The 112,671-nt window shown below is 65.8% G+C and carries 101 protein-coding genes and 4 pseudogenes (2 of these 105 cut by a window edge); 57 read left to right on the top strand and 48 right to left on the bottom strand.

Translation table 11 applies throughout. The annotated features are described in order from the left end of the window. From putA to ABS45_RS14455, 3 genes are all read left to right on the top strand, one after another. Positions 1–3,746, top strand: the 3' portion of a protein-coding gene (putA, locus tag ABS45_RS14465) for a trifunctional transcriptional regulator/proline dehydrogenase/L-glutamate gamma-semialdehyde dehydrogenase (protein ID WP_291556529.1). 268 nt of this gene lie to the left of the window's left edge; 3,746 of the gene's 4,014 nt are visible here — the last part of the coding sequence; its start codon lies beyond the left edge, outside the window; the stop codon is at positions 3,744–3,746. A gap of 160 nt (positions 3,747–3,906) precedes the next feature. Beyond that, positions 3,907–7,086, top strand: a complete 3,180-nt coding sequence (locus ABS45_RS14460) for a DUF3427 domain-containing protein (protein WP_291556527.1) — start codon at positions 3,907–3,909, stop codon at positions 7,084–7,086. Positions 7,087–7,289: 203 nt separating this feature from the next. Beyond that, complete coding sequence (locus ABS45_RS14455) at positions 7,290–8,501, top strand: MFS transporter (protein WP_291556525.1); 1,212 nt, start codon at positions 7,290–7,292, stop codon at positions 8,499–8,501. 87 nt (positions 8,502–8,588) lie between these two features. Here ABS45_RS14455 and ABS45_RS14450 read toward each other — a convergent pair whose 3' ends face one another. After that, positions 8,589–9,119: a DUF2939 domain-containing protein gene (locus ABS45_RS14450; RefSeq protein ID WP_291556524.1), complete on the bottom strand. Its 531-nt coding sequence runs from the start codon at positions 9,117–9,119 to the stop codon at positions 8,589–8,591. Positions 9,120–9,278: 159 nt separating this feature from the next. Next, the gene (locus ABS45_RS14445; RefSeq protein ID WP_291556522.1) at positions 9,279–11,558 is read right to left on the bottom strand and encodes a nitric-oxide reductase large subunit; all 2,280 of its coding nucleotides are present in this window, start codon (positions 11,556–11,558) and stop codon (positions 9,279–9,281) included. Positions 11,559–11,800: 242 nt separating this feature from the next. Between ABS45_RS14445 and norR the strand changes: the two genes are divergently transcribed. Then, on the top strand, positions 11,801–13,357 hold the full coding sequence (norR, locus tag ABS45_RS14440; RefSeq protein ID WP_291556520.1) for a nitric oxide reductase transcriptional regulator NorR: 1,557 nt from the start codon (positions 11,801–11,803) through the stop codon (positions 13,355–13,357). A gap of 91 nt (positions 13,358–13,448) precedes the next feature. Then, complete coding sequence (locus ABS45_RS14435; protein ID WP_291556518.1) at positions 13,449–14,057, top strand: TMEM175 family protein; 609 nt, start codon at positions 13,449–13,451, stop codon at positions 14,055–14,057. 6 nt (positions 14,058–14,063) lie between these two features. Here ABS45_RS14435 and ABS45_RS14430 read toward each other — a convergent pair whose 3' ends face one another. The 9 genes and pseudogenes from ABS45_RS14430 to ABS45_RS14390 all read right to left on the bottom strand — a co-directional run bounded on the left by ABS45_RS14430 (position 14,064) and on the right by ABS45_RS14390 (position 25,712). After that, positions 14,064–16,232 carry a 3-hydroxyacyl-CoA dehydrogenase NAD-binding domain-containing protein gene (locus tag ABS45_RS14430; RefSeq protein ID WP_291556516.1) on the bottom strand — a complete coding sequence of 723 codons (2,169 nt, stop codon included), beginning with the start codon at positions 16,230–16,232 and terminating at the stop codon, positions 14,064–14,066. A 12-nt stretch (positions 16,233–16,244) separates the two neighbouring features. Further along, on the bottom strand, positions 16,245–17,450 hold the full coding sequence (locus tag ABS45_RS14425) for an acetyl-CoA C-acetyltransferase (RefSeq protein ID WP_291556514.1): 1,206 nt from the start codon (positions 17,448–17,450) through the stop codon (positions 16,245–16,247). A gap of 178 nt (positions 17,451–17,628) precedes the next feature. Then, positions 17,629–18,795, bottom strand: coding sequence for an acyl-CoA dehydrogenase family protein (locus ABS45_RS14420; protein ID WP_291556512.1), 1,167 nt, complete (start codon positions 18,793–18,795; stop codon positions 17,629–17,631). A 114-nt stretch (positions 18,796–18,909) separates the two neighbouring features. After that, a pseudogene (locus ABS45_RS14415) lies at positions 18,910–20,057 on the bottom strand (ABC transporter substrate-binding protein). Between the two features lie 57 nt (positions 20,058–20,114). Next, entirely contained in the window at positions 20,115–21,986 is a 1,872-nt protein-coding gene (locus tag ABS45_RS14410; protein ID WP_291556509.1) for a long-chain fatty acid--CoA ligase, read from the bottom strand. 4 nt (positions 21,987–21,990) lie between these two features. After that, complete coding sequence (locus ABS45_RS14405) at positions 21,991–22,779, bottom strand: ABC transporter ATP-binding protein (RefSeq protein WP_291556508.1); 789 nt, start codon at positions 22,777–22,779, stop codon at positions 21,991–21,993. Further along, complete coding sequence (locus ABS45_RS14400) at positions 22,776–23,612, bottom strand: ABC transporter ATP-binding protein (protein WP_291556506.1); 837 nt, start codon at positions 23,610–23,612, stop codon at positions 22,776–22,778. The genes ABS45_RS14405 and ABS45_RS14400 overlap by 4 nt, the downstream gene beginning before the upstream one ends. Positions 23,613–23,753: 141 nt before the next feature. Then, on the bottom strand, positions 23,754–24,830 hold the full coding sequence (locus ABS45_RS14395; RefSeq protein ID WP_291556504.1) for a branched-chain amino acid ABC transporter permease: 1,077 nt from the start codon (positions 24,828–24,830) through the stop codon (positions 23,754–23,756). 6 nt (positions 24,831–24,836) lie between these two features. Further along, the gene (locus tag ABS45_RS14390) at positions 24,837–25,712 is read right to left on the bottom strand and encodes a branched-chain amino acid ABC transporter permease (RefSeq protein ID WP_291556502.1); all 876 of its coding nucleotides are present in this window, start codon (positions 25,710–25,712) and stop codon (positions 24,837–24,839) included. Between the two features lie 98 nt (positions 25,713–25,810). Here ABS45_RS14390 and ABS45_RS14385 point away from each other — a divergent pair, with 98 nt between their 5' ends. Together ABS45_RS14385 and ABS45_RS14380 are read left to right on the top strand one after the other, a co-directional pair. After that, positions 25,811–26,281, top strand: coding sequence for a thioesterase family protein (locus tag ABS45_RS14385; RefSeq protein WP_291556500.1), 471 nt, complete (start codon positions 25,811–25,813; stop codon positions 26,279–26,281). A 260-nt stretch (positions 26,282–26,541) separates the two neighbouring features. Then, positions 26,542–28,251, top strand: a complete 1,710-nt coding sequence (locus ABS45_RS14380) for a tannase/feruloyl esterase family alpha/beta hydrolase (RefSeq protein ID WP_291556498.1) — start codon at positions 26,542–26,544, stop codon at positions 28,249–28,251. Positions 28,252–28,407: 156 nt separating this feature from the next. On the opposite strand, the gene ABS45_RS14375 is transcribed toward ABS45_RS14380, so the two are convergent. Beyond that, positions 28,408–28,821 (bottom strand): acyl-CoA thioesterase, encoded by a 414-nt coding sequence (locus ABS45_RS14375; RefSeq protein WP_291556496.1) that lies wholly within the window; start codon positions 28,819–28,821, stop codon positions 28,408–28,410. 43 nt (positions 28,822–28,864) lie between these two features. Between ABS45_RS14375 and ABS45_RS14370 the strand changes: the two genes are divergently transcribed. Then, positions 28,865–30,685, top strand: a complete 1,821-nt coding sequence (locus ABS45_RS14370) for an ABC transporter ATP-binding protein/permease (protein ID WP_291557263.1) — start codon at positions 28,865–28,867, stop codon at positions 30,683–30,685. 235 nt (positions 30,686–30,920) lie between these two features. Here ABS45_RS14370 and ABS45_RS14365 read toward each other — a convergent pair whose 3' ends face one another. Together ABS45_RS14365 and ABS45_RS14360 are read right to left on the bottom strand one after the other, a co-directional pair. Further along, positions 30,921–31,223 carry an addiction module antidote protein gene (locus ABS45_RS14365; RefSeq protein WP_291556494.1) on the bottom strand — a complete coding sequence of 101 codons (303 nt, stop codon included), beginning with the start codon at positions 31,221–31,223 and terminating at the stop codon, positions 30,921–30,923. A gap of 279 nt (positions 31,224–31,502) precedes the next feature. Further along, a complete protein-coding gene (locus ABS45_RS14360; protein ID WP_291556492.1) occupies positions 31,503–32,036 on the bottom strand; it encodes a hypothetical protein in 534 nt (177 codons plus the stop codon). A 221-nt stretch (positions 32,037–32,257) separates the two neighbouring features. On the opposite strand from ABS45_RS14360, the gene ABS45_RS14355 reads away from it, so the two are divergent. Next, complete coding sequence (locus ABS45_RS14355) at positions 32,258–32,686, top strand: pilin (protein ID WP_366246637.1); 429 nt, start codon at positions 32,258–32,260, stop codon at positions 32,684–32,686. Between the two features lie 55 nt (positions 32,687–32,741). Here the strand turns inward: ABS45_RS14355 and ABS45_RS14350 are convergent, their stop codons facing one another. The 5 genes from ABS45_RS14350 to ABS45_RS14330 all read right to left on the bottom strand — a co-directional run bounded on the left by ABS45_RS14350 (position 32,742) and on the right by ABS45_RS14330 (position 35,465). After that, complete coding sequence (locus tag ABS45_RS14350; protein WP_291556490.1) at positions 32,742–34,655, bottom strand: tetratricopeptide repeat protein; 1,914 nt, start codon at positions 34,653–34,655, stop codon at positions 32,742–32,744. Between the two features lie 304 nt (positions 34,656–34,959). Next, a complete protein-coding gene (locus ABS45_RS14345) occupies positions 34,960–35,106 on the bottom strand; it encodes a hypothetical protein (RefSeq protein ID WP_366246636.1) in 147 nt (48 codons plus the stop codon). 4 nt (positions 35,107–35,110) lie between these two features. Then, the gene (locus ABS45_RS14340) at positions 35,111–35,173 is read right to left on the bottom strand and encodes a hypothetical protein (RefSeq protein ID WP_291557260.1); all 63 of its coding nucleotides are present in this window, start codon (positions 35,171–35,173) and stop codon (positions 35,111–35,113) included. Further along, positions 35,170–35,301, bottom strand: a complete 132-nt coding sequence (locus ABS45_RS14335) for a type II toxin-antitoxin system RelE/ParE family toxin (RefSeq protein WP_291557303.1) — start codon at positions 35,299–35,301, stop codon at positions 35,170–35,172. The genes ABS45_RS14340 and ABS45_RS14335 overlap by 4 nt, the downstream gene beginning before the upstream one ends. Next, positions 35,301–35,465, bottom strand: a complete 165-nt coding sequence (locus tag ABS45_RS14330; RefSeq protein WP_291556488.1) for a hypothetical protein — start codon at positions 35,463–35,465, stop codon at positions 35,301–35,303. The genes ABS45_RS14335 and ABS45_RS14330 overlap by 1 nt, the downstream gene beginning before the upstream one ends. A 190-nt stretch (positions 35,466–35,655) precedes the next feature. On the opposite strand from ABS45_RS14330, the gene ABS45_RS14325 reads away from it, so the two are divergent. Next, the gene (locus tag ABS45_RS14325) at positions 35,656–35,985 is read left to right on the top strand and encodes a type II toxin-antitoxin system PrlF family antitoxin (RefSeq protein ID WP_291556486.1); all 330 of its coding nucleotides are present in this window, start codon (positions 35,656–35,658) and stop codon (positions 35,983–35,985) included. Beyond that, on the top strand, positions 35,982–36,476 hold the full coding sequence (locus ABS45_RS14320; protein WP_291556484.1) for a type II toxin-antitoxin system YhaV family toxin: 495 nt from the start codon (positions 35,982–35,984) through the stop codon (positions 36,474–36,476). Before ABS45_RS14325 ends, ABS45_RS14320 begins: the two co-directional genes overlap by 4 nt. 73 nt (positions 36,477–36,549) lie before the next feature. On the opposite strand, the pseudogene ABS45_RS14315 reads toward ABS45_RS14320, so the two are convergent. The 4 genes and pseudogenes from ABS45_RS14315 to mnmH form a co-directional block, all read right to left on the bottom strand. Further along, a pseudogene (locus ABS45_RS14315) lies at positions 36,550–36,675 on the bottom strand (AbrB/MazE/SpoVT family DNA-binding domain-containing protein); the annotation flags it as partial. Continuing rightward, a pseudogene (miaB, locus tag ABS45_RS14310) lies at positions 36,672–37,999 on the bottom strand (tRNA (N6-isopentenyl adenosine(37)-C2)-methylthiotransferase MiaB). The pseudogenes ABS45_RS14315 and miaB, both read right to left, overlap by 4 nt. A gap of 67 nt (positions 38,000–38,066) precedes the next feature. Then, positions 38,067–38,501, bottom strand: coding sequence for a hypothetical protein (locus ABS45_RS14305; protein ID WP_291556482.1), 435 nt, complete (start codon positions 38,499–38,501; stop codon positions 38,067–38,069). Positions 38,502–38,523: 22 nt separating this feature from the next. Then, positions 38,524–39,585, bottom strand: a complete 1,062-nt coding sequence (gene mnmH / locus ABS45_RS14300) for a tRNA 2-selenouridine(34) synthase MnmH (protein WP_291556480.1) — start codon at positions 39,583–39,585, stop codon at positions 38,524–38,526. Positions 39,586–39,992: 407 nt separating this feature from the next. Here mnmH and apbC point away from each other — a divergent pair, with 407 nt between their 5' ends. Further along, positions 39,993–41,084, top strand: a complete 1,092-nt coding sequence (apbC, locus tag ABS45_RS14295) for an iron-sulfur cluster carrier protein ApbC (protein ID WP_291556478.1) — start codon at positions 39,993–39,995, stop codon at positions 41,082–41,084. 6 nt (positions 41,085–41,090) lie between these two features. Here apbC and ABS45_RS14290 read toward each other — a convergent pair whose 3' ends face one another. The 3 genes from ABS45_RS14290 to ABS45_RS14280 are packed head-to-tail and all read right to left on the bottom strand — an operon-like array spanning position 41,091 to position 42,615. After that, a complete protein-coding gene (locus ABS45_RS14290; protein ID WP_291557258.1) occupies positions 41,091–41,813 on the bottom strand; it encodes a GTP cyclohydrolase I in 723 nt (240 codons plus the stop codon). Positions 41,814–41,869: 56 nt separating this feature from the next. After that, positions 41,870–42,295, bottom strand: coding sequence for a DUF2231 domain-containing protein (locus ABS45_RS14285; RefSeq protein ID WP_291556476.1), 426 nt, complete (start codon positions 42,293–42,295; stop codon positions 41,870–41,872). Beyond that, positions 42,292–42,615: a hypothetical protein gene (locus tag ABS45_RS14280; protein WP_291556474.1), complete on the bottom strand. Its 324-nt coding sequence runs from the start codon at positions 42,613–42,615 to the stop codon at positions 42,292–42,294. The genes ABS45_RS14285 and ABS45_RS14280 overlap by 4 nt, the downstream gene beginning before the upstream one ends. A 253-nt stretch (positions 42,616–42,868) precedes the next feature. Between ABS45_RS14280 and ABS45_RS14275 the strand changes: the two genes are divergently transcribed. Together ABS45_RS14275 and ABS45_RS14270 are read left to right on the top strand one after the other, a co-directional pair. Beyond that, positions 42,869–43,924: a DMT family transporter gene (locus ABS45_RS14275; protein WP_366246635.1), complete on the top strand. Its 1,056-nt coding sequence runs from the start codon at positions 42,869–42,871 to the stop codon at positions 43,922–43,924. A 38-nt stretch (positions 43,925–43,962) separates the two neighbouring features. After that, on the top strand, positions 43,963–44,769 hold the full coding sequence (locus tag ABS45_RS14270; RefSeq protein WP_291556472.1) for a UPF0149 family protein: 807 nt from the start codon (positions 43,963–43,965) through the stop codon (positions 44,767–44,769). A gap of 21 nt (positions 44,770–44,790) precedes the next feature. On the opposite strand, the gene ABS45_RS14265 is transcribed toward ABS45_RS14270, so the two are convergent. Both ABS45_RS14265 and ABS45_RS14260 read right to left on the bottom strand, forming a co-directional pair. Continuing rightward, positions 44,791–46,446 (bottom strand): SulP family inorganic anion transporter, encoded by a 1,656-nt coding sequence (locus ABS45_RS14265; RefSeq protein ID WP_291557252.1) that lies wholly within the window; start codon positions 46,444–46,446, stop codon positions 44,791–44,793. 228 nt (positions 46,447–46,674) lie between these two features. Continuing rightward, positions 46,675–47,313: an MBL fold metallo-hydrolase gene (locus ABS45_RS14260; protein WP_291556470.1), complete on the bottom strand. Its 639-nt coding sequence runs from the start codon at positions 47,311–47,313 to the stop codon at positions 46,675–46,677. 221 nt (positions 47,314–47,534) lie between these two features. Between ABS45_RS14260 and ABS45_RS14255 the strand changes: the two genes are divergently transcribed. Next, entirely contained in the window at positions 47,535–48,932 is a 1,398-nt protein-coding gene (locus ABS45_RS14255) for a c-type cytochrome (RefSeq protein ID WP_291556468.1), read from the top strand. A gap of 75 nt (positions 48,933–49,007) precedes the next feature. On the opposite strand, the gene pobA is transcribed toward ABS45_RS14255, so the two are convergent. Beyond that, on the bottom strand, positions 49,008–50,195 hold the full coding sequence (gene pobA, locus ABS45_RS14250) for a 4-hydroxybenzoate 3-monooxygenase (RefSeq protein WP_291556466.1): 1,188 nt from the start codon (positions 50,193–50,195) through the stop codon (positions 49,008–49,010). 152 nt (positions 50,196–50,347) lie between these two features. Here pobA and ABS45_RS14245 point away from each other — a divergent pair, with 152 nt between their 5' ends. The 10 genes from ABS45_RS14245 (at position 50,348) to ABS45_RS14200 (ending at position 59,250) form a co-directional block, all read left to right on the top strand. After that, positions 50,348–51,139 (top strand): IclR family transcriptional regulator C-terminal domain-containing protein, encoded by a 792-nt coding sequence (locus ABS45_RS14245; RefSeq protein WP_291556464.1) that lies wholly within the window; start codon positions 50,348–50,350, stop codon positions 51,137–51,139. A 185-nt stretch (positions 51,140–51,324) separates the two neighbouring features. Beyond that, entirely contained in the window at positions 51,325–52,497 is a 1,173-nt protein-coding gene (locus ABS45_RS14240) for an ABC transporter substrate-binding protein (protein ID WP_291556463.1), read from the top strand. 36 nt (positions 52,498–52,533) lie between these two features. Further along, positions 52,534–53,391, top strand: a complete 858-nt coding sequence (locus ABS45_RS14235) for a branched-chain amino acid ABC transporter permease (RefSeq protein ID WP_291556461.1) — start codon at positions 52,534–52,536, stop codon at positions 53,389–53,391. 5 nt (positions 53,392–53,396) lie between these two features. Then, positions 53,397–54,374 (top strand): branched-chain amino acid ABC transporter permease, encoded by a 978-nt coding sequence (locus ABS45_RS14230; RefSeq protein WP_291556459.1) that lies wholly within the window; start codon positions 53,397–53,399, stop codon positions 54,372–54,374. Further along, positions 54,371–55,114, top strand: coding sequence for an ABC transporter ATP-binding protein (locus ABS45_RS14225; RefSeq protein WP_291556457.1), 744 nt, complete (start codon positions 54,371–54,373; stop codon positions 55,112–55,114). Before ABS45_RS14230 ends, ABS45_RS14225 begins: the two co-directional genes overlap by 4 nt. Positions 55,115–55,116: 2 nt before the next feature. Further along, the gene (locus tag ABS45_RS14220) at positions 55,117–55,830 is read left to right on the top strand and encodes an ABC transporter ATP-binding protein (RefSeq protein WP_291556456.1); all 714 of its coding nucleotides are present in this window, start codon (positions 55,117–55,119) and stop codon (positions 55,828–55,830) included. 16 nt (positions 55,831–55,846) lie between these two features. Further along, positions 55,847–57,058, top strand: coding sequence for a cytochrome P450 (locus ABS45_RS14215; protein ID WP_291556454.1), 1,212 nt, complete (start codon positions 55,847–55,849; stop codon positions 57,056–57,058). Between the two features lie 27 nt (positions 57,059–57,085). Then, complete coding sequence (locus ABS45_RS14210; protein ID WP_291556451.1) at positions 57,086–57,409, top strand: 2Fe-2S iron-sulfur cluster-binding protein; 324 nt, start codon at positions 57,086–57,088, stop codon at positions 57,407–57,409. A gap of 7 nt (positions 57,410–57,416) precedes the next feature. Further along, entirely contained in the window at positions 57,417–58,646 is a 1,230-nt protein-coding gene (locus tag ABS45_RS14205) for an FAD-dependent oxidoreductase (RefSeq protein ID WP_291556450.1), read from the top strand. 22 nt (positions 58,647–58,668) lie between these two features. Beyond that, positions 58,669–59,250 (top strand): MarR family winged helix-turn-helix transcriptional regulator, encoded by a 582-nt coding sequence (locus ABS45_RS14200; RefSeq protein WP_291556448.1) that lies wholly within the window; start codon positions 58,669–58,671, stop codon positions 59,248–59,250. Positions 59,251–59,266: 16 nt separating this feature from the next. Here the strand turns inward: ABS45_RS14200 and ABS45_RS14195 are convergent, their stop codons facing one another. Beyond that, the gene (locus ABS45_RS14195; protein WP_291556446.1) at positions 59,267–60,175 is read right to left on the bottom strand and encodes a LysR family transcriptional regulator; all 909 of its coding nucleotides are present in this window, start codon (positions 60,173–60,175) and stop codon (positions 59,267–59,269) included. Between the two features lie 187 nt (positions 60,176–60,362). On the opposite strand from ABS45_RS14195, the gene ABS45_RS14190 reads away from it, so the two are divergent. The 14 genes from ABS45_RS14190 to ABS45_RS14125 all read left to right on the top strand — a co-directional run bounded on the left by ABS45_RS14190 (position 60,363) and on the right by ABS45_RS14125 (position 72,785). Further along, on the top strand, positions 60,363–61,022 hold the full coding sequence (locus ABS45_RS14190; RefSeq protein ID WP_291556444.1) for a substrate-binding domain-containing protein: 660 nt from the start codon (positions 60,363–60,365) through the stop codon (positions 61,020–61,022). 41 nt (positions 61,023–61,063) lie between these two features. After that, positions 61,064–62,092: an amidohydrolase family protein gene (locus ABS45_RS14185; protein ID WP_291556442.1), complete on the top strand. Its 1,029-nt coding sequence runs from the start codon at positions 61,064–61,066 to the stop codon at positions 62,090–62,092. A 125-nt stretch (positions 62,093–62,217) separates the two neighbouring features. Next, on the top strand, positions 62,218–62,901 hold the full coding sequence (gene ligK / locus ABS45_RS14180) for a 4-carboxy-4-hydroxy-2-oxoadipate aldolase/oxaloacetate decarboxylase (protein WP_291556440.1): 684 nt from the start codon (positions 62,218–62,220) through the stop codon (positions 62,899–62,901). A gap of 17 nt (positions 62,902–62,918) precedes the next feature. After that, positions 62,919–63,845: an NAD(P)-dependent oxidoreductase gene (locus ABS45_RS14175; RefSeq protein ID WP_291556438.1), complete on the top strand. Its 927-nt coding sequence runs from the start codon at positions 62,919–62,921 to the stop codon at positions 63,843–63,845. Beyond that, positions 63,842–64,759, top strand: a complete 918-nt coding sequence (locus ABS45_RS14170; protein WP_291556437.1) for an amidohydrolase family protein — start codon at positions 63,842–63,844, stop codon at positions 64,757–64,759. Before ABS45_RS14175 ends, ABS45_RS14170 begins: the two co-directional genes overlap by 4 nt. Positions 64,760–64,784: 25 nt before the next feature. Then, entirely contained in the window at positions 64,785–65,222 is a 438-nt protein-coding gene (ligA, locus tag ABS45_RS14165) for a protocatechuate 4,5-dioxygenase subunit alpha (protein ID WP_291556435.1), read from the top strand. Position 65,223: 1 nt separating this feature from the next. Then, on the top strand, positions 65,224–66,096 hold the full coding sequence (locus ABS45_RS14160) for a class III extradiol dioxygenase subunit beta (protein ID WP_291556433.1): 873 nt from the start codon (positions 65,224–65,226) through the stop codon (positions 66,094–66,096). Positions 66,097–66,138: 42 nt separating this feature from the next. Then, positions 66,139–67,095, top strand: a complete 957-nt coding sequence (locus ABS45_RS14155; RefSeq protein WP_291556431.1) for a Gfo/Idh/MocA family oxidoreductase — start codon at positions 66,139–66,141, stop codon at positions 67,093–67,095. Between the two features lie 32 nt (positions 67,096–67,127). Next, a complete protein-coding gene (locus ABS45_RS14150; protein ID WP_291556429.1) occupies positions 67,128–68,306 on the top strand; it encodes an ABC transporter substrate-binding protein in 1,179 nt (392 codons plus the stop codon). A 62-nt stretch (positions 68,307–68,368) separates the two neighbouring features. Beyond that, complete coding sequence (locus tag ABS45_RS14145) at positions 68,369–69,223, top strand: branched-chain amino acid ABC transporter permease (protein ID WP_291556427.1); 855 nt, start codon at positions 68,369–68,371, stop codon at positions 69,221–69,223. A 33-nt stretch (positions 69,224–69,256) separates the two neighbouring features. After that, complete coding sequence (locus tag ABS45_RS14140) at positions 69,257–70,282, top strand: branched-chain amino acid ABC transporter permease (protein ID WP_291557248.1); 1,026 nt, start codon at positions 69,257–69,259, stop codon at positions 70,280–70,282. Further along, positions 70,279–71,028 carry an ABC transporter ATP-binding protein gene (locus ABS45_RS14135; protein ID WP_291556425.1) on the top strand — a complete coding sequence of 250 codons (750 nt, stop codon included), beginning with the start codon at positions 70,279–70,281 and terminating at the stop codon, positions 71,026–71,028. The genes ABS45_RS14140 and ABS45_RS14135 overlap by 4 nt, the downstream gene beginning before the upstream one ends. Further along, entirely contained in the window at positions 71,021–71,761 is a 741-nt protein-coding gene (locus tag ABS45_RS14130) for an ABC transporter ATP-binding protein (RefSeq protein WP_291556423.1), read from the top strand. The genes ABS45_RS14135 and ABS45_RS14130 overlap by 8 nt, the downstream gene beginning before the upstream one ends. Next, entirely contained in the window at positions 71,754–72,785 is a 1,032-nt protein-coding gene (locus tag ABS45_RS14125) for an aldo/keto reductase (RefSeq protein ID WP_291556421.1), read from the top strand. The genes ABS45_RS14130 and ABS45_RS14125 overlap by 8 nt, the downstream gene beginning before the upstream one ends. 21 nt (positions 72,786–72,806) lie before the next feature. Here the strand turns inward: ABS45_RS14125 and ABS45_RS14120 are convergent, their stop codons facing one another. Beyond that, positions 72,807–73,619 carry an exodeoxyribonuclease III gene (locus ABS45_RS14120; protein WP_291556420.1) on the bottom strand — a complete coding sequence of 271 codons (813 nt, stop codon included), beginning with the start codon at positions 73,617–73,619 and terminating at the stop codon, positions 72,807–72,809. On the opposite strand from ABS45_RS14120, the gene pyrE reads away from it, so the two are divergent. Then, positions 73,618–74,316: an orotate phosphoribosyltransferase gene (gene pyrE, locus ABS45_RS14115; RefSeq protein ID WP_291556418.1), complete on the top strand. Its 699-nt coding sequence runs from the start codon at positions 73,618–73,620 to the stop codon at positions 74,314–74,316. The genes ABS45_RS14120 and pyrE overlap by 2 nt on opposite strands. A gap of 20 nt (positions 74,317–74,336) precedes the next feature. Further along, positions 74,337–75,020, top strand: a complete 684-nt coding sequence (locus tag ABS45_RS14110) for a DUF4124 domain-containing protein (protein WP_291557245.1) — start codon at positions 74,337–74,339, stop codon at positions 75,018–75,020. Between the two features lie 26 nt (positions 75,021–75,046). Here ABS45_RS14110 and gatB read toward each other — a convergent pair whose 3' ends face one another. From gatB to gatC, 3 genes are read right to left on the bottom strand one after another with little or no spacing between them, the layout of a single operon-like run. Beyond that, a complete protein-coding gene (gene gatB, locus ABS45_RS14105) occupies positions 75,047–76,492 on the bottom strand; it encodes an Asp-tRNA(Asn)/Glu-tRNA(Gln) amidotransferase subunit GatB (protein ID WP_291556416.1) in 1,446 nt (481 codons plus the stop codon). 2 nt (positions 76,493–76,494) lie between these two features. Then, positions 76,495–77,982, bottom strand: a complete 1,488-nt coding sequence (gatA, locus tag ABS45_RS14100; RefSeq protein ID WP_291556414.1) for an Asp-tRNA(Asn)/Glu-tRNA(Gln) amidotransferase subunit GatA — start codon at positions 77,980–77,982, stop codon at positions 76,495–76,497. 4 nt (positions 77,983–77,986) lie between these two features. Continuing rightward, complete coding sequence (gene gatC / locus ABS45_RS14095; RefSeq protein WP_291556412.1) at positions 77,987–78,286, bottom strand: Asp-tRNA(Asn)/Glu-tRNA(Gln) amidotransferase subunit GatC; 300 nt, start codon at positions 78,284–78,286, stop codon at positions 77,987–77,989. Between the two features lie 203 nt (positions 78,287–78,489). Between gatC and ABS45_RS14090 the strand changes: the two genes are divergently transcribed. From ABS45_RS14090 to mrdA, 4 genes are read left to right on the top strand one after another with little or no spacing between them, the layout of a single operon-like run. After that, a complete protein-coding gene (locus tag ABS45_RS14090) occupies positions 78,490–79,533 on the top strand; it encodes a rod shape-determining protein (protein ID WP_291556410.1) in 1,044 nt (347 codons plus the stop codon). A gap of 37 nt (positions 79,534–79,570) precedes the next feature. After that, entirely contained in the window at positions 79,571–80,509 is a 939-nt protein-coding gene (gene mreC, locus ABS45_RS14085; protein ID WP_291556408.1) for a rod shape-determining protein MreC, read from the top strand. Next, positions 80,506–81,024 carry a rod shape-determining protein MreD gene (mreD, locus tag ABS45_RS14080; protein WP_291556406.1) on the top strand — a complete coding sequence of 173 codons (519 nt, stop codon included), beginning with the start codon at positions 80,506–80,508 and terminating at the stop codon, positions 81,022–81,024. Before mreC ends, mreD begins: the two co-directional genes overlap by 4 nt. After that, the gene (gene mrdA / locus ABS45_RS14075) at positions 81,024–82,970 is read left to right on the top strand and encodes a penicillin-binding protein 2 (RefSeq protein WP_291556404.1); all 1,947 of its coding nucleotides are present in this window, start codon (positions 81,024–81,026) and stop codon (positions 82,968–82,970) included. The genes mreD and mrdA overlap by 1 nt, the downstream gene beginning before the upstream one ends. 6 nt (positions 82,971–82,976) lie before the next feature. On the opposite strand, the gene ABS45_RS14070 is transcribed toward mrdA, so the two are convergent. Next, a complete protein-coding gene (locus tag ABS45_RS14070) occupies positions 82,977–83,735 on the bottom strand; it encodes a TSUP family transporter (protein WP_291556402.1) in 759 nt (252 codons plus the stop codon). A 211-nt stretch (positions 83,736–83,946) separates the two neighbouring features. Beyond that, the gene (locus tag ABS45_RS14065) at positions 83,947–85,614 is read right to left on the bottom strand and encodes a GMC family oxidoreductase N-terminal domain-containing protein (protein WP_291556400.1); all 1,668 of its coding nucleotides are present in this window, start codon (positions 85,612–85,614) and stop codon (positions 83,947–83,949) included. A gap of 173 nt (positions 85,615–85,787) precedes the next feature. Here ABS45_RS14065 and ABS45_RS14060 point away from each other — a divergent pair, with 173 nt between their 5' ends. From ABS45_RS14060 to ABS45_RS14045, 4 genes are all read left to right on the top strand, one after another. Next, positions 85,788–86,909 (top strand): ABC transporter permease, encoded by a 1,122-nt coding sequence (locus ABS45_RS14060; protein WP_291556398.1) that lies wholly within the window; start codon positions 85,788–85,790, stop codon positions 86,907–86,909. After that, on the top strand, positions 86,906–87,706 hold the full coding sequence (locus ABS45_RS14055; protein WP_291556396.1) for an ATP-binding cassette domain-containing protein: 801 nt from the start codon (positions 86,906–86,908) through the stop codon (positions 87,704–87,706). Before ABS45_RS14060 ends, ABS45_RS14055 begins: the two co-directional genes overlap by 4 nt. Then, positions 87,706–88,683: an MlaD family protein gene (locus ABS45_RS14050; protein WP_291556394.1), complete on the top strand. Its 978-nt coding sequence runs from the start codon at positions 87,706–87,708 to the stop codon at positions 88,681–88,683. The genes ABS45_RS14055 and ABS45_RS14050 overlap by 1 nt, the downstream gene beginning before the upstream one ends. A 92-nt stretch (positions 88,684–88,775) precedes the next feature. Next, positions 88,776–89,363: an ABC-type transport auxiliary lipoprotein family protein gene (locus ABS45_RS14045; protein WP_291556392.1), complete on the top strand. Its 588-nt coding sequence runs from the start codon at positions 88,776–88,778 to the stop codon at positions 89,361–89,363. Between the two features lie 80 nt (positions 89,364–89,443). On the opposite strand, the gene ABS45_RS14040 is transcribed toward ABS45_RS14045, so the two are convergent. Then, positions 89,444–90,079 carry a MarC family protein gene (locus ABS45_RS14040; RefSeq protein ID WP_291556390.1) on the bottom strand — a complete coding sequence of 212 codons (636 nt, stop codon included), beginning with the start codon at positions 90,077–90,079 and terminating at the stop codon, positions 89,444–89,446. A 78-nt stretch (positions 90,080–90,157) separates the two neighbouring features. Between ABS45_RS14040 and ABS45_RS14035 the strand changes: the two genes are divergently transcribed. The 4 genes and pseudogenes from ABS45_RS14035 (at position 90,158) to ABS45_RS14025 (ending at position 93,747) form a co-directional block, all read left to right on the top strand. Further along, a complete protein-coding gene (locus tag ABS45_RS14035; RefSeq protein ID WP_291556388.1) occupies positions 90,158–90,847 on the top strand; it encodes a dienelactone hydrolase family protein in 690 nt (229 codons plus the stop codon). A gap of 206 nt (positions 90,848–91,053) precedes the next feature. Beyond that, on the top strand, positions 91,054–92,772 hold the full coding sequence (locus ABS45_RS14030) for a methyl-accepting chemotaxis protein (RefSeq protein WP_291556386.1): 1,719 nt from the start codon (positions 91,054–91,056) through the stop codon (positions 92,770–92,772). A gap of 118 nt (positions 92,773–92,890) precedes the next feature. Then, positions 92,891–93,187, top strand: a pseudogene (locus ABS45_RS17640) (acyl-CoA thioesterase domain-containing protein); the annotation flags it as partial. Between the two features lie 275 nt (positions 93,188–93,462). Beyond that, positions 93,463–93,747, top strand: coding sequence for an acyl-CoA thioesterase domain-containing protein (locus tag ABS45_RS14025; protein ID WP_291556384.1), 285 nt, complete (start codon positions 93,463–93,465; stop codon positions 93,745–93,747). A 37-nt stretch (positions 93,748–93,784) separates the two neighbouring features. Here the strand turns inward: ABS45_RS14025 and ABS45_RS14020 are convergent, their stop codons facing one another. From ABS45_RS14020 to hemB, 6 genes are all read right to left on the bottom strand, one after another. Next, positions 93,785–95,353: a DHA2 family efflux MFS transporter permease subunit gene (locus ABS45_RS14020; RefSeq protein WP_291556382.1), complete on the bottom strand. Its 1,569-nt coding sequence runs from the start codon at positions 95,351–95,353 to the stop codon at positions 93,785–93,787. Between the two features lie 162 nt (positions 95,354–95,515). Further along, a complete protein-coding gene (locus ABS45_RS14015; RefSeq protein ID WP_291556380.1) occupies positions 95,516–96,757 on the bottom strand; it encodes an HlyD family efflux transporter periplasmic adaptor subunit in 1,242 nt (413 codons plus the stop codon). 94 nt (positions 96,758–96,851) lie between these two features. Continuing rightward, positions 96,852–97,343 carry a MarR family transcriptional regulator gene (locus ABS45_RS14010; protein ID WP_291556378.1) on the bottom strand — a complete coding sequence of 164 codons (492 nt, stop codon included), beginning with the start codon at positions 97,341–97,343 and terminating at the stop codon, positions 96,852–96,854. Positions 97,344–97,433: 90 nt separating this feature from the next. Continuing rightward, complete coding sequence (locus tag ABS45_RS14005; RefSeq protein ID WP_291556376.1) at positions 97,434–100,232, bottom strand: EAL domain-containing protein; 2,799 nt, start codon at positions 100,230–100,232, stop codon at positions 97,434–97,436. Positions 100,233–100,424: 192 nt separating this feature from the next. Further along, positions 100,425–102,416: a multicopper oxidase domain-containing protein gene (locus tag ABS45_RS14000; RefSeq protein WP_291556374.1), complete on the bottom strand. Its 1,992-nt coding sequence runs from the start codon at positions 102,414–102,416 to the stop codon at positions 100,425–100,427. A 115-nt stretch (positions 102,417–102,531) separates the two neighbouring features. Then, complete coding sequence (hemB, locus tag ABS45_RS13995; RefSeq protein WP_291556372.1) at positions 102,532–103,542, bottom strand: porphobilinogen synthase; 1,011 nt, start codon at positions 103,540–103,542, stop codon at positions 102,532–102,534. A gap of 374 nt (positions 103,543–103,916) precedes the next feature. Between hemB and ABS45_RS13990 the strand changes: the two genes are divergently transcribed. Both ABS45_RS13990 and ABS45_RS13985 read left to right on the top strand, forming a co-directional pair. After that, on the top strand, positions 103,917–105,371 hold the full coding sequence (locus tag ABS45_RS13990) for a right-handed parallel beta-helix repeat-containing protein (protein WP_291556370.1): 1,455 nt from the start codon (positions 103,917–103,919) through the stop codon (positions 105,369–105,371). Between the two features lie 83 nt (positions 105,372–105,454). Further along, on the top strand, positions 105,455–106,144 hold the full coding sequence (locus tag ABS45_RS13985) for a ligase (RefSeq protein ID WP_291556368.1): 690 nt from the start codon (positions 105,455–105,457) through the stop codon (positions 106,142–106,144). Between the two features lie 72 nt (positions 106,145–106,216). Here the strand turns inward: ABS45_RS13985 and ABS45_RS13980 are convergent, their stop codons facing one another. Further along, entirely contained in the window at positions 106,217–106,597 is a 381-nt protein-coding gene (locus tag ABS45_RS13980; protein WP_291556366.1) for an MAPEG family protein, read from the bottom strand. A gap of 56 nt (positions 106,598–106,653) precedes the next feature. Continuing rightward, positions 106,654–107,472 (bottom strand): hypothetical protein, encoded by an 819-nt coding sequence (locus tag ABS45_RS13975; RefSeq protein ID WP_291556364.1) that lies wholly within the window; start codon positions 107,470–107,472, stop codon positions 106,654–106,656. Positions 107,473–107,592: 120 nt separating this feature from the next. Between ABS45_RS13975 and ABS45_RS13970 the strand changes: the two genes are divergently transcribed. Then, entirely contained in the window at positions 107,593–109,527 is a 1,935-nt protein-coding gene (locus ABS45_RS13970; protein WP_291556362.1) for a sigma-54-dependent Fis family transcriptional regulator, read from the top strand. Positions 109,528–109,690: 163 nt separating this feature from the next. Beyond that, on the top strand, positions 109,691–111,493 hold the full coding sequence (locus ABS45_RS13965) for an NAD(P)/FAD-dependent oxidoreductase (RefSeq protein ID WP_291556360.1): 1,803 nt from the start codon (positions 109,691–109,693) through the stop codon (positions 111,491–111,493). Positions 111,494–111,511: 18 nt separating this feature from the next. Here ABS45_RS13965 and ABS45_RS13960 read toward each other — a convergent pair whose 3' ends face one another. From ABS45_RS13960 to ABS45_RS13950, 3 genes are all read right to left on the bottom strand, one after another. Further along, the gene (locus ABS45_RS13960; protein WP_291556358.1) at positions 111,512–112,027 is read right to left on the bottom strand and encodes a CinA family protein; all 516 of its coding nucleotides are present in this window, start codon (positions 112,025–112,027) and stop codon (positions 111,512–111,514) included. Between the two features lie 4 nt (positions 112,028–112,031). Further along, entirely contained in the window at positions 112,032–112,553 is a 522-nt protein-coding gene (locus ABS45_RS13955; RefSeq protein ID WP_291556356.1) for a phosphatidylglycerophosphatase A, read from the bottom strand. A 92-nt stretch (positions 112,554–112,645) separates the two neighbouring features. Beyond that, positions 112,646–112,671, bottom strand: the 3' portion of a protein-coding gene (locus ABS45_RS13950) for a DUF4139 domain-containing protein (RefSeq protein ID WP_291556354.1). Its footprint extends 1,573 nt past the window's final position; only the last 26 of its 1,599 coding nucleotides appear in the window; its start codon lies beyond the right edge, outside the window; its stop codon occupies positions 112,646–112,648.

Genomic DNA, 112,671 nt, shown 5'->3' with positions numbered 1-112,671 from the left:
CGCTGCGCGCGGCCATCACCGCCGGCTGGCACCGGCCCGAGCCCGAGTGCCTCGCGGCGCTGCTGCCGCAGGCGCGTGCGCACGACGACGAACAGGCCGCCCAGGTGCGCGCGCTCGCGACGCGCCTGGTGCAGGGTCTGCGCGAGGCGCCTGTCACCAGCGGCGTGGCGGCGCTGGTGCAGGAGTTTTCGCTGTCCAGCCAGGAGGGTGTGGCGCTGATGTGCCTGGCCGAGGCGCTGCTGCGCATCCCCGACCGGGCCACGCGCGACGCGCTCATCCGCGACAAGATCAGTCACGGCGACTGGCGCGCGCACGTCGGGCGCTCGCCCTCGCTCTTCGTCAACGCCGCGGCCTGGGGTCTGGTGCTCACGGGCAAACTCACCGCCACCAGCAGCGAAAAGACGCTTTCGGCGGCCCTGACGCGCGTGATCGGCAAGGGCGGTGAGCCGCTGATCCGCCAGGGCGTGCACCGCGCGATGAAGCTCATGGGCGAGCAGTTCGTCACCGGTCAGAACATCGCCGAGGCGCTGGCCAACAGCCGCGCGCACGAGAAGCAGGGCTTTCGCTACAGCTACGACATGCTGGGCGAGGCCGCCACCACCGAGCAGGACGCGCAGCGCTACCTGGCCGACTACCAGCAGGCGATCCACGCCATCGGCAGCGCCTCCAATGGGCGCGGCATCTTCGACGGGCCGGGCATCTCGATCAAGCTCTCGGCGCTGCACCCACGCTATGCGCGTGGCCAGTACGAGCGCGTGATGAGCGAGCTGCTGCCGCGCGTGCTGCACCTGGCGGAGCTGGCGCGCCAGTACGACATCGGCATGAACATCGACGCCGAGGAGGCCGACCGGCTCGAGCTCTCGCTCGATCTGCTCGAAGCGCTGTGCGCCGCGCCCAGTCTGAAGGGCTGGAGCGGCATCGGCTTCGTCGTGCAGGCCTACCAGAAGCGCTGCCCGCAGGTCATCGACTATCTTGTGGACCTGGCGCGGCGCAGCCGCCGCCGCCTCATGGTGCGCCTGGTCAAGGGCGCGTACTGGGACAGCGAAATCAAGCGTTCGCAGATCGACGGCCACGCCGGCTACCCGGTCTACACGCGCAAGGCCTACACCGACGTGAGCTACCTCGCCTGCGCGAAAAAGCTGCTGTCCGCGCCCGACGCCGTCTACCCGCAGTTCGCCACGCACAATGCGCAGACGCTCGCCAGCATCCACCACCTGGCGCAGGCCGTGGGCGGCAGCTACTACAGCGGCCAGTACGAATTTCAATGCCTGCATGGCATGGGCGAGCCGCTGTACGCACAGGTCGTCGGCCCCACGGCCGAGGGCAAGCTGGCGCGGCCATGCCGCATCTACGCGCCCGTGGGCAACCACGAGACGCTGCTTGCCTACCTCGTGCGCCGTTTGCTGGAAAACGGCGCCAACACCTCGTTCGTCAACCGCATCGGCGATACCGCCATTGCCGTGAGCGAACTGGTGCAGGACCCGGTGCAGGAGGTGCTGCGCATCGCGCAGGAGGAGGGGCAGCTGGGCGCGCCGCACCCGCGCATTGCGCTGCCGATCGACCTCTACGCCGGGCAGGGCGTGCTCGCGCGCACCAACTCGCAGGGCTTGAATCTGGCGAACGAGCAGCGCCTGGCGTCGCTGGCCGTGGCGCTGCTGCAAAGCACCAGCCGACCGTGGTTTGCGGCCGCTCCCGGGGTGGCCACACCGGCCGATCCGGCACGGGACCCGGCGTGGGAGCCGGTGCGCAACCCGGCAGAGCTTGGCGACGTCGTCGGCTGGGTGCGCGAGGCAAGCGCGCCGGATGTGGATGCGGCGGCCCGGCGCGCCGCGCAGGCGCTGCCGATCTGGGCCGGCATGCCGCCGTCGGGACGCGCGGACGTGCTCCTGCGCAGCGCCGATCTGCTGGAGCAGCGCGGCCAGACGCTCATGGGCCTGGTCCAGCGCGAAGCCGGCAAAACGCTGGCCAGCGCCCTGTGCGAGGTGCGCGAAGCGGCCGACTTCATGCGCTACTACGGCGCGCAGGTGGCCGCGCATTTCGACAATGCGGCGCAGCGCCCGCTGGGCGTGGTGCTGGCCATCAGCCCGTGGAACTTTCCGCTCGCGATCTTCGCCGGTCAGGTGGCGGCGGCGCTGGCGGCGGGCAACGCGGTGCTGGCCAAGCCGGCGGAGCAGACGCCGCTCACCGCGGCCGCGATGGTCGCGATCTTTCATGAGGCCGGCGTGCCGCACGACGTGCTGCAGCTGCTGCCCGGGCGCGGCGAGACCGTGGGCGCGCAGCTCGTCGCGCACCCGCAGGTCGCGGGCGTGATGTTCACCGGCTCCACCGAGGTGGCGCGGCTCATCAACCGGCAGCTTGCCACGCGCCTGTCGCCCTCGGGGCGCGTGATTCCGCTGATCGCCGAAACCGGCGGGCTCAACGCCATGGTGGTCGATTCCTCGGCGCTGGCCGAGCAGGTGGTGCTGGACGTGCTGGCCTCGGCCTTCGATTCGGCCGGCCAGCGCTGCTCGGCGCTGCGCCTGCTGTGCCTGCAGGAGGACGTGGCCGAGCGCCAGATGACGATGCTCAAGGCGGCGCTGCAGGAGTGGAGCATGGGCAACCCCGATCGCCTCTCCACCGACATCGGCCCCGTCATCGACGAAGCGGCGCGCGCGCAGATCGAATCGCACATCGAGGCCATGCAGGCCGCCGGGCAGAAGGTCACGCGGCTGCATCAAAACGGCGGCAACGGCCACTTCGTCGCGCCGGCGATCATCGAGATCGACAGCCCCGCGCGGCTCACGCGCGAGGTCTTCGGCCCGGTGCTGCACGTGCTGCGCTATGAGCGCGAGCGGCTCGACGAGCTGATCGAGCGGATCAACGCCGCCGGCTACGGCCTCACTTTCGGCGTGCACAGCCGCATCGACGAGACCATCGACCACCTCACCGACCGCGTGCACGCGGGCAACGTCTACGTGAACCGCAACATCATCGGCGCCGTCGTCGGCGTGCAGCCCTTCGGCGGCATGGGCCTGTCGGGCACCGGCCCCAAGGCCGGCGGGCCGCTGTACCTGTACCGCCTGGTGCAGGGCGAGCCGGGCGACGCGCTGGCGCTGCTGCCGCGCGGGCAGGCCGCCGAGCAAGGCGCCGGCCACGGCGCGGCAGCGGCGCCAGAGCTCGCGCCGATCGAGCGGCTGCTCGCCACCACGCTGCCCGAGGCCGAGGCGGCGCAGGCCCGCGTGCTGCTCGATGCCGCGCGGCGCGCGGCGCGCATGAACGAGCGCTGGCTGCTGCCCGGCCCCACCGGCGAATCCAACGTCTACCGCCTGCTGCCGCGCGGCCCGGTGTGGGCCATGCCCGCCACCGCGTTGGGGCTGCTGGCGCAGGTGGCCGCGGCGCTGGCGAGCGGCAACGAATGCCATGTGGTGCTGCCCGAAGGCGATGCCGCCTGCGCCAGCGTGTGGCAGGCGCTGCACCGCGCGCTGGGCGAAGACGCCAGCCGCTTGAAGCCCGGCGCGCGCCAGAACCTGGGTGATGCCGCCGTGCCCGTCACCGCACTGCTCTTCGAGGGCGACGGCGACGCGCTGGCCCAGGCGCTTGCCGAGGTGGCGGCGCGAGAAGGCGCCATCGTGCGCGTGGAAAGCCGCGCGAGTTTTGAGCTGCAATCGGGCCGCGGCTACGACCTCGCGGCGCTGGTGCACGAGCAGTCCATCAGCACCAACACGGCGGCGGCGGGGGGCAATGCGCAGCTGATGACGATGGCGTAAAGGTGGATTCGCTCGCGAGATCGCCGCGGGCCCTCGTTCTGAGGGTTCTTCGCCAAGCGACAGGCATGGGATCGCCATAGCACTTTGGCCGTGTGCTTGCAGCGCGCATTCGCCTTGACACAGTGTCGTTAGTGCCAGACGAGGCGCTAACAACTTTGGTTTGGCGTTGATTGCTGCCGAAGGTGGTGCAAGATTGGAGTGGTTGTCGATCTTGTTTATCACCATGCCACTGCCTGAAGGCCTTTATGACTTGTTGATTACCGAATCCCTGCGCGGTGAAATTGCCGAGGGGCAAAGTGTGCTGCAGGCACTCCCCGCAGGTGAGTTCGCGCAACGTCTCGGGGAAGCGCTGGCGCAGCAACTCGCACGCATTCTTGACGGCATTGATGGCGTAGCGAGCGAGCGACTACGCCAGCAGTTGCAGTTGGTCAACGCGCTTTTGTTGTACACGCGTGAGCACTTGGCCCGCACGGTGGAGGTTGACCCATTGTGTGCGCCAGTACAAGTTCTGAAGGCCATCCATCGTAGTGGTACCGCGCCGGAGGCGCCGCATACTGGATTGGCACTGCCCTGGCTCTTCACTGCGGGAAAGGGCTCGCCTTCGCTGTTGCATGAATTGCGCCGCGAACTTGCCGCGTGTGACCAAGTGGATATTTTGGTCAGTTTTATTACCCATTCTGGCGTGCGCAAGTTGCTTGACGTTTTGCAAAGCGCCACGGCCCTGGGTGCTAGGGGTACGCCGCGCACGCGACTGCGCATCTTGACGACTACCTACACCGGAGCTACGGAGATCCGTGCTCTAGATGAACTGGCGGCCCTGCCGGGTTGCGAGATCCGCATTTCCCTCGATGGACGACGCACGCGCTTGCATGCCAAAGCCTGGTTGTTTCAGCGTGCAAGCGGTTTTGGCTCGGCCTATGTGGGCAGCGCCAATCTGTCGGGTGCTGCCTTGATGGGTGGGCTTGAATGGACGGTGAAGTTCACCGAACGTGGTCAAGCGGCTTTGTTTGAGCATGCCAAGGCGCATTTCGAAACCCTGTGGGAAGACAACGAATTTCAACGCTACGACCCTGCTAATCCGCAGCATCGGCGCGCACTGGGGGAAGCTTTACAGCGCGAGGCGGGCAGTGAACCATTGGCTAGACCGACTTTCTTCGATTTGCAGCCGAAGCGTTATCAGCAGGAAATGCTGGAACAGCTGCAAATCGAGCGCGAACATGGGCGCTGGCGTAACCTGTTGGTAGCCGCCACCGGTACTGGCAAGACAGTGGTTGCCGCGTTTGACTACCGACATACCTGTGAGCAGACCGGCGGGCGTCCGCGCTTGCTCTTCGTTGCACACCGAGCGCAGATCTTGCAACAGGCCCTGCGAACCTATCGTGAGGTATTACGCGATCACGGCTTTGGTGAACTTCTGGCTGAAGGCGCAGTGCCGGCACAACACGACCACTTGTTTGCCACGATTGACAGCATCACCAGCCGCGACCTCGTGGCGCAGCATGGCTCCAGCTATTGGCACAGCGTGGTGGTCGATGAATGCCATCGACTGGCGGCGGACCGATTCGACGCCTTCGTCACCACCGTGCGGCCGAAAATTTTGCTGGGCTTGACGGCGACTCCCGAGCGCAGTGACGGCAAACCCATTCTTGGCTACTTTAATAACCGGCCCGATGGCTCACCTGCGGTGGAGTTGCGCCTGTGGCATGCACTTGATCTGCAACTGCTTTGTCCGTTCGAGTATTACGCTTGCGACGACGAGACCGATTTTTCTGAAGTGCCGTGGGAACAGCCGGGGGAGCTGGTGGCGGTGGATCGTCTGGTCACGGGCAACGATGTGCGTGCTCGCTTGGTTCTGCAGGAATGGGTGCGGTTGGCAGATGATCCGCGCCGTGGCCGGGCACTGCTGTTTTGCGTTTCGGTCGCTCATGCCGAGTTCATGACAGACAAGCTCAATGCAGCTGGCATCAAAGCGGTTTGCGTGGTGGGGACGACGCCAAGCGATGTGCGCCGCAGCGCACCGGCTCGCTTGGAGCGCGGCGAAATTGCGGCCATTGTTACCTGCGATCTCTACAACGAGGGCGTCGATTTGCCCTTGGTGGACACCTTGCTGCTGCTGCGCCCTACGCAGAGCCCGGTGCTGTTTCAACAGCAAATTGGTCGTGGCCTGCGTCTTGCGTCAGGCAAGGAGAGTTGTCTCGTGCTCGACTTCGTAGGGCAGCACCGCCGTGAATTTCGCTTTGACCGACTACTGTCTTCCATCACCGGCTTGTCACGCGGACAGCTTGCTGATGCGGTGGAACATGGGTTTGGGCAGTTGCCGCCGGGGTGCCATATCCAGCTGCAGCGCAAGACACGTGAACAGGTGCTGGCCAGCTTGCGCCAGTTGACCCAGCTCAACTGGCGCCGCCTGTGTGCAGAACTGCAAACCTATGCGGTGCTGCGGGGTCGGCAAGCGGTGTCGTTAGCGGATTTTGTGCGCGAGCAAGCCATCGAGTTGGAAGACATCTATCGCATCAGCGGCAACTCCGGTTGGACACGCCTTAAGCGCGATGCGGGTCTCATGACTGGCGAGGTGAGCGAAGAGCAGGACAAGCAGGGGAGGCGGTTCGCCCATCTATTGCATTGGGACGAAGCCGAGCGCATCGATCAGTTGTGGCACGTGAGCGAAGCGCGCGCCAGTTACCAGGTGAAGACGTCCCGCGAACAAACCTTGTTGCAGATGCTGGCCTACCAGATCGATACGAGTTCGCGGGCCATCGACGCTCAAGAGTTTTTGATTCGCCTTGCGAGATTCCCTGAGCTATGCGCGGAGCTGGGCGAATTGGCACAGATGCTTTCCTCGCGTCAGCTTCGGCCGGCGACGGCACTGCCGGGACTGGAGGACGTGCCTCTGACGCTGCATGGCAGCTATGGGGTGCGCGAAATCCTTACGGCTGTCGGCTGGCTTCACGGCAAGCGGCGTATTCCCTTTCAGGCGGGCGTGCTTGCCTTATCCGAGCGCAAGGTGGAACTGCTTTTTGTCACGTTGGACAAGCGTGAGGGCTATCACGAACGTATCGCGTACCACGACTATGCGATTAGCCCCGAGCGTTTTCATTGGCAGTCTCAAAATTCTGCGGGCCCTGATACTGCGGCGGGACAGCGCTACCTGAATAGCCCTGCCAATGGTTGGAGCTTCCAGCTCTTCGTGCGCCGTCGCAAGGGCACGCCTTACCGAGCGTGTGGCCCGGTGGTACTGGAGCGGGCAGAGGGTAGCAAACCCATGTCCGTGCACTGGAGGCTGCAGCAACCGCTGCCAATCACGTTGTTTCAAGAGTTCAGTGTTCTGAGGGATGCATAAGCCACAGGGTGGGCAGGGTCAGGTGGTCAGCATAGGGCGTGATCAGCTGCCCGCCCCGCGTGTTGCCGCGCCTACTTCGAAGTCCTGGCCACTTGCCGTGTGGTAACGTTGTCGCCGTCAAGCGATGCAGATACATCGTCGCGGGAACAGTGACTCCTTCCAAGGCGCCGCTGGCTCAAAGCGCGGACAATCGCCGCTTCCCCATGCCTTCCTCCCCCGAAGAATTCAGCCTGCGCCGCATGGCCATCCCGGCGTTTGGCCCCTCGCTCATGTTCGGCCTGTGCGAGGGAACCATCCTGCCGGTGCTGGCGCTCAGCGCCCGGGCGCTGGGGGCAAGCCTGGCGGCGGCGGGGCTGATCGTGGCGCTGATCGGTCTGGGCTCGCTGCTGGCCAACGTGCCGGCGGCGTGGCTCGCGACGCGCTTTGGCGAGCGGCGCGCGATGGTGGGCGCCGCGGCGTTCGCGCTGGCGGCGCTGGTGCTGTGTCTCGTGGCGCGGCGGGCCTGGGTACTGGGCCTGGGTGTCTTCATGGTGGGGCTGGCGCGGGCGGTGTTCATGCTGGCGCGCCAGAGCTTCCTCGTCGAGGCCGCGCCCGTGCACCTGCGCGCGCGCGCCATGGCCCTGCTGGGCGGCGTGCACCGCATCGGCATGTTTGCCGGGCCCTTCCTGGGCGCGGCCTTCATCCACTGGCTGGGGCTGCCCGGAGCCTACTGGGCGGCGCTCATCGTGATGGTGGCCACCGGCGCGCTGTCACTGCTGGTGCCTGATCTGGCAGCGAAGGCGGCGGCCGAAGGCGAGTCGGCCGGCCAAGTGCCTGGAGCGCTCGCGATGCTGCACACGCACAGGCATGTTCTGCTCACGCTGGGCGTGGCGACGTCTTTGGTGGCGGCCATCCGCGCCTGCCGCCAGGTGGTGATTCCGCTCTGGGCCAGCCACATCGGTCTGGATGCGGCCACCACCTCGCTGATCTACGGCCTGATGGGCGCGGTGGACACGCTGCTGTTCTACCCCGCCGGGCGGGTGATGGACCAGCGCGGGCGTCTGGCGGTGACGTTGCCGAGCATGCTGGTGATGGGCACCAGCCTGCTGTTGATGCCGCTGTCCACCGGCTTTGACAGCTTGCTGGCGGTCAGCCTGTTGCTGGGCGTGGGCAACGGCATGGGCGCGGGCATCGTGCTGACGATTGGTGCCGATGCGTCGCCGGTGGTTGGGCGCACGCAGTTTCTCGGCATCTGGCGCGTGATCACCGACATCGGCGGTGGCGGCGGGCCGCTGCTGCTCTCGGGCCTGACGGCTCTGATCACGCTGGCGGGTGGCATCCTTGCCATTGGCGGCATGGGCTTTGCCGCCGCCTGGATGTTCTGGCGCTGGCTGCCGCGTGGCATCGCGGTGAAGGCGGACGCACGCGCGCGTTGACGGCAGTTCGGGTGGGCGCAGCGCTACGCCGTGCAAGCGTCTCGCCGGTGGCCATGACAAAAATCTCTGGTCGGTCGGTTGGGGCCTTCACTGCCCCGGCAGCACGACGGCCGTGAGCTTCCAGCCCAGGCCGCGCCGGCGCAGTACGAATTCGGCGGCGCCCGTCCGCCCGCGCGGGCGAACGATGAAGGTGTCGAGCGTGCTGTACGCCATGCTGGCGCCGGCGAGTGGCTGCTCGTCCGTGCCTTGCGGCTTTGGCGTAGCCTGGCGCGTGTCGGCATCGGGTGTGCGGTTGCTCATGAGGGCGATCACGCCCGCAGGCGTCACGTACCAGTCGACCGCCTTGTCTACGACCGCACCCGCCAGTGGCGCGACGAGCGCGGCCAGCGGGTTGTCGCTCGCGCCAGCGCCATCCGTCATCTTGCGCATCAGGCGCGCATGGAGTTGGTCCTTGAGGCTTTGGCGCACGCTGTCGAAGTCCACATGCTCGGCCAGCGCCGCGTCGTCGTGCGCCTCGGCGGCGCTCTTGATTTGATAGACCGTGATCCACGGCGCGGCGACAAGATAGGCCAGCACCAGGGCGGCGACGGCGCCGAGCGCGATGAGTTTGCGGTTCATGGTTTTCCCGGGTGGTCCGCACGCCTGGGTGTCGGGCGCGTGCAAGGCCCGCAGAATACCGCCACGGCGGCGCTTGTGAGCGCCCGCGAAAAAGCCCGGCCTTGGCCGGGCTCAGGTCGCTGGCGGGCCGCGGCTTGCGCGGCCCGAGGGTGACCAGGCTCAGGACGCGGCGCTCTGCAGCTTGGTGCGCGGCGCGGTGGCGCCGAGGTTGAACACGCCGAGCACCACCTGCCAGGCCATCGCCAGCGCGCCGATGATGAACACCACGTCGCCATAGGTGCGAACCCAGCGCAGTTGCTGCAGCAGCGGCTGTTGCATGAACTCTTCGCTGCGCGCCCACCACAGGCCTTCGCTGACGCTGGCGCTGAACTGGATCAGGCCGATCGGCAGCAGGCTGGTGACGATCATCAGCACCAGGCCGCCGTTGAGGCCCCAGAACGCGGTTTTCATCAGGCGCTCGCTGAAGACGAGTTGCGGGCGGATGTAGCGCAGCACCAGCAGCGTGAAGCCCAGCGCCAGGAAGCCGTAGACCCCGAACAGCGCGGCGTGCGCATGCACCGGCGTGGTGTTCAGGCCCTGGATGTAGTACAACGAAATCGGCGGGTTGATCATGAAGCCGAAGACGCCCGCGCCCAGCATGTTCCAGAACGCGACGGTGACGAAGGCGAGCAGCGGCCACTTGAGGTTTTCCATCCACGGCGCGCGCGACTTCAGGCGCCACTGCGACCAGGCCTCGTGTCCGAGCACGATCAGCGGCACGACTTCCAGCGCGCTGAACGCGGCGCCGACGGCCATCACCGGCGTGGTGGTGCCCGCGAAGTACAGGTGGTGGAAGGTACCCGGAATGCCGCCCAGGAGGAACAGCGAGGCCGAGGCCAAGCTAGCCGTGGTGGCCATGCTGCGCGAGACCAGGCCCATGCTGCTGAAGACGAAGGCCAGCGCCGTGGTGGCAAACACTTCGAAGAAGCCCTCCACCCACAGGTGCACCACCCACCAGCGCCAGTACTCCATTACCGACAGGTGGGTGCGCTCGCCGTAGAACAGCCCCGCGCCGTAGAACAGGCCGATTGCGCCGACCGAGGCGGTGAGCAGCGCCAGCAGGTTCTTGTCCTCGCCACTCTTTTTGAACAGCGCCGGCAGCACGCCGCGCAGCATCAGCACCAGCCAGAACAGGATGCCGGCCCATTTGAGGATCTGCCACAGGCGCCCGAGGTCGACGAACTCATAGCCCTGGTGGCCGAGCCAGAAGCTCCATTCGGCCGGAAGCTGGTGCGCCAGTGCGAGGTAGTTGCCGACGAAGGAGCCGACGCACACGACCACCAGTGCCCAGAACAGGATGTCGACGCCGAGTTTCTGGTACTTCGGGTCCTTGCCGCCATTGATGATGGGTGCCAGGAACAGGCCGACGGCCAGAAAGCCGGTGGCGATCCAGAACAGCGCGCTCTGGATGTGCCAGGTGCGCGTGAGTGCATACGGGAACCACTGCGAGACGTCGATGCCGTAGAACTGCTGGCCCTCGACCGTGTAGTGCGCGGTGAATCCGCCGATGAACACCTGGAAGATGAACAGCCCGACAACCAGGAACAGGTATTTGCCCAGCGCGCGCTGCGAGGGCGTGAGGCCGAAGCGCGTGAGCGGGTCGTGCGCCGGTGGCGTCGGATCGCTCTCGTCGTGCTTGCCCAGGAACGACCAACCCCAGACGAGAAAACCCACGCCCGCGAGCAGCACGACGACGCTGACCACCGACCAGACGACGTTCTCGCTGCTGGGCACGTTGCCGATCAGCGGCTCGTGCGGCCAGTTGTTGGTGTAGGTGACCTTGCTGTTCGGGCGTTCGGTGGCGGCGGCCCAGGCGGTCCAGAAGAAGAACTGCGTGAGCTGCTCGCGGCGTTCGGCAGAGGGCAACGTGTCTTCCTTCATCGCAAAGTGCTCACGGCTCTTTTGCAGCGACGGATCGGCCGAGAACAGGCGCTGGTAGTAATCCGCGGTCTGCGCGATCGCCTGCGCGCGCCGTTCACTGACGTGCAGCGTGTTGCTGGCGTCCACGCCGTCACCGCGGTACTCGGCCTTGAGCTCGGCGCGCAGCGCGCCCTGCTGGTAGCCGGTGATCTCCGCATACGGCTTGCCGTAGTACTCCTGCGCGCCCAAGTCCAGCCAGGCGCTGAGCTCACGGTGCAGCCAGTCGGCCGTCCAGTCGGGTGCCTGGTAGGCGCCGTGGCCCCAGATCGAGCCCAGCTGCATGCCGCCGACCGACTGCCAGGCGGTCTGGCCGTCGAGGATGTCCTTTTCGGTGAACAGCTTCTTGCCGCTGTCGGTCACCACTTGCGTGGGGATGGGCGGCGCGGAGCGGTAGATGTCCACGCCAAAATAGCCCAGCAGCGAGAACATCACGATGCAAAGGCCGATCAGGGTGAACCAGTGTTTTTTGTACTGTCCCATGGTGAAGGTCTTTCTTGGTGGAATCGGCGGCGCGCTTTCACTGAAGGCGCGTGCGAGGAGTGGGTTGGCGTGGTGCCGGGCTATGGGTGCCTGGGTGCATGGGTATGACTCCGTTTGGATGAAACATAGGTATTTACCCTTGGTTTATACCGGAATTTCCAGACAAAAAATCGGAATTTCAGGAATACAACGGTATAAAATACCGTTTAAATAACGGTTATTAATACCAAAAAATAGTCAAAATGACCTTGTTTTCGGTCTCCGTACAACTGCTTTCCGACCTCTCTGTCGAGCTGCCGGCCGCCGTGCGCCAGCAGCGGTTGGTGGAGTTGCTGTCCGACCATTTCGGCTGCGGCGCGGTGGCGCTGCTCAGTCTGGACGCAGAGGCCGACGTGCTGCGGCCCGAGGCGATCGTCGGCCTGTCGTCCGACACGCTGGGGCGGCGTTTTGCGCTGGCGCAGCATCCGCGCCTCGCCGCCATCCTGCGACGCAGTGATGTGACACGCTTTCCGCACGACAGTCCGCTGCCCGACCCCTACGATGGGCTGCTTGCCGAGCGCCCGGACGAGCCGCTGCGGGTGCACGACTGCATGGGCATTGCGCTCGAAGTCGAAGGCAGGCCCTGGGGCGTGCTGACGCTCGATGCGCTCACCACCGGCAGCTTCGATGACGACGCGCAGCACCAGCTCACGCAGTTGCTGCCGCTGCTCCAGGCGGTGGTGCGCGTGGGACATCTGGAAGCGGCGCTGCGCGCGGCCGCGCAATCGGTGGGCGCGCCGCTGCCGGGCGTGCGCGACACCGCCCCGGACCGCGGCCTGCTGGGCGACAGCGACGCGATGCAGTTGCTGCTGCATGAGCTGGCCGTGGTGGCCGAAACCGACATGCCGGTGCTGCTGCTGGGCGAGACCGGCGTTGGCAAGGAGTTGCTGGCGCAGCAGCTGCATGCGCTCTCGCGCCGCAGCGCGCTGCCGCTGGTGCATGTGAACTGCGCGGCGCTGCCCGAGGCCCTGGCCGAGGGCGAGCTCTACGGTCATCTGCGTGGCGCTTTCCCCGGCGCGCTGCAGGATCGCCTGGGCCGGGTCGAGGCGGCCGACGGCGGTACGCTGCTGCTGGAGGAGGTGGGCGAGCTGCCACTGGCGGCGCAGGTGCGGCTGCTGCGTACGCTGCAGAACGCCGAGGCGCAGCGCCTGGGCGAGGCGACGCCGCGCAGCGTCGATGTGCGCGTGATCGCCACCACCAACCGCAGTCTGCGCGAGCTGGTGCAGACCGGGGCGTTTCGCGCCGATCTCTACCACCGGCTCTCGGTGTATCCGATACAGATTCCGCCGCTGCGCGAGCGCGGGCGCGACGTGCTGCTGCTGGCCGGGCGGCTGCTGGAAACCAACCGTGCGCGCCTGGGCCTGCGCAGCCTGCGCCTGTCCACCGAGGCCAAGCAGGCCCTGCGCCGCTACCGCTGGCCGGGCAATGTGCGCGAGCTGGAACAGGTGCTTGGCCGCGCCGCGCTCAAGGCGGTGAGCCGTGGCGCCAGTCGCACGGAAATCGTCACGCTGGGCGTCGAGTTGCTCGACCTGGATGAAGCGCCTTCCGACATCGGCGCGCAAGCCGCACCGGTGCCGGTGCAGGCCAAGGGTGTGGGCTCGCTGCGCGCGCGCGTGGAGGCCTGCCAACGCGCGGCGCTGACACAGGCGATGGCGGCGCACGGAGGGCGCTGGGCAGCGGCGGCGCGCGCGCTCGGCGTCGACGCGAGCAATCTGCAAAAGCTCGCCCGGCGGCTGAACTGGGAGCCGCCGCAGCGGTGAGCGCGGGCGCGTCTTTCCCTCTCGCTTTGCAGCAATATGGCGGCGCTGCGTTGATTTACAGTGCGCGATCGTATTCACCGCGAGAGCCACCATGACCGCATCGCCGCTGATCAGCAAGAGCCGACTGGAAGCACTCACCGATGGCGTCTATGCGGTGGCGCTCACGCTGCTGGCGCTCGATCTCAAGCTTGGAGCGCTGCCCGAACCGGCGGTGGCGTCGCTCGGTGCGGCGCTCGCGGCGCTGCTGCCCAAGGCGCTGGTCTGGGCGCTGAGTTTCTGGGTTGGAGCGCTGTTCTGGCTCGCGCAAAACCGCGTGCTGCGCCAGTACGAGGGGCTGGATCGGCCGGCGGCGCTGATCGAGCTGGTGCAGCTTGCGCTGATCACGCTGCTGCCGTTTTCCACCAGCGTGATTGGCGAGCATGGCGCCACCGGCATCGCCGCGCTGCTCTACAGCCTGCATCTGAGTGTGCTCGCGGCGCTCTCGCTCGCGCGCGTGCAGCGGCTGCGGCGTCACCCGTCGCTGCGTTCACCCACGGAGTTCGACGCAGTCGCCAACGATTTGCAGCGCCGGCGTGCGGCGGCGCTGTTCGCGTGCGCGCTGATGGCCGCGGCGCTGGCCTGGTGGCTGCCCGGCTGGAACATGTTCGCGCTGCTGGGCATCCTGCTGCGCAGGCCGGCCGAGCGCATCGCGCGCGGCTGACGGGCCTCAGTAGCGCGGCTCGTGCGCGCGTATCGCATCGCGCGTGCGAGCGTCCAGCGCAAACCCCGCGCCGTGCGCCTTTGCCAGTTCATCTGCGCGGATGAGAAACGCATCCACCCCCATGCCGTAGATGAACTGCATCGCGCCACCCGTCCAGGCGGGGAAGCCGATGCCGAAGATCGAGCCGATGTTGGCGTCGTGCACGTTGGTCAGCACGCCCTCGGAGAGGCAGCGCGCGGTTTCGACCGCCTGGCGCCAGAGGATGCGGTCTTGAATCTCGCGCACATCCCAGGCGAGTCCGGGCTTTTCGAACAGGGGTTTGAGCTCACCCCACAGGTGCTTCTTGCCGCCCTCGGGGTAGTCGTAAAAGCCGCTGCCTGCGGCGCGGCCCGGACGCTTCAGTTCCTTGACCATGCGCTCGACCAGCAATTCGCCCGCCGTGGCCGTGTAGCTCTTGCCCTCGGCGGCGAAGTCGGCGCGGGTCTGCTCCATCACGTGCACGCTCAAGGACAGCGCGGTCTCGTCGAGCACCGCCAGCGGCCCCACCGGCATGCCGATCTGCATCGCGGCGTTTTCGATCACCGGTGCGGGGATGCCTTCAGCGAGCATGGTCGCGCCCTCCATCACGAAGGTGCCGAAGGTGCGGCTGGTGTAAAAACCGCGCGAGTCGTTGACCACGATGGGCGTCTTGCCCAGCGCCTGCACGTAGTCGAACGCCCGCGCCACGGTGGCGTCGCTGGTCTGCTTGCCGCGGATGATTTCCACGAGCTGCATCTTGTCCACCGGGCTGAAGAAGTGAATGCCGATGAATTTCTCGGGTGCGCGGCTGGCGGTGGCCAGCCCCGTGATCGGCAGCGTCGAGGTGTTGCTCGCGAAAAAGCCCGTGGCGGCCAGCTGCGGCTCGGCCTCCTGCGTGACTTTGGCCTTCAAGTCGCGGTTTTCGAACACGGCTTCGATGATGAGGTCGCATCCGGCGAGATCCTTCGCATCGGCGCTTGGCGTGATGCGCGCCAGCAGTGCGTCGCATGCCTCGGCGCTCAATCGGCCCTGCTCCACGCGCTTGGTGGCGAGGCGGGTAGAGTAGGCCTTGCCGTGTTCGGCCTTGTCCATGCTCACGTCCTTGAGCACGGTGGCGATGCCTTTGCTTGCCTGCGCCCACGCGATGCCCGCGCCCATCATGCCCGCGCCCAGGATGCCGACCCTGACGAGCTTGAAGCGCTCAGGCGAGGCGGGGCGCGACTTGCCGCTCTTGATCGCGTTCAGGTCGAAGAAGAAGGTGTTGATCATCGCGTGCGCGACCGGGCTCGTCATCAGACGGGCGAGGTAGCGGCTTTCGATGCGCAGCGCGGTGTCAAAGTCGACGATCGCGCCTTCCACCATCGCGGCCAGTGCCGCCTCGGGCGCGGGGTAGCGCCCGCGCGTGGTCTTGCGCAGCATCGCGGGCGCGACGGCCAGGCCGGCGGCGATCTTCGGGTTGGCGGGCGTGCCGCCGGGGATCTTGGTGCCCTTCTCATCCCAGGGCTGGTGCGATTGGGGGTGCGCGGCGATCCAGGTCAGCGCGGCGGGCAGCAGGTCTTGCGCGTTCGCGACCAGCGCATGCACCAGGCCCAGCTCCTTGGCCTTTTGCGGGTTGAAGAGCTTGCCTTCGAGCAGATACGGCTGCGCGCCCATCAGGCCGAGCAGGCGCACCATCTTGGTGATGCCGCTGGCACCGGGGATCAGGCCCAGCGTGACTTCGGGCAGGCCGAGCTGGATCTTCGCGTCGTCGACGGCGATGCGGTGATGACCGATCAGCGCCACCTCCCATCCCCCGCCCAGCGCCGCGCCGTTGAGGCAGCTGACGATCGGCAGACCCAGGGTTTCGAGCGCGCGCATCTGCTTTTTCAGGCGCTCTATGCCCTCGAAGGCCTGCGGCGCATCAGCCGCGGTGAGGCGCATCACCGCCTTCAAATCCGCCCCGGCAAAAAAGGTCTTCTTGGCCGAGGCGAGCACCAGGCCCTTGAGGCCCGCGCCCAGCCGCTCGCGGTCGGCGAGCACCTGTGCCGTGAGGGTGACCATGTCGTCCTGCCAGCGCTGGCACATGGTGTTGACGGGGGAATCGGGCTCGTCGAAGGTGATGAGCGCGACCTGGCCCGAGCCCTGCGCGGCGATGAGTTCGTAGCGGATGGTTTGCATGTTCTGTCTCCCTCAGATGCGCTCGACGATGGTGGCAATGCCCATGCCGCCGCCCACGCACAGCGTGACGAGGCCATAGCGCAACTGGCGCCGCTCCAGCTCGTCGATCAAGGTGCCCAGCAGCATCGCGCCGGTGGCGCCCAGCGGGTGGCCCATGGCGATCGCACCGCCGTTGACGTTGACCTTCTCGTGCGCCACCCCCATCTCGCGCATGAAGCGCATCGGCACGGCGGCAAAGGCCTCGTTCACTTCAAATAGGTCGATTTGATCGATGGTCATGCCCGCGCGGGCGAGCGCCTTGCGCGTGGCGGGCATCGGGCCGGTAAGCATGATGGTCGGGTCGTCGCCGCTCACGGCGGTGGCGACGATGCGCGCGCGCGGCTGGAGGCCGTGCGCCTTGGCGGCGGCCTCGCTGCCGATCAGCACGGCGGCCGCGCCATCGACGATGCCCGAGGCATTGCCCGCGTGGTGCACGTGGTGGATGCGCTCGACCTGCGGGTAGCGCTGCAGCGCGACCTGATCGAACCCCATGTCGCCGAGCTGCGCGAATGATGGCTTGAGCGCGGCCAGGCCCTCCATCGTCGTGTTTGGCTTGATGAATTCATCTTCGGCCAGGATCACCTGCCCGAGCGCGTCGCGCACCGGCACCACCGAGCGCTTGAACCAGCCTTGGGCGCGCGCGTGCGTGGCGCGTTTTTGCGATTCGAGCGCGAAGGCGTCCACGTCGCTGCGGCTGAATCCGTCCAGCGTCGCGATCAAATCCGCACCTATGCCCTGCGGCACGAACAGCGTTTGCAGATTGGTCTCGGGGTCTTGCGCCCAGGCGCCGCCGTCGCTGCCCAGCGGCACCCGGCTCATGCTCTCGACGCCACCGGCGACGACGAGGTCTTCCCAGCCACTCGCGACCTTTTGCGCCGCCAAGTTTACCGCCTCCAGCCCCGAGGCGCAGAAACGGTCGATCTGCAGCCCGGCGCAGGTCCAGGCCCAACCGGCCTTGAGCGCAGCGATCTTCGGTAAAACCGAGCCCTGCTCGCCCACCGGCGAGACGATGCCCATCACCACGTCATCGACCGCCGCGGTGTCAAAACCCTGGCGCGCCTGCAGCTCGTGCAGCAGGCCGACGGCCAGGTCGATCGGCTTGACTTCGTGCAGCGAGCCGTCCTTCTTGCCTTTGCCGCGCGGGGTGCGCAGGGCGTCGAATACGTAGGCGGTGGTCATGTGGAGTCTCCGTATGAAAATTGGCTCTGGCGCTTGCTGGATGTTCGGTAACAGCTATGCTTTTTGTATTTTCTCCTTCCCCCTCTGGGGGAAGGCAGGGATGGGGGCTGCGTGGTGAAAAGCTCGGTGCCGCGAGCCCCCACCCCCACCCTCTCCCAGAGGGGGAGGGAGTCCAGCATCAACGCGCGGGCAAACCCATGTTGCGCGAGATCAGTTCTTTCATGATTTCGTTGGTGCCGCCGTAGATGCGCTGCACGCGCGCGTCGGCCCAGGCGCGGGCGATCGGGTATTCCCACATGTAGCCGTAGCCGCCAAAGAGCTGCACGCAGCGGTCCATCACCTTGAATTGCAGGTCGCTCGTCCAGTACTTGGCCATGCTGGCAGTGGCGGTGTCAAGCTGGTTGTGCACCACCAGCTCGCAGCACTTGTCGACGAACACGCGCGCCACCTGCACCTCGGTCTGCATCTCGGCGAGTTCGTAACGCGTGTTCTGAAAGCTGGCGACATTGGTGCCAAAGACCTTGCGCTCCTTGACGTAGGCGAGCGTCCAGTCGATCGCGGCCTGCGCGGCGGCGACCGCGGTGATCGCGATCTGCAGGCGCTCCCACGGCAGCTGTTCCATCAGGCAGATGAAGCCCTTGCCCTGCATGGCAGCGCCCCCCAGCAGATTCTCGGCGGGCACCTTCACGTCGTTGAAGAAGAGCTCGGAGGTGTCTTGCGCCTTCATGCCGGCTTTCTTGAGGCGCTGGCCCTTCTCGAAACCCGGCATGCCGCGCTCTATCAGCAGCAGGCTGGTGCCCTTGGCGCCGGCGGCAGGGTCGGTCTTGGCGACGACGATGACGAGATCGGCGTGCCAGCCGTTGGTGATGAAGGTCTTGCTGCCGTTCACGACGTAGTGACTGCCATCCTGCGAGAGCGTGGCGCTGGTTTTGACGCCCTGCAGGTCGCTGCCCGCGCCGGGCTCGGTCATGGCGATCGCGCCCACCATCTCGCCACTGGCGAGCTTGGGCAGGTAGCGCTGTTTTTGCTCCTTGGTGCCGTAATGCAGGATGTAGGGCGCGACGATTTCGCTGTGCAAGCCAAAGCCTATTCCGGTGCAGCCCGCGCGCGCGATCTCTTCCATCTGCGCGACGGAGTACAGGCGATCGGCACCCGCACCGCCGTATTCCTCGGGCATGCTCAGGCACAGAAAGCCGTTGGCGCCCGCCTTGTTCCAGATGGCGCGGTCGACATAGCCGCGCTCTTCCCAGTCGGCGTGGTGCGGTGCGATTTCCTTTTCGATGAAGCGGCGAAAGCTCTCGGCAAACGCCTCGTGGTCGGGGTCAAGCAGCGTGCGTTCGATCATGGTGGATTTTTACCAAGCAGATGATTGGTCAAATTCTGGCAGCAGCACGGAAAAATGGAAGTCGCACAAACGACAAACCGCCCGCAGGCGGTTCGCAGGATGCACGGCCCGGGCTTACTTGGTGTGGTACTCCGAAACCACTTTCCATTTGCCGTCCTGTACCTGCGACAGGCGCCAGGCGGTGCTGCCCAGGTGCTTGGTCGCCGAGTAGGTGGCTGGGGCGCTGCCGAAGATGTCGGTCGGGAAGCTCATGCTTTCCATGGTCTTGATGAAACTGTCGGTCGTCAGGTTGGGCCCGGCCTTGGATGCGGCCTGCAGGAACATGTCCATCACGATGTAGCGTCCTCGTTGAACTTGGTCTTGTACTTGGTGGCCCAGAAGGCCAGCGGCTTGTTGCTCGCGTCATCGGTGTAGGGCACCTGCGCGGCCATCGTGGCGTACAGGCCATCCATCGCCTTGCCGGCGAGCTTGGGAATCAGCTCGCTGTAGGCGGCGGCCGAACCAAGGAACACCGGGTTGAAGCCCATCTTCTTGGCCGTGCCTATGGTGCCAATGGTTTCGCGGATGATGGTGCCCAGCGTCACCAGCTCGCAGCCCGCGGCCTTGGTCTTGGCGACCTGCGACGAGAAATCGGTGGCGCCACGCTTGAAGCTGGCCTTCTCGGTCAGCTGCATGCCCATGTCTTTCAGGCCATCTTCCGTGCCCTTGAGCACTTCCTCGCCGAACTCATCGTCCTGGTAGATGGTGCAGACCTTGGTGAGCTTTTTCTCCTTGACCATTTCCGGCACGGCTTCGCGGATCTGGTTGTAGTAGGGCGCGATAAAGGCGTAGGTCAGCGGGTTCAGCGGCTCATACATTTCGCGCGCGGCGGTGAGCGGCAGGAAGTTGATCACCTTCTTGGGGAACATCACCGGGAAGGTCGCGAGGTTGGCGGCCGTGCCGATGTGGCCGACGATGGCGAAGACCTTCTCCTGGTTCACCAGCTTCTGCGCCGCGAGCACCGCGCGCTTGGGGTCGTAGCCGTCGTCCTCGACCTTGAGCACGATCTTGCGGCCGTTGATGCCGCCTTGCTCGTTGGCCTCGTCCACGCGCAGCTGCATGCCGTCGCGCGCCTGCTTGCCGATTGCCGCGATCGGGCCGGAGAGGTCCTGGATGGTGGCCAGCTTGAGCTCGGTCTTGGTGACGCCCTGGTTTTGCGCCAGCGCCGATCCTGCAAAGCCCAGCGCGCAGGCCAGGGTCAGAAAACCGTATTTCGTCTGCATGGGGGGTCCTCCTTGTGTGGGTGAAACGATTGTGGACAGTGGGGCGGCTGCAGCGGCTCAGGGTTTACCCGTGCCGCCCGCATACATGGCGTCGATTTGCGCCGCGTATTTCTTCTCGACCAGCTTGCGCTTGAGTTTCATCGTCGGTGTGAGTTCTTCATCCTCCGCCGTGAGCTGGGTGTCGAGCAGGAAGAATTTCTTGATCTGCTCCACGCGCGCGAACTTGCCGTTGACCTCGTCGATCACGCCCTGGATCAGCGCCTGGACCTCGGCCGCGCGCGTGAGGCTGGCGTAGTTGGAGAACGGCACGTCGTGGTCCTGCGCGTATTTTTCAACGTTTTCCTGGTCGATCATGATGATCACCGTGAGGTAGGCGCGCCGGTCGCCGATCACCACCGCATCGGTGACGTAGGGGCTGAATTTGAGTTCGTTCTCGATCTCGCTCGGGGTGATGTTCTTGCCGCCCGCGGTGATGATGATGTCCTTCATGCGGTCGGTGATGCGGTAAAAGCCCTCGGCGTCCACGCTGCCGACGTCGCCGGTGCGCAGCCAGCCGTCTTCGGTGAAGGACTCGGCCGTTTTCTCCGGCTGGTTCAGATAGCCGGCAAACACGTTGGGCCCCTTGACCTGGATTTGGCCCGTTGCGGGGGCTATGCGCACCTGGTTGTAGTGCGCCGCCGGGCCGATGGAGCCGGGCTTGATGTGCGTTGGCAGCACCGCGGTGGAGACGCCGCAGGTTTCCGTCATGCCCCAGACTTCGAGCATGGGCACGCCGAGCGAGAGATACCACTTGATCAGGTCGGGCGAAATCGGCGCCGCGCCGGTCACCAGATAGCGCGCGCGGTGGATGCCTATCATCTTGCGCACGTTGTTCAGCACCAGCCAGCGCGCGAGGTGAAAGCGCGCCTTGAGCGTGGCGGGTATGGTCTCGCCCGCCAGCACCTTGTCGGCGATGCGCCGGCCCACGCCTATGGCCCAGGCGTAGGCGGCCTGCTGCAGCCGCGTGCTTTCCTTGAGCGCGATCGTCACGCCGGAATAGAACTTCTCCCACACGCGCGGCACGGCGACGAAGACCGTGGGCGCGATCTCGCGCACGTTCTCGGGCACGGTGTCAGGGTTCTCGACGAAGTTGAGCTTGCAGCCGGAATACAGCGAGAGGTATTCGCCGCCCATGCGTTCGGCGATGTGGCACAGCGGCAGAAAGGCCATGGCCTCGTCCGCCTCGCTGCGCGCGATCACGGTGTTCAGCCCGCGCACGGTGGCCACCAGCGCGCTGTGCGTGTGCATCGCGCCCTTGGGCTTGCCGGTGGTGCCCGAGGTGTAGACCAGGATGGCCAGATCCTCGGGCTTGACCGCGGCCACGCGCTGCGGCAGCGCTTGCGGGTGTTGCGTGTTCCATTGGCGGCCCAGCTCGCGCAATGCGGCCAGGCTCATCACGCCAGCGTCGTCGAGCTGGTGCAGGCCTTCCATGTCGAAGACGATGATCTTCTTGAGGCCAGGCAGTTGCCCGCGCACCGCCAGCGCCTTGTCCAGCTGCTCGTCGTCTTCGACGAAGAGGAAGCTGCTGTGCGAATCCTCGGTCAGGTAGTGCACCTGCGCCGCCGCATCGGTGGGATAGATGCCGCTGGCCACGCCGGCGCAGGAGAGCACGGCAAGGTCCGCCAGCACCCATTCCAGGATGGTGTTGGAGAGGATGGAGGCGGTGTGGCCTGGCTCAAAGCCCAGTGCCATCAGGCCGCCTGCGATCTCGCGCACCGCATCGCCCACCTGCGTCCAGCTCCAGGCGCGCCACAGGCCGAGCTTTTTCTCGCGCAGCCACACCTGCGAGCCTCTGCGCGCGACGCCGTTCCAGAAAATCGCGGCGATGGTGTCGCCCTGCATGGCGAGGCCTTCGCGTGCGGCGCAATCGGGGTTCCAGAGCACGCTCATGCCGCTATCTCCAATTCTTCTTCTTTTTCCAGCGCCGCTCGCCGCGCACGCCGTCGCCCTTCATGCCGAGATAGAACTCCTTGATGTCCTCCTTCTCGCGCAGCACCTCGCAGGCACCCTCCATCACGATGCGGCCGTTTTCCAGCACGTAGCCGAAGTCCGAGGCGTTGAGCGCCATGTTGGCGTTTTGTTCCACCAGCAGCATGGTGGTGCCGCGCTCGCGGTTGATGCGCACCACGATCTCGAAGATCTCCTTGGTCAGGCGCGGCGACAGGCCCAGGCTGGGCTCATCGAGCAGGATGAGCTCGGGCGCGGCCATCAGCGCGCGGCTGATCGCCAGCATCTGCTGCTGCCCGCCCGAGAGCAGGCCGGCATCCTGGGTACTGCGCTCTTTCAGGATGGGGAAGTAGCCGTACACGGTTTCCAGATCGCGCGCCACCGCGTCGCGGTCGCGGCGCGTGTAGGCGCCCATCATCAGGTTGTCGCGCACCGAGAGCAGCGCAAACACCTCGCGCCCCTCGGGCACATGCATCAGGCCGCGCTGAACGATGGTGGTGGGATCGTTGGCGGTGATGTCCGCGCCCTTGAACTGCACGCTGCCCTTGAGCGGGTCGATGATGCCGCTGATGGTCTTGAGAATCGTGGTTTTGCCCGCGCCGTTGCTGCCCAGCACGGTGGCGATTTCGCCCGCGTGCACAGCCAGGCTCACGCCGCGTATCGCCTTGATCGGGCCGTAGGCGCTCTCCACGTTCTGCAGTTGCAGCAGTGGCGCGGGGGTGGCGGGGGCGTTCACGCGCGGCCTCCCATCGTGTGCCCGGGCGGGCGGCGCAGATTGCTCACGTCGTCAATCGTGCCCAGGTAGGCCTCGGCCACGCCCGGGTCGGCCTGCACTGCGGCGGGCGAGCCCAGCGCCAGCACCTCACCCTGGTTCATCGCCAGCACCCGATCGGAGACGCGCGAGACCAGCGACATGTCGTGCTCCACCATCAGCACGGTGATGCCGAGGTCATCGCGAATGTCCTGAATCCAGAATGCCATGTCGTCGGTTTCCTCGACGTTCAGGCCCGAAGATGGCTCATCGAGCAGCAGCAGGCGTGGTTCCGTGCACAGTGCCCGGCCCAGCTCCACCACCTTGCGCACGCCGTAGGGCAGACCACCGACCAGCGTATCGCGGTAATGCTGCAGATCGAGAAAGTCGATGATTTCTTCGACCTTCTCACGCGCCTTGAGCTCGGCGGCGCGCGTGCGCGGCGTGAACAGCAGGTCGCGCCACAGACCGGTCTCGCGCCGCGTGTGGCGGCCGATCAAGAGGTTGGAGAGCACGCTGGCGTGCTCGAACAGTTCAATGTTCTGGAAGGTGCGCGCAATGCCCAGCTGCGCCACGGCGTGCGGCGCCTGGCTGGTCAGCAGCAGCTCGCCCTGCGGGCCGGCGTAGGTAATCGCGCCGGTGGTGGGCTGGTAGATGCGGCTGATCAGATTGAACACCGTGGTCTTGCCCGCGCCGTTGGGGCCGATCAGCGTGAACACCTCGCCCCGGGCGACATCGAAGCTCACGTCGTTGACCGCCAGCAGGCCGCCAAAGCGCACGCTCAGATGCTCGGCCTTCAGCAGCGTTTCATTGGGCATCGGAGCTCCCCGAGGTTGTTCCCTCCCCCTTTGAGGGAGGGCAGGGGTGGGGGCTGACTGCGCGGGCGGTGCGCACGCAGGCCCCCATCCCCACCTTCCCCCAAAGGGGGAAGGAGCCTGCCGAGGATGAGAATGAACGCTTCATCTCAGTCGCTCCGATTTCTGAAACGACTTCTGCCGCTTGAACATGCCCGCGCGGTAGAACGGAAACAGCTGCAGCCAGGCGCGCACCTTGAGCCAGCGGCCATAAATGCCCAGGGGCTCGAACATCACGAAGGCGATCAGCACGGCGCCATAAACGAAGGTCTGCAAACCCGGCGACTGGCCGATGGAATCGGGCAGGTAGTCCTTGGCCAGGCCGATGAGCTGCGGCATGAAAATCAGGAACGATGCGCCCAGGAAGGCGCCATGCACCGAGCCGAGGCCGCCGATGACGATCATCAAAAGCAGGTCGATCGACTGCACGATATCGAATTGCTCCGGCGTGATGAACTGCAGCTTGTGGCCGTACAGCGCGCCGGCGATGCCGGCCAGCGCCGCCGAGAGCGCAAACGACAGCGTCTTGTACCAGGCCAGGTGCACGCCCATGCTTTGCGCCGAGATTTCTGAATCGCGGATCGCGACGAAGGCCCGCCCTGTGGGCGCGCGCAACAGGTTCAGGATCGCCAGGGTGCAGGCGACAGCGATCACCAGGCAAAGAAAATAGAACGACTGGGAGGTATCAAAGGCCAACCCGGCGACCACGGGCGCCTGCAGGAACATGCCCTTGTTGCCGCCGGTCACCGAGGTCCAGCGCGCGAAGACTTCCTCGACGATGAAGCCGAAGGCCAGCGTTGCAATCGCGAGGTAAATGCCCTTGACGCGCAGCGCCGGCAGGCCTACGACGATGCCCGCCGCCGCCGACAGCAGCGCCGCGCAGGCCAGCGCCGCGAAAAACGGCCAGCCCATGCCGGTGAGCAGCGCCTGGGTGTACGCGCCGACACCGAGAAACGCCGCATGCCCGAGCGAGAATTGCCCGGTGAAACCCGCCAGCAGCATCAGGCCGAGCCCGGCAATGCCGTAGATCAGCACGAAGGTGAGCTGCGCCAGCCAGTATTCCGGCAGCAGCAGCGGGGCCAGCGCCAGAAACGCGCACAGCAGCCCGTACCAGAACCAGTGCCCGCCGTGCCTGGCCAGGCGGATGTCCTGCGCGTACTCGGTCTTGAAGATGAAACGCATCGCCGCCTACACCTTCTTCACCAGGCGTTCACCGAACAGCCCGTTGGGCCGCACCATCAACATGATGAGCACCACGATGTAGGCCGCCACGTCCTTGAAGCCCTCGGGCAGGTAAAAGCCCGAAAGCGATTCGATCACGCCGATCACCAAGCCGCCGACGATCGCGCCCGGCAGGCTGCCAAAGCCCCCGACCACGGCGGCGGGGAAGGCCTTGAGCCCGATGAAGCCCATGTTGGCGTAGACGAAGGTGATGGGCGCGAGCAGCAGCCCGGCGATGGCTGCCACCATGCCGGCCAGCGCCCAGACCATGCCGTTGATGCGCTGCACCGGAATGCCCATGTAGTAGGCCGCGAGCTGGTTCTGCGAGGCTGCCTGCATCGCCACGCCCAGACGGGTGTAGCGAAACATCGCGAACAGCAGCGCGCACAGCACGATGGTCGCCGCGATCACCACGAGCTGCTCGGCGCCGACGATCAGGCCGCCCCAGTGCAAGGTGGCATCCTTGTAGGGCACGGCTAGCGTGCGGGTTTCCGTGCCTATGCCCGGAATCATGGTCACCAGCCCGCGCAGCAGATAGCCGATGCCTATGGTGAGCATGACGATGGAAAACGCCGGCTGTCCCAGCACCGGGCGGATCACCAGGCGCTCCAGCAGCAGCCCCAGCAACGCCATTGCCGCCATGCTGGCGATGACGGCAAGCCAGAATGGAAAGCCCAGCCAGGCCATGACGGCCACGCCGATGAAGGCGCCCACCATCATCAGCTCGCCCTGCGCGAAGCTGACGATCTCCGTGGCCTTGTAGATCAGCACGAAGCCCAGTGCGATCAGGCCGTAGATGCAGCCTTGCGCGACGCCACTGATCAGAAGTTGGATGAACTGCACCGGGAGAGCGGATGATTTTTGCCAAGCACCTGCTTGGAATAAATGCGGATAATGCCAGCAGCAGTGCCATTCCGGATTGCGTACAAACCCTGATAACGATGCATTCAGTACCCACTTGCGAGCCGTTGCCTCAGGCCCTCGTCGCGCAGCTGCACGAGCTGTTCGAGGAAAAAATCGTCTTCAACCGGGTGATGGGCCTCAAGGTCACGGCGCTCGCGCCCGAAGGCGTCTCGGGGCGCATCGTCATGCGCCCGGAGCTGATCGGCCACTACGCCCATCAGCGCATGCACGGCGGCGTGACCAGCGCCGCTCTGGATGCCATGGCGGGCCTGGCCATCGTGGTGGCCATGGCTGCCAGGCAGCCGGCGGCCACGCTGGAAAAGCTGTTTGCCAAGCTCGGCACCATCGATTTGCGCATCGATTACCTGCGCCCCGCGATCGGGCCGCACTTCGATCTGCATGCGCAGGTGTTGCGCCTGGGCTCGCGCGTGGCGAACACGCGCATGGAATGCCGCGGCGCGGACGGGGAGCTGCTGGCCACGGGCTCCGGCGCCTACATCGTCGCCTGACGGCGCGCTCGGAGCGCGTTCAGGCTCTCAGGCCTGCGGCGCCAGCATGCACGGCCGGCCTTCGTCGTCGATCGCGACGTAGGTCAGGCGCGCCTTGGTCACCTTCACGTACTGGCCCTGGGCGACTCGGATGCCCCAGAATTAAGTTACATCACATAACTTTAATTCAATGAAAATTAGGGAAAACACGCTGGCAATTGATTTCGTTTAATAACTAATATCTGGGCACCTGATGTTCAATTGATGGAAAAGGAGCCACCATGCGTTCGTTGAAATTCGTCTCGATATCAACTGTCGTGACCTGTGCCCTGCTGTCCGCCTGCGGCGGTGGCAATGACGCCGAGCCCGCGCTGCCGCAACTCAGTGCCGCCACCCCGGGCAAGCTTCAAGAAACCTGCGCCGGCCTTGCAGCGCAGTTTCACTTTCCCAACACGGAGATCGGCTCAGCGGAGGATGTAGCCGCTGGCGTGCTCAAGGTTGCGGGCCGCGACGTTCCCGGACATTGCCTGGTCAAGGGCAGCATGTACCAGCGTGCTGGCGTCAATGGCAATTACGCGATCGCGTTCGAGATGCGATTGCCCACGGCGTGGAACGGCCGCTTTTTTTACCAGGCCAACGGCGGCACCGATGGCAGCGTCCAGACAGCCACCGGTGGCGTGAATGGCGGAGGTGCGTTGACCAACGCGCTGAGTATGGGATTTGCGGTCATCAGCTCGGATGCCGGTCACAACGCGGCGCAAAACGCCTCCGGACCTGCGAATTTCGGGGTCGATCCGCAGGCGCGTCTTGATTACGGCTACCAAACCGTAGCCAAGCTCACGCCCATGGCCAAGGGCTTGATCAAGGACGCGTACCACCGGGGTCCCGACCGTTCCTACATCGGCGGCTGTTCCAATGGTGGGCGCCACACCATGGTGGCCGCAGCGCGCTACGCCAACGACTACGACGGATTCCTGGTGGGCGACCCTGGGTTCAACCTGCCGCTTGCAGCGACGGCCAACATTGCCGGTTACCAGCAGTATCTGGCGCTCGCCGCCCAGCCTGGCGACGCTGCCTCGGGCTTCACGCAGGCCGAACGCAGCACCGTCGCGAGCGCCATCCTCGGCAAGTGCGATGCGCTGGATGGCGTAGCCGATGGCATGGTGCAGAACTCCGGCGCCTGCAAGACCGCTTTTGACCTGGACCGTGACGTGCCCACCTGCACCGCATCGCGTGACGGCAGTTGCCTGACGGCCGGGCAAAAGGCGGGTATCCGCCAGCTGTTCACCGGCGTGAAGACACCCGACGGGCAGAGAATCTATGCGAGCTGGCCGTATGACAACGGGATCCAGACGGGCGGATGGTCATTTTGGAAATTCACGGTGCCCATGATCCTGGATTCCGTCGCCGTGGGGCAGGTCTGGATGTCTCCGCCCATGGATGCCGCCAGCTTCAGCGGCCCGATCTTTGCGGCCACGGCCGACATCGCCGAAGTGTTTCGGCGCATCCATGCGACCAGCGGCAGCTATCCCGAATCGGCTCTGTCGTTCATGACGCCGCCCAACCCGACCGACCTGTCGTTACTCAAGCAGCGAGGGGCCAAGATGATGGTCTACCATGGGACAGCAGATCCTATTTTTTCCAGCGACGACACCACCCGCTGGTACGAAAGTTTGATGCAAGCCAACGATGGCAGCGCGAGCAACTTCGCCCGCTACTACCCGATTGCCGGCATGAACCACTGCTCGGGCGGCCCCGCGACGGACCAGTTCGACATGCTCACGCCACTGGTGGCATGGGTGGAGCAGGGTGAGGCGCCCACCGCCATCGTCGCCAGCGCGCGCGGTCCCGGCAATGCTGCAGGTGTCAATGCCGATGTGCCTGCGGCTTGGTCTGCGAACCGCACGCGCCCCTTGTGCGCTTATCCGCAGGTGGCGACCTACAAGGGCAGCGGCAGCATTGAAGACGCCAACAACTTCAGCTGCAAATAGCCGGTTCGCCGATGCGTGGCGCGTATCGCGAGTGTCAGGCACCGCGTAACGCGCCGTGACGCCGGTTTGCAACGACAGCCGGCAATCTTTCAGAACGCGTCGCAGGCTTGTCAGGCAATGAGTCTTGGCTGGCTTGCGTCGTCGATGGCTACATGCTCAGGCCGACGGCGGCAGCACGCGCGGCCTGCCTTCGTCGTCGATCGCCACATAGGTCAGGCGCGCCTCGGTCACCTTCACGTACTGGCCCTGGGCGCGAATACGCTCGGCAAACACTTCCACCTGCACCGTGATCGAGGTGCGGCCCGTGCGCAGCACGCTTGAATAAAACGAGAGCAGGTCGCCCACGCGCACCGGCTGCTTGAAGATGAATTCGTTCACCGCCACGGTGGCGATGCGCCCTTGCGCCACGCGCGCGCACAGCACCGAGCCGGCCAGGTCCACCTGCGACATCACCCAGCCGCCGAAGATGTCGCCATTGCCATTGGTGTCGCTGGGCAGGGGGATTACCTTGAGCACCAGCTCCTTGTCGGTGGGCAATTGGGTGTGCAGGTCGGCGTCGGTCGGCGGCATGGGCAAGAATCCCCTTCTTTTCGTGATTCGAGGATTGTGCGTCATGCGCCACGGCGGCGGCTCCGGCTACATCGACCTTCCAGACACCCCGCGCCAGGCGTCGGACTGGGCCACGCTCAGGCGGCTGTTGCCCTACCTATGGCAGTACAAGTGGCGGGTGCTCGCGGCCATCGCCTTCATGCTGGGCGCCAAGCTCGCCAATGTGGGCGTGCCGCTGCTGCTCAAGGACCTGATCGACGCGATGGACGTCAAGGACCACGGCGCCGCGCGGCTGCTGGTGGTGCCCGTGGGCCTGCTGCTGGCCTATGGGGGCCTGCGGCTGTGCACCTCGATCTTCAACGAGCTGCGCGAGCTGGTCTTTGCCAAGGCCACCTACGGCGCGGCGCGCTCGATCGCGCTGGCCACCTTCAAGCACCTGCACAGCCTGTCCCTGCGCTTTCACCTGGAGCGCCAGACCGGCGGCATGACGCGCGACATCGAGCGCGGAGTGCGCGGCATCGAATCCATGGTGTCGTTCGCGCTCTTCAACATCATCGCCACGCTGATCGAGGTGCTGCTGGTGCTGGGGGTGCTCGGTGCCAAGTTCGACTGGCGCTTTGTCGCCGTCACGCTCACGGCACTGGTGCTGTACATCGCCTTCACCGTGCTCGTGACCGAGTGGCGCATCGAATTTCGCCGCGAGGCCAATCGCTCCGATTCGGCCGCCAACACCAAGGCCATCGATGCGCTGCTCAATTACGAGACGGTCAAATACTTCAACAACGAGCAGTTTGAGGCCAGCCGCTACGACGAAAGCCTGGAGCGCTTTCGCCGCGCGCAGCTCAAGAGCCGCTCCTCGCTCGGCCTGCTCAACGCCGGGCAGCAGCTGATCATCGCCAGCGCGCTGATCGCCATGCTGTGGCTGGCGACGCAGGGGGTGGTTCAGGGGCGCTTGAGCATCGGCGACCTGGTCATGGTCAATGCCTTCATGATCCAGATCTACATCCCGCTCAATTTCCTGGGCGTGATCTACCGCGAGATCAAGCAGAGCCTGACCGACCTTGCGCGCATGTTCGTGCTGATGGACAAGGAACGCGAGGTGCAGGACGCCCCCGGCGCGCAGCCACTGGCGGGCCTGGACGCGCCCGTGGTGCGCTTCGAAGGCGTGCACTTCGCCTACGCACCCGATCGCCCCATCCTGCAGGGCGTGAGCTTCGAGATTCCGGCCGGCAAGACGGTGGCCGTCGTCGGCCCCTCGGGCGCGGGCAAGAGCACGCTGGCGCGGCTGCTGTTTCGCTTCTACGACATCCAGCAGGGCGCCATCACCATCGCCGGGCAGGACATCCGCCAGGTGACGCAAGACAGCCTGCGCCGCGCCATCGGCATCGTGCCGCAGGACACCGTGCTGTTCAATGACACCATCGCCTACAACATCGCCTACGGCCGCCCCGGCGCCAGCCAGCACGAGGTGCAGCAGGCGGCGCGCGCCGCGCACATCCACGATTTCATCGCCTCCACGCCGCAGGGCTACGACGCGATGGTCGGCGAGCGCGGCCTGAAACTCTCCGGCGGCGAGAAGCAGCGCGTGGCGATCGCGCGCACGCTGCTCAAGAACCCGCCCATCCTGGTCTTTGACGAAGCCACCAGCGCGCTCGATTCAAGCAACGAGCGCGCTATCCAGGCCGAGCTGCGTTCCGTGGCCCAGGGCAAGACGACACTCGTCATCGCGCACCGGCTGTCCACCGTCGTCGACGCGCACGAGATCCTGGTGATGGAGCAGGGTCGCATCGTCGAGCGCGGCACGCATGCCGCTTTGCTGGCTGCGGGCGGGCGTTATGCGGCGATGTGGAATCTGCAGCGTGATATAGATCAAAACAGGCTGTAGCGCTTGACTGCAAATCGCGGAAAGCTATCAATACGATAGTACTATGATTGCAAGCATCTCGCAGGATGCCCCATGACGCCAGAAGCCCAAGCCCGCCAGCAGAGGGATGCCAAATTGCTGGTGGCCAGCTGGCGTCAACACAAAACAATAGCTGTTTGTGATTGCTGGTAAAGCGCTAGAGCCGCTTTTTTCTGTTTTTTGATTGGAACGCGGTGCAGGCCGGCGCCACCGCGTTTCAGGCCTGGCCCACGGCCTGGGGCTGCAGCTTCAGGCCCAGTGCGCGCATCACCTTCAGGATGGTGCCAAAACTCGGGTTGCCCTCGCCCGACAGTGCCTTGTACAGGCTCTCGCGCCCCAGGCCCGTTTCCTTGGCGAGCTGGCTCATGCCCTTGGCGCGGGCGATCGTGCCCAAGGCTTTGGCAATAAAGGCAGCGTCATCGCCAGCTTCCTCCATGCAGGCTTGCAGGTACAGCACCATGTCCTCCTCAGTCTTGAGGTGCTCGGCACTGTCCCATTGACGCAGTTTCAGGGTTCCCATGGTGGCTGCTCCTTACAGTTGCCGCGCCAGTTCCTGGGCGGTCTTGATGTTGGTGTGGATGGTTCGCATGTGGCGATTGCATAAAACAGGATACAAACAATCCAGTGTCCGGCCAGACCATCATGGAGCCATCGAAGGCCTGCACCCTTGCGCCGGTATTACCCCCTCTCCCTCTGGGAGAGGGCAGGGGTGAGGGCTGGCAACCGTACTTGAAGCGTATCGTCAATCAGGCAAAAACCGCTTCAACCTAGGTAAATAAAGCGCAACCAGCTATCGTTCTTAAACTCCTGCCCCCGGCATCAACCCCGCCAACTGCGCCTTGGCAAGCACATGCCCCTGCGCCGCCGCCCGGGCCAGCCACATCAGCGCTTGCGCGTTGCCATCACCCTCGCACAAACCGGCTGCATGCAGCAGCGCCAGCCAGTGCATCGCATCCGCCTCGCCCTGCTGCGCCGCCTGCTCCAGAAAATACCGCGCCGCCACTACACAGCTACTGCAGCCATTGCCGCCATCACCGCCCGGCGCCGCACCCAAGGCATCCAGCGCCGCCAGCGCCAGCAGCGCCCCCATCTGCGCCTGCGCTGCGGCCTCCCCCTGGTCCGCCCGCGCCAGCAGCGGCGCGTCCTGCGGCGCCAGCGGCGCCACCAGCTCTGCCTGCAGTGCCGTCCACGGCACCAGCGCTCGGCCATCGGCCTGGCGCACCACCAGCCCCTGCTCCATGCGCCGCTGCCAGGTGCGCACGCTGCGCCCCGTCAGGGCAGCCACCGTGTTGACGTGAAGATCAAGGCAAAGCGAGGGGGACTGCGTGGGCATGCAGGCATTGTCGCCCCACCCGCCCGACAAAACACACCGTGTCGCACGATTCAGGCGACAACCGGCCATCTGCCCCGCTTTTCACCGCCTCATCACGCGTTCCGGCCGCCAGATTTCCGCCAAAGTAGCCTGGCACGATGCATGCTTAGAACTACACCGTGCGGCGACGCACCATGCGTAGTGTCTCCAAGGCTCAACCTCTACTTAGCAAGGGAATGGATATGAAAACGATGAAGAAAGTGCAGCAGGGCTTTACCCTGATCGAGTTGATGATCGTGGTGGCGATCATCGGCATCTTGGCCGCCGTGGCGCTGCCGGCGTATCAGGATTACACGGTGCGTTCGCGCGTCTCTGAGCTGGCAATTTTGGCGTCTGGAGCGAAAGCCACTGTTGGGGAAAATATTGCAAATAGCGGCACCACCACGGCAGCTGCTAGCTGGTGCAATGGTGTCAACAACGCAGTCCCACCAAGCTCCAAGAACACCTCAGCGTTCGCGTGTGCTAACGGCACTCTTACAGTCACGGGTACCGCTGCTGCAAAGGGCGTTGTACTGACATTCACTCCCACTGCTAGTGATGGCGGCGTTTCGTGGGTGTGCTCTACACCAGCAGCCAACAATAAATATGTTCCTGCAGAGTGCCGCAGCTAAAGCTTGATTCGCCCAGTTTCCAATCGAATGCCTGCTGCTAGCCAGCAGGCATTTTTTATTTTCCTTGCCCTATTTCCCGCCAAATGGATTCCAGGTTCGCTGTGTAATGCATTGCCGATTGCACGGTGCTTGCCCTGAATCGTTGACTGAGGTCCTGGCGAATAGAAGCGAGTTGCTCTTTGCGTTTTGACCACAGAATGGCGGACTGCACGTAATGGTCGGTGGAGTCGCTGCAAAATTCTTCCAAACCATATGCCTGCATTACCGCCTCTCCCACGCGCGCAATGGATTCATGGCTGCGCAGGGTAATGGTTGGCACACCCATGGCCGCTGCGTGCAGGCTGGTGGTGCCGCCGTTGTAGGGAAAGGTATCGAGCATCACGTCAATATCGTGGTGCAGCAGGTAATATTCCCTGAGTGGCAGGCGCTGGATGAAGCGCAATTGATCAGGCTGCACGCCGTGCTTGCCCATGAGCTGCCGGATTTTTTGCTCAAAAGGGGTTGTGGAATTGCCAAACAACAGCCGCGCATCCGGTTGGGCTTGGAGAATGCGTGCCCAGAGTTGCAATGCCGCGTCGGAAATTTTCGATGGGTTGTGCAAACAGCCGTAGGTGAATGGCGCTCCAGGCGACAGGCTGGGGAGCGCGTTGATCGCCGGAATATCGGCTCCTACGGTAAATACGGCCGCGCCCAGCGGGAGCCTGAGCAGTTTTTCGCTGTGGTAGCGCTCCGTCATGCCGGGCGGGTCAAGCTGCGCATCCGTAATGCGCCAATCGATAGCGGTTAGCCCCGTCGTTGCCATATAGCCCAACCAGCTCATTTGCACCGGCGCTGGTTTGCGCGCAAACACGGGTAGCCGGTTGTGCGCGGTGTGGCCCGAGAGATCAATCAGGATGTCAATCTGCTGGTCCAGAATGTATTGGTAGAGGGCGTCATCGCTCCAGCGCGCGCAATCGAGCCAGTGATCCGCATAGCCACGCAAGCGGGCGGTGTGCTCATCACGCGCTTCGCTGGTGAAAAAGCAGTAGATCTCGAAGTGTTCATGGTCGTGATGGGCCAGCACGGGCTCGATGAAAAAGCGCAGCGCATGGTCGCGAAAATCGCCCGAGACGTAGCCAATGCGCAAGCGGCGGTCAGGGTCTCTGTCATTCGCATGCGCGGGCCAATTGGCGCGGTGCGGTTTTTCAAACAATTCGGCATAGCGCTGGTGTGCTTGCCACTTTTCCTCCGCGCTCGTCGTGGCGCTGGATTGCAGCAAGAAGAGATAGTTGCTGAAAATTTGCGGATCGTTCGGCGCCAGTGCCATGGCCTTTTGTGTCCAGGCAAGGCTTTCATCGAGCTGCCCCACGTGGCGGTACGCCATGCCCAAACCCATGGCGGCAGCATGTGAGTCGGGCTGCAGTTGGTGGGCCTGCAGGTAGTGCGCAATGGCAAGATCACTGCGTTGGCAGATCGTCAGCAGATTGGCGTGATAGAGCTGGTATTCGAAGCGGGCCGGATTGCGCCGCACGGCGTTTTCTGTGATGGCCAGCGCATCTTGCCGTTGCCCCAGGTCAAGTGCGCGCGGCACGTATTCGAGAAAGGCGGGCATGAAGTCGGGCGAGAGGCGCAGCGCTTGTTGCCAGCTTTCCACCGCCTGTTCGGGATGCTGGAGCGCGGTCTGAACCAGCCCGAGCAGATGCCAGCCATCTGTGCTTTGAGGATTGAGGGCCAGCCCACGCCGCAGCGCTTGTTCAGCCGCTGGGAAGCCACCCGATTGCAGGTGGGCGAAGCCGAGGCCAATGTAGAGAGGCGCCTTGTCGTCCGTGAGCTCCAATGCCTGCGAGTACAAATCTGCAGCTTGTTCCCATTTTTCTTCCGCAATCGCCTGATTGGCCTTCTGGCGCAAATCGGCAGGTCGCGGGTCGTTGACCGGCAGAGGGATTCCGTGGGCTTCTTTCTTGATGAGGGAGCGCAGACGTTGGAACATTTCAGTGGATGAAGTTGGACTTTGAATCGAACTCTCTGAAGCAGTATCCCATGCCCTTACCTCGCGAAGGCTTTCGGCTGCCACCAGCCTGCGACATCCGTCACGGAGTCGTCGCAAACGAAGAAATGCAACGCTGCTGGATACAGGGATGAATGTGGTGGGGTATGCGCCGGTGGATGGGTTTTATTAGGTATCAAACAGGCCGCTAACCCATGCCTGACAAGCGCGTGGCACTATCAAATCAGAAGAAAACAGGCAATCTCGAGGAGGTGCCCCGTGTCAGGCCACGGATGAGAAACCGAGGCTACGCATGAGCCACCTGAGCCACCAGCTTGCCGCTGAGTGCCATGCAGACACGGGACACCGTATCGAAATGCGGTTGGGCGCCAGGGCGTAGCGCCTTGTACAGCGCCTCGCGCGTCAGACCACTGGCACGTGCCAGCTCTGCCATTCCACTACCCCGGGTACTGCTGCCGGGTGTGCTTGACATGCAGCACTTCGATCGCCTCATCCGTCACCCGGTAAACCACGATGTAGTTGCGGCGGACCACGATTTCACGGCAGCCGATGGGTTGCGTTCAGCAACGTAGGCCACGATGTCGAGCAGATCCGAGCGCGCCTCGTCCGCCCAGACGATGGATGGCATCAGATGGGGGCTTTGGGGATGCGCCGTTCAATGGCTTCCCACATCTGCGCCATGACCTGATCGTGCGGAACGCGGGGTTTTTTACTGTCGATGGCTTCCTGCACCTCGCGTTGAAGCCATCGGTCATAGCTGTTTGCCTGCTCCTGAGTCTCGAGCTCGGACACAAGTGGGTCAAGGGTGGTTGTGGTATGCACGGGATCCGTTTAGATCAACCCGGGGGTTGTTGCCAGCTTGGCTTGTTTGTCCGATTTCGATTTGTACGGTGCCAACGGGCGATGACAATGCATTTGCATTGGTGTGGCAAGGAAATTGCATTACCATACAAAATATTCACCTCTTTACTTGGAGAACGCCATGTCTGCCACCCTCGAAGTCGAATCCACACTGACTGACCGGTACCAGACCACGGTCCCGGAGACCGTGCGCCGCGCTCTCAGGCTCGGCAAACGCGACAAAATCCACTACACGATTCGCCCTGGCGGCGAGGTCGTGTTGACCCGCGCCGAGGCATCCGAAGCTGACGATCCGCTGCTCGGTCAGTTTCTGGGCTTCCTGGCCCGTGACATTGCCAACCATCCGGAGCGTCTACAGGCCGTTGACGCCCGCTTCGTGCAGCGCCTCCAGTCGCTGACTGGTGGTATCGACGTCGATCTCGATGCCACTTTGTCGGCGGACGATGAATGAGCGATAACAAGCCCGCCCCTTTGCTCATCCACGGATGGGCGGTTTTCGCCCACCCGCTGTTTCTGGCTCAGCTTGCAGCACTGGTCCAGGAGGTCGGGGCTCTCAAGCAGAAAGACCCGGTTGGGTATGTGAAGAAGAACGCCAGCAAGCGACTGGCGGCAATCACCAAGCTGGCTTTCGATATCATCCCGCAAGACCCGATGCGGTCGGATTATCGGCAGGGGAACACGCTTGGTGGCGACTACAAGCATTGGTTTCGAGCCAAATTTTTCCAGCAGTACCGCTTGTTTTTTCGCTACCACGCACCCAGCAAAGTCATCGTGCTGGTTTGGGTCAACGATGAGGACACGAAACGTGCCTGCGAAAGCGATGACGATGCATACCGGGTCTTCCGGAAAATGCTGGCCAGCGGTCATCCGCCCGACGATTGGGATCAGCTGCTGAAGGAGGCTGTTGACGCCGATCGAAAACCGAGCCGCTTTTTGACGTGATGCCGACGCAAATTTGAGCCAGGTGTTTTGGCTTGTGACCTTGAGTCTGGGCGCCGTATGGAATCCACCGAAAGATGTTGCTGGGGCGGGTCACGGGCTCGATGATGAGCCTGGCGCCCTCGCGATGAATCAGCACGCGGTCACCCGGCAGCTCGAATTCGGCAGGAATGCCTACGGCCTGGTAGCGGTGCTTGGTCAGCCTGCGCGATCCAGCGCGTACGCTTTCACCACTGCCTCGCCCCTGAGCGTAAAGCTGCGCGCCTCGGTGATGCGCACCTCGATCGGCCGGGGAAGTTCACCACGCGGTTGCAGTCGGTGCGCCCTTGCAGTTCGGCGGCGTCGCGCTTGCTGGGGCCTTCCACCAGGATGCGCTGCACCGTGCCCACGCGCTCTTCGCTGATTTCGTGCATCTGGCGGTTGAGCAGTGCCTGCACCTCGTGCAGGCGGCGCTCCTTGACGTCGCGCGGGGTGTCGTCGCGCAGGCTGGCTGCGGGCGTGCCGGGGCGCGGGCTGAAGATGAAGGAGAACGAGTTGTCAAAGCGCAGCTCCTCGATCAGCGCCAGCAGTTGCGCGTGGTCGTCTTCGCTCTCGCGCGGAAAGCCGATGATGAAGTCGCTGCCTATGGCCATCTCGGGGCGCACGGCGCGCAGCGCGGCAATGGTCTTTTTGTACTGCGCGATGGTGTAGCCGCGCTTCATGTAGCTCAGGATCTTGTCGCTCGCGTGCTGCACCGGCAGGTGCAGGTGGCTCACCAGTTTGGGGATGCGTGCGTAGGCCTGGATCAGGCGTGGCGTGAAGTCGTTGGGGTGGCTGGTGGTGTAGCGGATGCGCTCTATGCCGGGGATCTCGGCCACGTATTCCAGCAGCAGCGCAAAGTCGCAGATTTCTCCGCTCTCGCCCATGGCGCCGCGGTAGGCATTGACGTTTTGCCCCAGCAGCGTCACTTCTTTCACGCCTTGTTCGGCAAGTTCTGCCACCTCCAGCAGCACGCCTTCCAGCGGGCGGCTGATTTCCTCGCCGCGCGTGTAGGGCACGACGCAGTAGCTGCAATATTTGGAGCAGCCTTCCATGATGGAGACATAGGCGGTGCAGCCTTCGGTGCGCGCGGGCGGCAGATGGTCGAACTTCTCGATCTCGGGAAAGCTCACGTCCACCTGCGGGTGGTTGTCGCGCAGGCGTGCGTCCAGCATCTGCGGCAGGCGGTGCAGGGTCTGCGGGCCGAAGACCAGGTCGACGTAGGGCGCGCGCTTGATGATTTCCTCGCCCTCCTGGCTGGCGACGCAACCGGCCACGCCGATCAGCACGCCCTTGTCCTTGAGGTGCTTGACCCGGCCGAGGTCGCTGAAGACCTTTTCCTGTGCCTTCTCGCGCACCGAGCAGGTGTTGAACAGCACCAGATCGGCTTCGTCGGGGTTGTCGGTGGCTTCGTAGCCCTTGGTGTCGGCCAGCACGTCGAGCATCTTGCCCGAGTCGTACTCGTTCATCTGGCAGCCGAAGGTTTTGATGAAGACTTTCTTGCTCATGGAGGATTCTCTTGACAAAAGCGAACGTGCGGCCGCGCCGGGCCGCTGCGCGGGGGGGGCGGCCGGCTCAGCGCTGCTGGCGCGGCTCGGGGAGTTCGGATTCGAACTTGAAGTTGCGCACCACCATGCCGGGCGCCGCGCGCGGCTTGGCGGCCTCGGTCTCGGTGATCAGCCAGACGGTGTGCAGCATCTGCGTCGAGGCTTCCATCACATAGTGCACGGTGTAGGTGTTGCCGCGCAGGGTGCCTGGCATGACGAGGCGGTTCCTGGCGTCAAAGACGCGCAGGCCCGGCGCGCTGCGCACGGCGTTGCCGTTGAGCAGCAGCTTGTTGCCGGAGACAAAAGTGACCGAACCGCGCAGTGCGTTGGCCGGGAAGTTGCGCGCCGCTGCACCCGTGGTGGCGAGCGGCTGTTGCTGGCCGCTGGCGGGCAGGGCGGCGAGCAGCAGGCCCAGGGCGGCGATGGCGGCGGTGAAGTGGCGGCAGCGGGTCATGGTGTTCATCCAGAGGCTGGGTGGGGCGATTTTAGGCGGCGGCTGCTTGGCTGCGCAGAATCTGGCTGGCGAGTGCGGCGATTCCCGCCTCCGAAAGATCGGGTGCCGGCACCTGCGTGCGGCGGTCCCACTGGCGGAAATTGCGCGCTTGCGAACGCCCGTAGTGCGGGTCGTAGTGCAGCCGCATCAGCTCGTCAAACAGGGGCGCTAGCTGCCCCTCGCGGGCCCAGGCCTGCCAGCGCGCGATGACCTCGTGCCCGTGCATCTCCACCAGCAGGCCGAGCCGCTCGCACAGCAGCGCAGGGTCATCGCCCAGGTAGGCGTAGTCGCGCAGCAGATACCCGTGGCGTTCTTCGGGGGAGGCGACGATCTCGGTGCAGGGCGCGCTGCGCAACTGCTGCACCAGCAGCGGCGGCAGCGACAGGCGCCCGATGCGTGCGCTCTCGCCCTCGACATAGACGGTGCTGGACAAATCCATAGCTGTCAGCGCAGACCAGAGCTGCGTTTCGAAGTGTTTTTGTGTGGGCTGCGCAACGCCAGGCAGGTTGCCCAGCAGCGAGCCCTTGTGGCACGCCAGGCCTTCAAGATCGAGCACCTGGGCGCCCTGCGCCGCCAGCGCGTGCAGGATGCGCGTCTTGGCCGAGCCGGTGGCGCCGACGATGGCGCGGATCTGCAGGCGCGGCACCAGCGCATCGAGCTGTTCGATCACGTGGCGGCGAAACGCCTTGTAGCCACCGGTGAGCTGCTCCGCCTTCCAGCCGACGAGGCGCAGCCATTGCACCATGGCGCCGCTGCGCATGCCGCCGCGCCAGCAATACACCAGCGGGCGCCAGCCGGGGGGGCGCTCGGCAAAGGCGCCGCGCAGGTGCTCGGCCAGGTGCGCCGCGACCATCGCACCGCCGACGCGGCGCGCCTCGAACGCGCCCTGCTGCGCGTGCAGCGTGCCGACGATGGCGCGCTCGGCATCGTCGAGCACCGGGCAGTTGATTGCGCCGGGCAGGTGGTCCTCGGCGAATTCGGCGGGCGAGCGGGCGTCGATCAGCGTGTCGAACTGCGCGATGTCTGCGGGGCGGATGGGGTGGTTCGGGGCCAAGGGGCAAATGCAGCGGGGGGATGGGGCTATTTTCGATCACGCAGCAGGCGACCTGGAATGCTTCTGAAAACGTAGCTTTATACGCTCGTTGAATGGGTTTTGGAGGCTGTTTTCCCTCCCCCTCTGGGGGAGGGTAGGGGTGGGGGCTGCGGAGCCCGAAGAGCAGCGCTGTGCGCATGCAAGCCCCCATCCCTGCCTCGGTGCTGGCGGCGAGACGCCGCCGCTCTTCAGGCTGTCCAGTTCCGCACTCGCGGAACTGGAGCCGCAGCCTTCAGCCCCGGAGGGGGAAGGGGCCTGAGACAGGTCACCGCTCAGGCATTTCGCGTGCATTCCCTCACTCGACCCATTGGCACGGCGGCTTGGCTAGACTAGCCGTACCTTCCAAACAGAACAGGGGACACGATCCAATGGCCATCACCGAACAGGATTTGCTGGCAGCGCTCGCCAGCGTGAAAGACCCGCTGTCGGGCGCCACCTTCGTCACTCCGCAGACGCTGCGCAACCCGCAGATCACGGGAGGCGATGTGGCCTTTGACGTGGAGATGGCCTACCCCGCCAAAAGCCTGGTGCCGCAGTTGCGCAGCGCGCTGGTAGCGGCGGCGCGGAGCCTGCCGGGCGTGGCCAACGTGTCGGTGACCATCACCAGCAAGGTGATGTCGCAGGTGGCGGGGCGCGGCGCGCGCCAGATTCCGGGGGTGAAGAACATCGTCGCCATCGCCTCGGGCAAGGGCGGCGTGGGCAAGAGCACCACGGCGGTGAACCTGGCGCTGGCGCTGGTGGCCGAGGGTGCGCAGGTGGGGCTGCTGGATGCCGACATCTACGGGCCCAGCCAACCCTTGATGACCGGCACCTCGGGCAAGCCCGAGACGCTGGACGGCAAGCACATGGAGCCCAAGCGCGCGATGGGGCTGCAGATCAACTCCATCGGCTTTCTCGTGAGCGACGAGCAGGCCATGGTCTGGCGCGGCCCGATGGCGAGCAATGCGCTGGAGCAGCTCATCATGCAGACGCACTGGTACGACCTGGATTACCTGATCGTCGACATGCCGCCGGGCACCGGCGACATCCAGCTCACGCTGGCGCAGAAGGTGCCGCTCACCGGTGCGGTGATCGTCACCACGCCGCAGGACATCGCGCTGATCGACGCCAAGAAGGGCATCACCATGTTCCAGAAGGTGGGCGTGCCGATTCTGGGCATCGTCGAGAACATGGCGGTGCATGTCTGCAGCAACTGCGGTCATGCCGAGCACATCTTCGGCGCGGATGGCGGCAAGAACCTGGCGCAGAAGTACGGCATGCCCTACCTGGGCGCGCTGCCGCTGGCGCTTTCGATCCGAGAGCAGACCGATTCGGGCAAGCCCACGGTGGCGGCCGAGCCGGACAGCGAGGTGAGTGGCATCTACAAGGCGATTGCGCGCCAGCTTGCGAGCACCATCGCCGCACGCAGCGGCGGCGAGCAGCCGGCGTTTCCGACCATCAAAATCAGCAAGGAAACCTGAGCGGCGTCAGTCCTGCACTCGCGCCAGGCTCAGAAACTCGCGCCGCAGCGCCTCATTGGTGAGGAAGGCGCCGCGCATGATGGAGTTGGTCATCTTCGCGCCGTTGTCCTTCACGCCGCGCCAGTGCATGCAGGCGTGGCTGGCCTGCATCACCACCGCCAGGCCATCGGGTTTGACGCGGCGCTCGAGCTCATCGGCCAGCATGGTGATGGCTTCTTCCTGAATCTGCGGGCGGCGCATGATCCAGTCGCAGATGCGCGCGTATTTCGAAAGGCCGATCAGGTCCGACGCCGGGTTGGGCAGCACGCCGATCCAGACCTTGCCCTCGATCGGGCACAGGTGGTGCGAGCAGGCGCTGCGTACGCTGAGCGGGCCGACGATCATGAGCTGATCGAGCCGTGACACGTTGGGAAACGCGGTGACCTGCGGCTCGGTCTCGTAGCGCCCGCCAAACACCTCATCCAGATACAGCTTGGCCATGCGCCGCGCGGTGTCGCCGGTGTTGTGGTCGTTGTCGGTATCGATGACCAGCGCGCGCAGCACCTCCTGCATCCTGGCCTGCACTTCGTCGCGCAGCTCGTCCATCTCGCCGTCTTCGATGAAATCGGCGATGTTGTCGTTGGCAAAAAAGCGCTGTCCGGCGTTGACGAGGCGGTAGCGGATGCGCTCCGAGGCCGTTTGCGCCTGTGCGGCGCCTTCGCCAGCGTTGGCTGTGGGTGAGGCATGCATGAGCATTGGGGATTCCTCCAGAGGTGTTTGAATGGGAACGGTCGGCAGTGCCTGGCTTACGGGCGCGGGCTGTCGCTGCCGACCCCGTGGCGGTAGACCAGTTGTGCGCCCAGCCAGCCGCCGGCCACCAGAGTGGTGATACCGAGGGCGTCCAGCACCAGCGCCGTTGCATCCGGCGCCAGTGGCTGGGTGTGCTCTATGCGCAGCAGCAACCGGGTGGCGAACAGCGTGAACGCGACCAGCATGAGACCCATGTGCAGGTTCACGGTGCGCTGCGCCCGGCCTTCGGGCACATTCGGAATCTCCGCCATGCCGGCGATCACCGCGACCAGGGCCATGAGGCAGCCCACGGTCAGCAGGCCGGCCGACCAATGCCAGGCGGCCTCGCCCCAGCGCAGGCTGGCGAAATCGGCGACCACGGCCAGCGTCCAGCAGGCGATGGGGAAGTGCACCAGGGCCGGGTGCAGTGGATGGCGCCTCATGGCAGCAGCAGACTGGCCAGCGTCAAAAACCCGGCCACGGCACAGCCGGCGTGTGCGATGACGATGATCCTGGGCGGCAGACGGTTGCGCAGGTGATACGACACCAATAGCAAACCACCACCTGCGGCCACCAGCAGCAGGATCAGTGCATAGAGCGCGCGCGTCGGCGCGGCCCCCTCCAGCAGCATGGCGACCAGCAAGGCCAGGCTGATGACGCCGAGCAGGGCGTGCAGGGGCGAGAGTGTCCAGGGCGCGAACTTGCCACGCAACACATAGGCTGCCAACACGATGCCCAGGAGCGCGGTGCACAGAAGTGCCACAAGAATTTGTATGAGCATGATGGCTGCGGAGGAGGAAGGTTGGCCGCGTGCGCGACGCGCGGTTGCGACATCTGATGGCTAGTGTGCCAGTTTCGTTTCCGATGGGGTGTACGGCATGTGGCGCGACTAGGATTTGCCGGATTTGCAGCCCAATAGCCGAGCTATTGGGCAAAAAGACGGTGAAAAATGGGCCGCTGCGGTCGATTTGCAGCCGACGATTTCCAAGTCCGACAGGCTCCTAGAGTGTGCGAAGATGCCAGCCGCGCCGCGCCGCGCCGGCTGCATTGCCGCGCATCTGACTTGCGGCGCGGACACCATCGATGCAACCGGGATTCCCTTTGAACATTCAAGAGCAAGGCGCGCTGCGTGGTTTGCCTTGCCCGTCGGTTTCGGGGCGATGCGAGGCATGGCGGTGAAGGGGCGGCCGGTGGCGGTCGGCTTTGTGGTGCTGTTGCTCATCGCCTTGCTGATGGCGAGCAACCATGTAGCGGCGCGCCTGGCGTTTGACCATGGCGTGAACGTCCCGACGGCCGTGAGTTTTCGCAGCCTGGGCACGGCGCTGGTGGTGGGCGTGCTGGTTTGGCACCAGCGCATCGCACACCGCCTGAGCGGGCGCGAACGCCGCGGCTTGGTCGCCATCGGGGTTCTGGTGGGGCTGCAAAGTCTGTTGCTGTATTCCGCGGTCGCACGCTTGCCGGTGGCTTTGGCATTGCTGGTGTTCAATACCTTTCCCCTGATGACGGCATTCTGGGCACGCGTGCTGTACGGCCATCGCCCGCAGCGTGCCGTGCTGGTGGCGATGCCCTTGATCCTCTGCGGCCTGGTGCTGGCGCTGGATGTGCTGGGCAACGCGTCGGGCCTGGGTGCCGGCGGACAGTGGCGTGCGATGGGGGTGGGCGTGGCCTGCGCGCTGTCGGCCTCGGCCATGTTCGGCCTGGCGCTGGTGCTGACGCAGCACGAAGCCGGCGCTGTCGATGGGCGGGTGCGGACCCTGATCTCCATGGCGGTCGTGGGCGTGGTGGCCGGCGCAGCGGCCGGGTTGCAAGGCGGGTTTGCGCTGCCGGTGGGGCCGCAAGGGTGGTGGGGCCTGGGCCTGCTGACGGTGTTGTACGGCACCGGCATCACGCTGCTCTTTACCGTCCTGCCGCGGCTGGGCGTGGTGGGCCATTCGGCCATTCTCAACGTCGAACCGGTGTTTGCGCTGGTGATCGCCTGGCTGGTGCTGGGGCAGGCGGTGGCGCCGGTGCAGGTTGCCGGGGCGCTGATCGTCGTCGGCACGGTGATCTGGCTGGGCACGCGCAGGCGCTGAGCGCGCGGTTACCATGCGCGCTCACCCGAGGACTGCGCATGCCGACTGAACCCACCGCCCCACCGCCCGTCGCGACCGACGGCGAGCTTGTCAGCCCGAGCGGGGCCGTACTGGCGGCGCTGGAGGGGGCGCTCGAGATGCTGAGCGAGCGCCACGGCGGCCATGTGCCCGAGTGGGAGTTTTGCGAAGGCGTGATGACCGCGCTCTTGTGCACGCGCCGCACCGTCGGCAGCGACGAGTGGCTGCCGATGCTGTTCGGCATGGACGCCGGCGCAGTGTTCGCCACACCCGGCGAGCAGACGCATTTCCTGATGCACTGGATGGAGCGCGCCGAACAGGTGCGCACCGCGCTGGAGGCGCCGGTCGAGGCGCTGGACGACGAGCGCGCGCTTGAGCCAGGCGTGGTGGATTGGCAGGGCTTTTTGCTGAGCCTGCCCGAGTCGGAGCGCAACACAGTGTTCGCCGACGAGATGCCGCCCGCGTTCGCCCAGGCTTGGGCCGCGGGTTTTCTCGCGGCCGTCGAGTACTGGGCTGAAGAGTGGACGCTGCCGCGCGACAAGGAGATCGCCGCCGACATGCGCGCCGCGGTCCGGACCGTGGGCGCGCTGCTCAAGGCCGACCAAGGCCGGCCCAGCGTCAATCTGTACGATGAGGAGGGCCCGCCGACGGTGAGCGAGGCGCGCGTGGAGGCCTTTGGCGAGGCGATCTGGGCGGTGTACGACCTTTACGCGATCGCCCTGAGCCTGGGGCCACGCACGCTGCCCATCGCCAGCGAAAAAATTGGCCGCAACGACCCATGCCCATGTGGCAGCGGAAAGAAATACAAGAAGTGCTGCGGTGCCTGAGGGCCTGGTTGCCCTCAAGAGTCACTGACAGGCCGCGCGCGCTGCCGCGATGGCGCTGGCACGGTCGGGCAGCCATTGGACGCCGGGCTGATCAAGCAGCGATTTGCGCTGCGCCATGTCTGCCGCTTGTCCGGCGAGCCCGTGGGCGAATACCGGGATGCGGCGCTTTTCACAGGTGTGCAGCAGCGCAAGCAGGGCGTCGGCGCCGGTCGTGTCCATGTAGATCACTCCCGAGAGATCCAGCACCAGCGCCCGCTGGGGCAGTGCATCCTGAATCGATTCCAGCGCGGCGGTCGAGCCGAAGAACAATGGCCCGACGAGGCGCCAGGCATGCACTTGTCCAGCCAGGTCGAGGAGCTCGGGTGGCGCCAGCGGCTCGGCCCGCGTGAGCTTGGCCATGCGCCAGATGAAGGTCACGCAGGCCGCGAGAATGCCCACCTGCACCGCCACCGTCAGATCGAACACCACGGTGAGAAAAAACACCGACAGCAGCGTGACGCGGTAGGGCACGGTGAGATGGCGCAGGTGGGCAAAAGCGCGCCACTCACCCATGTTCCACGCCACATGCAGCAGGATGGCGGCGAGGCACGCCAGCGGTATGGAGCTGGCCAGCGGCGCGGCCACGAGAATCACCACCAGCAGCACCAGCGCATGCACCATGCCGGCGACCGGGCTGGTGGCGCCGCTTTTCACATTGGTGACGGTACGCGCAATCGTGCCGGTGGCGGGCATGCCGCCGAAGAAGGGCACGACGAAGTTGGCGATGCCCTGCGCCATCAGCTCCTGATTGGGGTCATGCCGATCCTGGATCATGCCGTCGGCCACGCGCGCGCACAGCAGTGATTCGATCGCGCCCAGCAGCGCCAGCGTGATCGCCGGCATCAGCACGAAGCGCGCCGACTCCCACGAAAAATCCGGCAGTGCAAACGCCGGCAATGCTGCGGGAATGCCGCCGAAGCGGCTGCCAATGGTTTCCACCGGAAGTTGGAACCATGCTACTGCGATCGTAGCACTCACCAGCGCCACGATGGCGCCAGGCACGGTATTGAGTTTTCCGGAAAACGGGGCGCGCGCCCCCAGCGACGGCATGGCGTGCTGCCAGACCACGATGATGGCCAGACACGCCAGCGCGATGCCCAGAGCCCAGCCATTGAGCGTGTGCGCGTGCTCCCACAAGGCCGCCAGCATGCCGAAAAAATCCGCCGGCATGCTGGCAATCCTGAGGCCCAGGAAATCCTTGATTTGCGACAGCGCTATCAGCACCGCAATGCCGTTGGTGAAGCCGGTGATCACCGCCACCGGGATGAAGCGCACCAGCGTGCCCAGCCGCAGCACACCCATGGCAAACAGCAGCACGCCCGAAAGCGCGGTGGCGATGATGAGGTTGGCCACGCCGTACTGCTGCACGATGCCGTAGACGATGACGATGAAGGCACCGGCCGGCCCGCCGATCTGCACCCGGCTGCCGCCCAGCAGCGCCACGAGAAAGCCGGCGATGATGGTGGTGAAGATGCCGGCCTCGGGCTTGAGCCCTGAGGCAATCGCAAACGCCATCGCCAGCGGCAGCGCGACGACGGCAACCGTCAGGCCCGCGCCGAGGTCGGCGATCAGGCGCGTGCGGTCATAGCCCGCGAGGGCATCGATGAGACGGGGTCGAAAGAGGAAGGCCACGAACACTGCTCCGGACGATGGGGTACCAGCAACCAACACCAAGGGTGTGTTGCCGGTCCGGAGGCCCGCAATGCCGCAGCCGCGTGATGAAGCGGCGTTTGCGGGTCAGGGGCGGGGTGATGAACATGGTGCAAACCGGTGTGTGGTGCAGTGTACGCCTCGTGTGTGCGCAGCCTTGGTTTTTGCTGAAAATGCTGGTTTGCGCCCATCCTGCAAGCGTTTGCAGCTATCGATTCAGGTGCCGCCGACAAAAGGATTGGTGCGCCGCTCCTGCCCGAAGCTGCTCTCCGGCCCGTGCCCAGGAATGAACACCGTGCCATCCCCCATGGGCCACAGGCGCTGGGTGATGCTGTCGATCAGCTGCTGGTGGTTGCCCTGGGGAAAGTCGGTGCGGCCTATGCTGCCCGCGAACAGCACGTCGCCGACGAAGCAGCGCTCTATCTGCGGCGCGTGGAACACCACGTGGCCTGGCGTATGGCCTGGGCAGTGGCGCACCCGCAGGGTTTCGTGGCCAATCGTGACCTCGTCGCCGTCGTGCAGCCAGCGCGTCGGGGTGAACGCCCGGGCGGGCGGAAAACCAAACATCGCGCTTTGCTGCGGCAGGCCGTCGATCCAGAACTGGTCGCCCTCCTGCGGGCCGATGATGGGCAGTTGCAGGCGCTCGGCCAGCTCGCCCGCGCCACCGGCATGGTCGATGTGCGCATGCGTGAGCCAGATGGCTTTCAGTGCCAGCCCGCGCTGCTTCGCTTGCGCCAGGACGTGATCGAGATCGCCCCCTGGGTCGATGACGGCCGCCTGCATCGTCTGGTCGCACCAGAGCAGGGAGCAGTTCTGCGCGAACGGCGTGACGGGGACGGTGTGGTAATGCAGCATGCGCCGATTGTGCCGTGCGGCCCTGGCGGCGCGGCGCCGCATGCCTTCAGCCTGAAACGCATCTAGAAGTGGTGCCATCTAAACACGGCGGGTCACTGCGTTTGCGCTCCATGCCAACGGCTGGAAAACGCAAAGGCGTGCGCGCTGTGCAAGTGCCCTTGCGCGGGCTGATGGTGCCTGTCCAAGCGGATCCGGTATCGACAAATCTGAGGAGCGAGAACATGCGAAAGAACGATGGCACATCACGGCCTGCGACCGTGCGCCGCGGGGCGAAGCGCCCGGTATTCACGGCGGCGTTGCTGGCGTCTGCGGCTGCGGCAACGCTGGGACTGAGCGGCTGCTTTGGTGGTGGTGATGACAACACGCCGGCGCCGGCGCCGGCCGATCCGCCGCAAGCACAGTTCCTGCATCCGGAACTTGTTGGGCAGGGCCAGGATGTGTTTCGCAACGACACGTTTGGCGACGAAGCCAAATGGACCGACCAGCTCAAGATGAACGAGGTGATCGAGGCAGCGGTGGACCCGCTGACAGCGGCCGGGGTCGGCGTGAAGGTCGATCTGGATGCCTTGCCGGCTGCCGTGGCGGGAGCAATTCTGGCCGGGGATGTGCCACTGGACGACCCGCAAAGCACGCTTGCATTGCTTGAGTTGAACGCCGTGGTGGGCATCAGGGGCGAGGTCAGCACGGATGCGGCCGGCAAGAAGCATCTGGATCGCATGGGCATCACCTGCGCGCTGTGCCACTCGACGGTGTCCAGAGAAGACCTTCCCGGCGATATCGGTAAAGCACTCAAGGGGGTGGTGGGGCATCGCTTGGACGGCCATCCCAATCGGGATCTGAATCCGGGCGCCATCATCGCGCTGTCGCCGGCGCTCGCGGGCGACGCGAACAAGGCGGCACGCGATCAGCTCAATTCCTGGGGCCCGGGCAAATACGATCCGCGCTGGAATTTCGACGGCATCAGCAACCCCACGGTCATTCCGCCGGCCTATGGTCTGGCGGCCTTGACCAAGGCGATTTTCACGGGTGATGCCGACGCCGTGCATGAGCCGGCCGGCCCGGTGGCGTACTGGAACCGCTATGTCAGCGTGACGCAGATGGGCGGCATAGGCAAGTTCTCCGACAGCCGACTGCAGGGCAAGCTCGGCGGCTATCACGACGTGGACAACACCAACGGTGGCAAGCTGGCGGACCGGGTGACCGGTGTGTTGCCGGCATTGCAGGCCTACCAATACTCGCTGCCAGCGCCCAAGGCGCCCGCAGGCTCGTTTGACGCGGCCGCTGCGGCGCGCGGGCAAGTGGTGTTCAGCGGTGCGGCCAACTGCGCCAGCTGCCACGCGGGTGATGCGTTTACCGACGCCGCCCAAGGCAAGCTGCACCCGGCCGAGGGCACTTCCGTCGCCAACGACCAGGACTACGTGAAGCGCTCGGCCACGCAGCAATGGCGGACCTCGCCGCTTGCGGGGATCGGTTTCCGGGCCAGCTTGGGCGAGAAGTTCTTCCACGATGGCTCGGCGGACAACCTTGCCGAAGTGGTGGACATGTACAACGCGCGCAAGAGCCTGGGCCTATCGGCGACGCAGAAGAGCGATCTGGTTGAATACCTGAAGTCGCTTTGATCGCCTGCACTCCAAACAAAGCCCGCTGTGCTCCGCAGCCGACGGGCTTTGTGTTTGTCGTGCGCTGTCCGTGCCTCAGCGCATCGGCAGGCCGACGTAGTTCTCCGCCAGACTGGTGGAAGCGGCGCGGGAGTTCACCACATAGTCCAGTTCAGCCTCCTGCACCTTGGTGTGAAAAGCGCCTTCCTCGGGGAAGTTGTGCATCAGCGAGGTCATCCACCAGGAAAAACGCTCGGCCTTCCAGACGCGGTGCAGGCATTGCTCGGAATAGTGGTCTATGCCGTGCGCGCTCTTGTTCTTGTAGTAGTCGATGAAGGCGCGCGAGAGAAAACCCACGTCGGACGCCGCCAGGTTCAGCCCCTTGGCCCCCGTGGGCGGCACGATGTGCGCGGCGTCGCCTGCAAGGAACATGCGGCCGAAGCGCATCGGCTCGGCGACGTAGCTGCGCAGCGGCGCGATGCTCTTTTCGATGGACGGGCCGGTCACCAAACGCGCGCGCGCTTCGGGGTCCAGGCGCCGTTTGAGCTCCTCCCAGAAGGCATCGTCGCTCCAGGCTTCTACCTTGTCGGTCAACGGCACCTGCAGGTAATAGCGGCTGCGCGTGTGGCTGCGCTGGCTGCACAGTGCAAAGCCGCGCGGGCTGTTCACATAGATCAGCTCGTCGCTGACCGGCGGCGTGTCGCTCATCAGGCCGAGCCAGCCAAACGGGTAGACCTTCTCGAAATGGCGGATGCGGTCTTCGGGGATGCTGGCGCGGCAGACGCCATGAAAACCGTCGCAGCCGGCAATGAAATCGCAGCGGATTTCATGGACTTGCCCGTCGTGTTCGTAGCGCACCGTCGGCTGCTCGCTGTCGAATTCCAGCGGCTGCACGTTGGCCGCCTCGTACACCGTAGTCAGGCCTTCGGCGGCGCGCACCCGCATCAGGTCGCGCGTGACCTCGGTCTGGCCGTAGACCATCACCGACTTGCCGCCCGTCAGGCCATGCAGGTCGATGCGGTGGCGCTTGCCCTCGAACAACAGCTCGATGCCGTGGTGCGGCAGGCCGTCGCGGTCCATGTGCTCGGCCGCGCCCGCTTCGTGCAGCAAATCCATCGTCACCTGTTCGAGCACGCCCGCGCGAATGCGGCTGAGCACGTAGTCGGCGCTTTTGCGCTCCAGGATGATGTTGTCTATGCCGGCCTTGTAGAGCAGCTGGCCCAGCAGCAGGCCGGAGGGGCCTGCTCCGATGATGACGACGGGAATGTGGCGCGGTGCGGGCATGGTGGATGTCTCCGGTAGGGGTGATGCGATCAACCGGCAAGCGTAGGCAAACCACGAGCGCAGCGCATCAGGCTGACGTCGTGTTTGCGCGATCATCGCGCAATCGTTGCGCTGATCGCGCAAAATCCCACCATTCACCGTGAGGCAGCACCATGACCGACCGATCTCCTCGTGCGCCGTTGGCGCCTGCCGACACGATTGCCGGCCTCGCCAAGGGGCTTGCGGTGCTCGAGAGCTTTGACACCGAGCGCCAGCGCCTGAACGCCACGCTGGCGGCGCAGCGCACGGGCCTGACGCGGGCAGCGGCGCGCCGGCACCTGCTCACGCTCGCGCACCTGGGCTATCTTGAATCCGACGGCTCCTGGTTCTGGCTCGCGCCCAAGGTGCTGCGCTTTTCCGGTGCCTACATGGCCTCGGCGCGGCTGCCGCGCGTGGTGCTGCCCGAGCTGCATCGGCTCGCCGCGCGTACCGGACTGTCGTTCTCCTGCGCGGTGCGCGACGGCGACTTCGTCGTGATCGTCGCGCGCAGCGCCGTGCGCGAAAGCGGCGATCGACTGCTGGCGCACGGCGTGCACCTGGGCTCGCGCCTGCCCGCGCATGCCACCTCCACCGGCCGCGTGTTGCTGGCGGCCCTGCCCGAGGCCGAGCTGCGCCAGTGGCTGGCCAATGCCGACCTGCAGCGCCTCACGGCCCATACCGCCCACGCGCCCGCAGCGCTCACGGCCCTGCTCGACACAGTGCGTGAACAGGACCACTGCCTGGCGATCGAGGAGCATGAGCTGGGCGTGCAGGCGCTGGCGGTGCCGCTGCGCGACATGCAGGGCCATGTGCTGGCGGCACTCAACGTCGTGACCGCGACCCAGCGCCTGACACCACGCCAGATGCGGCAGGAACTGCTGCCGCTGCTGCAGGAAGCGGCGCGGGCTCTGCGGCCGCTGGTGTGATCCGGGCAGCACGATCAGCCGCGCTGCATCGCCCGGTAATGCGTGCCACCGCGTTCAGGGAAAACCCGGATTGATATGCAAACGCAATTAGTTGATACTTCAACTCGTGTCATTCGCAACTTAGTTCGAATGACGCTTGAACCGATCCTGGCCATCGGTCGTCTTCCAACCCTTCGGAGCAAACAATGAGCTTGTTCAACTGGCGGCGTGCCGCTGTCGTGGCGGCTGCCCTCACCGTCGGATCCGCTGCTCTGGCCGCAGACGCGGTCAAGATTGGCATTCTGGGTCCGTTCTCCGGCCCGTTCGCGCACTACGGTGTGCTCTTCAAGGCGGGCGCCGAGGCCTATGTGGCAAGCCAGGGCGGCAAGTTCGCGGGCAAGGAGGTGGAACTGATCTATCGCGACACCGGCGGCCCCAACCCCGGGCAAACCAAAACCCTGGTGCAAGAGCTTTTGGTCAAGGACAAGGTGGATTACCTCGGCGGGCTGGTGTTCACACCCAACGCGATGGCCATTGCCCCGTTGATTACCCAGGCGAAGACGCCGACCGTGATCTTCAACGCCGCCACGTCTTCCATCACCGAGAAGAGCCCGTACTTTCTGCGCACCAGTTACACCCTGTGGCAGGTGACCGTGCCGCTGGCGCAGTGGGCGGCAAAAAACGGTATCACCAAGGTGGCGACGGCGGTGATGGACTACGGTCCCGGCATCGATGCAGAGACCGCCTGGAAAGCCGAATTCACCAAGAGCGGCGGCACGGTGGTGGAGTCGATTCGCATGCCGATGGCGACCAACGACTTTGGCCCCTTCATCCAGCGCATCAAGGCCAGTGGCGCGCAGGCGGTGTACACCTTTTTGCCGGGTGGCCCACCCAATCTCGGCTTCGTCAAGAGCTATAACGAGAACGGTCTTGCCAAGGCGGGTATCCAGTTTCTCGCCACCGCCGAGATGGACGAGTTCGATCTGCAGAAGTTCGGCGACGCGGCGCTGGGGCTGAAAACATCGTTTCACTACTCGGCCGCGCACGATTCGCAGGCGAACCGGACCTTCATCGCGGCGCTGGCCAAGCAGGACAAGAACGCCGTGGCCAACTACGCCTCGGTAGGTGCCTGGGACGGCATGCATGTCATCGAAAAGATGATTGCCGCCACCGATGGCAAGAAGAACGGTGCGAAGGCGCTGGAGGCCGCCAAGGCGCTGAAGTGGGAGAGCCCGCGCGGCCCGGTGCACATCGATCCACAGACCCGCCATATCACGCAGCATGTCTATTTGCGCGAGGTGGAGCGTGCCGGCAACGAACTGGTCAACAAGGAAATCGTGGATTTCGGCGATCAGACGGACCACGGCCTCGGTAAATAAGCGCCGTCCACATCGAACGACCCGGATACGCTGGCCATGCAATTGCTTGGAAACATCCTGATCGATGGGCTGACCTACGGCATGGTGCTCTTCATCATCGCCGTCGGCATGTCCATCACGCTGGGGTTGATGCGTTTCATCAACCTGGCGCATGGCGCTTTCGCCATGATCGGCGGCTACCTCACGGCAGCGCTGACGCGCGAGTGGGACTGGTCGTTCTTCGTTGCGCTGCCACTCGCCCTGGTCGTGACGGCGCTGGTGGGCGCAGTGCTGGAAGCGTTGATCCTGCGCCATCTTTACCGGCGCTCCGAGCTTGACCAGGTGCTGTTCACCTTCGGCCTGACCTACGTCTTGATCGCGACGATCAATGCCATTGCCGGCCCTCAGGTGCAGCTCATTGCCCTGCCGGCAGCGCTGACGGCATCGGTGGATCTCGGGTTCCGGGTGATTCCGGTGCAACGCATCGTCGTGGTGCTCGTGGGCATAGCCGTGGCGCTGCTGTCGGCGCAGGTGATCGGCAAGACGCGTTTTGGTGTCTGGCTGCGTGCGGCAGTCGATCACCCGGCCACGGCGGCCACGCTGGGCATTCCCATCCGGGTCGTGCAGTGCGCCACCTTTGCCTTTGGCGCGGGGCTGGCGGCGCTCGGCGGTGTCCTCGGCGCGGAGCTGATGCCGCTGGAGCCTTATTACGCGCTCAAGTACCTGGTGCTGGTGCTGGTGGTGGTGGCCGTGGGCGGCATGGGCAGCCTGATGGGGGCGCTGGCCGCTGCCGTCTTGCTGGGCATGCTGGAGACGGCGACCAACTATTTCACCGAGGGCTGGGGCTCGATTGCGTTCTTCGTCGCCATGGCTCTGTTGCTCGTCTGGCGGCCCAATGGCCTTTTGAGGCGGTAAAGCGCATGCAGCTATTTTCTTTTCGTTCGGCGAATGCGCTGGCACAGGCGCCCGCCTGGCGTGCACCCTTGCTCACGGTGATCGTGGCCGGGCTGGCCTGGGTCTTGTTTCCCGACCAGCTGGGGCTGCTCAGCCACATTGCCATCATGGCGCTGCTCGTCGTATCGCTCGATCTGGTGGTAGGCGTCGCGGGGCTCGCCACCCTGGGTCATGGCACCTTCTTCGGCGTGGGTGCCTATGCGGCAGGCATTTTTGCCGGGCGCGTTTCCGGAGATCCCTTGCTGGGGTTGGTCGTTGCCATGGGGGTGGGCGCGAGCCTGGCGTTGATCACTGGCCTGTTTCTCCTGCGCTACCAGGGGTTTACCTTCCTCATGCTGACCGTGGCGGTGGTGCAGATCTGCGCGAACCTGGCCCAGAAGATGCGCCCGTGGACGGGTGGGGACGACGGGCTGAGCAATTTCACGATGTCGCCTCTGTTCGGCGTCTTCGAGTTCGATCTGGAAGGGCGTATCGGCGCGCTCTACGTCATCGCCGTGCTGGGCATCGGTTTTTGGCTCGCCAAGCGCCTGGTGCAGTCGCCGTTTGGTCTGGCGGTACGCGGCGTCCACGAAAACCGCGCGCGCATGGCGGCCCTGGGCACGCCGGTGTTCAAGCGCCTGCTGGGCATGTACGTGTTTGCCGGCGCGCTGGCCGGTGTCGCCGGGGCGCTGTCGGCGCAGATCAACGGAATCGTGGCGCTGGACAGTCTGTCGTTTGCGCTGTCGGCGGAGATTCTGGTGATGCTGATTCTGGGCGGCACCGGCACGCTCAATGGAGCCGTGATCGGCGCCGTGGTCTTCACGCTCTTGCACCACACGGCCGCATCGATCAATCCCTACCACTGGCTGTTCGTGATTGGTGGCGCGCTGATGATCGTGGTGATCTTTCCGCCGCGTCAATGGCGGGCGCTGTGGCTGCGGTTTCAGGCACGGAGGACAGCATGAGCGCGGTCGTGCTGGAGGTCAGGCACCTGGACAAGCACTACGGTGGCTTGCATGTCACGCGCGATGTGTCGCTGCAACTGGCGCGCGGTGACCGCCTGGCGCTGATTGGCCCCAATGGTGCGGGCAAGACCACGCTGGTCAACCAGATCAGCGGCACGGTCGCGCCCAGCAGTGGCTCAGTGCACCTGCAATCGCACGACGTGACCGGTCTGAGCCAGGCCGAGCGCGTGCGCAAGGGTTTGGTGCGCACCTTTCAGATCACCACGCTGGCACCGCATCTGGCGGTCAGGCGTCAGGTGGAGTTGGCGCTGTTCGAGCGTTCCGACCTGACCGGGCGCTTCTGGCGCTCGATTGACGACTACCCATTGCTGGCGCAGGAGGCGCAAGGCATTCTGGATGCGCTCGGTTTGGGTGAGAGAGCCGCCTGGCCGACCGAGAGGCTGGCCTACGGCGAGCAGCGCCTGGTGGAGCTGGCACTGGCCATGGCGCTCAAGCCCAAGGTCTTGCTCCTGGACGAGCCGATGGCAGGCGTGCCCCAAGGCGAAGGCGCGCGCCTGCTGGCCGCGCTCGATGCACTGCCGCCAGAGCTTGCTGTCCTGATCATCGAGCACGACATGGATCTGGTGTTTCGCCTGGCGCGGCGCATCGTGGTGCTGGCCGAGGGCGCGGTGATTGCCAGCGGCACGCCCGCCGACATCCAGGCCGACCCGGTCGTGCGCAGCGCCTACCTGGGAGATTGACCGTGGCGACACCTTTGCTCGAACTCTCCAATGTCGTCGCGGGCTACGGCCCGGTGACGGTGCTCGACGGCCTGAGCCTGACGGTGCAGCACGGCGAGAAGCTGGCGCTGATCGGGCGCAACGGCGTTGGCAAAACCACGACGCTGGCCACCGTGATGGGGCTGGCGCAACTGCAAGGCGGACAGATCCGCTTCGAGGGTGAAGATGTGAGCGGTCTGAGCACGCCGCAGCGCGCCATGCGCGGGCTCGGCCTGGTGCCGCAGACACGGGATGTCTTCCCGTCTCTGACGGTGGAGGAGAACCTGTTGGCCGGCCTCAAGCACCGAAGCCGACAGGCGCTCGATGAAGCCTACGACCTGTTTCCCCGGCTGGCCGAGCGCCGTGCCAACGGTGGCGCTCAGCTCAGCGGCGGCGAACAGCAGATGGTGTCGGTCGCCCGCGCGCTGCTGGGTCGCCCGCGCCTGCTGATGCTGGATGAGCCGCTGGAAGGCCTGGCACCGCTGATCCGCCAGGAACTGCTGCGCGCCTTCAGTCGCATGGTAAGCGAGCGCGATTTGACACTGGTCATCGTCGAGCAGCAGGTGCGCGAAGCCCTGCAGCAAACCGATCGCGCCGTGGTGCTCTCGCGCGGCAAGGTCATCCATGACGGGCCTGCCGAGCAGTTGCGGCAGGACGCCGAAGCCCTGGGACGCCTGGTGGGCGTCTCTCACTCCTGAGATTGAAAGGAACACCATGAACGAGCACAGCGATATCCCGGTCCTCGACGTTGACCCCTATGCGCCGGAAAACCTCGCCGACCCTTACCCGATGCACACCTTGATGCGCGACACCGGGCCGGTGGTGCGCCTGAAGGCCTATCCCACGGTCGTGGTCTGCGCCCGCCACCAGGAAATCCATGCCGTCTTCAACAACGCGCAGACCTTCATTTCCGGCGCCGGCGTGGGGTTGGCGAACTTCAACACCGAAGAGCCGTTTCGTCCCAAGAGCCTGATTCTGGAAGCCGACGCGCCACTGCATACCGCCACCCGGGCAATCCTCTCGCGCGTGATGAGCCCCAAGACCGTGATGCAGATTCGCGCAGACTTTGCCGCCGAGGCGGAGCGCGTGCTGGATCAGGCGCTGGAGCGCAACCAGGCCAATGGCTCGATTGACTGGATGGCCGAGGTGGCCAACCCCTTCCCGCTGAAGGTCTTCGCCGACTCGATCGGCATAGCGGCACAAGGGCGTGAGAACCTCCTGCTCTACGGCGACATGGTGTTCAACTCCATGGGGCCGCGCAATGAGGTGTTCGAAAAATCGGTTGAACGCGTGATCCCCGTGACCCAGTGGATCATGCAGCAATGCGACCGCGCGAACTTGCGTCCCGGCGGCTTCGGTGACCAGATCTGGCAAGCCGCCGAAGCCGGCGAGATCACGATGGAGCAAGCGCCGATGTTGGTGCGCTCGCTGCTTTCCGCCGGCTTGGACACGACGATCAACAGCCTGGGCAATGCCATCTATGCGCTCGCCCATCACCCCGAGGAATACGCCAAGCTGCACGCCGATCCATCGCTGGCGCGTCAAGCCTTCGAGGAAGCGCTGCGCTGGGAATCCACGGTGCAGACCTTCTTTCGCACCGCCAACACCGATTGCGAGATTGCGGGTATCCCGATCCAGGCGCAAACCAAGGTTTTGTGCATGCTGGCGTCTGCCAACCGGGATCCGCGCAAGTGGCCCAATGCCGACACCTACGACATTGCTCGCAAGCCCGTTGGACACACCGCCTTCGGCACCGGCATCCATGGCTGCGTTGGCCAGGCGATTGCGCGCCTGGAGGGTGAATTGATCCTCACGGCTCTGGCCAAACGCGTCAAGCGTATCGAGTTTGCCGGGCCGCATTCGCGCCGCCTGAACAACACCTTGCGTGCCTTCGACACCCTTCCGGTACGGCTCGTTGCAGCCTAACGCTCCCACCATCGTCAGGAGATATTCATGTCAGCCATTCACTTGATCTCGCCGAGCGGCGAAACCACCACGCTGCAGGCCCATGACGGCGACAGCGTGATGCTGACCGCGACCCACGCCGGGCTCGATGGCATCGTTGGCGAGTGCGGGGGCTCCGCGATGTGCGCCACCTGCCATGTCTATGTCGACGAAGCCTGGGCGGACAAGTTGTCCGCCCCGCTGGCCAACGAGCTGGAAATGCTCGAATGCACCGCCTCCGAGCGACGCGCCACCAGCCGGCTGTCGTGCCAGATCAAGATGAACGCGGCGCTTGACGGCATCGTCGTGCGCCTGCCCGAAACGCAGCAATGAGCGCGCGATGAACGGCCCCGACTCCATCGTGATCGTCGGTGGCGGGCACGCCGGCGCGCAGCTGTGCGCCAGCCTGGCGACCAGCCACCAGGGGGTGCGGATCGACCTGGTTTGCGAGGAAGCCGATCTGCCCTACCACCGCCCGCCGCTGTCCAAGAGCTACGTCAAGCACCCCGAGGAAACGCCGCAGCTGCACCGCAGCGCGGCCTGGTACGCGCAGGCAGGCATCCGTGTGCACCAGGCCGATCCGGCCATCGCCATCGATCGGCACGCACGCACGCTGCGCCTGCGCTCCGGCGCTACCTTGCACTACCAGTGGCTGGTGCTGGCCACCGGCACGCGAGCGCGCCAGCTCCCGCACCTGCATGCGGATCTGGATAACGTCCTCGTCTTGCGCAACGCCGCCGACGCCCTGCGGCTGCGCGAGCAGCTGCCCGCGATGCAGCATTTGATGGTGCTCGGCGGCGGCTTCATCGGACTAGAGGTGGCGGCCACGGCGCAGGCACTGGGCAAGCAGGTGCGGGTGCTGGAAGCCGCCCCGCGGCTGCTGATGCGTTCGGCCTCGGCCGAACTGGCTGCGCATGTGCTGCAGTCGCACCGCGCCAGCGGGATCGAGGTGCAGCTCGGCGCCACCGTGGACGATTTCAGGATCGAAGCGAACCGGCTCGTGTCCCTGCGGGTCAACGGGGTGCAGCAGCCGGTGGACCAGCTGCTGCTGGGCATAGGCGCACTACCGGAGATGACGCTGGCCGAGGTCGCCGGACTGGAGTGCGGCAACGGCATCGCCGTGGACGCCAGCATGCGCACCAGCGACCCGGCCATCCTGGCCATTGGCGACTGCGCCCTGTTCCCGGGGCTCAGGGCCTCAGGTGCGCTCAGGCTGGAATCGGTGCAGAACGCCAACGACCAGGCCAAGGTGGCGGCCGCGACGATGCTGGATCAGCCGCAGACCTACCAGGCCGTCCCCTGGTTCTGGACCGAACAGGGTAGTCTGCGTATCCAGATGGCGGGGCTTCTTCCCAAAAACGGGAGCTGTTGGCGCAGGCCAGGCAAGGACGAAACCAGTTTTTCACTGCTGCACTACGAGCAAGGGGAGCTGCGCTGCGTCGAATCCGTGAATGCGCCGGCAGACCACATGGGCGCGCGCAAACTGCTGGAAGCAGGCGTTTCGCCCGCAGCGGAGCGCGCCTGCGATCCCGCGCTGGCGCTGCGTTCACTGGCCACGCCCGACGGCTGACGCGCTCAATACAATTTGCGCCATGACCCGCCAGCGAAAGACCCTCCCCACGACCACGGCCATGGAGCCTGGTGAAGTCATCGACCTTGAGCGCTACGTGCCGGCGTATTTCACCTGGATTGCTGCCAAGCTCTCGCGCGGTGCGTCCTACCACTATCTGCGCGTGTTCGACATCGGCATCGAAATCTGGCGCTGCCTGGTGCTGATCGCCGCCGAACGCGAGGTTTCGGCTCAGCGCGTGACGCGCGTGATCGGCATGGACAAGGCGTCGGTGAGCCGCTGCTTCAAGAGCATGCACAGCCGCGGTCTGATCGAGTTCGCGCTTGACGCCAGAGACGGCCGCCTGCGCGTTGCCAAATTGACCGATGAGGGACGTGCGCTGCACGATCAAATCCGCCATGTCGCCCTAGAGCGTGAGCGCGTCTTTCTCTCGGTCCTGGATGGTAGTGAACGCGAAGCGCTGATTGCGCTGCTGCACAAGCTGCACGACAACCTGCCCGCCGTGGAGACGGCGACCGAGCAGTATGTGAACCTGCACTACCCCGGTGCGTTGCAGCGGCACGCATCTGCCGCGCAGGCTGCGCAAGCCGCAGGCGCGCCCTAGCCACTTGGCTCGCCGCCTACTGCCCGCTTTCCACCGCACACACCCGCAGGCTCAGCTGGCGCAGCAGCTCGGCGGTGCGGCGTGCCAGCGGCGTGGCGCGGCGGCTGGCGGGTTGCACCACGCACAGGGTACTGACGATGTGCGGCGAATGAATGGGCGCCTCGGCCAGACCGTTGCTGGCCATCTGGCCGTGCAGCGCGCTGTCGGTGAGCGCCGCGAAGCCGTGGCCGGCGCGCACCAGGTCGAGGATCACCGGCACGCTGGAGACCTCCCAGACCACGTCCAGCTTGATCTGCGAGAGCGTGGCCTGCGCCTCCATCAGCTTGCGAAAGATCTGCCCGCGCTGGGGCATCACCAACGGGTAGCGCGGCAGCTCGGCAAACGCCACGCCGCCGCTGGCGGGCAGGCTGCCGGCGGGGCCGATCAGGCACAGCCGCTCTTCGAGCACCGGGCTGGCTTCGATCTGCGGGTGCGTGGTGGGTGAATAGACCAGGCCCAGATCCATGCGCGCGTTGCCCAGCCATTCGGCGATGGTGACGGAAAAAGCCTCGACGATCTCCAGCTGCGCCTTGGGCAGCTCGCGTCGAAAGCGTTCGATCAAGAGTGGCGTGAGCCGCCGTGCCAGGCTGGGCGGCAGGCCCACGGTGACTCGCCCGACCGGCTCGCCGCGGCGGCTGAGCAGATCGGCGCGCGCCGCCGCCACACCCTGCAAGATGGCGTGGCCGTGCTCCAGCAGGCGCAGGCCGGCGTCGGTCGGCACCACACCGCGGCCGGTGCGGGTGAACAGGGTTTCGCGCAGCTCCAGCTCCAGCGCCCGCACCTGGCGGCTGAGCGCGGGCTGCGCCATGTCCAGCGACTGCGCCGCGCGGGTGAAGCTGCCGAGCTCGGCGACGCGGACAAAGGTTTCGAGCTGTTTGAGATCCATCGATGCAGCTTGGAGATGGGCGGTGTGACGGCTGCCATCCTACCTTCTGTTATGCCGATTTGTTCTATCTGGTAGTGCAGGTATTGACTTGTTCGCAGGGCTTGCGGTGTCCACAATGCCTGAGACGCCCACCACTCTCGTTGACATGACTGCTGACGCCCCCGCCGCTTTGCTTGCCATTTCCTCCATGGCTACGCGTGGCGTGCTGGCGGATCTGGCGCAGACCTGGCAGGACGGCGGTGGCCGCCCGGTGGCGGTGGAGTCGGTCGGTGGTGTCGACGCCGCGCGCCGCGTGCAGGCCGGCGAGGCGCTGGACATCGTGCTGCTGGCGAGCGATGCGATAGAGCAGTTGATGGCAAGCGGCCATGCGGTTGCTGGCAGCCGGGTGGACTGGGTGCGTTCCAGCACCGCCATCGCGGTGCGTGCAGGTGCGCCGCTGCCGGACATCGCCAGCGAGGCGGCGCTCAAGGCGGCGGTGATGGCAGCGCCCGGCATCGGCTACTCCACCGGGCCGAGCGGCAAGGCGCTGCTGCGCCTGTTCGAGCGCTGGGGCCTGCGCGAGCAGCTCGAGCACCGCCTGGTGCAGGCGCGCCCTGGTTTGCCCGTGGGGCAGCTGGTGGCGCAGGGCGAGGCCAGCCTGGGATTTCAGCAACTGAGTGAGCTGCTGCACCTGCCCGGCATCACCGTGGTGGGCGAGATGCCTGCGGCCGTCGCGATCGACACGGTGTTCTCCAGCGCCCTGGTCACCGGCTGCCGTGATGCGGCCAGCGCGCGGCAGTTTCTGGCGTTTCTGGCCAGCGATACGGCCGCGGCGGCCAAGCAGCGCCACGGCATGCGGCCGGTGTGAACCCGGACACGAATTCGGTATTTTCTGGAAAGGTTTGCCCCATGATCATTGACGTCCACGGCCACTACACCACGGCGCCGGCCGCGCTGGGCGAATGGCGCAACCGCCAAGTCGCCGCGCTCAAGGACCCGAGCCTGCAACCCAAGGTGTCGGAGCTGAAGATCAGCGACGACGACATCCGCGAGAGCATCGAGACCAACCAGCTGCGCCTGATGCGCGAGCGCGGTTCGGACCTCACGCTGTTCAGCCCGCGCGCCAGCTTCATGGCGCACCACATCGGCAATTTCGAGACCTCGAGCACCTGGGCGGCGATCTGCAACGAGCTCTGCCATCGTGTGAGTGAGCTGTTTCCCGACCACTTCGTGCCGGTGGCCATGCTGCCGCAGTCGCCCGGTGTCGATCCCGCCAGCTGCATTCCAGAGCTGGAAAAGTGCGTGAAGGAATACGGTGCGGTCGGCATCAACCTCAACCCCGATCCGTCCGGCGGGCACTGGACCAGCCCGCCGCTGACCGATCGCGCCTGGTACCCGATCTACGAAAAAATGGTGGAGTACGACCTGCCGGCCATGGTCCACGTCTCGACCTCGTGCAACGCCTGCTTTCACACCACTGGCGCGCACTACATCAATGCCGACACCACGGCGGTGATGCAGCTCATCCAGGGCGATCTGTTCAACGATTTCCCGACGCTCAAGTTCCTGATTCCGCACGGCGGTGGTGCCGCGCCTTACCACTGGGGGCGTTACCGCGGCCTGGCACAAGAGCTGAAAAAGCCGCTGCTCGACACCCATTTGCTGAACAACATCTACTTTGACACCTGCGTCTACCACCAGCCGGGCATCAACCTGCTGACCGAGGTGATCCCGGCGAAGAACATCTTGTTCGCCAGTGAAATGATTGGCGCGGTGCGCGGCGTGGATCCGCAAACGGGCCATTACTACGACGACACCAAGCGCTATGTCGAGGCGACGCAAAACCTCAGCGCCGAGGAAAAGCACCAGGTCTACGAGGGCAACGCGCGGCGCGTGTTCACGCGCCTGGATGCGCGGCTGAAGGCGCGCGGTTTGTGAGTGAGCACTCCTTCCCCCTTTTGGGGGAAGGCAGGGATGGGGGCTTGCGGGGCGAAGCGCCAGGTGCTCGCCCCCACCCCAACCCTCCTCCAGAGGGGGAGGGAGAAACGGAAACGGAGTTGAAAATGTACGAACTGGGTGTGGTGTATCGCAACATCGAGCGCGCCGATCGCGTCACGGCCGACGCGCTGGCGCATTTCGGCGCCGCCACGGTGCATGAGGCCATGGGCCGCGTCGGCCTGCTCAAACCCTATATGCGGCCGATCTTCGAGGGTGCACAGGTATCGGGCACGGCGGTGACGGTGCTGCTGCAGCCTGGCGACAACTGGATGCTGCACGTCGCGGCCGAGCAGATCCGGCCCGGTGACATCGTCGTGGCAACGGTGACCAGCGAGTGCACCGATGGTTACTTCGGCGACCTGCTGGCGACCAGCTTCAAGGCGCAGGGTGCGCGTGCGCTGATCATCGATGCCGGCGTGCGCGACGTGCGCACGCTGCACGAGATGCATTTCCCGGTCTGGAGCAAGGCCATCAGCAGCAAGGGCTGCATCAAGGCGACGCTGGGCTCGGTGAATATCCCCATCGTCTGCGCCGGCATGTGGGTGCGCCCGGGCGACGTGATCGTGGCCGATGACGACGGCATCGTCTGCGTGCCGCGCGAGAGGGCAGAGGCGACGCTTGCGGCGGCGCAAAAGCGCGAGGCCAACGAAAGCAGCAAGCGCGAGACTTTCGCCAGCGGCGTGCTCGGGCTCGATTACTACAAGATGCGCGAAGGTCTGGCCAAGGCCGGTCTGCGCTACATTGATTAGAGCTGCAAGCGCTTGCCATGACTGCGTTAGCACGTGATTGGAGCATTGGTCTCGTCGGCTACGGCGAGGTCGGCCGCATCCTGGCCGAAGACCTGCGTGCGCAGGGGGTGGCGGTCGCGGCATACGACCTGAAGCTGGCGGGTGCGGATGCTGCGCCGCTGCGCGCCCATGCCCGCCAGTATGGCGTGGCCTTGGCGGACAGCCATGCGCAACTCGCCGCGGGCAGCGATTTCATCGTCTGTGCCGTCACCGCCAGCCAGACGCTGGCTGCGGCGCAGGCCTGCGCCGCAGCGATGCGCGACGCTGCGTTTTATCTCGACTTCAACTCCGCCTCGCCCGGTGCCAAGCAGCAGGCCGCCGCGTTGATCGACGGCGCGGGCGGGCGCTACGTCGAAGGTGCGGTGATGACCAGCGTGCCGCCGTACCGCATCCAGGTGCCGCTGCTGCTGGGGGGCGTGCATGCGGCGGCGCTGGCTGAAAAAATCAAGCCGCTGGGTTTTGCCGCCAGGGTGGCCAGCGAGCAGCTCGGCGTCGCCTCGGCTACCAAGATGTGCCGCAGCGTGATGATCAAGGGGCTGGAGGCGATGGTGATAGAGAGCTTCACCGCTGCGCGCCACTACGGCGTGGAAGATGCGGTTCTGGCCTCGCTGGCGGAAACCTTTCCCGGCATCGATTGGGAGAAGCAGGGGGCGTACTTCTTTCAGCGCGTGATCGAGCATGGCCGCCGGCGGAGTGAAGAGATGTTCGAATCCGCCCGCACCGTACGCGATGTCGGCATGCCGTCCTGGATCGCCCAGGGCGCCGCCGAGCGCCAGGCGTGGATGGCGAACCTGGCCGACGAAGGTGTCTTCGGCGAGCGCGGCGCGCCCGGCTTTGCCCGCAGCAGCGACTGGCGCATCGAGGCCGATCGGCTGCTTTCCCACCTCAAGGAATCTGACGCATGAGCACTTTTGAAAAAACCCCCGGCTGGCTGGACTGGTACCAGGGCCCGAGCAAACCGCGCTTTGAGCTGCCCGCAGGCAGCGTCGATGCGCACTGCCATGTCTTTGGCCCCGGCGACGAATTCCCCTATGCGCCCGAGCGCAAGTACACGCCCTGCGACGCGAGCAAAGCCCAGCTCTTCGCGCTGCGCGATCACCTGGGCTTTGCGCGCAACGTCATCGTGCAGGCTACCTGCCACGGCGCGGACAACCGCGCGCTGGTGGATGCGTTGCAGGCATCGGATGGCAAGGCGCGGGGTGTGGCCACGGTCAAGCGCAGCATCACCGATGAAGAACTGCAGCACTTGCACCAAGCGGGCGTGCGCGGCGTGCGTTTCAACTTCGTCAAGCGGCTGGTGGACTTCACGCCCAGGGACGAGCTGATGGACATCGCCGCGCGCATCCAGCCGCTGGGATGGCATGTGGTGATTTATTTCGAGGCGGTCGACCTGCCTGAGCTGTGGGATTTTTTCACCGCGCTGCCGACCACGGTGGTGGTCGACCACATGGGTCGCCCGGACGTGAGCAAAGGGGTGGACAGCGACGAATTCGGCCTGTTCCTGCAGTTCATGCGCGAGCACGACAACATCTGGAGCAAGGTGAGCTGCCCCGAACGCCTGTCGGTCAGCGGCCCGCCGGCGCTCGGCGGTGAACCCAATGCCTACCGCGACGTGGTGCCGTTTGCGCGCCGCGTGGTCGAGCAGTTCCCCGACCGCGTGCTCTGGGGCACCGACTGGCCGCACCCGAACCTGAAGAACCATATGCCCGATGATGGTCTGCTGGTGGACTTCATCCCGCACATCGCACCGACGCCGGCTTTGCAGCAGGCGCTGCTGGTGGCCAACCCGATGCGGCTGTACTGGCCTGAAGAGGCTTGAAGAGACTTGAGAAAGGAGCAGTTCCATGGCCCTCGAAAAACCCTACCTCGATGTGCCCGGCACGATCATTTTCGATGCCGAGCAATCGCGCAAAGGCTACTGGCTCAACCAGTTCTGTGTCTCGCTGATGAAGCCCGAGAACCGCCAGCGCTTCAAGGCGAACGAGCGTGCCTATCTCGATGAATGGGCGATGACGGAAGAACAGAAAAAGGCGGTGCTGGCGCGCGACCTCAACTGGTGCATGCGCACCGGCGGCAACATCTACTTTCTCGCGCGCATCGGCGCCACCGATGGGCTGAGCTTCCAGCAGATGGCGGGCTCGATGACCGGCATGACCGAGGACGAATACCGCGCCATGATGGTCGCGGGCGGGCGCTCGGCCGAGGGCAACCGATACCTGGGGGAGGACGGCGATGCGCAGCCGCAGCACCAGCCCCAGGGCCACGCGGCGAAAGGGCACTGACATGGCACATATTTCCGCATCCGTCTATACCTCGCACGTACCGGCCATAGGCGCGGCGATGGACCTCTCCAAGACCCGCGAGCCCTATTGGCAGCCGCTGTTTGCCGGTTACGACTTCTCGCGCCAGTGGCTCAAGGAGAACCGGCCCGACGTGATTCTGCTGGTCTACAACGACCACGCCACGGCCTTCAGCCTGGACATGATTCCGACCTTCGCGCTTGGCACCGCCGCCGAATACCAGGTGGCCGACGAAGGCTGGGGCCCGCGCCCGGTGCCCAAAGTCATCGGCCACCCCGAACTGGCGAGCCACATCGCGCAAAGCGTGATCCAGCAGGACTTTGACCTGACCATCATCAACAAGATGGACGTGGACCACGGCCTCACCGTGCCGCTGTCGCTGATGTGCGGCGAGAAAGACCCGGTGAAGGACGCCTGGCCCTGCCCGGTGATCCCGCTGGCCGTCAACGTGGTGCAGTACCCCGTGCCCTCGGGCCAGCGCTGCCTGAACCTGGGCCGCGCCATCCGCAAGGCCATCGAGAGCTACGACGAGAACCTGAACGTGCAGATCTGGGGCACCGGCGGCATGAGCCACCAACTGCAGGGCGCGCGCGCCGGGCTGATCAACAAGGAATGGGACAACCGCTTCCTTGATCTGCTGATCGAGAACCCGGTGGGTCTGTCGGAGATCCCGCACATCGAATACGTGCGCGAGGCCGGCAGCGAAGGCATCGAGCTGGTGATGTGGCTGATCGCGCGCGGCGCGATGGCGGATGTGGATTGCGCCAAGCCGCTGCCCAAGGTGCTGCACCGCTTCTACCATGTGCCGGCCTCGAACACCGCCGTGGGCCACCTCATCTTGCAAAATCAGGCTTGAGCGCTTGATAAACAAGCGCGAACAGCTATCAAAGGAAGAGTCATGAATTCCCCTATCCGAGTGGCGCTGGCGGGTGCCGGCGCCTTTGGCATCAAGCATCTGGACGGCATCAGAAACATCGACGGCGTGCAGGTGGTCTCGCTGGTCAGCCGTGATCTGGACAAGACGCGAGAGGTGGCCGCCAAATATGGCATCGCGCATGTCAGCACCGATCTGGCCGACAGCCTGGCGCTGCCCGAGGTGGACGCGGTGATTCTCTGCACCCCGACGCAGATGCATGCCGCGCAGGCCATCCAGTGCCTTCAGGCCGGCAAGCATGTGCAGGTGGAGATCCCGCTGTGCGACAGCCTGGCCGATGGGCAAAAGGTGCTGGAAGCGCAAAAGAAAAGCGGCAAGGTGGCGATGGTTGGCCACACGCGCCGCTTCAACCCCAGCCACCAGTGGGTGCACAAAAAAATCACGGCGGGCGAGTTTCATATCCAGCAGATGGACGTGCAGACCTATTTCTTTCGCCGCAGCAACATGAACGCACTCGGCCAGCCGCGCTCCTGGACCGATCACCTGCTGTGGCACCACGCGGCGCACACGGTGGATTTGTTTGCCTGGCAGGCCGGCAGTCCCATCGTCCAGGCCAACGCGCTACAGGGGCCGATCCACCCTCAGCTGGGTATCGCCATGGACATGAGCATCCAGCTCAAGGCGGCCAATGGCGCGATCTGCACCCTGTCCTTGAGCTTCAACAACGACGGGCCACTGGGCACGTTCTTTCGCTACATCGGCGACACCGGCACCTACATCGCGCGTTATGACGATCTGGTCAACGGCAAGGAAGAGAAAATAGACGTCAGTCAGGTAGCAGTGTCGATGAATGGCATCGAGCTGCAAGACCGCGAATTCTTCGCCGCCATCCGCGAAGGGCGCGAGCCCAATGCCAGCGTGCAAAGCGTGTTTGCCTGCTACCAGGTACTGCACGATCTGGAGCGCCAACTGGCGCACTGATCCCCTCGATTTACCCACCCCAGGAGACTTCCATGCAATTTGCAAAGACCATTCTCAAGACCACGCTGCTGGCGACTGCGCTGGCCACGGCCGGCCTGGTGCAGGCCAAGGATCTCACCATAGGTCTGGTGCTGTCGGTGTCCGGTCCGTTTGCCGACTACGGCAAGCAGATCAAGCACGGCATCGACGTCTACATGGCCGAGCATGGCGACACGGTGGCGGGGCGCAAGGTCAAGCTCATCGTCAAGGACGACACCGGCATGGCGCCGCAGGTGGCCAAGCGCGTGGCACAGGAGCTGCTGGTCAACGACAAGGTGGACATCCTCGCCGGTTTTGACCTCACGCCCAACGCTTTCTCCGCCGCGCCGCTGGCGACGCAGGGCAAGGTGCCGATGATCGTGATGAACGCGGCCACCTCCTCGGTCACCGAGAAGTCGCCCTATATCGTGCGCGTTTCGATGACGTTGCCGCAGGGCTCCTGGGCCATGGCCAAGTGGGCCGCCGAAAACGGCATCAAGACCGCCTACACACTGGTGGCGGACTACGGCCCGGGCCACGACGCCGAACAGCAGTTCAAGAAGACCTTTACCGAGCTGGGTGGCAAGATCGTTGGCGAGGTGCGCACGCCCGTCAACACGGCGGACTACGCCGCCTACCTGGAGCGCGTGAAGGACTCCAAGGCCAACGCCATGTTCACCTTCGTGCCGCCGGGCAGTTCCATGGTGGCGCTGATGAAGGGTTTCCGCGAGCTGGGGCTGGAGAAGGCCGGCATCCAGGCCATAGGCCCGGGCGACCTGACCGACGAGAACGAGCTGGCGGCGATGGGCAATTCGGCGCTGGGGCTGATCACGGCCTTCCACTACTCGCAGGCGCATGACTCGCCCGAGAACAAGGCCTATACCGCGGCCTACCTCAAGGCCTTCCCCAAGGACCGGCCCAACTTCATGTCGGTCGGCGGCTACGACGGCATGCAGCTGATCTACAAGGTGCTGGAGCAGACCAAGGGCGATGCCAGTGGCGATGCCTTCGTCGCGGCAGCCAAGGGCATGAAGTGGGTGAGCCCGCGCGGCCCGGTGCAGATCGATCCCGAGACGCGTGATGTGATCCAGAACGAATACATCCGCAAGCTGGAAAACGTGAACGGCACGCTGCAGAACGTCGAATTTGCCACCTTCCCGGCCGTCAAGGACCCGGGCAAGGGTGCGAAGTAATCTGTGTCCTGCCCGGTGGTGTGCAGCGCGTGCTGCCGGGCGCAACCATCGACTGAACCGCCATGACGATCATTTTTGACGGTATCGCCTTTGGCATGCTGCTGTTTCTCATCAGCGTGGGCCTGTCGGTCACGCTCGGGCTGATGAATTTCGTCAACCTGGCGCATGGCGTGTTCGCCATGGTTGGCGGCTACGTCTGCGTCGTACTGCTCAACGATTGGGGCGTGCCCTTTCTGGCGACCATCCCGTTCGCCATCATCGTGCCGGCCCTGGTCGGCGTGGTGCTGGAGCGGCTGCTGTACCGCCGACTCTACGAGGCGTCGGACCTGGACCAGGTGCTGTTTTCGCTCGGCCTGGTGTTCATGGCCGTGGCGGCGACGCATTACTTCTTTGGTGCGCGCCAGCAGCCGCTGCACCTGCCGGCCTTTCTCTCGGGGCAGATTCACCTGCCAGGCGTGGACATCGGCGTCTACCGGCTGTTCCTGGTGATCGCCGGCATCATCGTCGCGGCGCTGCTGCAGTGGTCGGTGATCCGCACCTCATTCGGCGCACGCCTGCGCGCCGCGGTAGACAACCAGCGCACCGCGCGCGGCCTGGGCATCGATGTGAGCCGCGTCTTCATGACGACCTTCGCGCTCGGCTCGGCGCTGGCGGGGCTGGGAGGGGCGCTGGGCGTGGAGATGCTGGGGCTGGATCCGGAATTCCCGGTGAAATACCTCGTCTACTTTCTCATCGTCGTCACCGTGGGCGGCAGCGGCAACATCCTCGGATCGCTCTGGGCCGCGCTGCTGCTGGGCGTGGCCGATGTCGCCGGCAAGTACTACCTGCCGCAGATCGGCGCCTTCATCATTTACGCGATCATGGTCGTGATCCTGATCTTCCGCCCGCAAGGCCTGTTCGGCCGTGCCAAACACTGAGACGCAGACATGAGCTCTCCCGTGACATCCCCGATGCCGGCGGCCCAGTCCGCGGCCTTGCACGAAACCCTGCAGCGCTTTCGCCAGTCGGCGCGCTGGAGACCGCTGGAATACCTGTTCTGGTGCCTGCCGGTCGCGGCCTACTTTCTGTTCCCCGGCAATTACCTGCTGCTCAGCCAGATCGCGGTCACCAGCCTGTTCGCACTCTCGCTGGACCTGATCTTCGGCTACGCCGGCATCATTTCGCTCGGCCATGCTGCGTTCTTCGGCGTGGGTGCGTACACCGTGGGGCTGCTGGGCATGCGCGGCATGGGCGACCCGCTCACCGGCCTGTTGCTGGCGGCGGTCTTCGCCGCCATCCTCGGCTTCCTGAGCAGCTTTCTGCTGCTGCGCGGCAGCGACCTGGCGCGGCTGATGGTGACCCTGGGCGTGGCCTTGATGCTCTACGAGCTGGCGAACAAGTTCAGCAGCATCACTGGCGGCGTGGACGGCATTCCGGGCATAGAGATCAAGCCCATCCTGGGTTTGTTCGCGTTCGACCTGTTCGGCCGTACCGGCTATGTCTATGCCGTGGTGGTGCTCTTCGTGCTGTTCTGGGTGGCGCGGCGCATCGTGCATTCGCCGTTCGGCCAGAGCCTGCGCGGCATTCAGATGAACGCGCAGCGCATGCCGGCGCTGGGCGTGCCGGTCAACCATCGGCTGGTGGCGGTCTACACCCTGGGCGCGGCCTACGCGGGCGTGGCCGGCGCGGTGCTGGCGCAGACCAACCAGTTCGTTTCGCTCTCGGTGCTGGGTTTCGAGAATTCCGCCGATCTGCTGCTGATCCTGATCCTTGGCGGCACCGGGCGGCTCTATGGCGGGCTGATCGGCGCGATCGTGTTCATCGTCGCCAAGCATTTCCTGTCGGACATGAATCCGCAGTACTGGCAGTTCTGGCTCGGCCTGGCGCTGGTGCTGCTGGTGATGTTTGCGCGTGGTGGCATTCTGGGCACCGCCGCCAAATGGCAGGAGGCGCGGCGCCAGAAGGCGAACAATCGCCAACAGGAGGCGCGCGCATGAGCACCGTGCTGCAAACCCACGGCCTGGTACGCCGGTTTGGCGGTTTTGTCGCCACCGACCATGTGAGCCTGAAGGTCGAGGCGGGCGCGCGCCATGCGCTCATCGGCCCCAATGGCGCCGGCAAGACGACACTCATCAACCTGTTGACGGGCTACTTGGCGCCCACCGAAGGCCGCGTGACGCTGCTTGGGCAGGACGTGACCGCGATGGCGCAATACGCGCGCTGCCGCCGCGGCCTGGTGCGCACCTTCCAGATCAACCAGCTGTTTGCCGACATGACGGTGCTCGAATCGGTGGCGCTGTCGGTCAGCGAGCGGCTGCGACTGGGCGCGAGCTGGTTCAAGCCGCTGGCAGCGCGCGGCGAGGCGGTGGACGAGGCGGCGGCCATCTTGCAGCGCCTGGGTCTGTTGCCGGATGCCTACGAGACGACGCGCAACCTGGCCTATGGCCGCCAGCGCCTGATCGAAATCGCGCTGGCGCTGGCGCAGCACCCCAAGGTGCTGCTGCTGGACGAGCCCGCGGCGGGTGTGCCGACCAGCGAAAGCCGCGAGCTGTTTGACGTGATCGCGCAGTTGCCGCGCGAGGTGACCATTCTCCTGATCGAGCACGACATGGACCTGGTATTCCGCTTTGCCGAACGCATCTCGGTGCTGGTCTCAGGCAGCCTGCTGCTGGAAGACACGCCGGACGTCATCGCCAACCATCCCAAGGTGCGCGAGGTCTATCTGGGAGAAGCGCATGACTGATCTGCTGCAGGTAGAGGGCGTCTGGGCCGGCTATGGCGACGCCATCGTGCTCGAAGACCAGAGTTTCAGCATTGCCGCCGGTGGCAGCCTGGCACTGCTCGGGCGCAACGGCATGGGCAAGACCACCCTGCTCACCACGCTGATGGGTGCTACGCGCTTGCGCCGCGGACGCATTGCGTTCAACGGCGTGGACATCACCCGCATGCCCAGCCACCAGCGTGCCCACTTGGGCCTGGGCTGGGTGCCGCAGCAGCGCGACGTGTTCGAGTCGCTCACCGTGGAGGAAAACCTGACGGTGGTGGCGCGGCCGGGGGCCTGGACCCTGGAGCGCGTGTACGGCGTGTTCCCGCGTCTGCGCGAGCGCCGCGGCAACATGGGCAACCAGCTCTCAGGCGGCGAGCGCCAGATGCTGGCCATAGGCCGCGCGCTGATGCTCAACCCCAGGATGCTGTTGCTTGACGAGCCGCTGGAGGGACTGGCGCCGTTGATCGCGCAGGAGCTTTTGCACATCATCCACGGCATGGTGCTGGAGGGCAGCATGGCGGTGATCCTGGTGGAGCAGCATGCGCGGCAAATCTTGCCGATCACGCAGAACGCACTGGTGCTCGAGCGCGGGCGAAGCGTCTATTTTGGCGGCAGCGAAGCCTTGCTGGCCGATGGCGCCAGGCTTGATGGCTGGCTGGGTGCGGGCTCCAGCACCGGCGCAGGCAAAGCAGAGGTGGCGCATGCCTGAGGTCTCCCTGCCCCCAAGGGCGATAGGGCCGTTCAGCGTCGGCAGCATTGCGCTCGGTTGCATGGGCTTGAGCCACGGCTATGGCCAGCGCGCCGACGCGGCGCAGGCCAAGGCCTTGCTGCATGCAGCGCTGGACGCCGGGGTCACGTTGTTTGATACCGCTGCGCTCTACGGCTTTGGCGCCAATGAATCGCTCGTCGGCCCGGTGCTGAAACCGCATCGCCAGCACATCACGCTGGCGAGCAAGGGTGGACTGGCGGGTGAGGCCGGCGACGATGGCGTGCTGCGCCGCGTGATGGACGGACGCCCCGAGGCGATCCGGCGTCACTGCGAGGCCAGCCTGCAGCGTCTGGGCACCGACGTGATTGATCTGTATTACCTGCACCGCTGGGACAAGCGCGTGCCGATCGAGGAATCCGTGGGTGCGATGGCGCGACTCAAGGATGAAGGCAAGATCCGCGCGCTTGGTCTGTCGGAGGTTGGTGTCCAAACGCTGCGCCGTGCGCACCGCGAGCATCCGATCGCGGCGCTGCAAAGCGAATATTCGCTCTGGTCGCGCAATGCTGAACTCGGCACGCTCGCTGCGTGCCGCGAACTGGGTATTGCCTACGTCGCGTTCAGCGCGCTCGGGCGTGGTTTTCTCACCGGCGCGATGGCGGGTGTGGACGGGCTTGCCGGCACCGACCTGCGCGTGAAGATGCCGCGGTTTGCCCCGCAGGTGTTCGCGCGCAACCACCGTCTGCTCGCGCCCCTGCAGACGGTAGCCGAGCGTGTGGGCTGCACGCGCGCGCAGCTGGCCCTGGCCTGGCTGCTGCATCAGGGCGAGCATGTGGTTGCGCTGCCGGGGACCACGCGCGTCGCGCACCTGCAGGAAAATCTGGGCGCCGCGGCGATCGCGCTCGATGCCGTGACGCTCGATGAGCTCGGCACCCTGTTTGCGCCCGAGCGCATCGAGGGCGACCGCTATGCGCTGGGTGGTCAGCGCGAGGTGGATACCGAGAAATTTGCGTTCGAGCAAACCTGACGCCAGCCCCTGGCACGCGCGTCAAAGTGCCAGGGCATACTCCACCGTGACGGGCGCGTGGTCCGAGAAGCGTTCGTCCTTGTAGATCGCCACCTCGCGTGCCTGCTCGGCAATCTGTGCGGTGGCCAGGTGGTAGTCCAGCCGCCACCCCACGTTGTTGGCCCAGGCCTGGCCGCGGTTGCTCCACCATGTGTAGCAGGCATCGGTCGTATCCGGGTGCAGGCGGCGGTAAACATCCACCAGCGGCGCGACTGCGTCGGCAGAGAGCAGCGCCGTCATCCAGGCGCGTTCCTCTGGCAGAAAACCGCTGTTCTTCTGATTGCTGCGCCAGTTTTTCAGGTCGATTTGCTGGTGCGCGATATTGAGGTCGCCACAGAGGATGAATTCGCGCTCGCTTTGCAGGCGTGCCAAATGCGGGGTGATCGCATCCAGAAAGCGGTACTTGGCCTGTTGCCGGTCCTCGCCAGAGGAGCCGCTGGGGAAGTAGGCACTCAGGATCGACAGCTTGCGCGCCGGGGTGTCAAAACGCAGCTCGACCAGACGTCCTTCGGCATCGAATTCCCCCGCATCAAAACCGATGACGACATCGCTGGGTTCATGGCGGGTGTAGATGCCGACGCCGGAATAGCCCTTTTTCTCGGCAAACTGAAAGTGCCCTTTCAACCCGGCGAGCACTTCGAAGCGGTCTTGCATGTCGCTCGCCTGGGCCTTGAGTTCCTGCACGCAAATACAATCCGGGCGCGTGGCCAGCAGCCACGGCTCCAGCCCCTTGCTGGTGGCAGAGCGGATGCCGTTGAGGTTCAGGCTGGTCAGGACGAAACGAGGAGTGGGCATGGCGATGGATTCTGTGCAAGCGACGGATCAGGAGCGCCTGGCGCAGGAGTTTGTGCGCTTTGCGCTCGAATGCGGCGTGTTGCGCTTTGGCGAGTTCAAGACCAAGGCCGGGCGCATGAGCCCGTATTTCTTCAACGCGGGCCTGTTCAATGATGGCGCCCGGCTGGGGCGGTTGGCGCAATTCTATGCACAGGCACTGGTGGCCAGCGGCATCGCCTTCGACATGGTCTTCGGCCCGGCCTACAAGGGCATCGTCCTGGCCAGCAGCGTGGCGATCGAGCTCGCCCGCCTGGGTCGCAACGTGCCGTTTGCCTACAACCGCAAGGAGGCCAAGGACCACGGCGAATGCGGGACGCTGGTGGGCGCGCCGCTGCAGGGCCGCGTGCTCATCGTCGACGACGTGATGAGCGCTGGCACCGCTGCGCGCGAGGCCATCGCCCTCATCCGTGGCGCTGGCGCCACGCCGCATGCGATGGCGATTGCGCTCGACCGGCAGGAGATGGCCACGGAAAACGGCCAGGATGTGCCGCACAGCGCGGTCCAGTACGTGCGCCAGGCCCTGGGCATGCAGGTGTGTGCTATCGCCAATCTGGGGGATTTGCTGCATTATCTGTCGGCAAATGGCGGTGATGCGCAGGTGCAGGCGCATCGCCAGCGGGTGGAGGCCTATCGCGCGCGCTACGGCGTCGCGGATTGAAGAAGGGTGGCAGCGTGGCAATGGCGCAGTGGGTTCGGTGGTCGGTGGTGGTGATGGCCGCAAGCCTGGGCGCTTCGGCGTTCGCCCAGACTGCCGCGAGCGGCAGCGGCGAGGTCTATACCTGCATCGACAAGAACGGCAAGAAAATCACCTCTGACCGCTTGATCCCTGAATGCAGTGATCGCGAGCAGCGGGTGCTGGACGCGACCGGGGCCGAGCGCCGACGCATAGGCCCGTCCCTGACGGAGCATGAGCGCTCGGCGCAGGACGCCCAGCGGCGCAAGCTGGCGCAAGAGAAGTCGCGTGTGATCGCCGAGCGCCGTGCCGAGCGGGTGCTGATCACGCGCTACCCCGATCAGGCGGCGCACCAGAGCGAGCGCCAACAGGCCCTTGACCAAGTCGATGAAGTCATTGCCGTGGCGAGAAAGCGCATCACCGACCTGCGCACCGACCGCAAAACCTTGGAAGAAGAACTGCAGTTTTACAGCGGCGCGCTGTACAAGGCGCCCGTCAAGCTGCAGCGGCAATTTGCCGACAACGATCAGGCCATTGAAGAGCAGGAGCGCTTCATTGCAGCGCAGCGGCAGGAAAAGCAGCGCATCAATGAGCGCTTCGACGCCGAGCTGGCCAAGCTGCGCGTGCTGTGGGCGCAGCAGCGTGCCGCGCAGGAAACGCTGCAAGCCCCGGTGAATACAAAACCATAGCTTTCAGCGCACGCCAGTCGTGCCTATCAGGCCAATTTAGCCTTCAATAACTCATTGACCTGCAGCGGATTGGCCTTGCCTTTGCTGGCCTTCATGATCTGGCCGACCAAGGCATTGAACGCCTTGTCCTTGCCCGCCTTGACCTGCTCGACATTCGCCGGATTGGCGGCGATCACCTCGTCGACGATTTTCTCTAGTGCGCCGGTGTCATTCATCTGCTTGAGGCCCTTGGCTTCAATCACCGCATCCACCTCGGTGCCTTCACCGCTCCACAGCGCCTCGAACACTTGCTTGCCTGCGTTGTTGGAGATCGTGCCATCGTGAATGCGGGTGATGAGCTGCGCCAGCTGCGCGCTCGTCACCTTCACCGCGTCCATGCCGATTTCTTCCAGGTTCAGGCGGCGCGAAATCTCGCCCATCACCCAGTTGCTCGCCAGCTTTGCCTGGCCACACACCTTGGCTGTTTGCTCGAAGTAGGCCGCCATCGCGCGGCTTTGCGTCAGCGTCGTCGCGTCGTACTCGGGCAGGCTGTATTGCTGCGTGAAGCGTGCCGCCATGTGCTGTGGCAGCTCGGGCATGCCCGCTTTCACTTCCTCGATCCATTCGGGTGCGATCACCAGCGGCGGCAGGTCCGGGTCGGGGAAATAGCGGTAGTCGGCGGCGTCTTCCTTGGTGCGCATGGCGCGCGTCTCGCCGGTGTCGGGGTTGAACAGCACCGTGGCCTGCTGGATCGCGTGACCATCCTCCAGCTGCTCGATCTGCCAGCGGATTTCGTAGTCGATCGCCAGCTGCATGTTCCTGAAGCTGTTCAGGTTCTTGATCTCGCGGCGCGTGCCCAGCGGCGCGCCGGGCTTGCGCACGCTGACGTTGGCGTCGCAGCGGAACGACCCCTCCTGCATGTTGCCGTCGCAAATGCCAATCCAGGTGACGATCTGGTGCAGCGCCTTGGCGTAGGCCACGGCTTCTTCGCTGCCGCGCATGTCGGGCTCGGTGACGATCTCCAACAGCGGTGTGCCGGCGCGGTTCAGATCGATGCCGGACTGGCCGATGAAGTCCTCGTGCAGGCTTTTGCCCGCGTCTTCCTCCAAGTGGGCGCGCACCAGGCGCACGGTCTTCTTCTCTTCGCCCAGATAAAACGAGACGCTGCCGCCCTGCACCACGGGAATTTCGAACTGGCTGATCTGGTAGCCCTTGGGCAGATCGGGGTAGAAGTAATTCTTACGGGCAAAAATGCTCTCTGGCGCAATATGGGAGCCGAGCGCCAATCCCAATTTGATAGCGCATTCGACGGCCTTGCGGTTCATCACCGGCAGCGTGCCAGGCAGTGCGAGATCGACCGGACTGGTATGCGTGTTGGGTTCGGCGCCAAAGGCCGTGGAGGCCCGGCTGAAAATCTTGGAGACGGTGGCGAGCTGGGCGTGGGTCTCGAAGCCGATGACAACCTCGTAGCCTGCGATGAGTGGTGCGGTCATGTTCAGAAGCCCTCAGGCGTACGCAGGTGAAAGTCGGTGGCCTGCTGGAAGATGTGCGCGGCGTTCAGCAGCCGCCCTTCCTGGAAGTGGTTGGCGATGAGCTGCAGACCCACCGGCATGTCATGGGCTCCCAGGCCGACGGGGTGCGAGAGCCCGGGCAGGCCGGCGAGCGAGGCGGGCAGGGTGTAGACGTCGGCGAGGTAGTTGGTCACCGGATCGGTCTGCGCGCCGATGGCGGGCGCGACAGTGGGTGCCACCGGCCCGGCGATCACGTCGCAAGTCTGGAAGGCCTGCTGGAAGTCGTCGGAAATCAGGCGGCGAATCTTCTGCGCCTGCAGATAGTAGGCGTCGTAGTAGCCCTCGGAGAGCACGTAGGCGCCGATCATGATGCGGCGCTTGACTTCTTCGCCAAAGCCCTCGGCGCGGCTCTTCTGGTACATGTCGAGCAGGTCAGTGTACTTGGCGGTGCGGTGGCCGTAGCGCACGCCGTCAAAGCGCGACAGGTTGGAGCTCGCTTCGGCCGGGCTGATGATGTAGTAGACCGGCACCGCAAGTTCGGTGCGCGGCAGCTTCACCGGCACGCGGTGCGCGCCGAGCTTTTCGTATTCGAGCAGCGCCGCGTCGATGGCGGTGCGCACGTCCGCACTCAACCCGTCGCCGAAGAATTCCTCGGGCACACCGATGCGCAGGCCATCGAGCGGCTGGCCCAGCGCGCGGGTGTAGTCCTCGGCGGGCTGGTCGACGCTGGTGGCGTCGTGCATCACGTCCGGCCCGCACATCGCCGAGAGGATCAGCGCGCAGTCCTCGGCGCTGCGTCCCATCGCGCCGGCCTGGTCCAGGCTGGAGGCGTAGGCGATCATGCCGTAGCGGCTGGCGCGCCCGTAGGTCGGCTTGATGCCGGTGATGCCGCAAAAACCCGCAGGCTGGCGGATCGAGCCGCCGGTGTCGCTGCCGGTCGCCGCTGGCGCCAGCCGCGCAGCGACGGCGCTCGAGGAGCCGCCCGACGAGCCACCCGGAACGCGCGTGGCATCCCAGGGGTTGCGTACGGGTTGCGCCTTGTCGAAACCAACGGCAGGGACGCCCACGTTCTCGCTGGCGCCGCCCATGGCGAATTCGTCGCAGGCGAGCTTGCCCAGCGTCACGCAGCCGGCTTCGGCCAGATTGCGCACGATGGTGGCGTCAAACGGCGAGCGGTAGCCGGCGAGCATCGTGCTGGCCGCGGTGGTGACGAAATCGCGCGTAACGAACACGTCCTTGTGCGCAATCGGCACACCGGCGAGCCGCCCGCCCTCGCCCCGGGCGATCAGCGCGTCCTGTGCGCGAGCCTGAGTCAGAGTGGCCTCTTCATCCAGAGCCAGAAAGGCCGCCAGACTTTGGTGCCGGCGCGCGCGCGCCAGAAAGTGCTGCGCCGCCTCCACGCTGCTGATCTGCTTGTCGTGCAACTGCGCGGCGAGTTGGGCCACGCCCATTTGATGCAACTCGGTCGTCATGGCGTCACTCGATCACGCGCGGCACAAGGAACAGTCCGCGTTCGGCCGCGGGGGCGTTGGCGAGATAGGCCTCGCGCGCGTTGGGCTCGCTCACCGCGTCGTCCATCAGACGCAGCGCCACCGGCTGCACCGCCGACAGCGGGTGGGCCAGGGGCTTCACGCCGGTGGTGTCCACCGCCTGCATCTGCGCCACGATGCCAAAAAAATCGTTGATCGTGCTGCGCATGCGATCGGCTTCGCTTGCGCTCAGTTCAAGCCGCGCCAGCCGGGCGATGCGCGTGATGTCTTCGGGGGTCAGTGCCATGGGTGGGACGGCGTCGTAACCGCTTGCAAAACAATGCAATCGGCTGTAGAGGGCGCCAAGTTATACACAGGGATGCAGTATTATCCGAGCTTTGCCGCAATACCCCGCGCCGCGCCGGTCATTGAGCGAAAAACCACCCAACACACCCGATAACCGCGGCGATGGCAGGCCGACGCGCATGCCGTGCCCGCAAGGATTCCTGCATGTTCGGAGCATTCCGCCGGTATTTTTCCACCGATCTGGCCATTGACCTTGGCACCGCCAACACCCTGATCTTTGCCCGCGACAAGGGGCTGGTCCTGGACGAACCCTCGGTCGTCGCCATCCGCCACGAGGGCGGGCCGCATGGCAAAAAAGTCATCCAGGCCGTGGGCAAGGAAGCCAAGGCGATGCTGGGCAAGGTGCCGGGCAACATTGAGGCCATCCGCCCGATGAAGGACGGCGTGATTGCCGACTTCGTGATCACCGAGCAGATGATCAAGCAGTTCATCAAGATGGTGCATCCGCGCAGCGTCTTCACGCCCAGCCCTCGCATCATCATCTGCGTGCCCTGCGGCTCCACCCAGGTCGAGCGTCGCGCCATCAAGGACGCAGCCGAGGCCGCCGGTGCCACCGCGGTCTACCTGATCGAGGAGCCCATGGCCGCCGGCCTGGGCGCGGGCCTGCCGGTGAACGAGGCGAGCGGCTCCATGGTGGTCGACGTCGGCGGCGGCACCACCGAAGTCGGCGTGATTTCGCTCGGCGGCATGGTCTACAAGGGCAGCGTGCGTGTCGGCGGCGACAATTTCGATGATTCCATCGTCAACTACATCCGGCGCAACTACGGCATGCTGATCGGCGAGCCGACGGCCGAAGCCATCAAGAAGCAGATCGGCAGCGCCTTTCCTGGCAGCGAAGTGCGCGAGATGGAAGTGCGCGGGCGCAACCTCTCCGAAGGCGTGCCGCGCAGCTTCACGATTTCCTCCAACGAGGTGCTGGAGGCACTGACCGAGCCGCTCAACCAGATCGTCTCGGCGGTCAAGAACGCGCTCGAGCAAACCCCGCCTGAACTCGGCGCCGATATCGCCGAGCGCGGCATGATGCTCACCGGTGGCGGGGCGCTGCTGCGCGACCTCGATCGCCTGCTGGCCGAGGAAACCGGCCTGCCGGTCCTCGTCGCCGAAGAGCCGCTGACCTGCGTGGTGCGTGGCTGCGGCATTGCGCTCGATCGGCTGGACCGCCAGGGCAGCATCTTCACCAGCGATTGATTCGCCTTGGCGGCGCAGCGGGCGAGGGATTGTATCCATGCCTTTGGGTACCTTGGAGCGCAGGGCGCCGTCGTTTTTCAGGCAGGGGCCGTCCGCGCTTTCGCAGCTGGTGCTGTATGGCGCGCTGGCGCTGTTCCTGATGGTGGCGGATGCCCGTTTTCACGTCACCGAGCCGCTGCGCCAGGTGGTTGCGACGGCGCTTTATCCCTTGCAGTGGCTGATGCTGCAGCCGGTGGAGTTCGCCGGCCGCGGCGCGGGCTATTTCCAGTCGCTGGACGACGCGCAGGAGGCGCTGCGCGAAACCCACCGTGAGATGACGCAAATGGCCGTGCGCGCCGGCGAGACCGAGCAATTGCAGCACGAGAACGCCAGGCTGCGCGAGCTGCTGGCGCTGCGCCAGCGCATCGATACGCCGGCGATTGCCGCCGAGGTGCTCTATGACACGCCCGACCCGTATGCGCGCAAGGTCACGATAGACCGCGGGCAGCTTGCGGGTGTGCAGCCGGGTTCGCCGGTGGTGGATGCACGCGGCGTGCTCGGGCAGGTCACGCGCGTGTTTGCCGCGGTCAGCGAGGTGACGCTGCTGGTGGACCGCGACCAGAGCATTCCGGTCCTCAATGCGCGCTCGGGCGCGCGCAGCATTGCCTTTGGCGATCCGACCCTGAGTCATGACGGCGGCCTGGAGTTGCGCTTCACGCCTGGCAGCGCGGATGTGCAGGAGGGCGATTTGCTGACCACCAGCGGGGTCGATGGTGTTTATCCGCCCGGATTGCAGGTGGCGCGAGTGGTGCACCTCGAACGTCGCGCCGACACCACTTTTGCGCGGATTTACTGCGCGCCGCTGGCGCAGATGCAGGGCGCGCAGCAGGTCATGGTGCTGCAGCCGGTGCAGCCCGAAGCCGCGCGGCCCTCGGCGAGCCAGCGCAGTGCGCCGACGGCCGCGCCAGCACGCGGCGAACGCGGGGGGCGGCCGTGATTCTGCCCAAGGGTCAGCAATTGCTGTTGCCGGTGAGTCCGGCCTTCGTGGGGGCCAGTTTGCTGGTCGCACTGGCGCTGGATTTGCTCCCGCTGGGGCGCGTGACGTGGACGCCGGACTGGCTGATGGTGCTGCTGGCCTTCTGGAGCATGCACCAGCCGCGCTACGTCGGCATGGGGGTGGCTTTCGCGCTCGGGCTGGCGATCGACGTGCACCAGTCGACGCTGCTCGGACAGCATGCGCTGGTGTATTGCCTGCTGGTGTTTGGCGTGCAGGCGTTGCAGCGGCGTCTGCTCTGGTTCAACCCCTTGTGGCAGGCACTGCAACTGCTGCCGCTGTTTGCCGGCGCCCATCTGCTGGGCGTTGCTCTGGGTGTGCTGGGCTCGGGCGAAGCGCCTGGCTGGCAAAGTCTGCTCGCGCCGCTGCTGGAGGCGCTGATCTGGCCGCTGACCAGCGTGCTGCTGCTGGCGCCGCAGCGGCGCCCGCCGGACCAGGACGACAACCGCCCGCTCTGATGACAGAACTGCGCGATGCCGAGCGGGATGCCGGGCGTTTTCGCCTGCGGGTCTGGGTGGTGGGCGCCCTGGTGCTGCTGGCGTTTGCTCTCATCGCCTGGCGCTTGTATGTGCTGCAGGTGCTGCGCTATGACGATCTGGCCGAACAGGCCGAAAGCAACCGCACCGCTGTGGTGCCCATCGTGCCGATGCGCGGGCAGATCCTGGACCGCAACGGCGTGGTGCTGGCGACCAACTATTCGGCCTATACGCTGGAGATCACGCCGTCGCGCGCCATCGATGTCGATGCGACGATAGACGCGTTGTCGGCGATCGTCGATATCCAGCCACGCGACAAGCGCCGTTTCAAACGGCTGATGGATGAATCGCGCCGCTTCGACTCGTTGCCGATACGCACGCGCCTCACCGACGAAGAGGTGGCGCGTTTCGCCGCGCAGCGCTGGCGCTTTCCGGGCGTGGAGGTCAAGGCGCGGCTGTTTCGCTCCTACCCGCTGGCTGAGGTCGGCAGCCATGTGATCGGCTACATCGGCCGCATCAACCAGAGAGAAAAAGAGCGCATAGAGGACTCCGACGACGCTGCCAACTACCGCGGCACCGATTACATCGGCAAGCTCGGCGTGGAGCAAAGCTATGAAGAGCAGCTGCACGGCCAGACCGGGTTTGAACTGCTGGAGACCTCGGCCGGCGGCTATGCGGTGCGGCGGCTGGAGACCCACCCGGCGACCCCGGGCGACACGGTGATCCTTTCGGTCGACATCAAACTGCAAAAACTCGTTGAAGACCTGTATGGCGAGCGGCGCGGGGCGCTGGTGGCGATAGATCCGCGCAACGGCGAGGTGCTGGCGCTGGTCTCCAAGCCCACGTTCGATCCCAACCTGTTCGTTGACGGCATAGACCAGGAAAACTGGCAGCAGCTCAATGAATCCATCAACAAGCCCTTGCTCAATCGTGCGCTGCGCGGCACCTATCCGCCGGGTTCCACCTACAAGCCCTTCATGGCATTGGCGGCGTTGCAACTGGGCAAGCGTGATCCCAAACTGGTGATCAACGACCCCGGTTTCTACAACTTCGGCGGGCGCACCTTCAGAAGCCATGAAGGGGGGCTGGGCGGCGTGGACATGACGCGCGCCATCCAGTTTTCCAGCAACACCTATTTCTATTCGCTGGCCGTCGACATGGGCGTGAACGCGATCCACGATTTCATGGCGCCGCTCGGATTGGGCCAGATCACCGGCATCGATCTGGGCGGCGAGGTGCGCGGCATCCTGCCCAGTACCGAATGGAAGAAAAACGCCTACAAGCGCGCCGACATGAAAAAGTGGTTCCCGGGCGAGACGGTGTCGCTCGGCATCGGCCAGGGTTACAACAGCTTCACCATGCTGCAGCTGGCGGTCGCCGAGAGCGTGCTGGCCAACGATGGCACGCGCTACCGCCCGCATGTGGCCAAGGCGGTGAAGGACCAGGTGACGGGCGAGGTCAGGCCGCTGGAAGAACCGCCGGGCGTGAACCTGGATTTCAAGGAGAAGAACCTTGCCATCGTGCGCAATGCGCTGGCCGCGGTGAATGAGGCCGGTACCGGGCGGCGCGTGTTTGCTGGCGCGCCCTACACCTCGGCGGGCAAGACCGGCACCGCGCAGGCGGTGAGTCTGGGGCAGAACGTCAAGTACAACGCCAAGCTGCTGGAGGAGCATCAGCGCGACCATTCGCTGTTTGCCGCGTTTGCGCCGCTGGAGCATCCGCGTATCGCGGTCGCGCTGATCGTGGAGAACGCCGGCTTTGGCGCTGCGGCGGCCGCGCCCATCGTGCGACGGGTGTTTGATTACTGGCTGGCGGGCCAATACCCGAGCGAGGAAGACATCGCCGCCGTGGCGCGCGGGCAGGCGGCGGTGCCGATCGGCACGCCCCGTCGTGCCGAGGGTGTGCCACTGCCCGCGGCAGCCCAGTAACGCGGCTCAGCGCAGGAAGGCGTCATAGCCCGTCTTCAGGATCAGCAGGCCGACGACGGCGATGAAAAGCGTGCGCACAAAGCCCGCGCCGTGGCGCAGGGCCATGTGCGCGCCCAGCACGCTGCCCAGCACGTTGGCGGCGGCAAGCCACAGCGTCAGATGCCACCAGACATGGCCCTTGGCGGCGAACAAGATCAGGGACGAGGCGTTGGTGGCAAGGTTGAGCAACTTGGCCGAGACCGAGGCGTTGAGAAAGTCGTATCCCAGGAAACGCACGAACAGGAAGATGAAAAAGCTGCCGGTGCCAGGGCCGAAAAAACCGTCGTAAAACCCGATCACCGCGGCGATCGCACAGGCCGCCAGACGTTCATGGGCCTGGCTCAGCAATGGCGCATGCACCCGCCCCAGCTCCTTGCGCGCCAGGGTATAGCCCAGCAGGGCGATGAGGATGATGGGCAGGAGCTTGCGCAGTATCTCGGCCGAGACGAGCGTGACGACCCAGGCGCCCAGGAATGCGGCCACGAAGCAGGTGGCGGCGGCCGGCAGCATGGTGGGCCAGCGGATCTGCACGCGCCGCGCGTACTGCGCCGTGGCCACACCGGTGCCCCAGATCGCGGCGCTCTTGTTGGTGCCGAGCAGATCGCCGGGAACGGCACCGGGGTAGGTGGCGAACAGCGCCGGCAGCAGAATCAGCCCGCCGCCGCCAACGACGGAATCGACAAAGCCGGCCAGCAGCGAGGCCAGGGCAACGAGGATGGAATCCATCGCCGCGATTGTCGCTTCCGGGGCGAAAAAAAAGCACCTGACGGGCAGGTGCTTCTCAAAAAATGGGCGCCTCTTGTTGGGCGCCTCGTATTGCGTGTTGTTTGGCTGGTGTGTCTCCCCGGCCCTCGGTGCGCACCGGAGGGAGCGCCTTGAGTGCCGGTACTGTAGTCACTTGCGTGATAGCGCGCATCGGTACTTTCCCCAATTACCGTCACTCGCCTGCGCTGATCCAGCGCGCCGCCATCTCCGCCATCATCAAGGTGGGGCTGTTGGTGTTGCCGCTGGTGATGGTCGGCATGGCGCCTGCGTCCACCACGCGCAGGCCGTCGATGCCATGCACGCGCAGGTGCGGATCGAGCACCGCCATCGGGTCCGCGGCGCGGCCCATGCGCGTCGTGCCCACGGGGTGAAAGATGGTGGTGGCGATGTCGCCCGCCAGACGCGCGAGCTCCGCGTCGCTCTGGAATTGCACGCCCGGCTTGTATTCCTGCGGCTGGTAGCGCGCCAGCGCCGGTTGGGCGGCGATGTGTCGCGTGACGCGCAGGCTGCTGGCGGCGATGCGCTGGTCTTCCTCGGTCGAGAGGTAGTTGGGTGCGATCGCCGGTGCATCCTTGAAATTCGCGCTCTTGATGCGCACCGTGCCCCGGCTCGTGGGTTGCAGGTTGCAGACGCTGGCGGTGAAGGCCGGGAAGTCGTGCAGCGGTTCACCGAAGGCGTCCAGCGACAGCGGCTGCACGTGAAATTCCAGATTGGGACGCTCGCGGCCCGGATCCGAGCGGGTGAACGCGCCCAGCTGCGACGGCGCCATGCTCATCGGCCCGCTCCGGCTGAAGAGGTATTGCAGGCCTATCCATGCCTTGCCGAACGGATCATTGGCCAGGGTGTTGAGTGTCTGCACACCTTGCACCTTGAAGACCGCGCGTATCTGCAAATGGTCCTGCAGATTGGCGCCGACACCGGGCAAGGCGTGCACCACCGGGATGCCGTGCTGCTGCAGCAGATCGACCGGGCCTATGCCTGAGAGCTGCAGCAGCTGCGGCGAGTTAACCGCGCCGGCGCTCAGGATGACTTCGCGCACCGCATGCACGGTGACTATCTCGCCGTCCTTGAGCACTTGCACCGCGCTGCAGCGCTTCTTGCCGTTGGGCGCGGTGGTGGTGATGAGCTTCATCGCCTGCGCGCCGGTCCAGAGGGTGCAGTTGGGGCGGTTCTCGCAGGTCGGGCGCAGAAAGGCCTTGGCGGTGTTCCAGCGCCAGCCGCGGCGCTGGTTGACTTCAAAATAGCCCACGCCTTCGTTGTTGCCGGTGTTGAAATCCGTCGTGGCGGGTATGCCGGCCTGCACCGCGGCGGCGGCAAAGGCATCGAGAATTTCCCAGCGCAGGCGCTGCTTTTCCACGCGCCACTCGCCGCTGCTGCCGGTGGCGTAGTTGGCGTGCAGCCGCTGGAAGCTTTCATCCACGCCGTCGGGGCGATCCAGTCGCCAATGGTCTTCGTGGCGCTTGAAGGTCTCCAGCACGTTGCTCCAGCGCCAAGCGTCTTCGCCCGTCACGTCGGCCCAATGCTCGTAGTCCTGACTTTGTCCGCGCAGGTAGAGCATGCCGTTGATGCTGGAGCAGCCGCCCAGCGTGCGCCCGCGCGGGTAGCGCAGCTGGCGGCCGTTCAGGCCTTTGTCGGGCTCGGTCTGGTAGAGCCAGTCGGTGCGCGGATTGCCAATGCAATACAGGTAGCCGACGGGAATGTGGATCCAGTGGTAGTTGTCGCGCGGACCGGCTTCGAGCAGCAGCACGCGCCGGTGGGGGTCCTGGCTCAGGCGATTGGCGAGCAGTGAGCCGGCGGTGCCGGCGCCGATGATGATGGTGTCAAACGTGGTGTCGCTCATGGGGTGCAGCCTTTGCGGATACCCGGCAATTGTGCGTCGCCCGCGACGGACCTGCCCAAAGACCCTCACACTATTGAATTCATAGTTGTCAACGCTTGTACCATATGCGTAATTCGCCTGTTTCAGCAGAAATGTATCGTTGCGCCACCGCGCTTGTGTGACACTCGCCCCCCATGCCGCTGTTTTCTCCTCCCACGCTGGCCCTGGAGCAGGGCGCAACGCCGCGCGTGCGGCTGGGTGGTGATTGGGTGGCGGCCGCATTGGCCGATCGCCCGACCTGGCGCATGCTGACGGCGGCCCTGCGCGGCACCGATGTGCAGCAGGCCTGGGATGTGCGCGGGCTGGGGCGGCTCGACCACGTGGGTGCGCAGCTTCTCTGGCACCACTGGGGTCGGCGCTGGCCGAGCGAGCTGCAGGCAGGCGACGCGCAGCGGCAGATGCTGGAACATGTCGCGCAGCTCACCCCGCCCGGGGCGCAGATTCACAAGCCACGGCGCACCGAGGCGCTGGAGCACCTGGGCGAGATGGTGCTGGGCGCAGTGAAGTTCGTGCGCCAGCTGATCGAGGTCATCGGCCAGCTGCTGCTGGACCTGGGGCGGCTGCTGCGTGCCCCCGGGCGAGCGCCGTGGCGCGACATTTCCGGGCATCTGTACCAGATGGGGGCCACCGCCTTGCCGATCACCGCACTCGTGGGTTTTCTGATCGGCATCGTGCTGGCTTACCTGATGAGCCTGCAGCTGCAGCGCTTTGGCGCCGAGGCCTTCATCGTCAACATCCTCGGCATCTCGCTGATCCGCGAGCTCGGGCCGATGCTGGCGGCCATCCTCGTGGCCGGGCGCTCGGGCTCGGCCATCACCGCGCAGATCGGCGTGATGCGCGTGACCGAAGAGCTCGACGCGATGCGCGTCATGGGCATTTCGCACAGCTACCGCCTGGTGCTGCCACGCGCCGTGGCGCTGGGCATCGCGATGCCGCTGGTCTCGGCCTGGACCACGGCAGCAGCGCTGGCCGGCGGCGTGCTGGCGTCGGACATCGTGCTGCACATCACGCCGGGCTTCTTCTACCAGTCGCTGCCGATGGCGGTGCAGGGCATGACGCTGGTGCTGGCGACTGCCAAATCCATCGTCTTCGGCGTGCTGATCGCGCTCATCGGCTGTGTCTGGGGCATGCGTGTGCAGCCCAACACGCAAAGCCTGGGCGAGGGCACGACGGCCTCGGTGGTGAGTGCGATCACGGTGGTGATCCTGGTGGATGCGCTGTTTGCCATCCTGTTCAAAAACGTGGGGTTCCAGTGACTGGCGATGCGGCGCCCGCCTTCGTTGAAGTTCGCGACCTGGCGACCGTGTTCGGCAAGGGCGCGCAAGCCTTCAGCGTGCACGAGCACCTTGATCTCACGGTGGCGCGCGGCGAGCTGCTGTCGCTCGTCGGCGGCTCGGGCACCGGCAAGACGGTGCTGCTGCGCCATATCCTGGGGCTGACCACGCCCAGCAGCGGCAGCGTCACGGTGGCCGGGCGGCCGGCGGCGGAGCTCGGTGGCGACGGCGCCAGCAGCCGCGTCGGCATGCTGTTTCAGCACGGCGCGCTGTTCACCGCCTTCAACGTGCTCGACAACATCGCTTTTGCGCTCTACGAATTGCACACCGTGCCGCGCGATCTGGCGCATGAGATTGCGATGGTCAAGCTGCGCATGGTGGGCCTCAAGCCCGAGCACGCGCTGCGCATGCCGGCGGACCTGTCGGGCGGCATGATCAAGCGCGTGGCGCTGGCGCGGGCGCTGGTGATGGACCCGCCGCTGCTGCTGCTCGATGAGCCGACGGCAGGGCTCGATCCCAACGGTTCGGATGAATTCTGTGACCTGCTGCGCGAAATGCACGCTGCGCTGGGGCTCACCGTCATCATGGTCACGCACGACCTCGACACGCTGTATGCGCTGTCCAGCAAGGTGGCGGTGCTGGCCGAAAAGCGCGTCATCGTGCATGCGCCGCCCGCCGAGGTTGCGCGGTTTGATCACCCCTTCATCGACCATTTCTTTCGCGGCCAGCGTGGCCTGCGCGCGCTGGCACCGGCACCGATGCAGCTCAAGGAGCACTGATGGAAAACAAGGCACATGCCCTCGCCGCGGGCCTCTTCATCGTCGTCGTCGGGGCGCTGCTGGTGCTGCTGGGCTACTGGATATCGAGTGACGAAATCCCCCATACCACCTACGAACTCACCACCACCGAGAACGTCAGCGGCCTGCAGCCACAGGCCGCGGTGCGCTACAAGGGCGTACCCGCGGGGCGTGTGCTGTCCATCGGTTTTGATCGCAAGGAGCCAGGGCGCGTGCTGATCCGCATCGACGTGGACAGCAATGCGCCGATCAGCCCCACCACCTATGCCACGCTGGGCTACCAGGGGGTGACGGGGCTGGCGCACATCCTGCTGAGCGACGCGGACAAGGCGTTCGAAAAAGTCCCGCCGGGCGCCGATGGCCTGCCGCGCATCCCCATGCAGTCCTCACCCTTCAGCCAGCTGGCCGAGCAGGGGCCGTTGCTGCTGGCCAAGGTGCAGGAGGCGGTGGGGCGCGTGAACCATCTGCTGAGCGACGACAACCTGCGGGTGTTTTCCGACCTGCTGGCGCGCCTGGGTACCGCGGCGCACAACGTGGACCGGCTGGCGCTGAGCCTGAACCACAGCGTGACCAGCGGCATCGATCCCGCCCTCGCGCAGTTGCCGACGCTGCTGGGCCAGACGCGCCAGGCGCTGCAGGTGCTGCGCGATGCCGGCATCAGCACCGCGCAGACCGCCACCGACGCGGGGCACTTGGTGCGCTCTCTTGGTGCGCCGGATGGTGTGTTGCACGATGCGAGCCAGGGTGCGCGCGCGCTCACCGGGGTTGCCGAGCGCTTTGGCGATCGCACCCTGCCGCAACTGGACCGCGCCGCCAATGAGACCGCACAGGCCGCGCGGCGCCTGGGCCGTGTCGCTGCGGGCGTTGACGACAACCCGCAAGGCCTGATCTACGGCCCGCCGCGCGTGGCCCCCGGGCCGGGCGAGCCGGGCTTTGTGGCGCCCTCCGCCGCGCGATGAGGAGAAACTCCATGATCCATTCAAAAAATAGAGCTGTTAACGCAATAGGGACAGGCGAAAAAGCGGGTTTTTGCCTGATTTTTGCGCTCGCCATGGCAGCCTGCTCATCGCTGCCGCAGCCACCGGTGCGCGCCGAGGTGTACGACTTCGGGCCCGGCCAGCAGGTGGCGCCAGCGGCCGCCGCCTCGGCCGGCGCACGCGCGATCGTGCTTGCGGACGTGGTGAGCACTGGCCTGCCGGACACCGACAGCGGGCTGAACTACCGCCTGGCCTATGCCAACGCACAGCAGTTGCGCCCCTACCGCGACGCGCGCTGGAGCCAGCCGCCGGCACAACTCCTGACGCAGGCGCTGCGCGAGCGCCTGGGCCGGGGGCTGGCGGTGCTGACCGAGGGCGGCGCCGGGCTGCGCCTGGCCGATGGTGCGCGCCCCGAGGTGCTGCAGCTGCAGCTGGAGGAATTCAGCCAGGTGTTTGATGCGCCGCAGGTCAGCCACGCGCTGGTGCGCGTGCGCGCCTCGCTGGCGCGCAGCATGCAGGGCAGCGAGCAATTGCGGGCCCAGCGGCTGTTTGTCGTGCAACGCCCGGCAGCGACGCCGGATGCCGCCGGCGGCGCCAGGGCGCTGGCCGAAGCGGCGGGGCAATTGGCCGATGAGGTGGCGCAGTGGCTTGAGCAGCCCTGATCCGAGGCCGCCTTCAAACGCAGCCCTTTTTTGGTTCGCCTTGCCGTGCTGCCGCACGGGCCACGGCGCCCCGTCGTGTTCTACGCCCGCAACCCCGGAAACAGCCCCGCCAGCCCATTGGCCATCACCTCCACCGCGAGCGCCGCGAGGATCAGGCCCATGAGCCGGGTCATCACGTTGATGCCGGTGCGCCCGAGGATGCGCGAGATCGGGTCGGCGAGCGAGAAGCACAGCGCGGTCGCGCCCGCCACCACCACGCCGTAGCCCACCAGCGCCAGGTGCTGCCAGAAGTTGCTGGCGCGATCGGCATAGATCACCACCGTGGACATCGCCGCCGGGCCGGTCAAGAGCGGGATCGTGAGCGGCACCACCGCGATGCTGTCGCCCTGCGCCGCCTTGTCGGCCGCGTCCTCCAGTTCCTGAGTGTGCGGCTTGGCCTCGGCCGGGTGGGCGTTGAGCATGTTCAGCGAACTGATGAGCAGCAGCATGCCACCGCCGACCTGAAAGCTTGCCAGCGAGATGTTGAAGAACGCCAGAATCTGCAGGCCCACGAGCGCGCAGACGGCGATCACGCAGAACGCGGTAAATGCCGCCACCTGCACCGTGCGCTTGCGCTGCAGGGCGTTGAAGCCCTCGGTGTAGTGAATGAAAAAGGGCACCACCGCGAGCGGATTGACGATGGCGAGCAGCGCGATCAGCGGCTTGAGGGTTTCCATGGGCGGCTTGCGCGGCGTGGGGCGGTGTACAACATGGGGAATTTCACCAGCCGCATTTTCGCGGAAAAAGGAGACGACATGGGGCAATGGACCACGCTCAAGAGCGCCGACGGTTTTGAACTGCCCGCCTGGCAGGCGGCACCCGAAGGCCAGGCGCGCGGCGCCATCGTGGTGCTGCAGGAGATTTTTGGCGTCAACGCGCATATCCGCGCCATCGTCGACCGTTTCGCCGTGCGCGGCTGGTGGGCCATCGCGCCCGCCACCTTCGAGCGCGTGCGCGCCGGCGTCGAGCTGGGCTACAGCGCATCGGATGTCGCCGTCGGCGTCGCGCTCAAGGCGCAGGTCGAGCACTTGCCCGCGCCCGGCGTGCTGGCCGACATTCAGGCTGCCATCGACCATGCGGCGCAGGCCAGCGGGCGCAAGGTGGGCGCCATCGGCTTTTGCTGGGGCGGGCTGCTGACCTGGCGCGCGGCAGCGCTGTGCACCGGTCTGTCGGCGGCCGTGCCGTACTACGGCGGCGGCATGACGGGCGAGGCGGAGATCGCCCGCCAGCCGCGCGTGCCGCTGATGGCGCACTTCGGCCGGCGCGATGCGCATATCCCGGTGAAGGGTGTAGAGGCGCTGGCCGCGGCGCATCCGGAGATCACGGTACACCTGTACGACGCCGACCACGGCTTCAATTGCGACCAGCGCGCGAGCCATGACGAAGCTGCCGCGGCGCTGGCGCGTGAGCGCACGCTGGCGTTCCTGGAGCGGCACTTGGCCTAGCGCCGCTCCATCGGGCCGTCGCTCAGGGCGCCGGTCGGCGATCTGCGTTTTGAATGTTGCTAATTGTCAATAATCTTTCATATAGTTTTCTACGCCGTGTGGTTGACGCGTAGAGTGGGTGCGGCTGGGTGTACTGGCCAATGGGGCGTCGATCGGCGACGTTCCCGATCAACACGAAGAAAGTTGAGGGCAGCGAGATGAGCGACATGAAAATTTCCACGCGCCTCATGCTGGGGTTTGCGCTGATGTGCGTGGTGCTGGCGGTCCTGGGTGGTGTGGCGCTGGTCAAGACGGCGTCCGTGAGTGAGGGCTTCTACGCGGTGGCCGATGCCTACACGCCGCGCCTGGCACTGGTCAATGATGTGGTGGATGAACTCAATGCACAAGCGGTCGCGGTGCGCGAGGTGGCGCTTGCCAGTGATGCCAAGGGCAGGGACACAGCGCAGGCACGCATGACGGCGGCGGGCGAGCGTGCCAACGATGCGATCAAGCGGCTGGAGCAGGAGATCACCTCGGCGCACGGGCGTGAGTTGCTCGCCGCGCTGCGCACGGCGCAGGCCGGCTATCGCAAGATGGCGAGCGAATTCATTGCCGTGGCTGCCAAGGATGGCGCCGAAGCGTCTCAAGCCTTCATGAATGCGTCGCTGAAACCGGCCTTCGCTGCTTACGATGGCGTGCTGCGGGATCTGTTGAAGTTCCAGAATGATCTGCTTGGCAAGGCGACCAAGGATGCCCATGCCGACATCGCGGCGACGCAGCAAAGCGTCTGGGTGGCGCTGGCGGTCGGTCTGATTGCCGCCGTGCTGCTGGCGTTGTGGATCATCCGCGCCATCACGCGCCCGATCCATGAAGCCGTCCACGTGGCCGAGGCAGTTGCGGGCGGTGATCTGTCGCTGCGCATCCAGGCCAGCGGCAAGAACGAGATGGCGCAATTGCTCGCCGCTCTCTCGCGCATGGTGCAAGGCCTGAATGCCGTGGTGGGCAGCGTGCGCGCCAGCTCCGAGAGCGTCGCCTCCGCCAGCGGCCAGATCGCGCAGGCCAACCTCGACCTGAGCTCGCGCACCGAAGAGCAGGCCAGCGCCCTGGAAGAAACGGCAGCCTCGATGGAGCAACTCAACACCACCGTACGCCAGAATGCCGACAACGCCAGGCAGGCCAACCAGTTGGCGCAAAGCGCCTCCACCATCGCCGAAGGCGGTGGCAGCGTGGTGGCCGAGGTGGTGCAGACCATGCGCGGCATCAGCGAAGACAGCCACAAGATCGCCGACATCATCGGCACCATCGATTCGATTGCGTTCCAGACCAACATCCTCGCGCTGAACGCTGCCGTCGAGGCGGCGCGTGCGGGCGAGCAGGGCCGGGGCTTTGCCGTGGTGGCCAGCGAAGTGCGGGCGCTCGCGGGTCGCAGCGCCGAAGCGGCCAAGGAAATCAAGCGCCTCATCGACGCCAGCACCGAGCGCGTGAACCAGGGTGCGGCGCAGGCGGACAAGGCCGGCGCGACGATGGATGAAGTGGTGGCCAGCATCCGGCGCGTGACCGATCTGATGGGTGAGATCAGCTCCGCCAGCCAGGAACAAAGCCAGGGCGTGGAGCAGGTGGGCGAGGCGGTCTCGCAAATGGATCAGGTGACGCAGCAAAACGCGGCGCTCGTCGAGGAGATGTCGGCGGCGGCCGCCAGCCTGCAAAGCCAGGCGCAGGAGATGGTGCAGACGGTGGCCACGTTCAAGCTCGCGCAGGGCGCGCCGGCACAGCCCAGGGCGCAGGCCAAGGCAGGGCCGACGGCAGCCCTGGCGCGCCCGGCCAAACCGGCGCCTGCCCGCGTAGCGGCGAGCGCGGCACGCGCCCAACCGGCGGCCTTGGCCAAACCGGCCCCGGGCCGAGCCGCGCCTGCCGCCGACACCAGTGATGACTGGGAGAGTTTCTGAGTCGGGCGTAGGCAGTGGGCATGCGCTTGCACCCGCTGGGGTTTGAACGCGGTTGGCCGACGTGCGGCACACGGCATGTCCTGAGCGTGACTCCCCGCCAGCGCAGCGCCTGCCGATAATGGGACGCATCCCCTTTTCTGCTTGCGCCATGACCACTACCACACCGCTGCCCCCTGCCGCCTATCGCCCATTGCCCGGCGGCTGTTTTGCATCGAGCGAGCTCACGCGCGGCCCGTGGAGCGATGCGCACCAGCACGCGGGGCCGCCGGTGGCGCTGGTATGCCGCGCGGTGCGGCTGGCGGCTGCCGCGCACGGGCTCACGCACATTGCGCGTGTGACGGCAAATTTGCTGCGGCCAGTGCCGCTCGGCGTGCTGGCCGTGGAGGTGAGCGAAGACTACGTGGGGCGCAACGCCGGGCATTTCTCCGCGCGACTTCTCGCCGATGGCAAGGAGGTGGCGCGCTTCACGCTGCTGGTTCAGCGCGCGCTGGAGGTGGCGCTACCCCACGATTTGCCCGGCCATCCGCTGCCGCTGGCGCCGCGCGCGCCTGAGGCGTCGCCCGAGGCTGAATTCCCGTTTGCCGGGCGCGTCGTGGGGTATGCCGATCTGGTGCAAACGCGCCTGGCGGCCGGGCGGCCGGGCGGCTGTGGCACGGGCCTTGCGCCGTCTGGTTTCGGCTGCGCACGCCCTTGGTCGAGGGCGAGCAGCCCGGCCCCTGCGAGCGCGTGGCGGTGGCGGCCGATTCGGGCAACGGCATCAGCGCGGTGCTGGACTACCAGCGCTACACCTTCGTCAACAGCGACCTCACGATCAATCTGCTGCGACCCGCTCAGGGGGAATGGATCTGCCTTGAGGCCAGCACCGCCTGGGGGCCGCATGGCGGGGGGCTGGCGCAGTCGCGCCTGTACGACGAGCGCGGGCTGGTCGGGCACGCCACGCAAAGCCTGGCGGTGCGGCTGCGCGCGCCCGATTGATTCGCTCGCCCGCACGGGCCGGCGGCGGGCCGCGCCGTCAGTGCGCGCCAGCCGCCGCAGCTGAGCCACTGGATGTGCCTCTTTTGGGCGCATCCGCAAGCCACACCAGCGGCACCAGCAATAAAAACAGGAGCGCCGAGGCCCAGTTCACGTCATTGGCCGCGAGCGTGAAGGCTTGCTGCGTCACCAGGCGCTCGATCTGCGCCAGCGCTTGCTCGGGCGTCAGGCCCAGCGCCTGCAGCGTGTGCAGTGCATCTGCCAGTGGCCCGTTGCCCGCGTGCAGGTGCTCGATCAGGTTGGCATGCGCGAGCGTGGCGCGCCGCTCCCACAGCGTGGTGGTGACCGAGGTGCCGACGGCGCCCGCGGTGATGCGCACGAAGTTGGTCAGGCCCGAGGCGGCGGGCACGCGGTGCGCCGGGATTTCCGAGAGCGTGAGCGTGACCAGCGGCACGAAGAAGAAGGCCACCGCCGCGCCCTGCACGATGGTGGGAATCATGATGGTGGTGAAGTCGGCCGTCGTTGCAAACAGCGAGCGCAGCCAGAGCACCAGCGCAAACACGAAAAACGCCACCGTCGCGTAGCGGCGCGGATCGACCTTGCCTATGCTCTTGCCGACGATGGGCGAGAGGATCATCGCGAGGAACCCCACCGGTGCCATCAGCATGCCCGCCGACGTGGCTGTGTAGCCCATGTACTGCTGCAACCACAGCGGCAGCAGCACCACGTTGCCGAAGAAAATGCCGTAGCCCACGGCGGTGGCGATGGTGCCGGCCCAGAAATTGCGGATTTTGAACAGCGACAGATCGACGATGGGGTGCTCTTCGGCCAGCTCCCAGATGACGAAGGCGACCAGGCCGAACACCGCGGCGGCGGCGAAGCCGATGACCATGGGCGTGGAGAACCAGTCGTGCTCCTTGCCGATATCGAGCATGATTTGCAGGCTGCCGACGCCAATCACCATCAGCGCCAGGCCCGTCGCATCGATCGGCAGCTTGCGCGTGGCGGTCTCGCGTTGGGCGTAGATCGCCATGGTGCCTATGGCGGCAACGATGCCCACCGGGATGTTGATGTAGAAGATCCATGGCCAGCTGATGTTGTCGGTGATCCAGCCGCCCAAGAGCGGCCCCATCACCGGCGCGATCAGCGTCGTCATCGACCACATCGCCATCGCCAGGCCCGCCAGCGCCTTGGGGTAGCTTGACAGCAGCAGCGCCTGCGACAGCGGAATCATCGGCCCGGCGACGAAGCCCTGCACCACGCGCGCCGCGATCAGGAGCGGCATGCTCGGCGCCAGGCCGCACAGGAAGGAAGCGGTGACGAACAGCAGCACGCTGATCACGAACAGGCGCACCTGGCCGAAGCGCTGCGCCAGCCAACCGGTGAGCGGCACCGAAATCGCGTTGGCGACGGCAAAACTCGTGATCACCCAGGTGCCCTGGTTCGGGCTCACGCCCAGGTCACCGGCGATGGCGGGCAGCGAGACGTTGGCGATTGACGTGTCCAGCACGTTCATGAATGTCGCCGCCGAGAGCGCGAGCGTGCCCCAGGCGCGCGCCGAGCCGCTCAGGGGTTGCTGTTCGGCGGGAGGGGTTTGAGCGGAGGTCACGGTGGTGGCGGTGGTGATGGCTCCCTCCCCCTTTGGGGGAGGGCAGGGGTGGGGGCCGACGGGCTGTGGTGCAGGCAGCTCCTCATGCATCCGGGCGCTGGCCCCCATCCCGGCCTTCCCCCAAAGGGGGAAGGAGAGAAGACCGAAGGCCGTGCGGCAGTGTCATGGCGTACCGACGTTGGCGGCGATCACGCGCGCAATCTCGGCGTCGGCGTCGCCGTCCTGCACGCTGTAGACCGAGGTTTGCGCCAGCGGCTGCTCGCGCGGGCTGCTCGCCAGCGTGGTGCCGCCCTGATCGCGCGTGTCCACGGTCACGAGCATCGACAGGCCCAGGCGCAGCGGGTGCCTGGCCAGCGGCTCGGGGTCGAGCGCGATGCGCACCGGGATGCGCTGCACCACCTTGATCCAGTTGCCGGTGGCGTTTTGCGGTGGCAGCAGCGCAAACGCCGCGCCCGTGCCCACGCCCAGGCCGGCGACGTGGCCGGTGTACTTGACGCTGTCACCGTACAGATCGGCGGTGAGTGTCGCGCGCTGGCCGATGCGCAGGTTCTTGAGCTGCGTTTCCTTGAAGTTCGCGTCCACCCACACGCCATGCAGCGGCACCACGGCCATCAGCGGCGTGCCGGCGGCGATGCGCTGGCCCAGCTGCACGCTGCGCCGCGCGATGAAGCCATCGACCGGCGCGGGCAGCTCGGTGCGGTGCGCGGCCAGCCACGCCGCGCGCAGTTGCGCGCTGGCGGCCTTCACGCTCGGGTGCTCGGCAATCTTCACGCCCTGCGTCAGCGCCTGGTTGCTCGCAAGCTGCTCGCGCGCTTCCGCCACGCCGGCGCGCGCGGCCGCTTCGCCCGCGCGGGCGGCGGCGAGCTGCTCGCGCGCGGCGGTCTGTGCGCTTTCGGCGTGCTTGAGCTCCTCGGCCGAGACTGCGCCGCGTGCGCCCAGTTGCAGGCGCCGCTGCACGTCCTGCTGGGTGCGCTGCACCTCGCTTTGGGCGCTGGCCTGCGCGGCGATGGCCTTGGCGATGTCGGTCTCGCGCAGCTTGACCTGCGCCGCGAGCGTGGCGTTGTTGGCGTAGAGCTGGCGCACCTGGCGCACGGTCTGCGCGAGGCTGGCCTCGGCTTGCCTGAGCGCCACGTCGGTGTCGGCCGGATCGAGCTTGACCAGCGGCGTGCCCGCGCGCACGAAGTCGTTGTCGTCGGCGAGGATGGACATTACCGTGCCGCCGACCTGCGGCGTGATCTGGATGATGTTGCCCTGCACGTAGGCGTTGTCGGTGTCTTCCTGATGACTGGCGACGAGCACGTCGTAGGCGCCCCAGGCAATGCCGCCGATGAGGGCGACGACGATGAGCAGCGTCATGCGCTTGCGGCGGCTGGAGGCGGCGGCGGAAACTTCGGGGGTGGTCATGGCAGGCGCGATAAGGGTTGGGCACTGTGCCCACAGTGCTTGTAAAAAGATAGCTTTCAGCGCTTGATGGTCATGCGCAAAGCACTGTTTTCTTTCAAATTTTGGGTAGCTGATCCAGCGCCAGGGCGTTGTCCTGCAGGCGGGCGAGCATGGCGCGCAGTTGTGTTTCTTCCTCACTGCTGAAGCCGTGCAGCAGTTCGCGCTGCACTTGGCTGAGCACCTCGGGCAGTTGGGCCGCCACCCGCTCGCCTTCGGGCGTGAGCGAGATTTGCACCACGCGCCGGTCGGTGCGGCTGCGTTCGCGTTGGCACAGGCCTTTGGCCAGCAGTCTGTCCACCAGCCGCGTGAGCCCGCCGGTATCCAGGCCGCACAGGCGTGCCAGCTCGGATGCGGTGGCGGGCGAGCCGTGCAGCAGGCACAGCAAGGGGCGCCATTGGGCATCGGTCAGCCCCAGGGGCTCCATGCGGCGGTCTACCGTGGACGCCAGTTGCGTCACCAGGCGGCGCAACTGTCGACCAATGCTGCTGTGAGCGTCGTAAGGGGTGTCAGAGGGCGAGGCGCAGGCGCCTGCCGGGGTTTCGGGCATGGCGCATTATATTTGCATCATCAATAATTGACCAGTCAGGCAAATAGGGCGGCGTTTCTGCCGTTGGCCACGCAGTGGTGGCCAGGTTTTTCAGGCGGTGGCAGGCGCGGTGTGTTCGGCTTGCAGCCGCTGGGTGAAGGCCTCGGCCGGCATCGGTTTGCCGTACCAGTAGCCCTGGCCGAAGTCGCAACCGGCGGCGCGCAGAAACTCGTGCTGCTCGGGCGTTTCCACGCCTTCTGCGATGACGGCGATGCCCAGCTGATGCGACATGGCGACGATGGCGTTGCACAGCACGCCGTCTTCCGCGGACTGCGGCAGCTTGTCGACGAAGCTGCGGTCTATCTTCAGGTGGTTGATGGCAAACCGCTTGAGGTAGGACAGCGACGAATAGCCGGTGCCGAAATCGTCGAGCGAAATCGCGATGCCTGCGCGCTGCAGCGCCTGCATCTTGTCGCTGGTGGCGCGGTCGCCATTGAGCAGCACGCCTTCGGTGATCTCGAGCGTGAGACTGTGCAGCGGCAGACCCAGTTGTGCGAGCCAGTCGAGCCAGTCCTGCACCTTTTGCTCGTCGGCGTGCAGCTGACGCGGGGAGACATTGACGCTGAGCGAAAAATCCGGTGCGATGTGCGCACGCCAATCCTGCAGCTGGCGCGTGGCCTGGCGCAGCACCCAGTCGCCCAGCGGCACGATGAGGCCGGATTCTTCGGCGGCGGGGATGAACTGGGCCGGGCTCACCAGGCCATGCAGCGGCTGCTGCCAGCGCACCAGCGCTTCGGCCTTGACGATGCGCAGCGTGCGCAGGTCCACGATGGGCTGGTAATGCAGCACGAACTCCTCGCGCTGCAGCCCTTTCTCCAGCTCGTGCAGCATTTGCAGGCGCTGCTGTTCGCGCTCCAGCAACGCGCTGGAGAACTCCGAATAGCGGTTGCGCCCCCTGGCCTTGGAGGTATACATCGCCAGGTCGGCGTTCTTGAGCAGGGTTGCGCCGTCGGCGGCGTCGCGCGGGTAGAGGGCCACGCCGACGCTGACCGAGATGTGCACCGTGTTGCGCCGCAGGGCATAGGGTTGCACGATGGCATGGAGCACCTTTTCGCAGACGATTTCGACATCCCTGGAGCTGCGGATGTCCTGCAGCACGATGGTGAATTCGTCGCCGCCCAGGCGCGCCACCAGGTCGGAGCTGCGCACCAGCGACAGCAGCCGGCGCGCCGCCTCCTGCAGCAGCGCATCGCCCTCGTCGTGGCCGAAGGTGTCGTTGACCTGCTTGAACAGATCCAGATCCAGGAAGATGAGCGCCATCGGCAGGCCGCTGGCACGCGCATGCTCCATGCTGGCGTGCAGGTGCTGTTCGAACATCTGGCGGTTGGGCAGGCCGGTCAGGTGGTCGTAATGGGCCTGGTGCCAGAGTGCGGCGGCGCGCATGCGCTCCTCGGTCACGTCGGCAAACAGACCGATGCGGCAGTCCACGCTGCCATCGTCCTTATATGCAGTGGAGACCGTCAGGTGCTCGGTGAACTGCTCGCCGTTCTTGCGCCGGTTGTGGATGTCGCCACTCCAGGAGCCGGTTTGCAGCAGGCTGGTCCACATCGCCTGGTAGAAGCTGCGGTCGTGCTGGCCCGAGCTCAGCAGGTTCATGCGCCGACCGATGATCTCGGCGGGCGCATAGCCGGTGATGGTGGTGAAGGCCGGGTTCACATCCTGCACCACGCCGTCCTTGTCGGTAATCACGATGGCGTCGCGCGTGTGGCGATAGACGATGCTGCCCTGGCGCAGCGAGGCTTCGGCGCGTTTGCGCTGGCCGATATCGAAGAACATGCCGATGATGCCGGGCTGATCGCCCAGCTGCATCACCGAGCTGAAAATTTCCACCTGTATCGGTGCGCCGTCGCCCCGCAGCGCGTCGCATTCGTAGCGCGCGCTGCGCGTGCGGCCCTGCAGGCGGTCGTCGATGCTGCGCTGCACCTGCGGCCATGTGTCATCGGCAAACAGGCGCCGGACCTCGAACCCATCCTGCAGCGCGCTGCGCGGATAGTCCAGCATGCGCGCGAGCTGTTCGTTGACATGGACGAAGCGCAGTTGCGCATCGAGCACGTAGATACCCGCCACGTCGTTCTGCGTCAGGCCATCGAACATGGCCTGCACCCGTGCCAGCGCCTGGCGCTCGGTCTGCACGTCGGCCAGCAGTCGGGCGATTTGCCCGGATGAGGCATCGAGCGCTTGCGCCAGTTGCGCCAATTCGTTGCGCACCGCGATCGGCGCCCGGTGGCCGAAGTCGCCGTTGGCCATCGCCGTGCACTGGCGCACCAGCGCGCGCACCGGGCGCAGGACCTGGCGCCGGACCACCAGATACCCCAGCGCCAGCAACAGCACATCCAGCACGAACAGCCCCAGGCTGGCGATGCGTGCTCTGCGCTGCACCGCGCCGGCGTGCGCCACCAGCGCATCCATCAACGCTTCCGTCTGTTGCAGCAGCGCGTTGCCGGACTGGGAAAGGCGCGCCAGAACGGCCGCGTCGGGTGCCGCTTGAACCGGCAGTGCCGCCAGTTCAGCGCGATAGGCCTGCCAGCTGGCGTGCTGCGCCGCCAGCATGGGCTGCAGCGCGTTACTCAGCGGGTCCACGGACAAATCGAAGGCCGTGCCGCCGTGCGCCAGCGCCTGCCCGGCGGCGCCAAAGGCCAGCTCGTAGTCCGTCAGCGGCAGTGCCCGGCCATGATGGGCGGCGACGAGCGCCTCGAAACCCACGCGCTGGCCCAGCATGCGCAGCTTGCCGGCCACGTTCAGCGTGGCCGCGACATTGTCCGAGCGGCGCAGCAGCGATTCAACCGTCAGCAGGTTGCCTAGCGCGAGCAATGCAACCAGTGCCAGCGCCAGCAGCGACTGGCTGTGCAAGGTGCGCAGTGGCCAAAGGCGAAAGCCGGCGCCGGACTTGGGAATTTGGGCTGCTCCCGCCGCAGTGCGGCGTAAATGTTAGCGGATGTCACATTTTACTGCGACGTCAATAGTTGATATCGCAAACGGATCAGCGCCCCATCGTTGGAACGTGGTTGCCGCCGCGGACTGGGATCCGCGACGGCGCCAGTGTCAGCGCAGTGCCTTGACCTGGTCGGCGGTCACCAGCTTGGCCTGATTGCCCCATGCAGTGCGCTCGTGGTTGGCGATGTCGGCCACGTCGGCATCCGACAGCGCAGCAGCGAACGGCGGCATCGGGCTCGGGTAGCTCACGCCGTCGATGACCTCGCCGGAGAGGCCATGCAGGATGGCGCGCAACTGCTTGGTCGGGTCGGCCGCGAGCACGGCGGGGTTCTTCACCAGTGGCGGGAAGGCGCCAGGCAGGCCCGCGCCATTGGCCTGGTGGCAGGCCGCGCAGGTGCTGGTGTAGAGCTGCTCGCCGCGCGCCGCGTCGAACTTGTACGGGCCGCTGGCGGCTGCTGGTGCTGCGGCGTGCGCGGCGGCTGGCGCGTGCCCTTCGATCTTGGAGACCTTGGGCTTGACGAAGTTGTCGGGGTTGCCGATGCGCAGCGAGCCGGCCGCGCCCTTTTCCAGATGGGCAAAGGAGTGGTCGACAAAGACGTAATTGCCCGGGTCGGGAATCACCACGTCAAACACGATGCCTTCGCCCGGGCCGACGCTGTAGGTGGAGACGCCGCTGAGCGCGTTCTTGGGGTTGCCGTCCGGGTAGACCTTGTCGAAGATCGCGCCGATCACGTGGAAGGCGCTCCAGAAGCTCGGGCCGGCGTTGACCACGTACAGGCGCACGCGCTCGTTCGGTTCGGCGGTGAGCGGATGGGCCTGGTACTGGAAGGCGACGCCGTTGAAGGCGACGATGTCGGCCTGCATCTTTTCCATCTTGCCGAAGTCCGGGCCCATCAGGTTGCCCGAGACCTGGCGCGTGTACCACTCGCTTTGCACCAGCACGTATTCCTTGTCGGCCTTGGGGCGCGGGTCGTCGATCGGGTCGACGATGATGGCGCCGTACATGCCGTTGGCCATGTGCAGCAGCACCGGCGGCGTGCCGCAGTGGTAGACGAAGGTGCCCGGTACCTTGGCTTCAAAGGTGAACTCGATCTGCTCGCCGGGGTTGATGTCGTGAAAGCTGGTGTTGGGCGGCGTGAAGGCCGAGTGAAAGTCGATCGAGTGGTGCATCGTGGCCTTGTTCTTGAGCACGATCTTGACCATCTGGCCCTGCTTGACGTGGATGGTCGGGCCGGGGACCGTGCCGCCGTAGGGCCAGGCCTGGTACTTCACGCCACTGGCGATTTCCACCGCCTCGTCGGTCACGTCGATGGTGACCGTCACTTCCTTGTCTTTGGACAGCGGCGGCAGCGTCGCGTCATAAGCCTTCTTGACCGGCTCCTTGCTCATCAACTGCAGCGGCGAGACGGCCGCGGCAGCGGCAGCGGGCGTGGGCGCCTTCACGTTCATGCTGCTTTGCAGCCCGGCAACGAGAAAGAACACGACCGCCGCGACACCGGCGAGGATGCCGGTTTGCGCCCACCAGCCGACGCGCGGCGCATCCGACAGGCGCCGCTCGCGCCATTCGGCGATCCAGCTCCAGCCCGGCCACTTCATTTCAATGAAGTAGTCCACGCTGTAGGGGCTGGTGCCACCGCGGTGGTTGATCGCGATCAGCACCGCGAAGATGAGCACGTAGATGATGCCCACGCCGGTGTTGGACGCGCCCACGGTGTAGGGGCCGCCAAAGCCGCCGGCGGTGCTCCAGATGAGCAGGCTGTAGAGCGCGCCGATCACATACACCGTGCGCCGCGCGAAGCCGAAGAGCAAGGCCAGCGCCAGCAGCGTGGTGGCGATGCGCGTGAGCCAGAGGAAGGTGTCGGCGTGCGGCTCGACGATGGCGATCCACAACTCGAACCACCAAGCTGACCAAGCGGGCTGGCCGTCGGCGGCGTTGCGCAGGTAACCCGCGTAATTGGCCGAGAAACTCGGCATCCAGGTGAACGCGGCGTTGACGATCCAGATGATGCCGAAGGCCACGCGCAGCGCGGCGGTGGACAGGGCTGGCCAGGTGTCTGGCGCAGTGGTGGTGCTTGGGGCGGGCGTGGAGTCGTTGCGCATGGCAAGCTTCCTTTCTTCTTGGCAGGACAGTCAAAAACGCGTGCAAGTGCCGCGTTTCAGGAGGGTCCTAGGGTACTCCCATCGCATCGGCCCAGTACCATGGCCTTGCGCCGTTTCAGGCTTTTTGCAGCAGCCGTGCCGCTTCGAGCGAGAAATAGGTAAGGATGCCGTCGGCGCCGGCGCGCTTGAACGCGAGCAGCGCCTCCAGCATCACCGCGTCGTGATCGAGCCAGCCGTTGGCCGATGCGGCCTTGATCATCGCGTACTCGCCGCTCACCTGGTAGGCAAAGGTGGGCATGCGGAACTCGTCCTTCACGCGCCGCAGCACATCGAGGTAGGGCATGCCGGGCTTGACCATCACCATGTCCGCGCCCTCGGCAATGTCCAGCGCCACCTCGCGCAGCGCCTCGTCGCTGTTGCCCGGGTCCATCTGGTAGACGTTCTTGTCGGCCTTGCCGAGCGCGCCGCGCGTGCCCACGGCGTCGCGAAACGGCCCGTAGAAGCTGCTCGCGTACTTGGCGCTGTAGGCCATGATGCGGGTGTAGATCAGGTGCTGGGCTTCGAGCGCGCGACGCACCGCGCCGATGCGCCCGTCCATCATGTCGCTGGGGGCGACGATGTCCACGCCCGCATGGGCGTGGGCGAGCGCCTGCTGTACCAGGATTTCCACCGTATCGTCGTTCAGGATGTAGCCGCTCTCGTCGAGCACGCCGTCCTGGCCGTGGCTGGTGTAGGGGTCCAGCGCCACGTCGGTCATCACGCCCAGTTGCGGAAATTCCTTTTTGAGCGCCCGCACCACGCGCGGAATCAGGCCGTCGGGGTTGGCCGCTTCCTTGCCGTTCGGGGTCTTGAGGTCAGGTTCGATGGCGGGAAAGAGCGCCAGCACCGGAATGTCCAGCTTCACGCATTCCTCGGCCACGCTCAAGAGCAGATCCAGGCTCAGGCGTTCGACCCCGGGCATCGAGGGCACGGCCTCGCGGCGTTTCGCGCCCTCGTGCACGAAGACGGGGTAGATGAAATCATGCGCAGACAGGCGCGACTCGCGCACCAGGTTGCGGGAAAACCCGTCGCGGCGCAGGCGGCGCGGGCGGTTCATGGGGAAGGGGGTGGGGCTGGACAAATGCATGGTGGGGATTGTGCGACAGCGGATGGCCTGACGCTGAGTGCGGGCGCGCCGGCGGCATATGTCGCGATCGCGTAGACGTTGCGGATGCGCAAAGAACTGCGCAAAAGCGAATTGACAAACCAGCCGGACGAGCGAAAGATGATGTCGCGACTGTGACTCAATGTATCAAATTGTTTAACAAACATCCACACAGCAGGAGAGTCTCATGTCAATCCAACGTCAAAGCATGACCAGGACAGGCGCCATCGCGGCGTTGCTGGTGCTGTCAGCCGCTCTCGCAGTTGGTTGTGGCGGCGGGGGGTGATACGCCCAGCCCGGCCCCCACACCCACGCCAGCACCCACGCCAGCGCCAGCAACGCAAGGGCGCTATGACATGGGCAGCCCCACGATCACGACGATCTACGTCGCGCCCGGCGGCAGCGACAGCAACAACGGCCAGAGCGCCAGCGCGCCGCTGGCCACGCTCAATGCCGCCTGGCAGCAGGTGCCGTCGGGTGCGCTCACGGGCACGGGCTACCGCATCCTGCTGGCGCCCGGCACCTATCCGCGCGCCAGCGTGCCGCATTTCATGGAGGGCGTGCATGGTACGCGCGACTTCCCGGTCATCATCGCTGTCGATGCCCCGGGCACGGTGACGCTGCAGGGCGATCTGAACATCCTGGACGTGCAGTACCTGTATCTGCTGAATCTGAACATTACGCCCGTGCCCGCAGGCGATGCGTTTCACTGCGAGCAGTGCGATCACCTGCTGATCCGCGGGAGCACCATCAACGGCGGCGACAACCGCGAAGGCCAGGAGGCGCTCAAGATCAACCAGTCGCAATACGTCTATCTGGAAGACAGCACCATCACCGGCGCCTGGGACAACGCGATCGACTACGTCGCCGTGCAGTACGGGCACGTGGTGGGCAACCGCATCGGCAACGCGGGCGACTGGTGCCAGTACGCCAAGGGCGGCTCGGCGTATCTGCGCATCGAGGGCAACACCTATTCCAATTGCGGCACCGGGGGCTTTACCGCCGGGCAGGGCACGGGCTTTCAGTTCATGAGCTCGCCCTGGCTGCACTACGAGGCCTATGGCATCAGCTTCGTCAACAACGTGGTGCATGACGTCGAGGGTGCGGCCATCGGCGCCAATGGTGCGTACAACGCGCTGTTCGCCTACAACACCTTCTACCGCATCGGCACGCGCGACCACTTGTTCGAGGCTGTGGTCGGGCTGCGTTCATGCGATGGCCAGCCGGGGGACGCGGGGCGCGAGCGCTGCCAGCAATACCTGACGGCGGGCGGCTGGGGCACGACGGTGGTCGATGACGGCACCAACGCGGTGCTGATTCCCAACCGCAACGTCTGGGTGCTCAACAACATCTTCTACAACCCGGCGGGCGTGCAAAGCCAGTGGAATCACTTCCGGGTTCTGGGCACCATCAGCAACCCGGCGAGCACCAACGTACCGGCCGACGCGCGCGGCGATACCAACCTGGTGATCCGCGGCAACTGGATCTGGGACGGGCCGAGCGGGCATGCATTGCTCGATGACGGCGCGGGCGGCTGCCCGGCAACGAATGCCACCTGCAACGCCACGCAACTCGTGGCGCAGAACAGCATCAACCAGGCCGAACCGCAACTCGTCAACGCGGCGGGGGGCGGCTATCACCTGGTGGGCCGTGGCAATGTCGCCGGGTATGCGCCGGTGGCGATCCCCGATTTTTCCTGGGGCGATCTGCCCACGCCGCCGCTCGCCCCGGCGGGTGACAGCAGAAACTCTGTGGCCAACACCATCGAGGGCCAGGCGCGCGCCGGGAGCAACCGCATCGGCGCTTACTGATCTTGCGCGCCTGACACAATCGGGCGCGTCTCGACCTTTCACCTTCGACAGGCCGTGCAGGAATGCACGGCCTTTGCATTGCCATGTCCACTACTGCCGAACAGGAACAAGCCTGGAACGCCGCGCAACTCAGCGAGCCCGTGACTGCACCGCGCTTCGCCATCTGGACCTATGCGCAGCCCGCCATCGTGCTGGGCTGTTCGCAGCGCGAGCGGCTGACCGAGCTTGCGACGCAAGCGCCGCAGGTGCCCGCGTTGGTGCGCGCCTCGGGTGGCGGCGCAGTGTTGACCGGTCCGTGGATGGTGAGCGGCTCGGTGGTATTGCCGCTGGATCACCCCTGGGTTGCAGGGCGCATCAACGACAGCTATCAGGGCCTGGGGCAGATGTTCGTGCGCCTGCTGGCCGGGCTGGGCGTGGTCGCGCGCGCCTTGCCGCCGGCCGAGGTGGCCGAGGCCGACGCTCGTCTGGGCCCGCCGGTGCGGTGGGCCTGTTATGGCTCGCTCGCGTCGTGGGAGGTGGTGGACACTGTCGGCGGGCGCAAGCTCGTCGGTCTGGCGCAGCGGCGCCAGCGCACCGGCGTGCTGCTTGTCACCGGTACGCTGGTCACGCCACCCGATTGGGCGTTGCTGTGCGCCGCGCTCGGTCAGCCAAAGGATGAGGCTGCGATGCGTGCGCGCACGGTTTCATGCGCCGACCTTAAGCCGGATTTCATCAGCGCCGAAGCCTATGCGAGCCGCCTGAGCGAAGCACTCCGGAAAGAGGTTCAGCGTTGAGCGTTGGGCGTTCAGCGTGAATACCCGCAGGCGCCCCGCTTCTTCCCGCGCTCAACGCTCAACGCCGAACGCTCAACCTCGTGTCGCCACGCCCCACAGCGCCGCCAGTACCAGCACCACCGTGGGCAGCAGCGTGAGGATGAAGCCGGCGGTGCGGCTGGCCGGATCCTTGGTGTACTCAAAACGGTAGAGCACGCGCCCGACAAGCCAGACCACGCCTATGCCGGCGATCACGTTGGGCGACCAGTACTGCCCGGCCAGGAACAGCGCCGGCAGAAAGACGACGAGTTGCTCCAGCGTGTTCTGCTGCACGCGAAACGCGCGCTCGAACGCCGGATCGCCCGTGGTCGCCGGCGCCACGACGCGCCCCCGCATGCGCTGGCGCCCCACGAGGACGGTGAAGGCGAGGTAGAGCAGCAGCGCCAGCAGGGCGACGATGTGGATGGGGTTCATGGTGCTTCCTTTGCAGTAAAAAACCGTGTTTGCGCTGGTCTGATAAGCGCTATCAGCTATTCATAGTGTAGTGATATCGCCTGCTCCCAGGCGGCGCGCAGGCACCAGGCGTCGCGGCCCCAGCGTGCGTCGGGCGGCAGGTAGCGCAACCAGGTCAGGCGCGTGACGGCCTGTTGCACCGTCGCGCGAAATGCATCGTCACGTACCGGCTGAGCGAGCCACTCGGTCCATGGTGCGCGCGCCGCCTCGCGTGCACCCGCCAGGTGCAGCAGGCCGGCGGTGGAAAACAGATAGGCCAGCGCATCGCGCGCCTGGCCTTGTGCCAGCGTGGCGGCGGGGGCGTCGCGCAGGTCCGTGAACCCGATCACGCCATCCGGGCAGCGCACCATGGCGTGCGCGAACGCATGGCCGACGCACAAGCCGTGCGCATGCACGGCGTCCAGCGCCTGCAGCCCCTGGCGCCAGAGCGCGAGCACGGCGTCGCTGCCCGCGGCAATCGCGGTCTCGATCTCCTGCTGCAGCGATGGGGCGCCGGGCAAGCCGCCGCGCAGGTCACTCATCACGTAGGCCTCGTCAGCGGACGCCAGCACCTGCGGCACGCGGATGCCGCTGATCGAGAACGCTTGAAGACGAGCGAGTTCACCAGCGATGGTCGTGCGTGCGTCCGCCAGAGGTGGGGGGTTGAGCATCGGCAGTCGGGCTGTGCGAGCGATCCAACCCAGCAGGCGGCGGCGCATGCCCCAGTGGTCGCGCGCCGCGTGCCTGAGCCAGACCTGCTCGCCTTGCAACTCGTGCACGGCCAGCGGCACCGATTGCAGCGGCGCAAGCCGGGCGAGAGCCGTGGCGTAGTCAACGGTGCGGGGGTGTTCGGGCATGGGCGCGTGATGATAGGCGCGCGTGCGGTGCCAACGGCGCGGGCATGGGCACTTCTACCGATGCGCGAGCCAAGGTTTTGCCGCACCATGCACGGTTTCATCGCCGTTGGCCAGAACGCCATGAAGCCTTTTCAGCAAGCCCATATCGAGACCGTGCTCCAGGTGGCCGAGCGCGGCGTGAACGCGCCTGGCGTGCAGCACGACCGCTTGATCCGCGAATCCTGGCTGCGCTGCGTGACCGAGCACGGTCTGGAGCCGACGCGCATGCAGGAGGCCATCATCGTGTCGCAGCAGCGCCTGCGCGAGCACCAGGAGCAGATGGAGGCACTGCTGCAGATTGCGCGCCACGGGCTCGAATCGCTCTATGGCCAGATGGCGGGGCTGGGCTACTGCGTGCTGCTGACCGATGCGCGTGGCGTGACGGTGGATTTTCTCGGTGATCTGCAGATCGAGCCCGGGCTGCGCAAGGCCGGGTTGTACCTGGGCGCGGATTGGAGCGAGGCGGTGGCCGGCACCTGCGGCGTGGGCACCTGCATCAGCACGGGGCAGGCGCTGACGGTGCACCTGAACGACCATTTCGACGCCTGCCACATCCCGCTCACCTGCACCACCGCGCCGGTGTTTGACAGCCAGGGGCAGTTGCGCGCGGTGCTGGACGTGTCGCAGCTCAGCTCCTCCCAGCCCAAGAGCAGCCAGCACCTGGCGCTGCAGCTGGTGCAGCGCGTGGCCAACGATATTGAAGACGCCACCTTCTTGCAGCGCCACCGGCGCGACTGGGTGCTGCGCCTGTCGGGCGCGCCGCAGTTCCTGGATGTGCAACCGGAGTACCTGCTGGCACTGGACATGTCCGGGCGCGTCGTCGGCCACAACCAGCGCGCGCACCGGGCGCTGGGCGATGCCTGCGCGGGCGGCTTGCTCGGCGCCTCGTTCGAATCGCTGTTCGGCCAGCCGCTGGCGCAGATCGGGCGCTTTGTCGCGGCAGAGCCATCCGACCGGCGCGCGGTGATGTTTGCCGGAGGCCCGCGCCTCTTGTTCCTCTCGGCCACGCCGCCGGTGCAGGCGCGCGCGCTGGCGCCGGCGCAGCTCGAGCAGGCGGCGATTCCGGCGCCGCTGGCGCAACTTTCGGCGGGCGATGCGGCGCTGCAGCAGCAGATCGCACGTGCGGCGCGGCTGCTGAACTCCCCCATCAATCTGCTCATCACCGGCGAGACCGGTTCGGGCAAGGAGTACTTTGCCAAGGCGGTGCATGAGAGCAGCGAGCGGCGGGTGCGCCCGTTTGTCGCCGTCAACTGCGCCGCGATTCCCGAGGCGCTGATCGAGAGCGAGCTCTTCGGCTATGTCGGCGGCAGCTTCTCCGGCGCATCCGCCAAGGGCAAGCGCGGGCTGATCGCCGAGGCCGAAGGTGGCACGCTGTTCCTCGACGAAATCGGCGACATGCCGCTCACCTTGCAGACCCGGCTGCTGCGCGTGCTGTCCGAGCGCGAAATGCTGCCCGTTGGCGCCACGCGCCCGGTGGCCATCAACGTGCGCGTGATCGCCGCCACCCACGCCGCGCTGGAGCAACGCGTGCGCGAGGGGCGCTTTCGCGACGACCTGTACTACCGCCTGAACGGTGCCCATATCCAGTTGCCGCCGCTGCGCGAGCGCAGCGACCTGCTGGCACTGATAGAGCGCTGGGCCGCCGGCCGCCGGTTTTCGCCAGCGGCGCAGGAGTTGCTGCTGCACTACCCCTGGCCGGGCAATCTGCGCCAGTTGCGCAACGCGCTGGAGTACGCCATCCATGTCTGCCCCGAGGGAGACATGGACGTTGGCGATTTGCCCGACTGGCTGGTGTGCGCGCCGGTGCAACCGCAGGTAGTAGAGGCGCCGCCGCAACGAACGGCCGCTGCAAAGCCCTCCGAACCGGATTGGCTGCAGGTCTTGCAGGATCAGGGCTGGAATGTGAGCGCCGCCGCGCGCCAGCTGGGTCTGTCGCGCATGACGCTGTACCGGCGCATGCAGCGCGCCGGGCTGCCGCTGCCGCAGCGCGGACAGGCGGCTGTCACGCCTGAGTGACAGCTGTCACCCCTGCGTCAACCGGGGCGTCACAGGGTGACAGCACGCAAGGGCGCTTTGCGTAGTTTGGACGCCTGCAGCCCTGAAAACCCGGGTGGCACGGATCGTGAAAGCCCCTGTCTGCCGCCCGCCGTGGGCGGGAAGTTCAACAGGAGACACAACGATGACGACACCTACCGAGCGGGCCAGTGCCTGGCTCGCCCAGTTCGAGGCCGCTCTGGCCAGCGGCAAACCCCAGGCCGTGAGCGCGCTGTTCGATGCCGATTGCTACTGGCGCGACCTGGTTTCCTTCACCTGGAACATCCGCACCCAGGAAGGCCAGGCGGCGATCGAAGAGATGCTCGCGGCGCAGCTCGCCACGACGGCGCCATCGAACTTCCGCATCGAGGGTGATGCCACCGAAGCCGATGGCGTCGTCGATGCCTGGTTCACCTTCGAGACCAAGGTCTCGCGCGGGCGCGGCCATCTTCGTCTGAAGGTCACGGCGGCCGGCGACCGTGCCTGGACCTTGCTGACCACCATGGTCGAGCTCAAGGGTTTTGAAGAGAAGAAGGGCACGCGCCGCATCAAGAGTGCCGAGCACGGCGTGCACCCCGGGCGCAAGAGCTGGCTCGAGCAGCGCCAGGACGAGGTGGCGGCGCTCGGCCACACCACGCAACCCTATGTGCTCATCATCGGTGGCGGCCAGGGCGGCATTGCGCTGGGCGCGCGCCTGCGCCGCCTGGGCGTGCCGACCATCATCGTCGAGAAGAACGCACGTCCCGGCGACAGCTGGCGCAACCGCTACAAGAGCCTGCATCTGCACGATCCGGTCTGGTACGACCACCTGCCCTACCTGCCGTTTCCGGACGATTGGCCGGTGTTTGCCGCCAAGGACAAGATCGGCGACTGGCTGGAGAGCTACGCCAAGATCATGGAGATCAACTACTGGGGCTCGACGGTGGCCAAGAAGGCGCGCTTTGACGAGGCCAAGGGCGAGTGGGAAGTCACCGTGGAGCGCGAGGGCAAGGAAATCACGCTGCGCCCCAAGCAGCTCGTCTTTGCGCTCGGCGTCTCGGGTTATGCCAACGTGCCCAAGATCGAGGGCGCCGAGACCTTTCTCGGTGACCAGCACCACTCCAGCAAGCACCCGGGCCCAGAGGCCTACAAGGGCAAGAAGGCGGTGGTGCTGGGCTCCAACAACTCGGCCCACGACATCTGCGCCGCGCTGTGGGAAAACGGTGTCGACGTGACCATGATCCAGCGCAGCAGCACGCACATCGCGCCGTCTGATTCGCTGATGGACCTGGCCTTGGGCGGGCTGTACAGCGAACAGGCGGTCGCCAATGGCATAGACCACCACAAGGGCGATCTGATTTTTGCCAGCGTGCCCTACAAGATCATGCACACCTTCCACATTCCGGTGTACGACGAGATGAAGAAGCGCGATGCCGATCTGTACGGGCGGCTGGAGAAGGCCGGCTTCATGCTCGACTTCGGCGAGGACGGCTCGGGCCTGTTCATGAAATACCTGCGCCGCGGCTCGGGCTACTACATTGATGTGGGCGCAAGTGAATTGGTCGCCAACGGCAGCGTCAAGCTCAAGAGCGGGGTGGATATCCAGAAGATCAAGCCGCACTCGGTGGTGCTGAGCGACGGCAGCGAGCTGGACGCCGACCTGCTGGTCTACGCCACCGGCTACGGCTCGATGAACAACCAGCTCGTCGATTTGATCTCGACCGAGGTGGCCGACCGCGTCGGCAAGGTCTGGGGCCTGGGCTCCAACACCAAGAAGGACCCCGGCCCCTGGGAGGGCGAACTGCGCAACATGTGGAAGCCGACCAACCAGAAGCAGCTGTGGATCCACGGCGGCAACCTGCACCAGAGCCGCCACTACTCGCAGTTCCTCTCGCTGCAACTGAAGGCGCGCTACGAGGGGCTGGAGACGCCGGTCTACAAGGTGGCGCCGGTGCACCACCTGCGCTGAAGCCGCCTGGCCAGACTTTCAGGCCAGCAGCGTGGCGAGCCGTGCCAGCGCATGCTGCACGGCCCCCGCGCGCACCGCCGCGCGATCGCCGGTGAAGTGCTGCACCTCGCTGTGCGTGTGCCCGTCAACGCACCAGCCGAACCAGACCGTACCCACGGGTTTGTCCGCGCTGCCGCCCGTCGGGCCGGCGATGCCGGTGACGGACAGGCTGGCCTGCGCCGCAGAGTGCGTGACTGCCCCTTGCGCCATCGCCCTGGCCACCGGCTCGCTGACGGCGCCGTGCTGTTCAATCAGCGCGGCGGGCACGCCCAGCAGCTCGGTCTTGGCGGCGTTGGAATAGGTGACGAAGCCGCGCTCAAACCATTGGCTCGATCCCGCGAGTTCGGTGCAGGCCGCGGCGATCAGTCCGCCAGTGCAGCTTTCGGCCGTGGCCAGCATCTGAGCACGCGCCAGCAGTCGCTGGGAAATATGGATCAAAAATGGCTCAAGCGCTTGCCTCTCTTGCGCCAAAAGCTCCTGTTTGAATAGTGACATCGATCTATCCGAAGAGAAAACGCCAGAGCGCGATCACCAGCAGGGTGCAGGCGGCGGCGACCAGATCGTCGGCCAGAATGCCCCAGCCGCCGCGCCAGCCAAAGCCCTTGAAGCGCTGGTCGGCCCAGGCCACGGGCCCCGGCTTGACGGCGTCGAAGAAGCGAAACAGCACGAACGCCAGGCATTGCCCGAGCAGACCCGTGGGCATCACCAGCAGCAGGATGAGCCAGATGGCGACGATCTCGTCCCAGACCACGGCGCCCGGATCGGCAATGCCCATGTGCCTGGCCGTGAGCGTGCAGGCCCACCAGCCCACGGGCAGGGCCGCCAGGGTGACGAAGGCGAGTTGCGGCAGCGACAGCCAGCGCTGCGCGACGACGAAGGCCAGCCAGCCCCAGAGCGTGCCGACGGTGCCGGGCGCGACCGGCGACAGGCCGCTGCCAAAGCCCAGGGCGATCAGATGCGCCGGGTGCTCCAGCAGAAAGCGGACCCCGGGACGAACGTTCGGAGCGAGATCTGGTTGCATGAGATTCAAAGGCGTTGAGCGTTGAGCGTTGAGCGTTGAGCGTTGGGCGTGAATACTGCGCCGTTCGCTCAACGCCGAACGCTCAACCTGACTCAATGGCGCTCTTGCACGCGCACAT

It is taken from the genome of Comamonas sp. SCN 65-56 (assembly GCF_001724135.1).
Taxonomy (GTDB): domain Bacteria; phylum Pseudomonadota; class Gammaproteobacteria; order Burkholderiales; family Burkholderiaceae_C; genus Comamonas_C.
The sequence above is the reverse complement of the archived record's forward strand: the minus strand, read 5'-3'. Positions and strand labels throughout refer to the sequence as shown.

Excerpts from the sequence above, each read along its gene's own strand:
- ligK (WP_291556440.1), top strand. The coding sequence starts at position 62,218 with ATGTACGAACTGGGTGTGGTGTATCGCAACATCGAGCGCGCCGATCGC.
- ABS45_RS14225 (WP_291556457.1), top strand. The coding sequence starts at position 54,371 with ATGAGCGCGGTCGTGCTGGAGGTCAGGCACCTGGACAAGCACTACGGT.
- ABS45_RS14030 (WP_291556386.1), top strand. The coding sequence starts at position 91,054 with ATGAAAATTTCCACGCGCCTCATGCTGGGGTTTGCGCTGATGTGCGTG.
- ABS45_RS14420 (WP_291556512.1), bottom strand. The coding sequence starts at position 18,795 with ATGATCGAACGCACGCTGCTTGACCCCGACCACGAGGCGTTTGCCGAG.
- ABS45_RS14270 (WP_291556472.1), top strand. The coding sequence starts at position 43,963 with ATGCCGACTGAACCCACCGCCCCACCGCCCGTCGCGACCGACGGCGAG.
- ABS45_RS14345 (WP_366246636.1), bottom strand. The coding sequence starts at position 35,106 with ATGGCAGAGCTGGCACGTGCCAGTGGTCTGACGCGCGAGGCGCTGTAC.
- ABS45_RS13975 (WP_291556364.1), bottom strand. The coding sequence starts at position 107,472 with ATGCCCGAACACCCCCGCACCGTTGACTACGCCACGGCTCTCGCCCGG.
- ABS45_RS14130 (WP_291556423.1), top strand. The coding sequence starts at position 71,021 with ATGACTGATCTGCTGCAGGTAGAGGGCGTCTGGGCCGGCTATGGCGAC.
- ABS45_RS14090 (WP_291556410.1), top strand. The coding sequence starts at position 78,490 with ATGTTCGGAGCATTCCGCCGGTATTTTTCCACCGATCTGGCCATTGAC.
- ABS45_RS14045 (WP_291556392.1), top strand. The coding sequence starts at position 88,776 with ATGGCAGCCTGCTCATCGCTGCCGCAGCCACCGGTGCGCGCCGAGGTG.
- mrdA (WP_291556404.1), top strand. The coding sequence starts at position 81,024 with ATGACAGAACTGCGCGATGCCGAGCGGGATGCCGGGCGTTTTCGCCTG.
- ABS45_RS14385 (WP_291556500.1), top strand. The coding sequence starts at position 25,811 with ATGCATTCAGTACCCACTTGCGAGCCGTTGCCTCAGGCCCTCGTCGCG.
- ABS45_RS14305 (WP_291556482.1), bottom strand. The coding sequence starts at position 38,501 with ATGAACACCATGACCCGCTGCCGCCACTTCACCGCCGCCATCGCCGCC.
- ligA (WP_291556435.1), top strand. The coding sequence starts at position 64,785 with ATGGCCCTCGAAAAACCCTACCTCGATGTGCCCGGCACGATCATTTTC.
- ABS45_RS14200 (WP_291556448.1), top strand. The coding sequence starts at position 58,669 with ATGACCCGCCAGCGAAAGACCCTCCCCACGACCACGGCCATGGAGCCT.
- gatA (WP_291556414.1), bottom strand. The coding sequence starts at position 77,982 with ATGACGACCGAGTTGCATCAAATGGGCGTGGCCCAACTCGCCGCGCAG.
- ABS45_RS14255 (WP_291556468.1), top strand. The coding sequence starts at position 47,535 with ATGCGAAAGAACGATGGCACATCACGGCCTGCGACCGTGCGCCGCGGG.
- ABS45_RS14135 (WP_291556425.1), top strand. The coding sequence starts at position 70,279 with ATGAGCACCGTGCTGCAAACCCACGGCCTGGTACGCCGGTTTGGCGGT.
- ABS45_RS14290 (WP_291557258.1), bottom strand. The coding sequence starts at position 41,813 with ATGCATGCCTCACCCACAGCCAACGCTGGCGAAGGCGCCGCACAGGCG.
- ABS45_RS14050 (WP_291556394.1), top strand. The coding sequence starts at position 87,706 with ATGGAAAACAAGGCACATGCCCTCGCCGCGGGCCTCTTCATCGTCGTC.
- ABS45_RS14120 (WP_291556420.1), bottom strand. The coding sequence starts at position 73,619 with ATGCCCACTCCTCGTTTCGTCCTGACCAGCCTGAACCTCAACGGCATC.
- ABS45_RS14360 (WP_291556492.1), bottom strand. The coding sequence starts at position 32,036 with ATGCCCACGCAGTCCCCCTCGCTTTGCCTTGATCTTCACGTCAACACG.
- ABS45_RS14240 (WP_291556463.1), top strand. The coding sequence starts at position 51,325 with ATGAGCTTGTTCAACTGGCGGCGTGCCGCTGTCGTGGCGGCTGCCCTC.
- ABS45_RS14060 (WP_291556398.1), top strand. The coding sequence starts at position 85,788 with ATGCCGCTGTTTTCTCCTCCCACGCTGGCCCTGGAGCAGGGCGCAACG.
- ABS45_RS14185 (WP_291556442.1), top strand. The coding sequence starts at position 61,064 with ATGATCATTGACGTCCACGGCCACTACACCACGGCGCCGGCCGCGCTG.
- pyrE (WP_291556418.1), top strand. The coding sequence starts at position 73,618 with ATGGCGATGGATTCTGTGCAAGCGACGGATCAGGAGCGCCTGGCGCAG.
- ABS45_RS14065 (WP_291556400.1), bottom strand. The coding sequence starts at position 85,614 with ATGAGCGACACCACGTTTGACACCATCATCATCGGCGCCGGCACCGCC.
- ABS45_RS14110 (WP_291557245.1), top strand. The coding sequence starts at position 74,337 with ATGGCGCAGTGGGTTCGGTGGTCGGTGGTGGTGATGGCCGCAAGCCTG.
- ABS45_RS13955 (WP_291556356.1), bottom strand. The coding sequence starts at position 112,553 with ATGCAACCAGATCTCGCTCCGAACGTTCGTCCCGGGGTCCGCTTTCTG.
- ABS45_RS13990 (WP_291556370.1), top strand. The coding sequence starts at position 103,917 with ATGGGCAGCCCCACGATCACGACGATCTACGTCGCGCCCGGCGGCAGC.
- ABS45_RS14070 (WP_291556402.1), bottom strand. The coding sequence starts at position 83,735 with ATGGATTCCATCCTCGTTGCCCTGGCCTCGCTGCTGGCCGGCTTTGTC.
- ABS45_RS14325 (WP_291556486.1), top strand. The coding sequence starts at position 35,656 with ATGTCTGCCACCCTCGAAGTCGAATCCACACTGACTGACCGGTACCAG.
- pobA (WP_291556466.1), bottom strand. The coding sequence starts at position 50,195 with ATGCCCGCACCGCGCCACATTCCCGTCGTCATCATCGGAGCAGGCCCC.
- ABS45_RS14235 (WP_291556461.1), top strand. The coding sequence starts at position 52,534 with ATGCAATTGCTTGGAAACATCCTGATCGATGGGCTGACCTACGGCATG.
- ABS45_RS14205 (WP_291556450.1), top strand. The coding sequence starts at position 57,417 with ATGAACGGCCCCGACTCCATCGTGATCGTCGGTGGCGGGCACGCCGGC.
- ABS45_RS14175 (WP_291556438.1), top strand. The coding sequence starts at position 62,919 with ATGACTGCGTTAGCACGTGATTGGAGCATTGGTCTCGTCGGCTACGGC.
- ABS45_RS14140 (WP_291557248.1), top strand. The coding sequence starts at position 69,257 with ATGCCGGCGGCCCAGTCCGCGGCCTTGCACGAAACCCTGCAGCGCTTT.
- ABS45_RS14365 (WP_291556494.1), bottom strand. The coding sequence starts at position 31,223 with ATGGGAACCCTGAAACTGCGTCAATGGGACAGTGCCGAGCACCTCAAG.
- ABS45_RS14015 (WP_291556380.1), bottom strand. The coding sequence starts at position 96,757 with ATGACCACCCCCGAAGTTTCCGCCGCCGCCTCCAGCCGCCGCAAGCGC.
- ABS45_RS14245 (WP_291556464.1), top strand. The coding sequence starts at position 50,348 with ATGACCGACCGATCTCCTCGTGCGCCGTTGGCGCCTGCCGACACGATT.
- norR (WP_291556520.1), top strand. The coding sequence starts at position 11,801 with ATGACCTTGTTTTCGGTCTCCGTACAACTGCTTTCCGACCTCTCTGTC.
- ABS45_RS14170 (WP_291556437.1), top strand. The coding sequence starts at position 63,842 with ATGAGCACTTTTGAAAAAACCCCCGGCTGGCTGGACTGGTACCAGGGC.
- ABS45_RS14425 (WP_291556514.1), bottom strand. The coding sequence starts at position 17,450 with ATGACCACCGCCTACGTATTCGACGCCCTGCGCACCCCGCGCGGCAAA.
- ABS45_RS13970 (WP_291556362.1), top strand. The coding sequence starts at position 107,593 with ATGAAGCCTTTTCAGCAAGCCCATATCGAGACCGTGCTCCAGGTGGCC.
- ABS45_RS14395 (WP_291556504.1), bottom strand. The coding sequence starts at position 24,830 with ATGCGTTTCATCTTCAAGACCGAGTACGCGCAGGACATCCGCCTGGCC.
- ABS45_RS14400 (WP_291556506.1), bottom strand. The coding sequence starts at position 23,612 with ATGCCCAATGAAACGCTGCTGAAGGCCGAGCATCTGAGCGTGCGCTTT.
- ABS45_RS14035 (WP_291556388.1), top strand. The coding sequence starts at position 90,158 with ATGGGGCAATGGACCACGCTCAAGAGCGCCGACGGTTTTGAACTGCCC.
- ABS45_RS14355 (WP_366246637.1), top strand. The coding sequence starts at position 32,258 with ATGAAAACGATGAAGAAAGTGCAGCAGGGCTTTACCCTGATCGAGTTG.
- ABS45_RS14215 (WP_291556454.1), top strand. The coding sequence starts at position 55,847 with ATGAACGAGCACAGCGATATCCCGGTCCTCGACGTTGACCCCTATGCG.
- ABS45_RS14455 (WP_291556525.1), top strand. The coding sequence starts at position 7,290 with ATGCCTTCCTCCCCCGAAGAATTCAGCCTGCGCCGCATGGCCATCCCG.
- ABS45_RS14230 (WP_291556459.1), top strand. The coding sequence starts at position 53,397 with ATGCAGCTATTTTCTTTTCGTTCGGCGAATGCGCTGGCACAGGCGCCC.
- ABS45_RS14260 (WP_291556470.1), bottom strand. The coding sequence starts at position 47,313 with ATGCTGCATTACCACACCGTCCCCGTCACGCCGTTCGCGCAGAACTGC.
- ABS45_RS14190 (WP_291556444.1), top strand. The coding sequence starts at position 60,363 with ATGGCTACGCGTGGCGTGCTGGCGGATCTGGCGCAGACCTGGCAGGAC.
- gatB (WP_291556416.1), bottom strand. The coding sequence starts at position 76,492 with ATGACCGCACCACTCATCGCAGGCTACGAGGTTGTCATCGGCTTCGAG.
- ABS45_RS13965 (WP_291556360.1), top strand. The coding sequence starts at position 109,691 with ATGACGACACCTACCGAGCGGGCCAGTGCCTGGCTCGCCCAGTTCGAG.
- ABS45_RS14445 (WP_291556522.1), bottom strand. The coding sequence starts at position 11,558 with ATGGGACAGTACAAAAAACACTGGTTCACCCTGATCGGCCTTTGCATC.
- ABS45_RS14000 (WP_291556374.1), bottom strand. The coding sequence starts at position 102,416 with ATGCGCAACGACTCCACGCCCGCCCCAAGCACCACCACTGCGCCAGAC.
- ABS45_RS14410 (WP_291556509.1), bottom strand. The coding sequence starts at position 21,986 with ATGAGCGTGCTCTGGAACCCCGATTGCGCCGCACGCGAAGGCCTCGCC.
- ABS45_RS14375 (WP_291556496.1), bottom strand. The coding sequence starts at position 28,821 with ATGCCGCCGACCGACGCCGACCTGCACACCCAATTGCCCACCGACAAG.
- ABS45_RS14145 (WP_291556427.1), top strand. The coding sequence starts at position 68,369 with ATGACGATCATTTTTGACGGTATCGCCTTTGGCATGCTGCTGTTTCTC.
- ABS45_RS13985 (WP_291556368.1), top strand. The coding sequence starts at position 105,455 with ATGTCCACTACTGCCGAACAGGAACAAGCCTGGAACGCCGCGCAACTC.
- ABS45_RS14320 (WP_291556484.1), top strand. The coding sequence starts at position 35,982 with ATGAGCGATAACAAGCCCGCCCCTTTGCTCATCCACGGATGGGCGGTT.
- ABS45_RS14040 (WP_291556390.1), bottom strand. The coding sequence starts at position 90,079 with ATGGAAACCCTCAAGCCGCTGATCGCGCTGCTCGCCATCGTCAATCCG.
- ABS45_RS14370 (WP_291557263.1), top strand. The coding sequence starts at position 28,865 with ATGCGCCACGGCGGCGGCTCCGGCTACATCGACCTTCCAGACACCCCG.
- hemB (WP_291556372.1), bottom strand. The coding sequence starts at position 103,542 with ATGCATTTGTCCAGCCCCACCCCCTTCCCCATGAACCGCCCGCGCCGC.
- ABS45_RS14195 (WP_291556446.1), bottom strand. The coding sequence starts at position 60,175 with ATGGATCTCAAACAGCTCGAAACCTTTGTCCGCGTCGCCGAGCTCGGC.
- ABS45_RS13980 (WP_291556366.1), bottom strand. The coding sequence starts at position 106,597 with ATGAACCCCATCCACATCGTCGCCCTGCTGGCGCTGCTGCTCTACCTC.
- ABS45_RS14275 (WP_366246635.1), top strand. The coding sequence starts at position 42,869 with ATGCCAGCCGCGCCGCGCCGCGCCGGCTGCATTGCCGCGCATCTGACT.
- ABS45_RS14155 (WP_291556431.1), top strand. The coding sequence starts at position 66,139 with ATGAATTCCCCTATCCGAGTGGCGCTGGCGGGTGCCGGCGCCTTTGGC.
- ABS45_RS14010 (WP_291556378.1), bottom strand. The coding sequence starts at position 97,343 with ATGCCCGAAACCCCGGCAGGCGCCTGCGCCTCGCCCTCTGACACCCCT.
- ABS45_RS14435 (WP_291556518.1), top strand. The coding sequence starts at position 13,449 with ATGACCGCATCGCCGCTGATCAGCAAGAGCCGACTGGAAGCACTCACC.
- ABS45_RS14380 (WP_291556498.1), top strand. The coding sequence starts at position 26,542 with ATGCGTTCGTTGAAATTCGTCTCGATATCAACTGTCGTGACCTGTGCC.
- ABS45_RS14335 (WP_291557303.1), bottom strand. The coding sequence starts at position 35,301 with ATGCCATCCATCGTCTGGGCGGACGAGGCGCGCTCGGATCTGCTCGAC.
- ABS45_RS14350 (WP_291556490.1), bottom strand. The coding sequence starts at position 34,655 with ATGTTCCAACGTCTGCGCTCCCTCATCAAGAAAGAAGCCCACGGAATC.
- ABS45_RS14285 (WP_291556476.1), bottom strand. The coding sequence starts at position 42,295 with ATGAGGCGCCATCCACTGCACCCGGCCCTGGTGCACTTCCCCATCGCC.
- mreC (WP_291556408.1), top strand. The coding sequence starts at position 79,571 with ATGCCTTTGGGTACCTTGGAGCGCAGGGCGCCGTCGTTTTTCAGGCAG.
- ABS45_RS14450 (WP_291556524.1), bottom strand. The coding sequence starts at position 9,119 with ATGAACCGCAAACTCATCGCGCTCGGCGCCGTCGCCGCCCTGGTGCTG.
- ABS45_RS14430 (WP_291556516.1), bottom strand. The coding sequence starts at position 16,232 with ATGCAAACCATCCGCTACGAACTCATCGCCGCGCAGGGCTCGGGCCAG.
- ABS45_RS14125 (WP_291556421.1), top strand. The coding sequence starts at position 71,754 with ATGCCTGAGGTCTCCCTGCCCCCAAGGGCGATAGGGCCGTTCAGCGTC.
- gatC (WP_291556412.1), bottom strand. The coding sequence starts at position 78,286 with ATGGCACTGACCCCCGAAGACATCACGCGCATCGCCCGGCTGGCGCGG.
- ABS45_RS14150 (WP_291556429.1), top strand. The coding sequence starts at position 67,128 with ATGCAATTTGCAAAGACCATTCTCAAGACCACGCTGCTGGCGACTGCG.
- ABS45_RS14160 (WP_291556433.1), top strand. The coding sequence starts at position 65,224 with ATGGCACATATTTCCGCATCCGTCTATACCTCGCACGTACCGGCCATA.
- ABS45_RS13960 (WP_291556358.1), bottom strand. The coding sequence starts at position 112,027 with ATGTCACTATTCAAACAGGAGCTTTTGGCGCAAGAGAGGCAAGCGCTT.
- apbC (WP_291556478.1), top strand. The coding sequence starts at position 39,993 with ATGGCCATCACCGAACAGGATTTGCTGGCAGCGCTCGCCAGCGTGAAA.
- ABS45_RS14210 (WP_291556451.1), top strand. The coding sequence starts at position 57,086 with ATGTCAGCCATTCACTTGATCTCGCCGAGCGGCGAAACCACCACGCTG.